Annotated in this window: 112 protein-coding genes and 1 tRNA gene (2 of these 113 only partly in view); 47 read left to right on the forward strand and 66 right to left on the reverse strand. The window is 71.5% G+C overall.

The window, feature by feature from the left end:
* A protein-coding gene (locus tag AMA02S_RS10240) for a sensor histidine kinase (RefSeq protein ID WP_218004905.1) crosses the window boundary here: on the forward strand, positions 1-296 show its 3' end. It extends 1216 nt beyond the left edge of the window; only the last 296 of its 1512 coding nucleotides appear in the window; its start codon lies beyond the left edge, outside the window; it ends in the stop codon at positions 294-296.
* Positions 297-544: 248 nt separating this feature from the next.
* Here AMA02S_RS10240 and AMA02S_RS10245 read toward each other — a convergent pair.
* From AMA02S_RS10245 to AMA02S_RS10260, 4 genes are all read right to left on the reverse strand, one after another.
* Positions 545-618, reverse strand: a tRNA-Met gene (locus AMA02S_RS10245).
* 46 nt (positions 619-664) lie between these two features.
* Positions 665-1714 (reverse strand): YlbL family protein, encoded by a 1050-nt coding sequence (locus AMA02S_RS10250; RefSeq protein ID WP_067455328.1) that lies wholly within the window; start codon positions 1712-1714, stop codon positions 665-667.
* Between the two features lie 28 nt (positions 1715-1742).
* Positions 1743-2192, reverse strand: a complete 450-nt coding sequence (locus AMA02S_RS10255; RefSeq protein ID WP_218004906.1) for a molybdenum cofactor biosynthesis protein MoaE — start codon at positions 2190-2192, stop codon at positions 1743-1745.
* A 10-nt stretch (positions 2193-2202) separates the two neighbouring features.
* Positions 2203-2733 carry a PPA1309 family protein gene (locus tag AMA02S_RS10260; RefSeq protein WP_067455334.1) on the reverse strand — a complete coding sequence of 177 codons (531 nt, stop codon included), beginning with the start codon at positions 2731-2733 and terminating at the stop codon, positions 2203-2205.
* 117 nt (positions 2734-2850) lie between these two features.
* On the opposite strand from AMA02S_RS10260, the gene AMA02S_RS10265 reads away from it, so the two are divergent.
* The gene (locus tag AMA02S_RS10265) at positions 2851-5760 is read left to right on the forward strand and encodes a UPF0182 family membrane protein (protein ID WP_067455337.1); all 2910 of its coding nucleotides are present in this window, start codon (positions 2851-2853) and stop codon (positions 5758-5760) included.
* A 64-nt stretch (positions 5761-5824) separates the two neighbouring features.
* Here the strand turns inward: AMA02S_RS10265 and AMA02S_RS10270 are convergent, their stop codons facing one another.
* Entirely contained in the window at positions 5825-6907 is a 1083-nt protein-coding gene (locus tag AMA02S_RS10270) for an NAD-dependent epimerase/dehydratase family protein (RefSeq protein WP_067455341.1), read from the reverse strand.
* An 89-nt stretch (positions 6908-6996) separates the two neighbouring features.
* Between AMA02S_RS10270 and AMA02S_RS10275 the strand changes: the two genes are divergently transcribed.
* Genes AMA02S_RS10275 through AMA02S_RS10280 form a run of 3 tightly spaced genes read left to right on the forward strand, consistent with a single transcriptional unit; the run spans position 6997 to position 9127 of the window.
* Complete coding sequence (locus AMA02S_RS10275) at positions 6997-8415, forward strand: zinc-dependent metalloprotease (RefSeq protein ID WP_067455344.1); 1419 nt, start codon at positions 6997-6999, stop codon at positions 8413-8415.
* Positions 8412-8588, forward strand: coding sequence for a hypothetical protein (locus AMA02S_RS41565; RefSeq protein WP_157430495.1), 177 nt, complete (start codon positions 8412-8414; stop codon positions 8586-8588). Before AMA02S_RS10275 ends, AMA02S_RS41565 begins: the two co-directional genes overlap by 4 nt.
* Positions 8585-9127, forward strand: coding sequence for an NUDIX hydrolase (locus AMA02S_RS10280; protein WP_245667437.1), 543 nt, complete (start codon positions 8585-8587; stop codon positions 9125-9127). The genes AMA02S_RS41565 and AMA02S_RS10280 overlap by 4 nt, the downstream gene beginning before the upstream one ends.
* Here the strand turns inward: AMA02S_RS10280 and AMA02S_RS10285 are convergent.
* From AMA02S_RS10285 to AMA02S_RS10295, 3 genes are all read right to left on the reverse strand, one after another.
* Positions 9117-9752 carry a hypothetical protein gene (locus AMA02S_RS10285; protein ID WP_245667438.1) on the reverse strand — a complete coding sequence of 212 codons (636 nt, stop codon included), beginning with the start codon at positions 9750-9752 and terminating at the stop codon, positions 9117-9119. The genes AMA02S_RS10280 and AMA02S_RS10285 overlap by 11 nt on opposite strands.
* Complete coding sequence (locus AMA02S_RS10290) at positions 9749-10309, reverse strand: M48 metallopeptidase family protein (protein ID WP_084264957.1); 561 nt, start codon at positions 10307-10309, stop codon at positions 9749-9751. The genes AMA02S_RS10285 and AMA02S_RS10290 overlap by 4 nt, the downstream gene beginning before the upstream one ends.
* 166 nt (positions 10310-10475) lie before the next feature.
* A complete protein-coding gene (locus AMA02S_RS10295; protein ID WP_067455347.1) occupies positions 10476-11300 on the reverse strand; it encodes an enoyl-CoA hydratase/isomerase family protein in 825 nt (274 codons plus the stop codon).
* Between the two features lie 188 nt (positions 11301-11488).
* On the opposite strand from AMA02S_RS10295, the gene AMA02S_RS10300 reads away from it, so the two are divergent.
* Positions 11489-12820 (forward strand): ABC1 kinase family protein, encoded by a 1332-nt coding sequence (locus AMA02S_RS10300; RefSeq protein WP_067456912.1) that lies wholly within the window; start codon positions 11489-11491, stop codon positions 12818-12820.
* A gap of 178 nt (positions 12821-12998) precedes the next feature.
* Here the strand turns inward: AMA02S_RS10300 and AMA02S_RS10305 are convergent, their stop codons facing one another.
* The 5 genes from AMA02S_RS10305 to AMA02S_RS10325 all read right to left on the reverse strand — a co-directional run bounded on the left by AMA02S_RS10305 (position 12999) and on the right by AMA02S_RS10325 (position 17311).
* Positions 12999-13196, reverse strand: a complete 198-nt coding sequence (locus tag AMA02S_RS10305) for a hypothetical protein (protein WP_157430496.1) — start codon at positions 13194-13196, stop codon at positions 12999-13001.
* A gap of 97 nt (positions 13197-13293) precedes the next feature.
* Positions 13294-13572, reverse strand: coding sequence for a WhiB family transcriptional regulator (locus tag AMA02S_RS10310; RefSeq protein WP_067455353.1), 279 nt, complete (start codon positions 13570-13572; stop codon positions 13294-13296).
* Between the two features lie 121 nt (positions 13573-13693).
* Positions 13694-14050, reverse strand: coding sequence for a hypothetical protein (locus AMA02S_RS10315; protein WP_157430497.1), 357 nt, complete (start codon positions 14048-14050; stop codon positions 13694-13696).
* Positions 14051-14284: 234 nt separating this feature from the next.
* A complete protein-coding gene (locus AMA02S_RS10320) occupies positions 14285-15148 on the reverse strand; it encodes an acyl-CoA thioesterase (RefSeq protein WP_084264959.1) in 864 nt (287 codons plus the stop codon).
* Between the two features lie 63 nt (positions 15149-15211).
* A complete protein-coding gene (locus tag AMA02S_RS10325; protein WP_067455362.1) occupies positions 15212-17311 on the reverse strand; it encodes an ATP-dependent DNA helicase UvrD2 in 2100 nt (699 codons plus the stop codon).
* A 121-nt stretch (positions 17312-17432) separates the two neighbouring features.
* Between AMA02S_RS10325 and AMA02S_RS10330 the strand changes: the two genes are divergently transcribed.
* On the forward strand, positions 17433-17723 hold the full coding sequence (locus AMA02S_RS10330) for a mycoredoxin (RefSeq protein ID WP_067455365.1): 291 nt from the start codon (positions 17433-17435) through the stop codon (positions 17721-17723).
* A gap of 15 nt (positions 17724-17738) precedes the next feature.
* Here AMA02S_RS10330 and nudC read toward each other — a convergent pair whose 3' ends face one another.
* Together nudC and AMA02S_RS10340 are read right to left on the reverse strand one after the other, a co-directional pair.
* Positions 17739-18650: an NAD(+) diphosphatase gene (nudC, locus tag AMA02S_RS10335; protein ID WP_084265078.1), complete on the reverse strand. Its 912-nt coding sequence runs from the start codon at positions 18648-18650 to the stop codon at positions 17739-17741.
* Positions 18651-18691: 41 nt separating this feature from the next.
* A complete protein-coding gene (locus AMA02S_RS10340) occupies positions 18692-20077 on the reverse strand; it encodes a dipeptidase (protein ID WP_245667439.1) in 1386 nt (461 codons plus the stop codon).
* Between the two features lie 72 nt (positions 20078-20149).
* Here AMA02S_RS10340 and AMA02S_RS10345 point away from each other — a divergent pair, with 72 nt between their 5' ends.
* Positions 20150-20419, forward strand: coding sequence for a DUF4031 domain-containing protein (locus tag AMA02S_RS10345; RefSeq protein ID WP_084264960.1), 270 nt, complete (start codon positions 20150-20152; stop codon positions 20417-20419).
* Here the strand turns inward: AMA02S_RS10345 and AMA02S_RS10350 are convergent.
* Complete coding sequence (locus tag AMA02S_RS10350; protein WP_067455371.1) at positions 20416-21024, reverse strand: HD domain-containing protein; 609 nt, start codon at positions 21022-21024, stop codon at positions 20416-20418. The genes AMA02S_RS10345 and AMA02S_RS10350 overlap by 4 nt on opposite strands.
* Positions 21025-21159: 135 nt before the next feature.
* Here AMA02S_RS10350 and AMA02S_RS41570 point away from each other — a divergent pair, with 135 nt between their 5' ends.
* From AMA02S_RS41570 to AMA02S_RS10370, 4 genes are read left to right on the forward strand one after another with little or no spacing between them, the layout of a single operon-like run.
* A complete protein-coding gene (locus AMA02S_RS41570) occupies positions 21160-22299 on the forward strand; it encodes an ATP-grasp domain-containing protein (RefSeq protein ID WP_067455374.1) in 1140 nt (379 codons plus the stop codon).
* Complete coding sequence (locus AMA02S_RS10360; protein WP_067456921.1) at positions 22296-23867, forward strand: IucA/IucC family protein; 1572 nt, start codon at positions 22296-22298, stop codon at positions 23865-23867. Before AMA02S_RS41570 ends, AMA02S_RS10360 begins: the two co-directional genes overlap by 4 nt.
* A complete protein-coding gene (locus AMA02S_RS10365) occupies positions 23858-25459 on the forward strand; it encodes an IucA/IucC family protein (protein ID WP_067455377.1) in 1602 nt (533 codons plus the stop codon). Before AMA02S_RS10360 ends, AMA02S_RS10365 begins: the two co-directional genes overlap by 10 nt.
* Positions 25456-26550: a type III PLP-dependent enzyme gene (locus AMA02S_RS10370; RefSeq protein WP_067455379.1), complete on the forward strand. Its 1095-nt coding sequence runs from the start codon at positions 25456-25458 to the stop codon at positions 26548-26550. The genes AMA02S_RS10365 and AMA02S_RS10370 overlap by 4 nt, the downstream gene beginning before the upstream one ends.
* 426 nt (positions 26551-26976) lie before the next feature.
* Here AMA02S_RS10370 and AMA02S_RS10375 read toward each other — a convergent pair whose 3' ends face one another.
* From AMA02S_RS10375 to AMA02S_RS10410, 8 genes are all read right to left on the reverse strand, one after another.
* Complete coding sequence (locus AMA02S_RS10375) at positions 26977-27285, reverse strand: hypothetical protein (RefSeq protein WP_067455382.1); 309 nt, start codon at positions 27283-27285, stop codon at positions 26977-26979.
* Between the two features lie 84 nt (positions 27286-27369).
* Entirely contained in the window at positions 27370-28149 is a 780-nt protein-coding gene (locus tag AMA02S_RS10380; RefSeq protein WP_067455385.1) for a class I SAM-dependent methyltransferase, read from the reverse strand.
* Positions 28150-28295: 146 nt separating this feature from the next.
* Positions 28296-31685, reverse strand: a complete 3390-nt coding sequence (locus AMA02S_RS10385) for an ATP-dependent helicase (protein ID WP_067455388.1) — start codon at positions 31683-31685, stop codon at positions 28296-28298.
* Positions 31686-31700: 15 nt separating this feature from the next.
* Entirely contained in the window at positions 31701-34943 is a 3243-nt protein-coding gene (locus AMA02S_RS10390) for an ATP-dependent helicase (protein ID WP_067455391.1), read from the reverse strand.
* Positions 34944-35046: 103 nt separating this feature from the next.
* Entirely contained in the window at positions 35047-35844 is a 798-nt protein-coding gene (locus AMA02S_RS10395) for a gamma-glutamyltransferase (RefSeq protein WP_067455394.1), read from the reverse strand.
* Between the two features lie 140 nt (positions 35845-35984).
* Positions 35985-36302, reverse strand: a complete 318-nt coding sequence (locus AMA02S_RS10400) for an MGMT family protein (protein ID WP_067455398.1) — start codon at positions 36300-36302, stop codon at positions 35985-35987.
* The gene (locus AMA02S_RS10405; RefSeq protein WP_218004907.1) at positions 36302-37864 is read right to left on the reverse strand and encodes a S8 family peptidase; all 1563 of its coding nucleotides are present in this window, start codon (positions 37862-37864) and stop codon (positions 36302-36304) included. Before AMA02S_RS10405 ends, AMA02S_RS10400 begins: the two co-directional genes overlap by 1 nt.
* The gene (locus AMA02S_RS10410; protein ID WP_157430498.1) at positions 37858-38841 is read right to left on the reverse strand and encodes a hypothetical protein; all 984 of its coding nucleotides are present in this window, start codon (positions 38839-38841) and stop codon (positions 37858-37860) included. Before AMA02S_RS10410 ends, AMA02S_RS10405 begins: the two co-directional genes overlap by 7 nt.
* Positions 38842-39091: 250 nt before the next feature.
* Here AMA02S_RS10410 and moeZ point away from each other — a divergent pair, with 250 nt between their 5' ends.
* Positions 39092-40273, forward strand: coding sequence for an adenylyltransferase/sulfurtransferase MoeZ (gene moeZ, locus AMA02S_RS10415; protein ID WP_067455404.1), 1182 nt, complete (start codon positions 39092-39094; stop codon positions 40271-40273).
* Positions 40274-40323: 50 nt separating this feature from the next.
* Here the strand turns inward: moeZ and AMA02S_RS10420 are convergent, their stop codons facing one another.
* The 3 genes from AMA02S_RS10420 to AMA02S_RS10430 all read right to left on the reverse strand — a co-directional run bounded on the left by AMA02S_RS10420 (position 40324) and on the right by AMA02S_RS10430 (position 43160).
* Positions 40324-40974, reverse strand: coding sequence for a response regulator (locus tag AMA02S_RS10420; RefSeq protein ID WP_369688383.1), 651 nt, complete (start codon positions 40972-40974; stop codon positions 40324-40326).
* 5 nt (positions 40975-40979) lie between these two features.
* Positions 40980-42257 (reverse strand): sensor histidine kinase, encoded by a 1278-nt coding sequence (locus tag AMA02S_RS10425; protein WP_067456924.1) that lies wholly within the window; start codon positions 42255-42257, stop codon positions 40980-40982.
* 180 nt (positions 42258-42437) lie between these two features.
* Complete coding sequence (locus AMA02S_RS10430) at positions 42438-43160, reverse strand: TetR/AcrR family transcriptional regulator (protein ID WP_084264966.1); 723 nt, start codon at positions 43158-43160, stop codon at positions 42438-42440.
* 147 nt (positions 43161-43307) lie between these two features.
* Between AMA02S_RS10430 and AMA02S_RS10435 the strand changes: the two genes are divergently transcribed.
* The 3 genes from AMA02S_RS10435 to AMA02S_RS10445 all read left to right on the forward strand — a co-directional run bounded on the left by AMA02S_RS10435 (position 43308) and on the right by AMA02S_RS10445 (position 46697).
* The gene (locus AMA02S_RS10435; RefSeq protein ID WP_067455415.1) at positions 43308-45476 is read left to right on the forward strand and encodes an MMPL family transporter; all 2169 of its coding nucleotides are present in this window, start codon (positions 43308-43310) and stop codon (positions 45474-45476) included.
* A gap of 261 nt (positions 45477-45737) precedes the next feature.
* Entirely contained in the window at positions 45738-46040 is a 303-nt protein-coding gene (locus tag AMA02S_RS10440; protein ID WP_067455418.1) for a hypothetical protein, read from the forward strand.
* Positions 46041-46166: 126 nt separating this feature from the next.
* Positions 46167-46697 carry a superoxide dismutase family protein gene (locus tag AMA02S_RS10445; RefSeq protein ID WP_067455421.1) on the forward strand — a complete coding sequence of 177 codons (531 nt, stop codon included), beginning with the start codon at positions 46167-46169 and terminating at the stop codon, positions 46695-46697.
* 69 nt (positions 46698-46766) lie between these two features.
* Here AMA02S_RS10445 and ku read toward each other — a convergent pair whose 3' ends face one another.
* On the reverse strand, positions 46767-47699 hold the full coding sequence (ku, locus tag AMA02S_RS10450) for a non-homologous end joining protein Ku (protein WP_067455424.1): 933 nt from the start codon (positions 47697-47699) through the stop codon (positions 46767-46769).
* Positions 47700-47812: 113 nt separating this feature from the next.
* On the opposite strand from ku, the gene ligD (AMA02S_RS10455) reads away from it, so the two are divergent.
* From ligD (AMA02S_RS10455) to AMA02S_RS10490, 8 genes are all read left to right on the forward strand, one after another.
* The gene (ligD, locus tag AMA02S_RS10455) at positions 47813-48787 is read left to right on the forward strand and encodes a non-homologous end-joining DNA ligase (protein WP_067455427.1); all 975 of its coding nucleotides are present in this window, start codon (positions 47813-47815) and stop codon (positions 48785-48787) included.
* Complete coding sequence (ligD, locus tag AMA02S_RS10460) at positions 48777-49670, forward strand: non-homologous end-joining DNA ligase (protein WP_067455430.1); 894 nt, start codon at positions 48777-48779, stop codon at positions 49668-49670. The genes ligD (AMA02S_RS10455) and ligD (AMA02S_RS10460) overlap by 11 nt, the downstream gene beginning before the upstream one ends.
* 115 nt (positions 49671-49785) lie before the next feature.
* Positions 49786-51129 carry a dihydrolipoyl dehydrogenase family protein gene (locus AMA02S_RS10465; RefSeq protein ID WP_067456927.1) on the forward strand — a complete coding sequence of 448 codons (1344 nt, stop codon included), beginning with the start codon at positions 49786-49788 and terminating at the stop codon, positions 51127-51129.
* A gap of 13 nt (positions 51130-51142) precedes the next feature.
* Positions 51143-51337 (forward strand): Rv3202a family protein, encoded by a 195-nt coding sequence (locus AMA02S_RS10470; RefSeq protein ID WP_067455433.1) that lies wholly within the window; start codon positions 51143-51145, stop codon positions 51335-51337.
* A 204-nt stretch (positions 51338-51541) separates the two neighbouring features.
* Positions 51542-52162: a TetR/AcrR family transcriptional regulator gene (locus AMA02S_RS10475; protein ID WP_067456930.1), complete on the forward strand. Its 621-nt coding sequence runs from the start codon at positions 51542-51544 to the stop codon at positions 52160-52162.
* A 141-nt stretch (positions 52163-52303) separates the two neighbouring features.
* The gene (locus tag AMA02S_RS10480; RefSeq protein ID WP_067456933.1) at positions 52304-52531 is read left to right on the forward strand and encodes a DUF3107 domain-containing protein; all 228 of its coding nucleotides are present in this window, start codon (positions 52304-52306) and stop codon (positions 52529-52531) included.
* A gap of 156 nt (positions 52532-52687) precedes the next feature.
* Positions 52688-52975, forward strand: coding sequence for a GlsB/YeaQ/YmgE family stress response membrane protein (locus AMA02S_RS10485; protein WP_067456937.1), 288 nt, complete (start codon positions 52688-52690; stop codon positions 52973-52975).
* A 589-nt stretch (positions 52976-53564) separates the two neighbouring features.
* Positions 53565-55013, forward strand: coding sequence for a DEAD/DEAH box helicase (locus tag AMA02S_RS10490; RefSeq protein ID WP_245667496.1), 1449 nt, complete (start codon positions 53565-53567; stop codon positions 55011-55013).
* 58 nt (positions 55014-55071) lie between these two features.
* Here AMA02S_RS10490 and AMA02S_RS10495 read toward each other — a convergent pair whose 3' ends face one another.
* A complete protein-coding gene (locus AMA02S_RS10495; RefSeq protein ID WP_067455435.1) occupies positions 55072-55761 on the reverse strand; it encodes a glycerophosphodiester phosphodiesterase in 690 nt (229 codons plus the stop codon).
* A gap of 69 nt (positions 55762-55830) precedes the next feature.
* Between AMA02S_RS10495 and AMA02S_RS10500 the strand changes: the two genes are divergently transcribed.
* Both AMA02S_RS10500 and AMA02S_RS40090 read left to right on the forward strand, forming a co-directional pair.
* Positions 55831-56706 carry an alpha/beta fold hydrolase gene (locus AMA02S_RS10500; protein ID WP_067455438.1) on the forward strand — a complete coding sequence of 292 codons (876 nt, stop codon included), beginning with the start codon at positions 55831-55833 and terminating at the stop codon, positions 56704-56706.
* Positions 56703-57017, forward strand: coding sequence for a serine hydrolase (locus AMA02S_RS40090; protein ID WP_369688392.1), 315 nt, complete (start codon positions 56703-56705; stop codon positions 57015-57017). The genes AMA02S_RS10500 and AMA02S_RS40090 overlap by 4 nt, the downstream gene beginning before the upstream one ends.
* Positions 57018-57176: 159 nt before the next feature.
* Here the strand turns inward: AMA02S_RS40090 and AMA02S_RS10510 are convergent, their stop codons facing one another.
* Genes AMA02S_RS10510 through AMA02S_RS10520 form a run of 3 tightly spaced genes read right to left on the reverse strand, consistent with a single transcriptional unit; the run spans position 57177 to position 59673 of the window.
* Complete coding sequence (locus AMA02S_RS10510; RefSeq protein ID WP_245667440.1) at positions 57177-58055, reverse strand: RecB family exonuclease; 879 nt, start codon at positions 58053-58055, stop codon at positions 57177-57179.
* A gap of 60 nt (positions 58056-58115) precedes the next feature.
* Complete coding sequence (locus AMA02S_RS10515) at positions 58116-58817, reverse strand: MBL fold metallo-hydrolase (RefSeq protein ID WP_067456947.1); 702 nt, start codon at positions 58815-58817, stop codon at positions 58116-58118.
* Positions 58818-58827: 10 nt separating this feature from the next.
* Entirely contained in the window at positions 58828-59673 is an 846-nt protein-coding gene (locus AMA02S_RS10520; protein WP_067455443.1) for a PHP domain-containing protein, read from the reverse strand.
* Positions 59674-59821: 148 nt separating this feature from the next.
* On the opposite strand from AMA02S_RS10520, the gene AMA02S_RS10525 reads away from it, so the two are divergent.
* Entirely contained in the window at positions 59822-61099 is a 1278-nt protein-coding gene (locus tag AMA02S_RS10525) for a hypothetical protein (protein WP_067455446.1), read from the forward strand.
* A gap of 7 nt (positions 61100-61106) precedes the next feature.
* Here the strand turns inward: AMA02S_RS10525 and AMA02S_RS10530 are convergent, their stop codons facing one another.
* Positions 61107-61751, reverse strand: coding sequence for a DUF6758 family protein (locus tag AMA02S_RS10530; protein ID WP_084264968.1), 645 nt, complete (start codon positions 61749-61751; stop codon positions 61107-61109).
* Positions 61752-61837: 86 nt separating this feature from the next.
* Here AMA02S_RS10530 and AMA02S_RS10535 point away from each other — a divergent pair, with 86 nt between their 5' ends.
* Positions 61838-62272 carry an NUDIX hydrolase gene (locus AMA02S_RS10535; RefSeq protein ID WP_067455452.1) on the forward strand — a complete coding sequence of 145 codons (435 nt, stop codon included), beginning with the start codon at positions 61838-61840 and terminating at the stop codon, positions 62270-62272.
* Here AMA02S_RS10535 and AMA02S_RS10540 read toward each other — a convergent pair.
* From AMA02S_RS10540 to AMA02S_RS10550, 3 genes are all read right to left on the reverse strand, one after another.
* Complete coding sequence (locus tag AMA02S_RS10540) at positions 62267-63676, reverse strand: CPBP family intramembrane glutamic endopeptidase (RefSeq protein ID WP_157430499.1); 1410 nt, start codon at positions 63674-63676, stop codon at positions 62267-62269. The genes AMA02S_RS10535 and AMA02S_RS10540 overlap by 6 nt on opposite strands.
* A 54-nt stretch (positions 63677-63730) precedes the next feature.
* Positions 63731-64672, reverse strand: coding sequence for an HpcH/HpaI aldolase/citrate lyase family protein (locus AMA02S_RS10545; protein WP_067455458.1), 942 nt, complete (start codon positions 64670-64672; stop codon positions 63731-63733).
* A gap of 104 nt (positions 64673-64776) precedes the next feature.
* On the reverse strand, positions 64777-65781 hold the full coding sequence (locus AMA02S_RS10550) for an XRE family transcriptional regulator (RefSeq protein WP_157430500.1): 1005 nt from the start codon (positions 65779-65781) through the stop codon (positions 64777-64779).
* 364 nt (positions 65782-66145) lie between these two features.
* Here AMA02S_RS10550 and AMA02S_RS10555 point away from each other — a divergent pair, with 364 nt between their 5' ends.
* Positions 66146-66649, forward strand: coding sequence for a hypothetical protein (locus AMA02S_RS10555; RefSeq protein ID WP_067455463.1), 504 nt, complete (start codon positions 66146-66148; stop codon positions 66647-66649).
* A gap of 19 nt (positions 66650-66668) precedes the next feature.
* Here the strand turns inward: AMA02S_RS10555 and AMA02S_RS10560 are convergent, their stop codons facing one another.
* Positions 66669-67619 carry an RNA polymerase sigma-70 factor gene (locus AMA02S_RS10560; protein ID WP_245667441.1) on the reverse strand — a complete coding sequence of 317 codons (951 nt, stop codon included), beginning with the start codon at positions 67617-67619 and terminating at the stop codon, positions 66669-66671.
* Positions 67620-67760: 141 nt separating this feature from the next.
* Between AMA02S_RS10560 and AMA02S_RS10565 the strand changes: the two genes are divergently transcribed.
* The gene (locus tag AMA02S_RS10565) at positions 67761-69083 is read left to right on the forward strand and encodes a magnesium transporter MgtE N-terminal domain-containing protein (RefSeq protein WP_245667442.1); all 1323 of its coding nucleotides are present in this window, start codon (positions 67761-67763) and stop codon (positions 69081-69083) included.
* 11 nt (positions 69084-69094) lie between these two features.
* Positions 69095-69586, forward strand: coding sequence for a DUF1003 domain-containing protein (locus AMA02S_RS10570; protein ID WP_157430552.1), 492 nt, complete (start codon positions 69095-69097; stop codon positions 69584-69586).
* Here AMA02S_RS10570 and AMA02S_RS10575 read toward each other — a convergent pair.
* On the reverse strand, positions 69540-70103 hold the full coding sequence (locus tag AMA02S_RS10575) for a MarR family winged helix-turn-helix transcriptional regulator (protein ID WP_245667443.1): 564 nt from the start codon (positions 70101-70103) through the stop codon (positions 69540-69542). The genes AMA02S_RS10570 and AMA02S_RS10575 overlap by 47 nt on opposite strands.
* Positions 70104-70191: 88 nt before the next feature.
* Between AMA02S_RS10575 and AMA02S_RS10580 the strand changes: the two genes are divergently transcribed.
* Positions 70192-71331 (forward strand): Mrp/NBP35 family ATP-binding protein, encoded by a 1140-nt coding sequence (locus AMA02S_RS10580; protein WP_067455472.1) that lies wholly within the window; start codon positions 70192-70194, stop codon positions 71329-71331.
* 2 nt (positions 71332-71333) lie between these two features.
* Here the strand turns inward: AMA02S_RS10580 and AMA02S_RS10585 are convergent, their stop codons facing one another.
* From AMA02S_RS10585 to sigE, 5 genes are all read right to left on the reverse strand, one after another.
* Positions 71334-71681, reverse strand: coding sequence for a sec-independent translocase (locus AMA02S_RS10585; protein WP_067456956.1), 348 nt, complete (start codon positions 71679-71681; stop codon positions 71334-71336).
* Between the two features lie 117 nt (positions 71682-71798).
* On the reverse strand, positions 71799-73583 hold the full coding sequence (locus tag AMA02S_RS10590) for a trypsin-like peptidase domain-containing protein (protein WP_067456960.1): 1785 nt from the start codon (positions 73581-73583) through the stop codon (positions 71799-71801).
* Between the two features lie 114 nt (positions 73584-73697).
* On the reverse strand, positions 73698-74798 hold the full coding sequence (locus AMA02S_RS10595) for a MucB/RseB C-terminal domain-containing protein (RefSeq protein ID WP_245667444.1): 1101 nt from the start codon (positions 74796-74798) through the stop codon (positions 73698-73700).
* A complete protein-coding gene (locus tag AMA02S_RS44030; RefSeq protein WP_067455475.1) occupies positions 74795-75397 on the reverse strand; it encodes an anti-sigma factor family protein in 603 nt (200 codons plus the stop codon). The genes AMA02S_RS10595 and AMA02S_RS44030 overlap by 4 nt, the downstream gene beginning before the upstream one ends.
* A gap of 170 nt (positions 75398-75567) precedes the next feature.
* Positions 75568-76323 (reverse strand): RNA polymerase sigma factor SigE, encoded by a 756-nt coding sequence (gene sigE / locus AMA02S_RS10605; protein WP_439951589.1) that lies wholly within the window; start codon positions 76321-76323, stop codon positions 75568-75570.
* Between the two features lie 254 nt (positions 76324-76577).
* On the opposite strand from sigE, the gene AMA02S_RS10610 reads away from it, so the two are divergent.
* Together AMA02S_RS10610 and AMA02S_RS10615 are read left to right on the forward strand one after the other, a co-directional pair.
* Positions 76578-77180: an O-methyltransferase gene (locus tag AMA02S_RS10610; RefSeq protein WP_067455478.1), complete on the forward strand. Its 603-nt coding sequence runs from the start codon at positions 76578-76580 to the stop codon at positions 77178-77180.
* A 184-nt stretch (positions 77181-77364) separates the two neighbouring features.
* Positions 77365-77982 (forward strand): hypothetical protein, encoded by a 618-nt coding sequence (locus AMA02S_RS10615; RefSeq protein ID WP_067455481.1) that lies wholly within the window; start codon positions 77365-77367, stop codon positions 77980-77982.
* A gap of 14 nt (positions 77983-77996) precedes the next feature.
* Here AMA02S_RS10615 and AMA02S_RS10620 read toward each other — a convergent pair whose 3' ends face one another.
* From AMA02S_RS10620 to AMA02S_RS40095, 4 genes are all read right to left on the reverse strand, one after another.
* Positions 77997-78737 (reverse strand): anti-sigma factor, encoded by a 741-nt coding sequence (locus AMA02S_RS10620; protein ID WP_067455484.1) that lies wholly within the window; start codon positions 78735-78737, stop codon positions 77997-77999.
* Entirely contained in the window at positions 78734-79321 is a 588-nt protein-coding gene (locus AMA02S_RS10625; protein WP_067456966.1) for a sigma-70 family RNA polymerase sigma factor, read from the reverse strand. Before AMA02S_RS10625 ends, AMA02S_RS10620 begins: the two co-directional genes overlap by 4 nt.
* Positions 79322-79412: 91 nt before the next feature.
* Positions 79413-80879 (reverse strand): leucyl aminopeptidase, encoded by a 1467-nt coding sequence (locus tag AMA02S_RS10630; RefSeq protein ID WP_067455487.1) that lies wholly within the window; start codon positions 80877-80879, stop codon positions 79413-79415.
* A gap of 223 nt (positions 80880-81102) precedes the next feature.
* On the reverse strand, positions 81103-81270 hold the full coding sequence (locus tag AMA02S_RS40095; RefSeq protein ID WP_075022250.1) for a DUF3117 domain-containing protein: 168 nt from the start codon (positions 81268-81270) through the stop codon (positions 81103-81105).
* A 207-nt stretch (positions 81271-81477) separates the two neighbouring features.
* Here AMA02S_RS40095 and AMA02S_RS10635 point away from each other — a divergent pair, with 207 nt between their 5' ends.
* From AMA02S_RS10635 to AMA02S_RS10645, 3 genes are all read left to right on the forward strand, one after another.
* Positions 81478-82263, forward strand: coding sequence for an enoyl-CoA hydratase-related protein (locus AMA02S_RS10635; RefSeq protein ID WP_067455490.1), 786 nt, complete (start codon positions 81478-81480; stop codon positions 82261-82263).
* Between the two features lie 149 nt (positions 82264-82412).
* Positions 82413-83177 (forward strand): ABC transporter ATP-binding protein, encoded by a 765-nt coding sequence (locus AMA02S_RS10640; RefSeq protein WP_067455493.1) that lies wholly within the window; start codon positions 82413-82415, stop codon positions 83175-83177.
* A 5-nt stretch (positions 83178-83182) separates the two neighbouring features.
* Positions 83183-85768: an FtsX-like permease family protein gene (locus AMA02S_RS10645; protein WP_067455496.1), complete on the forward strand. Its 2586-nt coding sequence runs from the start codon at positions 83183-83185 to the stop codon at positions 85766-85768.
* A gap of 9 nt (positions 85769-85777) precedes the next feature.
* On the opposite strand, the gene AMA02S_RS10650 is transcribed toward AMA02S_RS10645, so the two are convergent.
* Genes AMA02S_RS10650 through AMA02S_RS10660 form a run of 3 tightly spaced genes read right to left on the reverse strand, consistent with a single transcriptional unit; the run spans position 85778 to position 87330 of the window.
* Positions 85778-86353, reverse strand: a complete 576-nt coding sequence (locus tag AMA02S_RS10650) for a DNA-3-methyladenine glycosylase I (RefSeq protein WP_067455499.1) — start codon at positions 86351-86353, stop codon at positions 85778-85780.
* A 15-nt stretch (positions 86354-86368) separates the two neighbouring features.
* The gene (locus AMA02S_RS10655) at positions 86369-86806 is read right to left on the reverse strand and encodes an SRPBCC family protein (protein ID WP_084264969.1); all 438 of its coding nucleotides are present in this window, start codon (positions 86804-86806) and stop codon (positions 86369-86371) included.
* Positions 86803-87330 (reverse strand): hypothetical protein, encoded by a 528-nt coding sequence (locus tag AMA02S_RS10660; RefSeq protein WP_067455502.1) that lies wholly within the window; start codon positions 87328-87330, stop codon positions 86803-86805. Before AMA02S_RS10660 ends, AMA02S_RS10655 begins: the two co-directional genes overlap by 4 nt.
* Here AMA02S_RS10660 and AMA02S_RS10665 point away from each other — a divergent pair.
* Positions 87319-87636 carry a hypothetical protein gene (locus AMA02S_RS10665; RefSeq protein WP_067455505.1) on the forward strand — a complete coding sequence of 106 codons (318 nt, stop codon included), beginning with the start codon at positions 87319-87321 and terminating at the stop codon, positions 87634-87636. The two genes, AMA02S_RS10660 and AMA02S_RS10665, sit on opposite strands and share 12 nt — an antisense overlap.
* Before the next feature lie 78 nt (positions 87637-87714).
* On the opposite strand, the gene AMA02S_RS10670 is transcribed toward AMA02S_RS10665, so the two are convergent.
* From AMA02S_RS10670 to AMA02S_RS10685, 4 genes are all read right to left on the reverse strand, one after another.
* A complete protein-coding gene (locus AMA02S_RS10670; RefSeq protein ID WP_067455507.1) occupies positions 87715-89031 on the reverse strand; it encodes an alkaline phosphatase PhoX in 1317 nt (438 codons plus the stop codon).
* Positions 89032-89232: 201 nt separating this feature from the next.
* Positions 89233-89856, reverse strand: coding sequence for an LOG family protein (locus tag AMA02S_RS10675; protein WP_067455513.1), 624 nt, complete (start codon positions 89854-89856; stop codon positions 89233-89235).
* Positions 89856-90656, reverse strand: coding sequence for an LOG family protein (locus AMA02S_RS10680; protein ID WP_067455516.1), 801 nt, complete (start codon positions 90654-90656; stop codon positions 89856-89858). Before AMA02S_RS10680 ends, AMA02S_RS10675 begins: the two co-directional genes overlap by 1 nt.
* A 45-nt stretch (positions 90657-90701) precedes the next feature.
* Positions 90702-92165: an MFS transporter gene (locus AMA02S_RS10685; RefSeq protein WP_067455524.1), complete on the reverse strand. Its 1464-nt coding sequence runs from the start codon at positions 92163-92165 to the stop codon at positions 90702-90704.
* A gap of 103 nt (positions 92166-92268) precedes the next feature.
* Between AMA02S_RS10685 and AMA02S_RS10690 the strand changes: the two genes are divergently transcribed.
* Positions 92269-92829, forward strand: coding sequence for a TetR/AcrR family transcriptional regulator (locus tag AMA02S_RS10690; RefSeq protein WP_157430501.1), 561 nt, complete (start codon positions 92269-92271; stop codon positions 92827-92829).
* Between the two features lie 11 nt (positions 92830-92840).
* Here AMA02S_RS10690 and AMA02S_RS10695 read toward each other — a convergent pair whose 3' ends face one another.
* Positions 92841-93515 (reverse strand): 4'-phosphopantetheinyl transferase family protein, encoded by a 675-nt coding sequence (locus AMA02S_RS10695; protein WP_067456973.1) that lies wholly within the window; start codon positions 93513-93515, stop codon positions 92841-92843.
* A 30-nt stretch (positions 93516-93545) separates the two neighbouring features.
* Here AMA02S_RS10695 and dapE point away from each other — a divergent pair, with 30 nt between their 5' ends.
* On the forward strand, positions 93546-94604 hold the full coding sequence (gene dapE, locus AMA02S_RS10700; RefSeq protein ID WP_067455528.1) for a succinyl-diaminopimelate desuccinylase: 1059 nt from the start codon (positions 93546-93548) through the stop codon (positions 94602-94604).
* A 12-nt stretch (positions 94605-94616) separates the two neighbouring features.
* Here the strand turns inward: dapE and AMA02S_RS10705 are convergent, their stop codons facing one another.
* Entirely contained in the window at positions 94617-95453 is an 837-nt protein-coding gene (locus AMA02S_RS10705) for a 2,3,4,5-tetrahydropyridine-2,6-dicarboxylate N-succinyltransferase (protein WP_067455530.1), read from the reverse strand.
* A gap of 44 nt (positions 95454-95497) precedes the next feature.
* On the opposite strand from AMA02S_RS10705, the gene AMA02S_RS10710 reads away from it, so the two are divergent.
* The gene (locus AMA02S_RS10710) at positions 95498-96400 is read left to right on the forward strand and encodes a hypothetical protein (RefSeq protein WP_245667445.1); all 903 of its coding nucleotides are present in this window, start codon (positions 95498-95500) and stop codon (positions 96398-96400) included.
* Between the two features lie 87 nt (positions 96401-96487).
* Here AMA02S_RS10710 and AMA02S_RS10715 read toward each other — a convergent pair whose 3' ends face one another.
* The 5 genes from AMA02S_RS10715 to AMA02S_RS10735 all read right to left on the reverse strand — a co-directional run bounded on the left by AMA02S_RS10715 (position 96488) and on the right by AMA02S_RS10735 (position 102060).
* Positions 96488-97081, reverse strand: a complete 594-nt coding sequence (locus AMA02S_RS10715) for a hypothetical protein (RefSeq protein ID WP_067455533.1) — start codon at positions 97079-97081, stop codon at positions 96488-96490.
* Positions 97078-98337: a DUF7224 domain-containing protein gene (locus tag AMA02S_RS10720; RefSeq protein WP_067455536.1), complete on the reverse strand. Its 1260-nt coding sequence runs from the start codon at positions 98335-98337 to the stop codon at positions 97078-97080. Before AMA02S_RS10720 ends, AMA02S_RS10715 begins: the two co-directional genes overlap by 4 nt.
* Before the next feature lies 1 nt (position 98338).
* The gene (locus tag AMA02S_RS10725) at positions 98339-99100 is read right to left on the reverse strand and encodes an ATP-binding cassette domain-containing protein (RefSeq protein ID WP_218004909.1); all 762 of its coding nucleotides are present in this window, start codon (positions 99098-99100) and stop codon (positions 98339-98341) included.
* Between the two features lie 835 nt (positions 99101-99935).
* Entirely contained in the window at positions 99936-101399 is a 1464-nt protein-coding gene (locus AMA02S_RS10730; protein ID WP_067455539.1) for an MFS transporter, read from the reverse strand.
* Between the two features lie 19 nt (positions 101400-101418).
* Positions 101419-102060, reverse strand: coding sequence for a hemerythrin domain-containing protein (locus tag AMA02S_RS10735; protein ID WP_067455541.1), 642 nt, complete (start codon positions 102058-102060; stop codon positions 101419-101421).
* 161 nt (positions 102061-102221) lie between these two features.
* Between AMA02S_RS10735 and sigJ the strand changes: the two genes are divergently transcribed.
* The 4 genes from sigJ to AMA02S_RS10755 all read left to right on the forward strand — a co-directional run bounded on the left by sigJ (position 102222) and on the right by AMA02S_RS10755 (position 105068).
* Positions 102222-103145 carry an RNA polymerase sigma factor SigJ gene (sigJ, locus tag AMA02S_RS10740; RefSeq protein WP_067455544.1) on the forward strand — a complete coding sequence of 308 codons (924 nt, stop codon included), beginning with the start codon at positions 102222-102224 and terminating at the stop codon, positions 103143-103145.
* A 201-nt stretch (positions 103146-103346) separates the two neighbouring features.
* The gene (locus AMA02S_RS10745) at positions 103347-103889 is read left to right on the forward strand and encodes a DUF6232 family protein (protein ID WP_067455549.1); all 543 of its coding nucleotides are present in this window, start codon (positions 103347-103349) and stop codon (positions 103887-103889) included.
* Positions 103882-104214, forward strand: coding sequence for a hypothetical protein (locus AMA02S_RS10750; protein WP_067455552.1), 333 nt, complete (start codon positions 103882-103884; stop codon positions 104212-104214). The genes AMA02S_RS10745 and AMA02S_RS10750 overlap by 8 nt, the downstream gene beginning before the upstream one ends.
* Before the next feature lie 482 nt (positions 104215-104696).
* Entirely contained in the window at positions 104697-105068 is a 372-nt protein-coding gene (locus AMA02S_RS10755; RefSeq protein ID WP_067455557.1) for a glyoxalase superfamily protein, read from the forward strand.
* A gap of 14 nt (positions 105069-105082) precedes the next feature.
* Here the strand turns inward: AMA02S_RS10755 and AMA02S_RS45275 are convergent, their stop codons facing one another.
* Positions 105083-107401, reverse strand: a complete 2319-nt coding sequence (locus AMA02S_RS45275; protein WP_169806805.1) for an Hsp70 family protein — start codon at positions 107399-107401, stop codon at positions 105083-105085.
* A 760-nt stretch (positions 107402-108161) separates the two neighbouring features.
* On the opposite strand from AMA02S_RS45275, the gene AMA02S_RS10765 reads away from it, so the two are divergent.
* Positions 108162-108683: a DUF3592 domain-containing protein gene (locus AMA02S_RS10765; protein WP_067455561.1), complete on the forward strand. Its 522-nt coding sequence runs from the start codon at positions 108162-108164 to the stop codon at positions 108681-108683.
* A gap of 75 nt (positions 108684-108758) precedes the next feature.
* On the opposite strand, the gene AMA02S_RS10770 is transcribed toward AMA02S_RS10765, so the two are convergent.
* A complete protein-coding gene (locus AMA02S_RS10770; RefSeq protein ID WP_067455563.1) occupies positions 108759-109901 on the reverse strand; it encodes an acyl-CoA dehydrogenase family protein in 1143 nt (380 codons plus the stop codon).
* Positions 109902-109984: 83 nt separating this feature from the next.
* On the opposite strand from AMA02S_RS10770, the gene AMA02S_RS10775 reads away from it, so the two are divergent.
* Positions 109985-110686, forward strand: a complete 702-nt coding sequence (locus AMA02S_RS10775) for a MerR family transcriptional regulator (protein WP_067455565.1) — start codon at positions 109985-109987, stop codon at positions 110684-110686.
* 6 nt (positions 110687-110692) lie between these two features.
* Here the strand turns inward: AMA02S_RS10775 and AMA02S_RS10780 are convergent, their stop codons facing one another.
* The 3 genes from AMA02S_RS10780 to AMA02S_RS10790 form a co-directional block, all read right to left on the reverse strand.
* Complete coding sequence (locus AMA02S_RS10780; RefSeq protein WP_067455567.1) at positions 110693-112219, reverse strand: polyamine aminopropyltransferase; 1527 nt, start codon at positions 112217-112219, stop codon at positions 110693-110695.
* An 89-nt stretch (positions 112220-112308) separates the two neighbouring features.
* Positions 112309-112734, reverse strand: coding sequence for a DUF350 domain-containing protein (locus tag AMA02S_RS10785; protein ID WP_067455570.1), 426 nt, complete (start codon positions 112732-112734; stop codon positions 112309-112311).
* A 10-nt stretch (positions 112735-112744) separates the two neighbouring features.
* Positions 112745-112753, reverse strand: partial view of a DUF4247 domain-containing protein gene (locus tag AMA02S_RS10790; RefSeq protein WP_067455573.1) — the end only. The gene runs 435 nt beyond the window's last position; only the last 9 of its 444 coding nucleotides appear in the window; its start codon lies beyond the right edge, outside the window — the gene reads right to left on this strand; its stop codon occupies positions 112745-112747.

Raw genomic sequence — 112753 nt, forward strand, 5'->3', positions numbered from 1 at the left:
ACGGCCGGGTCAGCCCCTCCCCCGCGCTGAAGGAGGGAACACAGATCTGCGTCATCGAGGTGGCCGACGAGGGCCCCGGGCTCACCCCCGACAAGGCCGCCCACCTCTTCGAGCGCTTCTACCGCGTAGACCCGTCCCGCTCCCGCGACCACGGCGGCAACGGCCTAGGACTGGCCATAGCCGCCGCCATAGCCGAAGACCACGGCGGCCGCCTGGAACTGGACACAGCCCCCGGACAAGGCTGCACCTTCCGCCTAGTCCTCCCCACCCCGCCAAACCCAGATCAGAGCACCTAAGCAGAGGCAAAGCCCGACAAGGGGCCAAGGCCCAGAGCCCCACAAAGGGGCCAAGGGTCGGAGCCCCAAAAATGGGCGAAGCCCAGGGGGCAAGGGGCGAAGCCCCAAAAGGGGCGGAGCCCCGAAGGGGGCGTGGGGGGCGGAGCCCCCCACATCGGGGGGTCCGGGGGGTCGCCCCCCCGGGAATGGCGAAGGGGCCCGCGGGGAAGTGCGCCAAAAGCGCACGACCACACGGACCCCAGGAACCGTAGCGGGGGCAGGATTTGAACCTGCGACCTCTGGGTTATGAGCCCAGCGAGCTACCGAACTGCTCCACCCCGCGGTGATGTCTTAACTCTATTGCATGGCCGGGGGTGGTTCGAACGGTTTTACTTCGAGCACTCGGGGACGGGGCCCTTGCCGGAGGTGAGGGCGTTGATGGCCTGGACGGCGTCGTGGAGGGTGTCGGCGCGGACGAGGCGGAGGCCGTCGGGGCGGGCGGAGGTGGCGTCGGAGCAGTTGTCCTTGGGGGTGAGGAAGAGGGTGGCGCCGGCACGGCGGGCGGCGACCATCTTCTGCTGGATCCCGCCGATGGGGCCGACCTTGCCCTCGGGGGTGATGGTGCCGGTCCCGGCGATGAACTTGCCGCCGGTGAGGGCGCCGGGGGTGAGCTTGTCGACGATGGCGAGGGAGAACATGAGGCCGGCGCTGGGTCCGCCGATGTCGCCGACGCTGATGTCGATCTTGAAGGGGAATTTGTAGCGGTCGCCGAGGACGACGCCGACGACGGCGCGCTTGCCGGTGGAGTCGGCGACGGTGGTGATGGTCTGCTTCTCCTCCTTGCCGGCGCGCTTGATGGTGAGGGTGACGGGGGTGCCGACCTTGCGCTTGGCCATGGTGCCGGTGATCTGGGCGACGCTGGTGACGGCGGCGCCGTCGAGGGCGGTGATCTCGTCGTCGGGTTTGAGCCTGCCGTCGGCGGGTTTGCCCTTCTGGACGCCGTCCACGACGACCTGGGTGCTGATGGGGATCTTCAGCTCGTTCAGGGCGGCTGCCTCGGCGCTTTGCTGGGAGTCCTGCATCTGGCGGGTGTTCTCCTCGTCCACCTGCTTCTGCGACTCGTCCTTGGGGAAGATCGTTTCTTCGGGGACGATGGCGGTGTCGCCGGCGAGCCAGCCGCGCAGGGCGGTGAACAGGTCGATGCGCCCGCCGGGGCCGCCCCGGTAGGTCACGGTGGTGAAGTTGAGGTGGCCCTTGTCGTCGTAGGTCTGCCGGCCGTCGATCCTGATCAGCGGCTGGCCCTTGTCGTTGGTGCCGAGGGTGTTGCTGGTCGGGCCGGGCATCAGCGCGACGTACGGCACGGGCATGAGGGAGCCGACGAGGGCCAGCGCGAGGACGAGCACGCTCGCGACGGTCAGCGTGGCGGCACGACGAGACATGGCGGAAAGCCTATGCGGCATGGGGGCCTCAGCAGGCCCCGACCCACTCGTCTCCCCCGTCGGCGAAGGTCTGGTGCTTCCAGATCGGCACCCGCGCCTTGAGGTCGTCGATCAGCCGGCGGCAGGCGTCGAACGCCTCGCCGCGGTGGGGGCAGGACGCGGCGACGACGACGGCGAGATCGCCGATCTCCAGGTCACCGACCCGGTGGACGGCGGCGAGGGCGCGGACGGGGTAGTCCGCGGCGATCGTCTCCATGACGGCGCGGAGCTCGCGTTCGACGGTGGGGTGGGCGCTGTAGGACAGCCGCCGGACGGCGCGCGCGTGGTCGTGGTCGCGGACGGTTCCGACGAACACGGCGGTGCCGCCGGCGGCGGGATCGCCGACGGCGGCGAGGACCTCGTCGACCGACAGGGGTGTCTCGCGGACACCGATCAGCCGGATGACGTCGCGGGTCCGGGCGGTGCTGACTTCGGTCACGTTCCGCAGGCTACCCGGCCTGGCCTGGTTCGTCCGGTTCGAAGGTCGCGGCGAGGGCCTCGGCGAGGGCGGGGACGAGGTCGGGTCCGACGAGCACCTCGTCCTCGGCGTCGTGCCGGCGCAGCCGCAGCGCGGAGTGGCGGGCGCCGTCGCGCAGGACGCCGACGACCATCCGGACGTCCTCGCGGCCGGGGTGGGTCGCGGCGTAAGCGGCGGCCTCCGCCTCGTCCTCGGGGATCTCCTCCTCGGCCTCGGGCGGCAGGACGACTCGTTCGATCACCAGGGCGCAACCCTCGACCGCCTCCGGCCACGCGATGGAGGCGAGGGCGTCCTCGACGGCGGCCTGGTCGGGCAGCTCGGGCTGTTCGAGCGCGGCGAGGGTGTCGGCGCCGGCGGGCAGGCCGAGTTGGTCGGCGAGCTCGGGTTCCGCCTTGCGCAGCTCGGTGCTGCGCACCAGCGCGTAGAGGCAGGGCTGGGCGTCCCAGGCCCGTTCGGCCCAGTGACGTTCGAGATCCAATACGACTTCTTCCAGAAGACTCACGGGCCCATCTTTCCCTCAATCAGCTCGGGGAAGTGCGGGAACCCCCCGCCCAGTCGGTAAGTTGCATACACAGCACCGGCCGGTGGCCGGTGAGCGTGATCTCGATCGGAGGGGCCCTTGACCTTCCGGACTCCCGGCTTCGGGCGCCGGCTCGGAAGCGGGCGGACGCGGCTGGTGCTACCGGTTCTCGTGGCGCTGGCCGCGCTGCTGATCGCCTATCTGGTGTTCACCGCGGTCTACACCAACTGGCTGTGGTACGACTCGGTCGGCTTCTCGTCGGTGTACACGACGCAGTTGCGGGCCAAGCTCGTGCTGTTCTTCGGTTCCGGCCTGTTCATGGCGCTGATCGTGGGCGCGAACGTGTGGATCGCGCACCGGCTGAGGCCCGCGTACCGGCCGCTGTCGGTGGAACAGCAGGGCCTGGAGCGGTACCGGTCGGTCATCGACCCGCGCCGGCGGCTGATCGCGGTGGGCCTGCTGGCGCTGCTGGCAGTGCTGACGGGTTCGTCGGTGGCGGGGCGGTGGCCGGTGTGGCTGGCGTTCCTCAACCGGACGCCCTTCCACATCGAGGATCCCCAGTTCCACAAGGACGTGTCGTTCTACGTCTTCACATACCCGTTCCTGCGGCTGGTCCTGGGTGTCGTATTCGCGACAGTGATCCTTTCGATCCTGGCCGCGGTGATGGTGCACTACCTGTACGGGGGGCTGAGGCTCCAGGGTCCTGGTGACAAGGCCAGCCCGCCCGCGCGCGCGCATCTGTCGGTCCTGGTGGGGCTGTTCGTCTTGCTGAAGGCGTTCGCCTACTGGTTCGACCGATACGGCCTGGTGCATTCCGAACGCGGCGTGACGACCGGCGCGTCCTACACGGACGTGAACGCGCTGCTGCCCGCGAAGACGATCCTGGCGGTCATCGCGCTGATCTGCGCGGTGATGTTCGTCAGCAACCTGCTGCGCCGCGGCATGATGCTTCCGGGTGTGGGTTTCACGCTGCTGGTGCTGTCGGCGATTCTGCTCGGTGGCGTGTACCCGCTGCTGATCCAGCAGTTCCAGGTGAAGCCGGACGAGCTGGCCAGGGAACGCGCGTTCATCGAGCGCAACATCGAGTTCACCCGCAAGGCGTACGGGGTGGACGGGGCGCGTGTCGTCCCGTACGGGTCGCAGCCGGTGTCCGACCAGAAGCAGCTGGAGACCGAGCGGGAGAAGCTGGGCGGCGTCCGGCTCCTCGACCCGAACGTGCTCGGGGAGACGTTCCAGCGGCTCCAGCAGATCCGCCCGTTCTACAAGTTCCCCGACACGCTGGACGTCGACCGCTACGCCATCGACGGCAAGACGATCGACACGATCGTCGCGCTGCGCGAGGTGTCGGGGGCGCCGGCGGGGCAGCACAGCTGGGTGAAGGACCGCATGGTCTACACCCACGGCTATGGGTTCGTGTCCGCCTACGGCGACCACTTCACCAAGAGCAGGGTGCCGGAGTTCATCACCAGCGCCATGCCGGTCACGCCACAGCAGAAGATCAAGGTGACCCACCCCGAGATCTACTTCGGTGAGCGGTCCGCGCGGTACTCGGTGGTCGGCGGGCGCGGGCAGCAGGAGCTGAACTACCCCGACGGGACGAGCAAGTCCGGGCAGCGCAGCAGCACCTACGGCGGGCGCGGCGGCATCGAGATCGACTCGTTCTTCCGCAAGCTGCTGTACTCGACGCGGTTCCAGGACAAGAACCTCCTGCTGTCGGGCGCGATCAAGAAGGACGCCAAGATCCTTTACAACCGGACGCCGCGGGAGATGGTGCATCGCGCGGCGCCGTGGCTGACGTTGGACGGCGACCCGTACCCGGCGGTCGTGGGCGGGCGCATCGTGTGGATCGTGGACGGCTACACCTCGTCCGACGGCTTCCCGTACTCGGAGGAGATGAGCCTCGGGGAGGCGACCCGCGACACGATCACCGACACGCGGTCGGCGGTGGCGCGGCAGGCCAACGACCACATCAACTACATGCGCAACTCGGTCAAGGCCACGGTCGACGCCTATGACGGCACCGTTCACCTGTACCAGTGGGACGAGAACGACCCGATCACCAAGACCTGGATGAAGGTGTTCAAGGGCACCGTCCAGCCGCGCTCGTCGATCCCGCCGGAGCTGGAGAGCCACTTCCGGTACCCGCAGGACCTGTTCAAGGTGCAGCGGAAGATCCTGTCGAAGTACCACGTGACCGACCCGGCGGCGTTCTTCAGCGGCGAGGGCTTCTGGGAGGTGCCGGAGGATCCGAGCGCCAAGGGCAAGCGGCAGCCGCCGTACTACCAGAGCCTGCGGATGCCGGACGAGACGGCGGCGAACTTCGCGCTGACCACGGTCTTCAACCCGCGGGAGAACGCCCAGCTCGCGGCGTTCATGTCGATCGGGTCCACGCCGGGGAGCAACTACGGGCAGATCCAGGTCCTGGAGATGCCGCGCAACGCGCAACCGGACGGGCCAGGGCTGGTGCAGAGCTCGTTCGAGACCGACACCCAGGTGAAGGGCGATCTGTTCACGCTGAGACAGGGCGGCACCAAGACGGTGCCGGGCAACCTGCTCACCATCCCGTTCGCGGGCGGCCTGCTCTACGTCGAGCCGATGTACGCCAAGGCGGCGGGCGGATCGGAGCAGCAGCCGTACCCGTTCCTCGGGAAGGTGCTGGTGCGGTTCGGCGGTGCCGTCGCGGCGGCGGACACCGTGGACCAGGCGCTGGACAAGGTCCTCGGCAGTCCGGGCGTGCCGACCTCGCCCGGGGCGCCGCCGGGCGGGACGCTGACCCCCGAGGCACAGAAGGCGATCACCGAGCTGCGGGCCGCGGTGGACGCCTATGAGAAGGCGCAGCGCGAGGGCGACTACCCGGCGATGGGCGAGGCCTGGAAGCGGATCAGGCAGGCGAGGGACGCCCTGGCCGCCGCGCAGCAGGCCAAGCCCAAGACTCCGGCCGTCTCCCCCACCACGCCGCCGTCGGGATCGCCGTCACCGTCACCGTCCGGTTCTCCCCCGTCCGGCTAGAGCCCGGGGCGATCACCCGGCCGGGCGGTCCGTCCCGTGGCGGGCGGCCCGTCCGGGACGGGGGTCAGCGGCGGCGCTTGCGGGCGCGGCGGATCGCGGCGGCGGCGCCGATCGCGGCGACGGTGGCGCCCGCGGCGGTGGCCATGGTGGCCTCCTTGCCGCCGACGCGGCGGCCGACGACGGCGTGCCGCCCGGCGGTCTCCTCCATCACGGCGCGCAGCGCGGCGGCGTTATCGTGGAGGGGCTTCCAGCCGGCGGCGCGCAGCCGCGCGCAGTCGACGACCCACGGGTAGGCGACGTAGTGCAGGTCGGTCGCGGGCGCCGGGGTCATCCCGAGCCGGTGCAGCCGCTGCGCCATCCCGAAGGTCAGCGCGGCGGGCAGCTCGAAGCCGCGCTTGCCGGTGATCTCAGCGACCTCGGCCGGGCCGAGCCAGCCCTCACCGCCGACCGCGACCGGCCCCGCCACGTCCTGCACGACGACGGTCTCCAGTGCGGACGCGAGGTCCTCGATGTGGCAGAACTGCCAGCCGGGGGTGCTGCCCTTCACCGACAGGAGCCGCGGCGCCTCGAAATGCCGGGTGACGACCGTGTCGACACCGGGCCCGACCAGCGCGGCCGGGCGGACGACGGTGACCTCCAGGCCGGGATGGGTGAGCGGCGCGTTCGCGGCCAGCTCCTCCATCTCCAGGAAGTCGCCGGCGATGGAGGCGTTGGCCTCGGCCAGCAGCGGCGCGTCCTCGGGCAGGGGCACCTCGTTTCCGGGCCCGGCCCCGTACACCATGGCGCTGGTGACGAGGATCACCCGGCGGACACGGGCGGCGGCAGCGGCGGTGACCACGGTCTGCGCGCCGCGGACGTTGTGGGTGCGGCGCTCGCGGGCGTCCGCCTCCGGGGAGTGCTCGACGTCCAGGTTGATGATCACGTCCACGTCGGAGAGGCGGTTGGACAGCAATGGATCCCTGATGTCCACGACGCGCCATGTGGCACCGGGCACATCGCCCCGGTGCGCGTCGATGGCGACGACCTTGCGGATCTCTTCCCGTTCGACGAGCCGGGCGGCCAGCAGCCGCCCCGCGCCGGAGGCCGCGCCGGTGACGGCGACGACCGGGCCCTTGCTACGCCGAGGGCGAACCTTGCCCGTTGCCACGGGGGTGCCCCCTTCCTTGTGTACGCGACCTTGCCGGGACCGGCTAACGTTGCGGATATGAGCCCATCATGCATCCCAGGGGCAAACCGATGAGTGACAATCCCTTCGGCTTCAACCGTCCCGGCGACGGAGACGACGACCGGCCCCAGGATCCATTCAAGGGCATGGGCGGCGACATGGCGCAGTTCGCCGACATGCTGCACCGGTTCGCCGACATGATCGGCGGCCAGGGCGCGGGCGGCGCGGGCGGCGGCCCGCTGAACTGGGATCTGGCCAAGAACATCGCCCGGCACTCGGTGGTCGAGCAGGGCGACCCCTCGATCGTGGACGCCGAGCGGCGCCAGGTCGAGGAGGCGTTGCGGCTGGCCGACCTGTGGCTGGACGAGGGCACCACGCTGCCCGCCGGCATCCGGACGCCGCAGGCGTGGAGCCGGTCGGAGTGGATCGAGCAGACGCTGCCCGTCTGGTCCAAGGTGTGCGACCCGATCGCCGAGCGCATGGTGGAGTCCATGGGCGGCGCGCTGGGCGGCGCCGGGGACATCCCCAGCGACATGCAGGCGATGGCGGGCCCGCTGATCGGGATGGTCAAGCAGATGGCCGGGGCGATGGTCGGCGGCCAGGCCGGGCAGGCGCTCGGCGCGCTGGCCCGGGAGGTGACCGGCTCCGCCGACGTGGGGCTGCCGCTGGCACCGGACGGCGTGGGCGCGCTGCTGCCCGCCGGCGTCGAGGCGTTCGGCTCGGGCCTGGAGGTCTCCGAGGACGAGGTCCGGCTTTACCTGGCGTTGCGCGAGGCCGCCCACCAGCGGCTGTTCGCGCACGTCCCGTGGCTGCGCGCCCACATGCTGGGCGCGGTCGAGGAGTACGCCCGGGGCATCACGGTCGACCTGTCGGGCATCGAGCAGGCCGTCCAGGGGCTCGATCTGAGCAATCCGGAGGCGCTACAGGAGGCGCTCGGCGGGGAGATCCAGCTTCAGCCCGAGGAGACTCCGCGGCAGAAGGCGGCGCTGGCCCGGCTGGAGACCACCCTCGCGCTGGTCGAGGGCTGGGTGGACACCGTGGTCAACCAGGTCGCCGAGGGACGGCTGCCCGGGGCGGTGAAGCTGGCCGAGGCGGTACGGCGGCGGCGCGCCACCGGCGGCCCGGCGGAGCGGACGTTCGCGACGCTGGTCGGCCTGGAACTGCGGCCGCGGCGGCTGCGCGAGGCGTCGGCGCTCTGGCAGGCGATCACGCAGGTGCGCGGCAACGAGGGCCGGGACGCGATCTGGGAGCACCCCGACCTGCTCCCGACCGCCGCCGACCTCGACGACCCCGACGGGTTCGTGCACGGCCGCGACGAGATCGAGGGCCTGTCCGACCTGGACATCTCCAAGCTCACCAAGCCCCACGACGAGGGGCTCGGCAAGCCCGACGAAGACAGGCCCGACGAGAACACGCCCCACGAGGACAAGAGCGACGAGGACAAGGGCGACGACGAGGGCGGCCCGGACACCGCGGGGCCCCGCCCGTGAGCTGGACCCAACGGTCGCACGCGAGCGGCTGCCGGTATGAGCCCGACTCGTCCACGAACGTGATCCGGAGGCGGATCGCCCGCGCGACGCTGTGCTGGCACCGCCCGGTCGACCAGGAGCGGCGCCGCCGCCACCCGGCCAACTCGCGGTATCCGCGTATCGGCCGGACGTGACGGGCCCGCTGCACCAGGACGCCCGGCACGTCCTGGAGTCGTGGCGGGCGCCCGACGCCGATCAGGAGCGGGCGCGGCTGGAGTTCCTGCGGCATCTGGAGGAGCATCCGGCGGACGGGCTGTGGCGTGGGTGCGCGGCGGGCCATATCACCGCCAGCGCCGCCGTCCTGGACTCCTCGCGTTCCCGGGTCCTGCTGACGCTGCACGCCAAGATCAAGGTGTGGCTCCAGCTCGGCGGGCACTGCGAGCCCGGCGATGTGACGCTCGCGGGCGCCGCGCTACGGGAGGCGACGGAGGAGTCGGGCATCGCGGGGCTGCGGCTGCTGCCAGGCCCCGTCCAGCTCGACCGGCACGCGGTGCGCTGCCACCCGGAGGGCACCTGGCATCTGGACGTCCAGTACGTCGCCATCGCCCCGGACGACGCGCGCCACACCGTCAGCGACGAGTCGGACGATCTCGGCTGGTTCCCGGTGGACGCGCTCCCGGAGCCGACCGACGACGTCGTCCGCGGCCTGGTGGCCAGGGCGCTCACGTACTGAGGGAATGCCCTTCCAGCAGGGCGCGGGTGTTCTCCCAACCTTCCAGGCCGGGATCGAGGAACCGCAGGTCATCGACGGTTCGCAGGCGATGCCAGCCGGGGCCCTGCGGCACCAGGCCGGGGCGCGGGGCGGCGGCGCGGAGCCGGGCCAGCGCGTCCGGGGTGTCGAGATCGACCTCGTCCAGGACGGTGGCGAGCCAGTCGGGGAGCGGGAGCCGGGCGGCGAGGGCCACCAGCCCGTGCCCGTCGGCGGCCTGGCACGCGGCGGCGGGGGCGCCGCCGAGGGCACGGAACAGCTTGCCGATCAGCAGCGGCGGCAGGTCGGGGGCGTCGGCGGCCACCAGCGCGGCCTCTCCCGCCCCGAGCGCGTGCAGGGCGGCGAACGCCTTCGCGAGGGTCGGTTCCCGGACGATCTCCGTGCCGGGCCAGGTGACGGCTTCGGCGTCCGGCTGGTCGGGCGGGTCGAGGACGAGCGCGGGGGTGACGAGCTGGAGCCCGGCGACGACCTCGTAGGTGTCCTCCAGGAGGGCAAGGCGGAACTCGGCGGGATCGACGCCCGGCGGGGCGTCCGGCGGGGAGGCGGGGAGCGAGAGCACGGCGGCGCGGCGGCCGGCGGCAGGGCTCACCCGGCGGCCTTGCGGGGGAATCCGTCCGGGAAGTCGTCACCGGGGTGCAGGCCGTCGACGCGGTGCAGGTCCTCGGCGGGCTCGTCGCCCGGCGCGTCGGCCTCCATCGGCAGGTGCGCGGCGGCGGCGACGCCCTCCAGGTACCCGCGGGCACGGTCGGCCTTGGGGTAGTTGCCAACCAGTTCCCAGAAGTCGGCGCCGTGCCCGGGGATGAGCAGGTGCGCGAGCTCGTGCACGAGGACGTAGTCGACGACCCAGGCGGGCATCCCGCGCAGCCGGGTGGACAGCCGGATCGTTCCGTCGTCCGGGGTGCACGATCCCCAGCGGGTGCGCTGGTTGGCGACCCAGCGGACGCTGACCGGGTCGGCGCGGCCGTCCAGATAGCGGCGCGAGAGTTCCCGGGCACGCGACTGGAGGTCGGCGTCGCTGGGGCGCCGGCGGCGCTCACGCTCGGCGAGCCGTTCCAGGATGGTCGCGATCCACTGTTCCTCTTCGGCCTTGCTCAGCCTTGACGGAACCATCACCACCACCTTGTCCCCGTCGCGGTAGGCGGACACGGTACGCCGGCGTCGGTTGCTGCGGCGGACCTCAACGTTAGGGGGCACGTCAGAACCGTACCCAAAATTTTGCGTCCTCCACAGGGGGTGTTTGACGTTATCGCAGGTCAGCCGCCATGTTTTTGACAGTCATCGGAGGGTTTCCACAGCCGATCGGGGCGCCCGGTCAGGCTCCGGTGAACCTCGGGAGGCGCTTGTCCCGCTGGGCTGCGATGCCCTCGATCATGTCGTCGGAGGCCATCGTGACCGGCTGGGCGAGGGACTCCCAGCGCAGTGCCGACTCCATGTCGGGGTGCCCGCCGCCCGACAGCGCGACCTTGGTGAGCCGGGTCGCGATCGGGGCCCGGGCGGCGATCCGGGCGGCGGCGGAGAGGGCTTCGGTGAGCACGTGGTCGCGCGGGACGGCATGGTTGACCAGCCCGTACCGTTCGGCCTCCGTCCCGGTGAGGGCGCGTCCGGTCAGCAGCATCTCGCGGGCCAGCGGCAGCCCCGCCACCTCCGGCAGCAGCCAGGTCGCGGCCATGCCGGGATGCAGCCCGAGGGCGGTGAACGGGGCGAGCAGTTTGGCGTCGGTCGCGGCGTACCGCAGGTCGCAGGCCAGCGCGAGGCAGAGCCCGGCACCGACCGCATGCCCGTTGACGGCGGCGATCGTGGGCACTTCGAGGGTCCGGACCGACAGCCAGGTCCGGTAGAACTCCAGCATCCGGTCGCGCAGGGCGGGGACGGCCTCGGCGTTGGTGTCGGCGAGCCAGGAAAGGTCGCCGCCGGAGGTGAACGCGCTGCCCGCCCCGGTCAGCACGACGCAGCGCAGTTCCTTGTCCGTGCGAAGGTCGGACATGGCCGTGCTCCAGGCCGCGGTCATCGCGTCGGACATCGCGTTGCGGCGGCCCGGATCGTTCAGCGTGAGGACGGCGATCCCGTCGGCGCGGCGCTCGATCAGCAGCACATCAGACAGCTCATCGGACAGCTCATCGGACAGCTCATCGGACATGGCCCGCAACCTACCCCGCCGGCTCCCGGGGCCGCCCGGCGGGCCGCCCAGCGGGCGGCCCCGGGGCGTGAGAAAGCGCACACTTACAGCGTCCTCGCAGGTGATGAGCGTTCATCGGTCCCAGCGACCGTGATTTGGGCCCGGGTGGTTGTGGCGCGAACGAGAGCGGATCACCGACAATGGTCGACGTGAGCGATCTTCCCCGCCGCGCGGTGACGCGGTCCGCAAAGCTGGCGTCCCTCCCCATCGGCTTCGCGGGACGGAGCGCACTCGGCCTGGGGAAGCGGACGTTCGGCCGACCGGCCGAGGCCGTCGCCATGGAGATCCAGACCCGCACCGCCGAGCAGCTGTTCAAGGTGCTCGGCGAGCTCAAGGGCGGGGCGATGAAGCTCGGCCAGATGCTGTCGATCTTCGAGGCGGCGCTGCCCCCGGAGATCGCCGGCCCCTACCGAGCCACGCTCACCAAACTGCAGGAGGCCGCTCCCCCGCTGCCCGCCGCCACCGTCCACAAGGTGCTGGCCGAGGCGCTCGGTGCGGACTGGCGTGAGCGGTTCACCTCCTTCGACGACCGGCCCGCCGCGGCGGCGTCGATCGGCCAGGTGCACCGGGCGGTCTGGCACGACGGCCGTGCCGTCGCCGTCAAGGTGCAGTACCCGGGCGCGGGCAAGGCGCTGATCAGCGACTTCAACCAGCTGGCCCGGCTCGGCCGGCTGTTCGGCGTCCTGATGCCGGGGCTGGACGTCAAGTCGATGCTCGCCGAGCTCAAGGAGCGGGTCGTCGAGGAGCTGGACTACGCGATCGAGGCCGAGTCCCAGACGATCATCCGGGACGCCTACGCCGACGACCCCGACTTCGCCATCCCCGAGATCATCGCCCAGGCCGGAAACGTGCTCGTCTCCGAATGGATGGACGGCACCCCGCTCTCCCAGATCATCAGCGACGGCGACCAGGAGACCCGCGACCACGCCGCACTGCTGTACTGCCGGTTCCTGTTGTCGGGCCCGAAGCGCTCGGGGATGCTGCACGGCGACCCGCATCCCGGCAACTTCCGTCTGCTGGAGGACGGCCGGCTCGGCGTCCTGGACTTCGGCGCCGTCGACCGCATCCCGGGCGGCTTCCAGCAGCGGCTCGGCCTGCTCCTGCGCATCGGCACGATGGCCGACATCGACGAGATCGAGGAGGCCCTGCGCCGCGAGGACTTCATCCGCGAGGGCGTGGCGGTGGACGCCGAGTCCCTCCAGGCGTTCCTCGCACCGATCACCGAGCCGTTCGTCACCGAGACCTTCAAGTTCAATCGCGAATGGCTGCGCGACATGGCAGCCCGCGTCACCGACCTGCGCCCGACCAACGTCGTCCGGCAGCTGAACCTGCCACCCGAGTACGTGATCATTCACCGGGTGCTGTCGGCGGGCACCGGTGTGCTGTGCCAGCTGGAGTGCGAGATTCCTGCCCGCGCGGAGTCGCTGAGGTGGGTCCCGGGATTCGCCGACGACGAGGACGGCGAGCTCGTCACGGGCTGACCCCGCAAACCCCTCGGGGCCCCGCGCACTGATGAGGTGCGCGGGGCCCCGTTCTCGCGCGTCCGGTGAGTGGGCCACCGACGCGCTCCAGGCGCCCGTCTCGGGAGGCGGCCGACCCGCCAAACCATCCAAGAAGGACGGGCGGCGGCCTGCGACCGGACGGGCCGGGATGGTCTTTTCAGTTGCGGTGCATGTCCTGGGCATGCGCGTACGTCTCGCCGCTCGCGGTGGGGGCGAGCAGGACGCGCCGCACGCGGGACGCCCTGGTACGAGCGTCCCTGCGCGCACGGCGGAGCGCGCGCACACGGACGGCGAGCTCGTCCGAAACCGTCACGGGCATCGGCTCCCGGGGCAGTTCCTGGCTGAGCGGCTTCATCGTGTTCTCCTTGGCCGCCCGGAGGCGTGGTCCCCGCGCGGGGACCGCGCCTCCGGGGTCGGTACGGCCGAGTGCGGACGTGACGGACATCAAGGTCCTACACGGTCACCTGGTCCGGCAGCGGGTGCTTCCGGGGACGGCCACGCGGCCGCTTGCGCGCAACGATCACGCCGCGGACGAACAGCTCGCCCCCCCAGACGCCCCAGGGCTCCTTGCGCTCAAGCGCCCCGGCGAGGCACTCCCTGCGAAGCGGGCACTCCAGGCACAGGGCCTTGGCGAGCTCGACGTCGGCGGGAGCTTCGGCGAAGAACAGCTCCGGATCGGTCCGGCACGGAAGCGTGAGGTCCTCCTCGCTCACTGCGAGTGCCCCCTGCATCACAGTCACCCTTGTTCCTCTCGTTGGATCTCAACGGGCGTGTCGGTGGGTTGTCTGGGCAAATAAGAAGGCCGCGGATCCGGTGTCTGGATCCGCGGCCTGGGGGCTTGCCGGTGTCTAGCTAGACCGGTCGCCTCCAGGGGTACGGACCCGACACGCCACCCGTGAGGGGGGCGCCCTTGTGGGCCGTGGCCGGAGCCTGGGTGCTGATGTCCTCGAGGTGTTCGAAGACAGTCCGCCCCTGCTCGTCCTGGACTCGCTGCTCGAAGCGCAGATCACGCAGACCGCGCAGTCGCATGCCAAAGGCATCGCTCGGCTTGGTGGCCGGGTTCGACTCGCCGGACCGCGCATTCGCGCCGCCGTTCGTGACGGCACCGCCGGGCTTCAGGCCCGGCCGGCTCCACACGGACGCGGCGGAATAGGCGAGGGAGTCACCAGGGCAGGCGGGGGTCCAGATCCGCGCTGATTTGATCAACATGTTCATCACCGGACGACACACCACCTCTCTGGCTACTCGGGCCGCGTCCGCTGGATCCAAGATCCACCCGGACCGGCCGGCTGATTGCTCGCAACGAGCGTACGGGGACTTCGGCAAATCAATCAAGGTATTTTTGACCTGCGAGTTTGTGGGTCAGTTCACCCTTTTACCGGAGAACCTCGGCCGCCCGGCAGACGTCGAAGCCCCCCAACAACCCCGCACGGAACGATCATCTCACGAGTCCGCGACGCGGATAAGTCCTTCTTGCATCACCGACACGACCAACTCGCCGCCGTGGGTGAAGACCTGACCTCGCGCCAGCCCGCGCGCGCCGCCGGCGAAGGGCGTGTCCTGGGAGTAGAGGAGCCAGTCGTCGGCGCGGAACGGCCGGTGGAACCACATCGCGTGGTCGAGGCTGGCACCCATCGTCCGTTTGTCGCCCCAGGCGAGGCCGTGGTTGAGCAGGACGGTGTCGAGCAGCGTCATGTCGGAGGCGTAGGTCATCAGGCAGACGTGCAGGAGCGGGTCGTCCGGGAGCTCGCCGTCCACCCTCAGCCAGACCTTGGTCTCCGGCGTGGCGAGGGAGGGGTCCTTGGCGGCCTCCCACGTCAGCGGCGTCGCGTGCCGGACGTCGAAGGGGCGCTGCTGGGTGAACGCGAGGGCCCCGGCCTCTCCGAACAGCGGGGTGAGGCGCTCCAGGGCGGGCGGCAGGGTCTCGGGGGCAGGGGCGTCCGGCATGGGCGCCTGGTGATGCGGGCCGTCCTCGGCGATCTGGAAGGACGCCGACAGCGTGAAGATCGCCTTGCCGTGCTGGATCGCCGTCACGCGGCGGGTGGTGAAGGACCTGCCGTCGCGGACGCGGTCGACGATGTAGACCAGCGGGACCAGCGGGTCGCCCGGCCGGATGAAGTAGGCGTGCAGGGAGTGCACGGGGCGGTTCACCGGGACGGTGCGTCCGGCCGCGACCAGCGCCTGCCCGGCGACCTGGCCGCCGAAGACCCGTTGCTGGCGGTCCGCGGGACTGCGTCCCCGGAAGATGTCGTTCTCGATCTGCTCCAGGTCGAGCAGGTCCAGCAGTGACTTCAGTGACTCCTTCACACCGAGCAGTGTTCCCTATCGCCCCGTGTGAGCGGGGTCTCACCCCCCGGCGTCAGGGTGACGTCAGGCGCCGCAGAGGGTGAGGACGGTCTCGCCGTAACGGTCGAGCTTGACCTTGCTCACTCCGGGGATGCGGGCCAGTTCCTCCACGGACTCGGGGGCGTGCTCGGCGATCGCCTGGAGGGTCGCGTCGGTGAACACCACGTAAGTGGGGATCTTCTGCTCCGCCGCCGCCTCGGCGCGCCATTCGCGCAGCGCGATGAGCAGTTCCTCGTTCAGCTCGGACGGGCAGTCCTCGCAGCGGCCGAGCTTGCGCTCGACGGCGGCGGTGAGCGGGCGTCCGCACACCCGGCATGGCTGGGGGCCCTTGCCCGCGCGACGCTTCTTCCGGTCGACGGGGGCCGGGGTGTGGGTGGTGGTCTTGCCGGTGAGGCCGTCCAGGAACCGGGACGGGCGGCGGCGCCGTGCGCCGCCCGGCGAGCGTGACAGCGCCCACGACAACGTCACGTGGACGCGTGCGCGTGTGACGCCCACGTACAGCAGGCGGCGCTCCTCCTCGATCTGCGCGGGCGTCTCCGCGTAGATGATCGGCAGGGTGCCCTCGGCGAGACCGACGATGAACACCGCGTCCCATTCCAGGCCCTTGGCGGCGTGCAGCGACGCCAGCGTGACGCCCTCCAGCGGCGGCGCGTGCTGCGCGGCGGCGCGTTCCTCCAGTTCGGCGACGAACTCCGGCAGGCCCGCCTTCGGGTCGTCGGCCGCCATGTCCTCGGCGAGCTGGGCGAGCGCGGCAAGCGACTCCCAGCGCGCGCGGGCGGCGCCCGCGCCTTCGGGCGGCCGGTCGGAGAACCCCGCCCCGGACAGGACGTGCCGGACGGTCATTATCAGGCCGGTGCCGTCGGTCTCCGCGTCGGCGCCCGCGCGTGCCGAGCCGCGCAGCCGGACCACGGCCTCGCGCACCTCGGGACGCTCGAAGAATCGTTCCGCGCCGCGCAGCACATAGGGGACGCCCACCGCCGACAGGGCCGCCTCGTACGTCTCGGACTGGGCGTTGATCCGGTAGAGGATCGCGATCTCCCGCGCCGGGACGCCGTCGTCGATGAGCTTGCGGGCGCGCCGGGCCGCGTCGTCGGCTTCGGCGACCTCGTCGTCGTACTCGTTGAAGACGGGGTCGGGCCCGTCCGGACGCTGCGCCACCAGTTCGAGCGAATGGCCGCCCGGGGTCCGGTCTCCCGGCGACTGCGCCGCGCTTCGGCGCGCCGCGCCGATCACGCCGTTCGCGAGCCGCACGACCTGCGGTGTGGAGCGGTAGTCGCGGACGAGCCTCACCACCGTCGCGTCCGGGTGGTCGCGAGTGAAGTCGAGCAGGTGGGACGGGCTCGCGCCGGTGAAGGAGTAGATCGTCTGGTTGGGGTCACCGACGACGCACAGGTCGTCGCGGTCGCCGAGCCAGGTGTCGAGCAGCATCTTCTGCAGCGGGTTGACGTCCTGGAACTCGTCGACGACGAAGTACCGGTACTGCTCGCGGACCTGGTTCGCCACCTCCCGGTGCTCGGTGAGCACCGCCGCCGTCAGCTCCAGCATCCCCTCGAAGTCGAGGAGGTTGCGCTCGCGCCTGAGCTGCTCGTACATCGCGTAGACGCGGGCCACGTCGATGATGTCGACGGACGGTTTGCGCGCCGCCTTGGCGACCGCGGCGCCATAGTCCTCGGGACGGTTCTGGGTGACCTTCGACCACTCGATCTCGCCCGCGATGTCGCGCAGCTCGGTGCGCCCGTAGGACAGCCGGCAGGCGCGCGCCGCGTCCGCCACCAACCCGATCTTCGAGTCGATGATCTTCGGGGGCTGGCCGCCGACGACGCGCGGCCAGAAGTAGGTGAGCTGGCGCAGCGCCGCGGCGTGGAACGTCCGCGCCTGCACGCCGGGTGCCCCGAGTGCCCGCAGCCTGCTCCGCAGTTCCCCCGCCGCGCGCGTGGTGAACGTCACTGCCAGCACCCGCTGCGGCGTGACCACCCCGGTGAGGGTGGCGTAGGCGATGCGGTGGGTGATGGCCCGCGTCTTTCCCGTGCCCGCGCCTGCCAGCACGCACACCGGGCCCTGCACCGCCTCGGCGACCGCCCGCTGATCGGGGTCGAGTCCCGCGAGCACCGACTCTGCCAACATCCCCCCATCTTTGCAGCCGCGGGGACCGTCCCCGCGGGTAGGAATGAGAAGCGCGCACCCACTGTTCTCTGATAGGCGTATCGAACGGGTCCGACGAACGAACGAGGGAGACGACGCACCGATGGCGACGCCGACCACCGAACGGGCCAAGGGCCCTGCCGGGCAGCTCACCATGTACACGACGTCTTGGTGCGGCTTCTGCCGCAGGCTCAAGAGCCAGCTCGCCCGCGACGGCATCGAGATGGTCGAGGTCGACATCGAGCGCGATCCCGCCGCCGCCGACTACGTCATGAGCGTCAACGGCGGGAACCAGACGGTCCCGACGGTCACCATCGGCGACGCGGTCGTCCTGACGAACCCGAGCGCCAAGGAAGTGAAGCGGCACCTGGCGGCCCTGGCCGGCGAGGTGTGAGCGACGGCCCCGCTCTCAGAAGTGGGGCATGTTGGGCAGTTCACCGCCGTACCAGCGCATGATGAGCTGGGCGGCGATGGACAGCGGACCGGGCGCGACGAGGTCCCCTGCGTCGATGGCGGCGCGGAGCTCGTCGCGGGTGTACCAGGCGGCGTCCAGGATCTCCTCCGGGTCGGGGCGCAGCGGCGCGTCGCCGTCGGTGGTGGCGGTGAAGCCGAGCATCAGGCTCTGCGGTAGTGGCCATGGTTGGCTGCCCACGTAGCGGACGTCCCGGACGGGCAGCCCGACCTCCTCGTCCACCTCCCGCGCGACGGCCTGCTCCAGTGACTCGCCCGGCTCGACGAACCCGGCCAGGATCGAGCGGCGGTCGGCGGGCCACCGCGGGCCGCGGGCCAGCAGGATCCGGTCGGCCGCATCGGTCACCAGCATGATCACGGCGGGGTCGACGCGCGGGAAGTGCTGCGAGCCGTCCGCCGGGCAGACCCGGACGTGGCCGGCGGAGGCGACCTTGGTCTCGGTGCCGCAGCGCGGGCAGAACCGGTTGGCGCTGTGCCAGTGCTCCAGCGCGACGACGTGGGTGAGCAGACCGGAGTCTCGGTCGGCCAGCAGCGCGCCGACCTGCCGGAGCCCGGCGGGCTCGGCGCCCTCCACGGCGGGCAGTGCGGCCGCGACGCCGAAATAGGCGGCGCCGCCCTCGTCGACGCCGAGGAGCCAGCGGTCGCCGTCCGGCGCCTGCGCGGGCGGGACCAACACCAGCGCGGGAGCGGGCTCGTAGGTCACGAGCGCGCACCCGTCCTGGACGATCAGGACCCGTGTCCGGGGGTCCGCCCACGCGCCGGCGATCCAGCCGTCGTCGCGTCGGTTCAGCGCGACCCTGTCCAGGGTGCCGCGCGCCAGCGCCAGCCACTCCAGAGGGCCGTCGGTCACCGTCACCTGTCTCCTCCCACTCCCGGGTGTTCCGGCTGAGTTCAGCGCAGCGCGGTGGCGAGTTCTTCCCACAGGTAGGCGGCCGTCTCGGCGCCTTTGAGCAGCAGGGGGATCTCGACCTTCTCGTTCGGGGCGTGGATCCGGTCGCCGTTCAACCCGACCGCGACGAAGATCAGCGGCGCGTCCAGGATGTCGGCGAGGTCGGCCTCGGGTCCGCTGCCGCCCTCGCGGGTGAACAGGATCTCACCTCCGAAGGCCCGTTCCATGGCGCGACGCGCCGCGCGGACGCCGGCGGAGTCGATCGGCGAGAAGCACGGGCGGACGCCCCCGCCGGGGATGCGCACCTCGGCGACGACGCCGGCCGGGGTGTTGGCCGCGACCCAGGCGCGGAAGGAGTCCCGCACCCTGGCCGGGTCCTGCCCGGCGACGAGCCGGAACGAGATCTTGGCGTGCGCCTCGCGGGGGACGATCGTCTTGCCGCCGGGACCGGTGTGCCCGCCCCACATGCCGTTGATCTCGGCGGTCGGGCGCGCCCAGATCCGTTCGAGGGTGGTGTAGCCCGCCTCGCCGTACGGGGCGCGGCTGTCGCCCGCGGTGCGCAGCCACGCCTCCTCGTCGAACGGCAGCCGCGCGAACAGCTCACGCTCCTCGTCGGTGAGCGGGACGACGTCGTCGTAGAAGCCGGGGAGCGTGACCCGCCCGCCGGAGTCGTGCAGGGACGCCAGGAGCTCGGCCATGGCGTGCAGGGGGTTCGGGACGGCGCCGCCGAACGAACCGGAGTGCAGGTCGGACGACGGGCCGCGCAGGGTGAGCTCGACCTCGGTGAGGCCGCGCATCCCGGTGCACATCGACGGGACGTCGGCCGCCCACATCGTGGTGTCGCTGATCACGACGGCGTCGCAGTCGAGGCGAGCGCGGTGGGTACGCAGCAACTCGCCGAAGTGCACCGAGCCGGACTCCTCCTCGCCCTCGACCAGCAGCTTGATCGTGACGGGCGGGGCGGTCGCGCCGGACGCGGCGAGCGCGGCGCGGATGCCGAGCGTGTGGAAGAAGACCTGGCCCTTGTCGTCGGAGGCGCCGCGCCCGATGAGCCGGTCGCCCTTCTCCACGGGCTTGAAGGGGTCGGTCTCCCACTCCGACAGCGGCTCCACCGGCTGGACGTCGTGATGCCCGTAAATGACGACGGTGGGCGCGCCGGGGTCGGCCGCGGGCCATTCGGCGAAGACGGCGGGCAGCCCTTCGGTCTCCCAGGTCTCGACGGTCGGGAAGCCCTGCTCCCGCAGGTGGGCGGCGAGCCATTCGGCCGATCGCCGCACGTCGGCGACATACGCCGGGTCCCCCGAGATGGACGGGATCGCCAGCCATTCCTTGAGGTCGGCGATGAATCGGTCACGGCCGGCCTGGATGTACGCGACTACGTCGTTCACCTGCATGCCCCTTCGCATGTCGTACTGTCAGGCACTGTAAAGGATTTCGGTCACTGGTCCCCCGGAGAACTTTTGATCCTCATTGATCCACCTCTGTGGCCCGCACGCGGGCGGGTGTGGTCGCACATGGTGAGCGACGTCTCGTACGAGGAGCTGCATGCGTTCGCGGCGGTGCTGGGGATGCCGCCACGAGCGTTCGAACGCGACCACTACGACGTCCCGTCCGAGCTGTACGAGGCGGCTGTCGCGCAGGGCGCGGCGGCGGTGGGCTGTCAAGAGCTTGTCCTGCGGCTGACCCAGGCCGGTCTGCGGCGCCGCAAGGTCGTGCGCCTTTCACGTTAGGCGTTCAGGAGCATCAGTTCGGTTTGTATGTTACGCCGGGCGCGTTCCTCGTAGCGCTCATGTGCGGGCGGTGTGTGGAAGAGCGAGGGCAGCGCCAGGAGCCCGTTCAGTATCTCCGCACGTCCGGCCCGGTAGAACTGCTCGGGAACGAACGCGTATTCCTCCCGGACGGCGGCCGCGTAGGCGGCGTACCGGTCGGGGTCCGCGCCGAGGATCGCGAGGTCGGCGTCGCACAGGACCTGTCCGTCGCGGTCGTCCTCGCCGGGGGCGTGCGTGGCCGTCAGCCCGACGAGCCGGACGACCCGCTCGACGTCGCCGGGCGCGAGGTCGGTGTCGGCGAGCATGCGGGCGGCCAGGCGGGCGCTGCGTTCCTCGTTGTCGGCGCGCTCCGGTTCGTAGACGGCGTCGTGGAACCAGGCCGCGAGCCGGACGGCGTCGGGATCGGCGGCATGGTCGGCCAGCTCGTCCACAAGGTCCAGGACGGCGGTGAGGTGCTCACGGGTGTGGTAGCGGCGGTGCGGCTCGCCGTAGCGGGCGTCCAGATCGGTTCCGATGTGCCGGGTCTGCGGACCGGCCAGGGCGATCCACCGATCGACGAGGTCCATGAGGTCATCCTTGCGGATTAACGGACGGCATGGGACACGCGATGTTATCGATCTTGCACGCGTCGCCAGCGCCCGGCCACTAGGGTGAAACTTCCAGTTAGGCAAGCCTTACCTCACCCACTGAAAAGACCCACTGTGTCCGCCTCTGTCTACGTGGTCGCCGGAAAGGCGACCGACTCGGTGACGCACGGATTCCTGCCCGCCGCCGCACGCCTGGGTCTGGACGCGATCCTGCTCACCGACCGCCCGTCCGCCCACCGCCACGAGGGGACGGTCGCCGAGTGCGCTGTCTCCGACTTCCGGGAGGTCATCGCCCGTGTCGGCGGGACGCCCGGCGGGATCTTCTCCAACAGCGACTTCCTCCAGGCACCGACCGCGCTGGCCGCCGCGTACTTCGGGCTGCCGGGCAAGGACTGGCGCGCGGCGACCCGGACGAAGAACAAGGCGCTCATGCGCCGCCACCTCGCCCCGCTCGATCCGGTCTTCTCAGCGGACGCCTTCGCGGTCCCACCGGAGGCGCCGTTCCCGCTCGTCCTCAAACCGCGCGAGGGCGTGGCCAGCGAGGACGTGTTCCTCGTCCGCGACATGCGGGAACTTTCCGCCCGGCGCGAGGAGGTCGCGGCACGGCGGAGCGACCCGCTGGTGGCCGAGGAGTACCTGCCCGGGGAACTGCACACCCTCGAAACGCTCGGGGACGGCCGTGAACTGCGCGTGCTGGGCTCGTTCCGCACGCGGGTCTCGCCGCCGCCGTTCTTCGTGGAGGAGCGCCTCGAATGGGCACCGCCGCCCCCGGAGACGCCGCAGGTCCTGGCCCAACTGGAGGCGCTCGGCGTCGGCTTCGGGGCATGCCACACCGAGTTCGTCGTCCACGACGGCCGCGCCCGGATCATCGAGGTGAACTACCGGCTGATCGGCGACCACTGCGACTTCCTGCTCGCCGACCTGCTCGGCGTCCCGCTGTTCGAACGGATCCTCCGCGTCCACCTGGGCGAACCCCTGGACGCCGACGGACCGCGCCCGCGGCGGCACGCCGTGGCGGAGCCGATCATCGCCGACCGGCCCGGTCGGCTCACGGCCGCGCCGGAGGCCTTCGAGACCGACGACGGCGCGGTGCGGCTGGCCTACCGGCCGCAGCGCGGCGTCGGCGACGCCATCGCCATCACCCGCACCAACCGGGACTACCTCGGGACGGTCCGCGCGATCGGCCCCGACGCGGGTCAGGTGGAGACGGCGCTGGCCCGATTCCGCGAAGCCCACACGTGGACGATCGCGTGACGGACATCGAAGGCCCGCTGGCGGCCCGGGTCCTGAACGCTCTGCTGCGCGAGGACTACGCGGGGCTGCGCCGTCTCGTCGATCACCGGACACGGACCCTGAGGCTCCCGACGCGCGTGGTCCGTCTCGTCCAAGCGGAGCCGCCGTTCCTCTCTGACCTCGTCTTGGACGAGACCCAGCACCTCGACCTCCGCGACGTCTTCGCGCTGGTCGAGGCGTTGGCGGATCCGCGGGACGATGTGGCGGGTTTCAAGCAGGAATGCCGGGAAGCGCTCGCCGCGCTACGCCTGCATGAGGACGCGCGCCCCGCGGTGCACCGGCGTCTTGCGCGGATTCCGGGCGAGCTGCGTGCGGGTCCGGGGACGTTCTACGAGACCCTCGCGGCCCACACCGACCACCCCGTCCATCCGACCGGCCGGGGCCGGGCAGGTCTGAGCATGGCGGACCTCAGCCGGTACGCCCCGGAGTTCCACCCCGTCTTCCCGCTGCGTTGGGCGGCCGTCTCCGACGCGACCCTGATGGGAGACCGCCCGAAATGGTGGCCGGACCCTGCCGATGTGGGGCTGCCATCGGGCGCCGACCTCTTTCCCGTGCATCCTCTGGCAGTCTCCCGAGTACGGAAGGAAACCAGGGCGACGATCGCGCCGGAACGTTATCTACAGGTTGCCCCCACGCTCTCGATGCGCACCGTGGCCGCCGCTCCGCTGGACCACCTGAAGATGCCGCTGCCGACGAGCACGCTGGGGCTGCGCAACCGCCGCACGATCGTCCCGGGCACGCTGCCGGACGGGGCCTTGGTCGAACGGATCCTGCACCGCGTCCTGGAGCGAGAGGATCTCCCGATCCTTCTGGCGGACGAGCAGACCTACGGCCACGCGGACTCCCCTCTTCTCGGCTACCTCGTACGACGGTTTCCACCCGAGACGGCGCGCGCGCACATCGTTCCCATCGCGGCGTTACTCGCGGAGTCTCCTGAAGGCGGGCACGTGATCGAACGCTGGGACGTCACGTCCCTGTTCGACGCCTACCTGTCGGCCCTGCTCTCCTGGAACGTCACCCTGTTCCGCTACGGGATCGCCTTGGAGGCGCACCAACAGAACGTGGCGCTCGTCCTGGACGACGGCCCGCCGCGCATCCTCATCAAGGACAACGACGGCGCACTGATCGACCCGGACGTCCTGCACGATCGCCTGGGAATCGCACCGTCCACCGATCCGCGCGACCTGGTCGACCGGCGGATGGTGACGCGCGACCCCGAGGCGCTCGCCCGCGTCTTCATCACGATCACCCTGCACCTGTGCGCGGCGGCCCCGGCCGTCGGTCTGGCCAGACGGGGGCTGCTCCCCTGGCGCACCGGCCAGGCGATGATCCGCGACCGGCTCGACGCTGCCCTTGGACCCGGCGACGCGTTCCTGCGCTCCCGCACGCTGGACGCCGCATCGCTGCCGAGCAAGGCCATGGTCACCGCCGGAACCCTCGTCGACAAGGCGAGGACCGGCGCGGCCGACATCAACAAGCACTACGGCCCGCCGGGGCCGAACTATCTACGGGACGACACGTGCTGCTGACAGAACGGGCCCTGACGGCCGACGACGCCACCGCCACCGCGCTGCTCAACTGCCTGATCCGCGAGGTCTGCGCCCCCGAGCAGCAGGTATGGCCGGACGAAGGGCACGTCGTCCTGCGCCTCCCGCGCGCCGGCGTCGTTCTGCGCGCGGGCCTGGCACGCCCCCCGTCGGGACCGACCTACCGGCTGACCCCGCCCTATGAGGAACAGCGCGAGGACGAGTGGATGCCCGCCGCCTGGGACCGGCTGTCCGATCTGGTGGCCGGTGAGCTGGAGCTGGCCACCGGCCGTCCGAATCCGGAGTTCCTGACGCAGGTCGGTGACAGCCGCAGCGCGCTGGCCGCCATCCTCGCCGCCCGGGGAGCGCCCGACGACGGCAGGCACGGCGACCGGTTCATCGCGTCCGAGCAGGCGCTGGTGGCGGGCCACCGTTTTCACCCGTCTCCGAAGGCGCGCCAAGGCTCGCCCAGCGAGTGGCTCAAGTACGCGCCGGAGACCCGGTCCCGGTTCCGTCCGCATTGGCTGGCCGTCCCGACCGAGCTGGTGGCTGAAGAGGGGCATCCGGACGCGTTCTCGGATCTGGAGGCGTACGGCCCATCGGTTCCCCCTGGTCGCACACTGCTACCTGTCCATCCGTGGCAGTTCTCGTTGCTCTCGCATCGGCCCGTCCTACATCGCGCTCTCGCCGAGAACCTCATCACCGACCTGGGACCGTCCGACACCGAGGCACTGCCCACTTCCTCTGTACGCACGGTGTACTTGCCGGACGCGGACCTGTTCTGCAAGTTCAGCCTCGACGTGCGCATCACCAATTGCGTCCGCAAGAACGCCTGGTACGAACTCTCGGGGGCGGCCGTCCTCAACCGGCTCTTGGCGGACACGTTCGCGACGCTGGACGCCACGTTCCTCGCCGAACCCGCCTACCGCACACTCGCGCTGGCCGACCGCCAGTTGTACGAAGGTCTTGGCGTCATCCTCCGCCAGGGCGTCAAAGCCCTCCCGGGTACGCCGCTCCTGGCTGGGGCCTTGGCCGACCCCTACGGCACATTCCTCGCGGACCTGCCCGCCATGGCCACTCCGGAGGGCGCCCTTGCCTGGTGGGACGCCTACGTGGGGTGTGTCGCACCGCCCGTCCTCCACGCCTACCTGGACCACGGGGTCGTTCTGGAACCGCACCTCCAGAACGTCCTGATCTGCGTCGCCCCTGACGGCATGCCGGTCCATGCCGCCTTCCGCGACCTCGAAGGCACCAAGCTGACCGCCGGACGGTGGGACCTGGCGCACCTCCCGCCCCCCGTCGCCGACGCCCTCACCTATGCGCCCGACCAGGGCTGGAACCGCGTCGTCTACTGCCTCCTCATCAACCACCTGACCGAGATAGCCGCGGCGGTGGCCGACCTTCACCCCTCGCTCGGGCTCTGGCGGACGGCGCGCGAGCATTTCGCCGCCCTGGGCGCACACCCGCACGTCAGGGCGCTTCTGGCGGGCGTGCCGCTGCCGGCGAAGGCCAACCTGCGCACCCGGTGGGCCCGCGCCGCCGACCGTGCCGCCGCCTACGTCCCCGCCGCCAACCCCCTGGCGGTGCCCCGATGACCCCGGACCTCGCCCGCGACCTGACCTATCCGGCCTACGTCTACGATCTCGCCGGGTTGGCCGGCCACGCCGACGCGATCCGTGCCGCGCTGGGCGGCACCGAACTCTTCTATGCCGCCAAGGCGAACCCGGACACCGAGATCCTCCGCGCTCTGGCGCCCCACATCGACGGCGTCGAAGTCTCTTCAGGCGGCGAGCTGGCCCACGTCCGGAGGGCGCTCCCGGACGTCCCGCTCGCGTTCGGCGGCCCTGGCAAGACCGATGAGGAGCTGGCGCAGGCCCTCGCCCTCAACGTCGACCGGATCCACGTCGAGAGCCCGCGCGAGCTGGCGCGGCTGCAAATGCTGGGCCCGGCCGACGTCCTTCTCCGGGCCAACCTCCCCCTCACCGCGCCCGGCGCGGTGCTCACCATGAACGGCCCCTTCGGCATGGACGAGCACGACCTCGACGCCTGCGCCCGGAGCATCGCCGGGACACCGCACCTCACCCTGCGGGGAATTCACGCCCACCTGGCGTCCGGACTGGACGCCCCGGCACTCCTCGACATGGCCGGGCGGATCACCGCGTGGGCGCTTCCCTGGCTGAGAGCCCACGGCGTCACCGAACCCGAGATCAACCTCGGCGGCGGCATGGCCGTCGACTACACGGCCCCCGAGGAGCGCTTCGACTGGACGGCCTACGGCGGCGGGCTCACCCTGGCGAGGCCGCCCGACGCCACGCTCCGGATCGAGCCGGGCCGCGCCATCACCGCCTACCACGGCCGCTACGTCACCGACGTTCTGGACGTCAAGACCACACGCGGCGAAACGTATGTGATCCTCCGAGGTGGGACGCACCACCTGCGAACCCCCGCGGCCAAGGGCCACAGTCACCCCTTCGAGGTCCTCACCCCGAAGAGCGGACCCTTGTCGAAGGCGACCCTCGTGGGGCAGCTCTGCACGCCGAAGGACGTCTTCGCCCGCGACGTGCCCGTCCCGCCTCTCACGCCGGGCGACGTCATCGCCTTCACCATGGCGGGTGCCTACGCCTGGAACATCTCCCACCACGATTTCCTGATGCACCCCCACCCGACATTCCACTACGTGCGTTGACCATGGCGGGGGTGCCGTCCCAGCGCCATCTGGTGCGTCGCGAGCGTCCGGGCAGGTCGCCCCGGCCGGTGGCCCACAGAAGTGTGGGCCAGGGCTGCGCATCCGAGGGAACGCCCGGGAAAAGGCGGGCGAGCACGCGGGAGCACAGCGTTCCGGCCTTGGCGTCCCACGCGTCCGGCGCGTCCGGCGGCGCCTCCCGGAGGACGGCCAATGAGAGGTGAACGGCCCGGTCGAGGTCGTCCGCGGTGACAGCAGTACGAGACCTGGCAGGAACGTACCCGGCAGCCCAAATGACAGCGATCCCTTATTGCGGGCCCCGCACGGAGGAGGTGACGGCGCCCGCATCCGGGCCGCGGAGGATTCGGGCGCCGCCCCGCCTCGCCTCGCCGAGCAAACGGCCGCGGCCAGTCGGGCGGGTCACAAGGGTCAGGCGGCGCCGGCGCGCTGCTTGGCGGCCATGCAGATGCGGGCGAGGTCGTTGAGGGCCTCCGCGCGGCGCTCGTCCACCGTCCGCGCATCGTCCGGCCCGGCCTCCGCGAGCGTGTCGATGACCAGGGAGAACACCGGCCATTCGGCGGGACCGATGGCGCCCTGGAAGTCGACGCCGGCGGCGAGGTCGTCGAGGTCGAGGTTGCGGGCGAAGGTGGCGAGGGCGGCCTCGGCCGCCACTACGCCGATGCGCATCGCCAGCGCGGCAGGCTCGCGATCGAGGGAGCGCACATTGCTGGAACCCATGCCCGACAACCTAGAACATACGAGCGATCAACGTCGAACGTTTGCTCGAAATAATCGTCTGGAGAGTGCCTCGCCGCGCGGCCGTCACCCGGCCACGGCGTGCTGGAACAGCGCGGAGTGCGTGAAGTGCAACTCGCCGTCGATCTCGCTGGGCCGCATCCCGGTGGCGGGGCCGCCGGTGAGCTCGTCCTCCAGTTCCTTTCGGATCTGCGCCGCGATGTCGGCGGGCGTCTGCGCCAGGTCCAGCCACGGTTGCAACGGACGGGTGTAGTCGAACTCCTCGGACCTCTTCACCTCCGCGCCCGCCGCCGCGAGGAGGCCGGCGATCCGCGCGGCGGTGAGCGCGGTGCCGTGCGAGGGGTCGCGCAGGCGCTCGATGCGGTCGGGGTCGCCGTCGATCCCCTCCGGCCGGACGAGATCGGCGATGATCAGTGCCGCGCCCGGCCGGCTGACCCGGGCCATCTCCCGCACGACGGCCTCGGGGTCGGCGACCTGATGCAGCGAGAAGCGGGTGACGACCAGCGTGAACGAGCGGTCGAGGTAGGGCAGTGCGGTGGCGTCGCCGTGGGTGAAGGTGACGTTGGTGACGCCGTCCCGGTCCACCGCGCGCTTGCCCTCGGCGAGCATCGCCGGGGTGAGGTCGAGCGCCGTCACGTGCCGGACGCGGCGGGCGATGGCACGGGAGACGAGCGCGGTACCGGCGGCCACCTCCAGCACCACGTCCTCGGTGTCGAGTTCTGGGTCCATGAACCGGACGAGCCGGTCCAGATGGCGGGTGAAGGCGACGTTCAGCCGGGGATCGGCGAACCCTGCCGCCTGCTTGGAGAACTCCCGTACGACCTTCTCGTCATGCGTCACCGTCACGCCGCCTCCCTAGGTTTGCCCGGATCATCCCCGAAACAACGCACGGTGACCAGAGGCGAGCGCAACTCATCACCCGACAAATCGGACACAGTTGTGGTGGCCGGCCTTCCCCAGAGACGCCCCTCTCGTCCCCGGGACCGCCCGTCTCAGGCCGCCGGGACGCCGTCGAGCAGCGCGGCGAGGCCGGCCGCGTCCAGCAGGTCCGCGGGACGGACGGTGACGTTCGCGCTCACGTAGTGGAACGCCGCGCTGACCTGCTCGACCTCCACGCCGACCAGCTCGGCCCACGCCAGCCGATACGCCGCGAGCTGGACGGAGGCGAACGCGGCCTCCTCCGCCGGGGGCGGCGCACCGGTCTTCCAGTCGACGACCTCGTACGCGCCGTCCCGCGAGCGGAAGACGGCGTCCATCCGGCCCCGGACCAGCCGGTCGCCGATGATGGTCTCGAAGGGGACCTCGATGTCCAGGGGCTCGCGCGCCGCCCACTCCGACTCCTCGAACCGCTCGCGCAACCGCGCCAGGTGCGTGTCGTCGGCGGCGCCCTCGTCGGCGGCGCCGGGCAGCTCGTCGGGGTCCAGCAGGCGCTGCTGGCCCCAGCGACTCTCCAGCCAGGCGTGGAACGCGGTGCCGCGCCGCGCGTAGGGGGCGGGCGGGCGCGGCATCGGACGGCGGATCTGCCGGGCCAGCGCCGCCGGGTCGCGCGCCAGCGACACCAGCGACGACACCGACAGGTTCGCGGGCAGCTCGACGAGCAGACCGTCGCCGCCCCGGCCCCGGTCCCGTTCGGCGAGCAGCAGTTCGACGTCGCGCGCCCACGCCGTCATGCGGCCGCGGTCGGCGGCCGCGAGCCCGGCGTTCCCGGCCCAGTGCCGCGTCCGCCCGGCCATCGCATCCTCGACCATGCGGGCGCCCTCGACCACCGCGGCGTAGCGCTCACGCGCGGTGACGTCCGTGCGGCCGCGCTCCCCGGGGCCGGCGGGCCAGTGCGCCTCGTCGGGGTCGGCGAGCAGCGGGTTGGTGGCGCCCTCCTCGGGCGGAGCGGCCCACACCGCGACCGACCCCGCGCCCGCCACGCACACCGCCCGCACCTCCTCCAGGAACGGCGAGGGGCCGAGCGGGCGGCCCGACGCGCCCCACCAGTACCCGGTGGTGACGAGCAGGCTGGAGGCGCGGGTGACCGCGACGTAGGCGAGCCGCCGTTCCTCCCGCAGGTCGCGTTCCGCGCACGCCTGCTCGAACGCGGCGAGGTCGTCCTTCTCCAGGCCGTTCAGGGGGGGCAGGTCGGCGCGGTCGCCGCGCAGCATGAACGGCAGGACGCGCGGGTTCGCGGTCCAGCGCGTGGCGTTCTGCGGCGGCGACGGGAACACCGAGCCCTTGGCGGGACCGCCGTTCTTCTGCGGCATGGACGACAGGCCGGGGACGACGACCACCGGCCATTCCAGCCCCTTGGACGCGTGGACGGTCAGGAGCTTGACGCTGTTGGTCTCGCCGACCCGCCCGGCCTCCAGCCCGAACTCCTCGGACTCGGCGGCCTTGAGGTAGGCGAGGAACGCGCCGAGCGTGGGGTCTTCGGCGTCGCCGGCGAAGGTGGCGGCGGCGTCGATGAAGGCGTCCAGGTCGGCGCGCGCGGTGACCGGGTCGAGCCCGGACCGGGCGGCGACCTCGATGTCCAGCCCGAGCGCCCGTTCCACCTCGGTGACCAGGTCGGGCAGCGGCAGCCCCACCTGGCTCCGCAGGCCGCGCATCTCGTCGCGGAGCCGCCGCAGCCGCCCGAAGCCCTCGGGCGAGTAGGCGGCGGGGTCGCCGAGATCGTCCAGCGCGTCCACCAGGCTGCCGGTCTCCTGGTTCAGTTCGCTGACGAGCTGCCGTAGCGGATCCTCGCCCGCGGCCTCACCGGACCCGGCGGGCGCGTCACCCGCGGGAGCATCGGCCTCAGGCGGGGACGGCGCCTCGGGCGGCGCCGGTGGGGTCACGTCGCGGGCGGACTCCTGGGCCAGCGCCCGCGCCCGCCTGCCCAGGGCGACGAGGTCGCGGGGGCCGAGGCGCCAGCGGGGGCCGGTGAGGAGGCGGGCGAGGGACGCGCCGGCCGTCGGATCGTGCATGGCGCGCAGGGTGGCGACGACGTCCTGCACCTCCGGGACGGTCAGCAACCCGCCGAGGCCGACGACCTCCACCGGGATGCCGCGCGCCTCCAGCGCCCGCCGGACGAGCGGGAACTGCGACCGCTTGCGGGCCAGGACGGCGATGTCGGAGTACTGGAGCGGCTCGGCCTGGACGCCGCCGTCCGGGGCGATCTCGGGGTCGGCCGCCATCAGGCCCGCGACGCGCGCGGCGATCCGGTCGGCCTCCTCCTCGACGGTGGTGAACAGGGCGCACTCGACCCGGCCGCGTCCCTCGCGCCCGGCCCCGGGGACGAGCCGGGGCACCGCCGCCGTCTCCGCCCGAAGCTCCTCCTGGATCCTGGCCGCCGCGTCCAGGATCTGCTCGCCGTTGCGGAACGAGCGGCTGAGCTGGACGACGGGCGCCGGCACGGGACGGCGCCCGGCGACGGCCGCCTGCGCGGGAAAGTCGTGGGCGAACCGCAGCAGGTTCCCGGCGCTCGCGCCCCGCCACCCGTAGATGGACTGGCAGGGGTCGCCGACCGCCGTCACCGGGTGGCCGCCGGAGAACAGCGACGTCAGCAGGACGAGCTGCGCCTGGCTGGTGTCCTGGTACTCGTCGAGCAGGACCACGGAGAAGCGGGACCGCTCGAACATCCCCACCTCGGGGTGCTTGTAGGCGATCCGCGCGGACAGCGCCATCTGGTCGCCGTGGTCGATGACCTCCCGGTCGGCCTTGGCCCGCCCGTACGCCTCGATGAGCGGCATCAGCTGCTCGCGGACGGCGTGCTTGGCGAGGATGTCGCGCTGCGGCTTGAGCGCCTTCTTCAGCGAGGCGAACCGCTCGTCCAGCCAGGTCCCGACCCTGCGGACGTCCTCGGACGTGCGCAGGTGCTCCGACAGGTCACCGGACAGCTCCATCACGGCCTTGGTGACGGTGTCGGGCTGCCATTCGATGCGGTCCATGGGGCCGTTGTAGGTGTCCACCACGCGGGAGCAGATCTGCCAGGCGACCGCCGGTGAGATCAGCCGCATCGTCGGCTCCAGGGCTTCGCGCAGGGCGTGGTCGCCGAAGAGCCGCGCCGCGTAGGAGTGGTACGTCGACACCATCGGCTCGCCGTCGAACAGCGTCTCGCCGCCGAGCCGCTCCAGCTCGTCGCCCGGCAGAACCTCGCGGAGCTTGTCGAGCCGCTTGCGGACGCGGACGCCGAGCTCGGCCGCGGCCTTGCGGGTGAACGTCAGCCCGAGGACCCGCTCGGGGCGCACGAACCCGTTCGCGACCAGCCACACCACCCGCGCGGCCATCGTCTCGCTCTTGCCCGACCCGGCGCCCGCGATCACCCCCATCGGCGCCAGCGGCGCCTCGATCACCCGGGCCTGCTCGTCGGTGGGCGCGGGTATCTCCAGCAGCCGTGCCAGCTCGCCCGGCGTGATCACGCCGTTCCCCCCACGCTAGTCACCGACCTGCCCGCCCTCGTCATGCACCGGACAGCAGGACCGTACGGGGCACGTCCGACACTTGTCGTTGGCGCGCGCCTGGAAGACCTCCCCCGCCATGCCGGTCGCGACGATCTCGATGAGCTTCTTCGGCCAGTCGGGGTCGGCGTCGTCGGCGGGCGGGGGCTGCTCCTGCTCGCGGGCGCGGGCGGCGAAGGCGGCCTTGCCGACCTGGACGAGCTTGGCGCCGCCGGGGTCGATGAGGCCGTGCCGCTCGAACGCGCCGAGCATCACGGCGTACTGGTAGACGCCGAGCTGCGGGTGCCGGGCGAGGTCCTCCTTCGGCACGGCGCTGCTGGAGGTCTTGATGTCGATGATGACCGCGCGGCCCTGCTCGTCGCGCTCGGCACGGTCGATGCGGCCCTTGATGACGACGCGGCCGAGGTCGACCTTGAACGACTCCTCCAGCGCGACGACCTCGTTGGGGTTGTCGCGGTGCCAGGACAGGAACTTGTCGACCATCGCCGCCGCCTGGTCGCGCTGCTTCTCCGAGTACCAGGCGCTGCGGAAGTCCAGGTCGTTCCAGATCTCGTCGAGCCGCTCGGCGACGTGGACCTCGCTGATCCCGTCGTCGGCGCCCGCCATCTCGGCGACCGCGTGGATGACCTTGCCCATGGTGCTGAACTCGTTGGGGCCGCCCTCCTGCGCGCCGACGGCCGAGGCGAGCAGCCAGCGCAGCCCGCAGGTGGTGAACGCCTCGACCTGGGACGGCGAGATCGTGATCTGCTCGTCCTCGGCGAACGCCGGGCCCGGGTCCGACAGCGCGGTGATGGCGTACCAGTTCTCCGGTTTGGCGCCGCGCACGCCGGCCCGCGCGAGCCGCGCCAGGTGGCCGGCGGCGGCGCGGCGCAGCGGCCCGGGGCGGGAGGCGTCGGCGACCACCGACCTCAGGTCCGCCACCAGCGCCGACAGCGACAGCCAGCGGGTCTTCTCGTCCAGCTGGGACTGCTCGATGGCGCCCGGGAGCAGCTCGTTGAGGAACCGGGACGGCCGCTCCTCGGTGTCGTCCCCGCCGACCGCGGTGACGACGAGCCGCCTGCGCGCGCGCGTCACGGCCACGTAGAACAGCCGGCGTTCCTCGTCCAGCATCTTGGCGGCCATCGACGCGCCCGCCGCCTCCTCGCCGTCGGGCTCGGCGCCGGCGGCGTGCTCGACCAGTTCCTCGACGCCCAGCAGCGACCCGCGCAGCCGCACGTCCGGCCACACGCCCTCCTGCACGCCGGCGACGACGACCACGTCCCATTCCAGGCCCTTGGAGCGGTGCGCGGTGAGGATCCGGACCGCCTCGCCGTCCGGCGCCTGCTCGGCGAGGGTGTCCCCGGCGATCTCCTGCGCGGCGATGTTGTCGACGAAGAGCTCGGGGCCCGCCTGCGGGAGCCGGTCGACGAACCGCGCCGCGTGGTCGAAGAGCGCCACGATGGCGTCGAGGTCGCGGTCGGCGGCGGCGCCCCGCGTGCCGCCCTTGACGCTCTGCGCCAGCAGGATGTCGGCCTGGCCGCTCTCCTTCCACACCGCCCACAGCACGTCCTCGGCGCTACCGCCGTCGTGCACGCTGCGCCGCGCCATCTCGATCAGGTGCGCGACGCGCTCGGCGGGCGCCCGCACCTTCTCGTGGACGGGCACCAGCTCGCGCGGGTCGTTCACCGCCGCGACGAGCAGCTCGCCCAGGGGACGCTGGCCGCCCGACAGCTCCTCCAGGTCGCGCAGGGCTCGTTTGAGCCGCCGCATCGCCAGCGCGTCGGCGCCGCCGAGCGGGCCGGTGAGCAGGTCCTCCGCGACGACCTCGTCCAGGAAGCCCTTCTTGAGCGCCGCTCGCAGCAGCACCAGGAACGGCCGGACCGCGGGTTCGGAGACGAGCGGCACCTCGTCCCCGGCGACCACCACCGGCACCCCGGCCTGGGCGAGGGCGCGGCGCAGCACCGGGACCTGCCGGATCGCGCTGCGGACGAGGACGGCCATGCGCGACCACGGGACGCCGTCGAGGAGGTGCGCGCGGCGGAGCTCGTCGGCGACGAGGGCGGACTCCTGGCTTTCGGAGTCGGCGATCACAGCGCGCACTTCGTCGGGGGGTCCAGGGGGGGCGCCCCCCCTGACAGACACAGCGCGCACTTCGTCGGCCCCTGCACGTGCTTCGTCGTCGAGGTCTTCCAGCGGACGGAGCGCCCGGTGCTCGGCGACGCCCGCCGCCCCGGCCGGCAAACGGTTCGCGATCCGCCGGGACGCCTCCAGGATCTCCGGGCCCATCCGGCGGCACGTCCGCAGCGCCACCACCGGCGCCGGGTCGCCGTCCAGCGTGCGGAAGCGGTGCGGGAACTCCTGGATGCCGCGAACGTCGGCGCCCCGGAACCCGTAGATCGACTGGTCGGGGTCGCCGACGACGACGAGGTCGCGGCCCTCCCCCGCGAGGTGGTGCAGCAGCGCCTCCTGCGCGGGGTCGGTGTCCTGGTACTCGTCCACGAACACGACGTCGTAGGCGTCGCGTTCGCGGATCCGCACCTGCTCGTCGGCGAGCATCCCGGCGGCGAGCTGGATCAGCTCGCCGTAGTCGTAGGTCTGGACGGGGTCGAGCAGGAACCGGTCGGCATAGCGCTCCATGAAGGAGCCGATGGCGGGCCAGTCATCGCGGCCCCGGACCCGGCCGAGCGCGGCCAGTTCCTCCGCGTAGTACTGGCGCTCGACCGCCCGCAGCGTGAAGTCGCGCAGTTCCTCGGCGAATCCGCGAGTCGCCAGCGCGGCGCGGAGCCGCTCCGGCCAGTCCCGCGCGCCGTCCGCCAGCTCGCCCTCCAGCAGCCGCCGGACCTCCAGCAGTTGTTCGGGCCCCGACAGCAGCCGCGGCGCGGGCTCCTCGTTCAGCACGGCGTCCCGGCGGAGCAGCGCGTAGGCGTAGCTGTGGAAGGTGAGCGCGAGCGGTGTCCGCGTCGTCCGGTGCAGGCGTCCGGTGATCCGCTGCCGCAGCTCGCCCGCCGCCTTGCGGCTGAACGTCAGGACCAGGACGCGCTCGGGGTCGGTGCCGCGGCCCTCGATCCGGTCGACGACCGCCTCGACGATCGTGGTCGTCTTGCCGGTGCCCGGCCCCGCAAGCACCAGCATCGGCCCGCCGGCATGCTCGACCACCCGCCGCTGCTGCTCGTCGAGCACAGGCGGGACGGCCCGCGCGGGACCCGCGCGGCGCACGAGACGGTAGGAAGCAGACGGCACAACATTTCATTGGAGCAGATCACCGGGGCGGATCGGACCACAAAGCACGCATGTCGCGCACGAGTCCCGCGTTCCCGGTGCTCAGAAGGTGACGGTGGTCACCTCAGACACCGAGGGCCACGCCGTCCTGGCGGGGGTCGGCGGCGCCGAGAAGGGCACCGTCCGCGACCGAGACGACCTGGGCACTGCCGCCCGCGCCCCACGCGTCCTGGACGGCCACCGCGTGGCCCGCCGACCGGAGCGCGGCGATCCGGGACGCGCCGAGCCGCGCCTCGACGCGCAGCTCGGGCGGCCCGCCGAGGACGTCGGCGTCGCTGTCCGGGTGGACGGTGAAGCGCGGCGCCCCCACCGCGACCGCCGGATCGTGGCCGTGGTCGAGCAGATGGGAGAGGAGTTGCGCGTTCCACTGGACCTGCCCGTCGCCGCCGGGGGTGTTGCCGACGTGCAGGAGGCCGCCGCCGATGCCACCGGTGACGAGCCAGGCGTTCAGCGTGTGCAGTGGCCGGCGCCGCGGGCGGACCTCGTTCGGATGCCCGTCGATCAGATAGGCGCCGCGTCCGAGGCGGTCGTTGAGGACGATGCCCGTCCCGGGGACGGTGATCCGCGCGCCGAACGCGAAGGCCAGCGAGTGGATGAGGCTCACCGCGCGTCCCTCCGCGTCCACCACGACCATGGACGAGCAGCCCGCGCCAGTGGTCGCTGCCGTCGCCGCAGCCCGCGAAGCGGTCCGCGAAGGCCAGCGGTAGAAGGCGGGTTCTCCGCCGTCCGGGCCGAACCCGCTGCCGCCGAACGCCGCGACCGTCCCGTCAGGCCTGCGCAGGAGCGCGAACGCGTCGCCGCCGACGCCGCACTGGCCGGGCAGCGCGAGCCACGACAGCGCGGCCATGGCCGAGCGCCGCATCCACCGCGTTCCCGCCCTCGGCGAGGACGCGGGCGCCGGCCTGGCTCACCGCCGGATGGCCGGCCGACACCATCCCTCCGGACGCGACGGCCGGTCCACGCGGCGGGATCCCGAATTCGGTCAGTGTTCTGTGGATGACGTCAGGGCCCCTCGTCGGGGCCGCTCCAGCGGGCGCGGGCCATGTCGACGCGGTCGCCGTCGGCGCGCAGCGGCGTGCCCTCGGCGCGGTACTGCTCGTGGGCGCGGATCTCGTGACCGCTCGGCGGGCGCCCGTCCGCGCGGATGACCCGCCACCACGGCACGGCGCCGCCGTACAGGGACATGACCCGGCCGACCTGCCGGGGCCCACCCTGCCCGACTATCTCGGCGAGGTCGCCGTAGGTCAGGACGCGTCCCGGCGGGATTCGCTCCACCGCGTCCAGTACGGCTTCGGCGTACTCGTCGGGCTCCGACCACATCACTCGATCTTCCCACCGGACGGCGGGTTCCGCGGCGGGTCTGCGAACGGATCCGCGAACGGGTCCGCGTACGGATCGGGGCGCTGATCGGCGGGTGCGTCCGCCGGTGGGGCACCGGGAGGCGCGAAGGACGGGGCTCCGGAAGGCGGATGGCCGGGCGGCGGGCCCGAAGGCCGGGTGTAGGACAGGCGCGGCGCGGGCGGCGACGGCGAGCGGCCATCGGACGTCCCGAATCCCTGCGTCCCGAACCCCGGCGAACCGGCGCCGTAGGGGCCGTACGCGCCGTGCGAGCCGCGCGAGTCGAGTCCTGGCGGCGCCGCGCCGGGGAGGCCGGCGAGGGCGGGACGGGGGTGGCGACGGGAGAAGGTGACCGAGATCGCGGCGGCCGCCAGCGTGCCGCCGACACCGACGACCAGGATCGTGACGATCAGCGGCGTGACCCAGCCGGGCCGCTCGATGACCCGCACCGGGCCGGGTTTGGCGCCGCCGAACCGCTCGCGGGCGGCCTTGCTCGCGGCGGCGCCCGTGTCACCGGAGGTCAGCGCGTCCGCGGCGGCGAGCGCGCGCTGGGCGTTGACCTCGCCGAACCCGACCTCCGGGTCGTACCTGCCGCCGGGCCCGTAGCGGGTCCCCGCGACGAGCGCCTGGGAGACCAGCGCGGGCGGCAGCTTCGGGTGCTTGGCGCGGATCAGCGCCGCGATTCCGGACACGATCGCGCAGGAGTCGCTGGTTCCGCCGCTGACGTAGTAGTTGCCGTCCGGCGCCGCGACGGGCAGCCCCACGCCCGGCGCCGAGAGCAGCACGGAGTAGTTGCGGTTGGAGAACGGGACTCGGCCGTGCGTCGCGTCCGTCGCCGCGACCGCGATCACGCCGGGGTAGGACGCCGGGTAGGAGTACGGCGCGAAGCCGTCCCCGTCGAGGAGCCGGCTCTCGTCACCGTCGTTGCCTGCCGCGGCGACCACCACGACGCCCTTGCCGATGGCGTAGCCGACCGCCTCCCGCTCCTCCGCGGACTCCTGGTTCTCGCCGAGGGAGAGGTTGATGACGTCGGCGCCGTGGTCGGCGGCGTAGCGGATGCCGCGGGCCACCGCGCTCTTGGACCGCTCGTCGGTGCGGAAACGCCGGAAGCTGGCGTCCTCCTTCTCGCCGATCACCCGGATCGCGAGGACGCGGGCCTGCGGCGCCATCCCGATGACGCCGGAGCCGCCGCCGGCGCCGTGGCCGTGCCCGGCGATCAGCGACGCCATGTTGGTGCCGTGCATCCGGGCCGGCTTCGTCCCCGCGTCGATCGGCGCGAGCATGTTCGGGCCCGTGGTGACCGATCCGGCAAGGTCGGGGTGGTTCGCGTCGACGCCGGTGTCGACCACGGCCACCGTCACCCCGCGGCCACGGGTGACCTTCCAGGCGGCGTCCACGTCGAGGACGTCCAGGATCGGCTTCTGCCGCTGGCGGACCTCGTCGGCGCGCGCCGCCGGGGCCGGGACGAGCGGCAGCCACGCCCCGGTGACCGCCGCCGCGAGGACGGCCGCGGCCGTCCGCGCCGCCCGCGCCCGGGTCAGCATCGCCACTCGCGGTTGGAGCAGTCGGGCAGGGAACGGATGGACATCGCTCTCGCGATGGTGCGGCCGATCTGCGGTGCCACGGTGAACGGCTCCCCTGGGCGCTCCTTGGTGATGGCCTTCGCGGGACGCCCGTCTGTCTGACCGGAGGTGGTCAGCACCACATACGGGCCGCCGCGGTCGAAGGTTCGATCCTGCCGCGCGGCGTCGGTGAACTTGGCGGACGCCGTTCCGGGGAACGCCGCGGCCTTCAGCGCGGGCTGGACGCCGCCCGTCCCGTCCGGCCCGTGCGAGTCGGGAAGCTCCTTGAACGCCTTGTCGGCCTCCCAGGGATCGGGGAAGACCGCGACGCCGACCGTCACGACGATCCCTTCGAGCTGGTCGGTGTAGGTGGCGCGCAGCACCGCCTTGCAGCCGTGCTTGCGCAGCGTCGTCATGATCCCCGCGTCGACGGCCTGCTCACAGGTGGTGTCGGGGACGATGCCCGTCCGCGTCGCGTACTCGCTGCGGCCGTCGTCCGGGGTGTAGCTGATCCGGCCCGGGAAGATCCGTTCGGCCGTCCACGCCTGCCAGCGCCGCGCCACCTCGGCGTTCGCCGCGCGCTGCAACTCGGCGTTGGTGGGGTCGCGGTGCAGGGTCGTCCAGGTCCCGGTGAGGGCGATGCCGGTCGTCACCAGGTAGGTGCCGGCGAGGACGATGGCGACCACCATCCACTGGCGTGCGCGCAGGCCCAGCACGGTGACCCGGGGGCGGAACGGCCCCATCGGCGTCCCGGCGGACGGCCCTGAGGGCGTGCCCCCGTACGGCCCGGCCGGTGGACGCTGCGGTCCGGGCGAGCCGATGACCGGCTGCCCCGGCGGGCCGTGCTGGGTGTGCGGCGGGCTGGCTTGTGGACCGCCTGGCTGGTTGCCGGCGGGCGGGCCGGACGGGAACGACGGTCGCCGCGGAGGCGGCTGCTGGGAGGGGGGCAGGAATGCCACAACAGCCAAGATTAACTCTGGTTCACGACAATCCGCCCTGACATCGAGGTAAGGCACCCGTCCGGCATAGTGCACCTCACCGGGCTGCTATGGACGAATCACCCCCGGATGAGCCACCGGAGTGCGACCTGGCAGAACGCGCACGGCGGGACGCCGCCGTCCGGGAATTCCGCTGGACATGGCAAGGTTGTCGGGAGAGGACGAACCCGTCCGCCCGAACCAGCCGAGCGTCAGCACAGGAGCATCCACCGTGTCGTTGCCACCTCTGGTCGAGCCCGCAGCCGAGCTCACCCGCGACGAGGTCAACCGCTACTCGCGGCACCTGATCATTCCCGATGTCGGGATGGCCGGGCAGAAGCGCCTCAAGAACGCCAAGGTCCTGGTCGTCGGCGCGGGCGGCCTCGGCTCCCCGGCCCTGATGTACCTCGCCGCCGCGGGGGTGGGCACGCTCGGCGTCGTCGACTTCGACGTCGTGGACGAGTCCAACCTGCAGCGCCAGGTCATCCACCGGCAGTCCTCGCTCGGCAAGCCGAAGGTCGAGTCCGCCGCCGCGACCGTCCGCGAGATCAACCCGCTGATCGACGTGGTCGTGCACAACACCGCGCTCGACCGCGACAACGTCCTGGACGTCTTCCGCGAGTACGACCTGATCCTGGACGGCACCGACAACTTCGCCACCCGGTACATGGTCAACGACGCGGCCGTGCTGCTCGGCAAGCCGTACGTGTGGGGCTCGATCTACCGGTTCGACGGGCAGGCGTCGGTGTTCTGGGCCGAGCACGGCCCCTGCTACCGCTGCCTCTACCCCGAGCCGCCGCCGCCCGGCATGGTGCCCTCCTGCGCCGAGGGCGGGGTGCTCGGCGTGCTGTGCGCGTCGATCGGCTCGATCCAGGTGAACGAGGCCATCAAGCTCCTCGCGGGCATCGGCGAGCCGCTCGTCGGCCGGCTGATGATCTACGACGCGCTGGAGATGACCTACCGGTCGGTCAAGGTCCGCAAGGACCCCGAGTGCCCGCTGTGCGGCAAGAACCCGACGCAGACCGAGCTGCTGGAGGACTACGAGGCGTTCTGCGGCGCGGTCTCGGAGGAGGCCGCCGAGGCCGCCGCGCAGTCCACGATCTCCGCCCGGGACCTCAAGGACATGCAGGACCGCGGCGAGAACATATTCCTGGTGGACGTGCGCGAGCCCAACGAGTACGAGATCGTCTCGATCCCCGGCGCGACACTGATCCCAAAGGGCGAGTTCCTGAACGGCTCGGCGCTGGAGCGGCTCCCGCAGGACCGGAAGATCGTCCTGCACTGCAAGTCGGGCGTGCGGTCGGCCGAGGCGCTGGCCGTCGTCAAGAACGCCGGCTTCGGCGACGCGGTGCACGTCGGCGGCGGCGTGCTGGCCTGGGTCAACCAGATCGACCCCAGCCTCCCGTCCTATTAGAGGCCGATGCGCAGACCCCCGGACCGTCCTCGGTCCGGGGGTCTCGTCTGTCAGCCCGGCGTCACACCGGTCTGCACGGCCAGGACCGCGAGCCGGATGCGGTTCGGGCAGCCGGTCTTGCGCATCAGGTTCGCGACGTGGGTCTTCACCGTCGTGACGCCGAGGTGCAGGCGGTCGGCGATCTCGCGGTTGGACAGCCCGGTGCCGACCAGCCGCAGCACCTCCTCCTCCCGCGCGGTCAGCCCGGCGGGCCCCCGCGACTCCCGCTCCACCGCCCCGGCCCGCGTGCGGGCGCGCACCGCCTGCTCGACGAGGCGCGCGAGGACGGCCTGACCGTAGGGCGCCTCACCGTCGGCGGCCATGCGGATCGCGCGCAGCAGCTCCGTCGGGGGCGCGTCCTTCACCAGGAAGCCGAACGCCCCGGCGGCGAGCGCAGGGTAGAGGTGGTCGTCGTCGTCGAACGTGGTGAGTACCACCACCCGGGCGGACGGCCGGGCGGCGATGATCCGGCGCGTCGCGGCGATGCCGTCCACGCCGGGCATCCGCAGGTCCATCAGGACGACGTCCGGATGCAGCTCCTCGACCAGGCGCGGCGCGTCCCGCCCGTCCCCCGCCTCCCCGACGACCTCCAGGTCGGGCGCGGAGTCGCAGAGCATCCGCAGCCCCATCCGGACGAGCTGCTGGTCGTCTACCAGCAGCACGCGGATCACGCCGCCCGCCCGGACGGCTCGGACTCCGGTGCGGGGACGGGCGCCGGCGCGGGGATCTCGGCCAGCAGCCGCCAACCGCCGTGTTCGCGCGGCCCGGCGGCCAGGGTGCCGCCGAGCAGCTCGACGCGCTCGGTCATCCCGGCGAGCCCGTGCCCGGGAGGCCCAGCCGCCACGGCGCTTCCGGGCGGTACGGCCGTACCGGGCGGTAGGACGGTCCCGGGTGGTGCGGCGGCGCCGTCGTCGGCGATCTCCAGCCGGACGGCCTGCCCGTCGACCCGCACGGACAGGGTCGCGGACGTGCCGGGCCCCGCGTGCTTGGCCACGTTCGCCAGCCCCTCCTGGACGATCCGCAGCACGGTCAGCCGCCGGACGGCGTCCAGCCCCGTGACCTCCGGGTCGATGTCGCCGGCGATCTCCAGCCCGGCCCGCCGGCCCCGCTCCAGCGCCGCCTCCAGCGCGGCGGCCAGCCCATCGCGCTCGACGAGGGACACGCCGGGCTCGCCCTGGACGAGGTCGGGGTCGCGGAGCACCGCGACGAGGTGCCGCAGGTCGGCGAGCGCGGACGCGCCCGAGGCGTGCAGGTCGTCCAGAACCTCCGTCACCCGCGGGTCGGTGGAGGGCAGGACGTGCCGGGCGACTCCCACGCGCAGCACCATCGACGAGACGTGGTGCGCGACGAGATCGTGCAGCTCACGGGCGATGACGGTGCGCTCGGCCGCCCGCGCGGCGAGCGTCTCCGACCGGCGGCGCAGCTCCTGCTCGGCCATCCTGTCGCGCGCCTGCCGCGCGTTCTCTCGCGTGAGCCTGATGTAGGCGCCGAGCAGGAGCGGGAGCCCGATCAGGATGGCCAGCCGGAACAATGTCGGCGGGACGTCGCCCGCGGCGCCCACGGCGTGCACGCACAGCAGGGCCGCGACGAGCCCGGCGACGACGGCGAGCACGCGGCCCCGGTGCGGGCGCAGCGCCAGCTCGAACAGCGTGATCGCGATCATCCCCTTGAGGGTGATCCCGACGTGCGCGTCGAGACCGTCACCGAGGAGCAGCAGCGCCGACACCGCGACCGGCGCGGCCGGGACGGCACGCGAGGCCGGCGGCAGCAGGCAGCCCGCGTAGCAGACCGCGAACCCGGCGAGCGCGATCGCCCAGTCGGTGGCGTCCTGCGGCCGGTGGAGCAGCCGCAGGTCGCCGACCCCGAGTACGGCCAGCGCGACCAGCCGCGCTGGCGCCGAACCGTCGTCGAAGCCGCTGTGGAAGGCCCGCTCCATCCATCGCATCAGCACGCCTCGATCGTAAGAGTCCGCACTGCCGCGCCGGGTCCTCCAGGTGGAGGAGAGGCATCCTCCACCTGGCCGCATCCCGCGGCCCCAGGGCGGAAGCGCCACCGCGCGGTGCCGGCCGAGAGTGGCCGCGTGGAAAACGCACAGAAGGTCCTGCCCGCCCGCCGCCCGGCGCGTCTAAGGGGCGTCCGGTGGTGGGGTGTAGGTGAGGCCCAGGGCGGGGGCGACCTCGGAGAGCATCAGTTCGAACATGGGGGCCGCGTCGTCCAGGGCGAACTCCAGGTGCCCGAAGACCTCCAGGCTGACGCCGCCCTGAAGTCTGATCCAGCACTTCAGGAACTGCTGGAGTACCCCGAGCGGCAGGTCGACGCCGAGGACGTCGTCACGGTAGCGGCGCAACTGCGGGCGCAGGGTGGGGGCGATCTCCTCGTCGGCGGGGATGGGGAACGGGCTCTTCTGCCACAGCTCCAGGAAGAGCGCCATGAACGTCCAGCCGAACTCGCGGGCGCACTCCTCGGCGAAGTCGACCTCCTCCTGCCGGGCGGCGCCCCGCACGGGGGTGCCGAACAGCAGCGCGTACTCGCGGGGATGCGCGAGGGCCCACAGGCGGAACTGGCGGGCGACGGCCAGGAACTTGCCGCTCATGTCGGTGCCCTGGACGGCGTGCATGGCGCCGTGCAGCTCCTCGGTCAGCTCGGTGAAGATGTCGCCGACGAGGTGCCGCAGCAGCTCGCTGTGGCTGTCGAAGTAGCGGTACAGCGCCGGAGCGGTCATCCCCATCGCGCGGGCGATGGCCCGCAGCGTGACCGCCTCGGGCCCCTCCTCGACGAGGATGCGCCGGGCCGTCTCGGAGATCTCCTTGACCGTGGCCGCCCGCAGCCGATCGCGCCGTGTGCCCACTTCGGCCCACCTTCCCCTCCCGTGCCGCCCCCGCATGATTCCGCAAGAAACACCATTGACGAGAGTGAACGTCATATGCAAAGTTAACACTGTTCTCAGTAAACGACGTTAACGACCGTGAGTAGCGATAACAAGAGGGGACCGACGATGTTCGAACGATGGGGCCGGTGGGTGCACCGGCGACGGCGCACGGTGCTCGCGGTCGCGGGCGCGCTACTCGTGATCGCCGCGGTCTGGGGAACGGGCGTCTTCGGTGCCCTCAGCTCGTCCGGCGGCTTCAACACCCCCGGCAGCGAGAGCGCCCGCGCGACGGAGATCGCCGAGCGCGACCTCGGCCGCGACGAGGCCGACGTGGTGATCCTCTACCAGGGCCAGCCGGGCACGACGGTCGACGATCCGGCCTACCGGGCCTCGGTCGAACGAGCGCTGTCGGCGCTGCCGGCCGGCAAGGTCGCCTCGACCGCCACCTTCTGGACGACCAAGGCCCCCCAGTTCGTCAGCAAGGACCGGACGGCGACCTACGCCGTCCTCCGGCTCGCGGGCGCGGACGAGGCCGCCCGCCAGGACTCCTTTGACGTGATCAAGGACGACCTGTCGCGGGTCGGCGGCGGGCTCACCGCCAAGGTCGGCGGCTCCGTCGGCACCGGGACCGCGATCAACGAGCAGGTCGGGTCCGACATCGGACGGGCCGAGTCGATGGCCATGCCGATCCTGCTCGTGCTGCTGGTGCTGATCTTCGGAGGGCTGGTGGCGGCGAGCCTGCCGCTGGCGGTCGGCGGCATCGCGATCCTCGGCTCGTTCACCGCGCTGCACCTTCTGACCTACGTGATCGACGTGTCGATCTTCGCGGTGAACATCACGACCTTCCTCGGCCTCGGCCTCGCGATCGACTACGGCCTGTTCATGGTGAGCCGGTTCCGCGAGGAGCTCGGGCGCGATCCGGACCGCGCCCGCATCGAGGACGCGGTGGCCGCGACGATGGCCACCGCCGGCCGCACGGTCGCGGTCTCTGGCGTCACGGTCGCGGTGTCGCTGTCCGGGCTGCTGCTGTTCGACCAGAACTTCCTGCGCTCGATGGGCTACGGCGGTATCGCCACCGTCTTCGTCTGCATGATCGGCGCACTGACCGTGCTGCCCGCGCTGCTGTCCGTCCTCGGGCCCCGCGTGAACGCGCTGCCGGTCCGCCGCCGCAAGGCCGCCACCGCCCCCCGGCGGGTGGACGGCTGGTGGGGACGGCTCGCGCACAGCGTGATGCGCCGTCCCATCGTCTACATGGTCGCCACGGTCGCGCTGCTCATCGCGCTCGGCGCCCCGTTCCTGCGGATCAACTGGGGCGGCGTCGACGCCCGGGCCCTGCCCACCGGCACCGACGCCCGGGTCGTCACCGAGGTCATGGAGACGCAGTTCGCGCGTAACGCCACCGCCCCCATCGAGGCCGTGGTGACCGGCACCGCCGACCGGTCGGCGATCCAGGCGTACGGGGACCGCCTGGACGCGCTGCCCGGCGTGACGGGCGCGACCGTCACCGGCGCTAAGGGGACGACCACCCGGATCGCGCTGCGTTACGACGCCGATCCGAACTCCGATGCCGCCCGGGACCTCGTGCGGCGTGTCCGGGACGTCCCACCGCCGCCCGGCGCGCAGGCGCACGTCGGCGGGCGGACCGCCGAGATCGTCGACCAGCTCGGCAGCATCGGCGCGACGCTCCCGTGGCTCGCCCTGTTCGTCGGCGGCGTGACGTTCGCCCTGTTGTTCCTGGCGTTCGGCTCGATCCTGCTGCCGCTGAAGGCGATCGTGATGAACCTGCTGTCGCTGTCGGCCACGTTCGGCGCGGTGGTGCTGATCTTCCAGGACGGCCACCTGTCCGGCCTGCTGGACTTCACCGCCACCGGCGCGATCGAACCGTCGATGCCGATCCTGATGCTGGCGATGCTGTTCGGCATCTCGATGGACTACGAGGTCTTCCTGCTGTCCCGGGTCCGCGAGCAGTACGACCTGACCGGCTCCAACACCATCGCCGTCGCCACCGGCGTGCAGCGCACGGGCGCGATCATCACCAGCGCGGCGCTGCTGTTCATCGTCGTGATCGGCGCCTTCGCGACGTCCGGCATCACCTTCATCAAGATGACCGGTGTCGGGATGGCCCTCGCGATCGTGCTGGACGCGACGATCGTCCGGGCGCTGCTGGTGCCCGCCACGATGCGGCTGATGGGCTCGGCGAACTGGTGGGCGCCCGGCCCGCTGCGCCGGTTCTACGGCCGGTTCGGGATCCGGGAGAGCGAGCAGCCCGCACCGAGGCTGGACCCGGTGGCCTGACCGGCGGCGGCACTGCCGGCACCACAGAATGGCCCGCGCCACCGGGGATCGCGGCGATGTGGGGCGAAGCGATCGCTTCGCCCCACATCGCCGTCCCCGGTGTCGCCAAACACCCGAAAGCGGTTGTGATCTACGACTCACGACGCCAGACTGAACATGATCCCCCGGCCGTGCCGCGGCGTGACGTGCAACCGCGACGGCCCCGCCCGGGGCGCAGCACCCCTTCCTCACCCGCTCGTGGGGCGTTTCCTTGGAGGCACCATGTCCGTGCAGACGATCAGCGACGCCGAGACGGCGCTCGGGCATCTGGAACGCCTGACCGAGGTGCTGCGCGCCCAGGGCTGGACGGTCGAGGTCTCCGCGCACGCCGACCGGTGGCCGTCCGCACTGGTCGCGAACCCGCGGATGCGGGCGCTGAACGAGAACGTCATCGCCGTCCAGGAACGCCCCGCCGACACGTGGGCGTACTTCTACGGCTGGGGCGAGCGGATCGCCCCCTGCTCCGAGACCGCCGACGCCGCGGCGCTGCTCGCCCGCGTGCTCGCGGTCCGGGGCGAGAACTGACACCGCCCACCCGGTGATCTTTCTTTGACCTGACACGGAGGCGGCGCGCCACGAGGCGATCACGCTCCGTGGGCATGATCGTGAGCCACCGGCCGTCCGGGGCCGGTCCCACGAAAGAGGAAGATCATGCATCTGCCCGTCCGCGTGTCCGTCCGCGCCGCCGTGACGCTGGCCGCGGCCGGCGCCGCGCTGGCGCCGCTCTCGACCCCCGCGCAGGCCCACCAGAAGCCGCGCGTGATCGTGGTCGACGGACCGACCAACGTCCATGACAACGCCTACTCAGGCGTCCGGACGCGGGTCGCCGTCCTCAAGTACCGGCATCGCACCGCCGTCCGCCTCACCGCGAGCGGGTTCCCGAACGGGTCCGCCGGAAAGACGTTCGGCGCCCACGTCCACCGGGACCGGTGCGGTGCCGAGCCCACCGCCTCCGGGCCGCACTACCAGAACCCGAAGGCCCGGCCGACGACCCCGGTCCGGGAGAAGGAGATCTGGGTGGACCTCAAGGTCAGGCCCGACGGCACGGCCGAGTCGCGGACCCTCATCGGCTGGCGCGTCGCACGCGGGGCGGCGAACTCGGTCGTCATCCACGCCCTCCCGACCGACCAGAAGACGGGCGACGCGGGGGCGCGGCTCCTCTGCACCACCGTCCCCTTCTGACGGCCGTCGGTCGAGTCGCGGCGGGGCGCGGGCACGGTCGGCGCCGTGCCGCCCCGCCGCGGCCGAACGTCAGGCGGACTTCCGTCCGCGGCTCTTGGCGGGAGGCTTCTTCGCGCCCGCCTTCGCGTCCTGCTTCTCTGACGCCTTCGCGGACGACCTGCGCGCGGCAGGCTTCTTGCCTCCCCCGCCCTTGTCCGCACCGCCCTTGTCCGCACCGCCCTTGCCGCCGCGGCTCTTCTTCGCGGCCTCGACGCTGGCGCGCAGCGCGCTCAGCAGGTCCGCGGCGGGTTCCTCGCCCGCCTCCTCCGCCGGCCGCGTGACCTCCCGCCCCTCCACCTTGGCGTCGATCACCTGCTGGAGCGCCTCCCGGTAGGCGTCCTTGTACTCCGACGGGTCGAACTCGCCCTCCATCGACTCGATCAGTGACGTGGCCATCGTCAGCTCCTGTGTACGGACCTCGATGTCCTCCTCCAGGAACGGGAAGTCGGGCGTACGGACCTCGTCCGGCCACAGCATCGTCTCCAGCACGAACACGCCCTCGCGGACGCGCAGCGTCGCCAGCGACTCCCGCTGCCGCAGCGCGACCTTCACGATCGCGACCTGCCCCGAGCTCTCCAGCGCGTCCCGCAGCAGCACGTACGGTTTGGCGCCCTGGGCGTCGGGCTCCAGGTAGTAGGACTTCGCGAAGTAGATCGCGTCGACGTCGTCCTGCTCCACGAACTGCAGGACGTCGATCCGGCGGCTGGTCGACAGCGGCAGGTCGGCGAAGTCCTCGTCGGTGAGGATGACCATCTCGCCGCTCGGCAGCTCGAATCCCTTGGCGATGTCGGAGTACGGCACCTCTTCACCGTCGACCGTGCACACCCGCTTGTACTTGATGCGCCCACCGTCCTCGCGGTGCACCTGATGGAAGGCAACGTCCCGCTGCTCGGTCGCCGAGTACAGCTTCACCGGTATCGTCACCAGCCCGAACGAGATCGCGCCCTTCCAGATACTGCGCATGATCTCTCCTTACCCAGCGCGTTCCTCCCCTTAGCCTCGCAACCTCGTTCGATTTGCTCCATAACGAGCCCTTGATCCTTTTCTTGGGGACGGGCAGCGGGTAAGACGGCGGTATGACCATGCCGTGGCCGGTCGAACCGATGATGGCCGCGACCGGGGACCTCCCCGGCGACGGCGAGCGCTGGGGCCTTGAACTCAAATGGGACGGGGTGCGCGTGCTGGCCCATGTCGCCGCCGGCGGCGTCCGCGCCTGCGGGCGGCGCGGGGGCGACGTCGCGGGCCGCTACCCCGAACTGTCGGGCCTCGCTGACCTCCTCCCCCACAACGACGTCGTCCTGGACGGTGAGGTCGTCGCCTTCGACCAGGGGCGGCCGAGCTTCGAGCGCCTCCAGCGGCGCATGCACGTGACCCGTCCCGACCCCCGCCTGATCCGCGAGGTACCCATCCGGTATGTCGCATTTGATGTGCTCTACCTTGGCGGGCGGTCACTGTACGACCTGCCCTACGCCGACCGCCGCGCGCTGCTCGCGGAGCTGGACCTCGCCGGCACCGGTCCCGTCGAGGTCCCCCCGTACCTGCACGGAGGCGACACCGATCAGGTCAAGGAGCTGCTCGAATTCACCCAGGAACAGCATCTGGAGGGGCTGCTCGCCAAACGCCTGGACTCGCCGTACCGGCCCGGCAGGCGGGTCGACTTCTGGCGCAAGGTCAAGAACTTCATGACCCGCGAGGTGATCATCTGCGGGTGGAAGCCCGGCAGAGGACGGCGCGAGGGCGGTGTCGGCTCGCTCCTGCTCGGCGAGTACGACGCCAAAGGACGGCTGTGCTTCGTCGGGCACGTCGGCACCGGGTTCACCGACCGGGCACTGGACGAGCTGTACACCATCCTGTGGCCGCTGCGCCGCCCGACGAGCCCCTATGACGAGGCCGTACCTCGCGAGTACAGCCGCGACGCCCAGTGGGTTGAGCCCCGCCTGGTCGGGGAGGTCGCCTACGGCGCGCGCACCAGGGACGGACGGCTCCGCCACCCGTCCTGGCGCGGGCTCCGCGACGACAAGGACCCCCTGGAGGTCAGCTTTGAGCAATGAGCAGGTCGACGTGGAGGGACGGCGCCTGAAACTGTCCAATCTCGACAAGAACCTCTATCCCGACTTCACCAAGGGCGAGGTCATCGACTACTACGCACGCGTGGCGCCGGTGATGCTGCCGCATCTGAAGGACCGTCCGGCCACGCGCATCCGCTGGCCGGACGGCGTGCGGCAGGGGAGGTTCTTCGAGAAGAACGCGCCGTCCCACACACCGGACTGGGTCCGCACTGCGACGATCCCGACGCCCGGCAGCTCCACCGGACGGGACACCCTCGACTTCATCGTGATCGACGATCTGCCCACCCTCGTGTGGTGCGCCAACCTCGCCGCTCTGGAACTGCACGTCCCGCAGTGGAAGATCGGGCCACGCGGAAAGGTGCACGACCCCGATCTGGTCGTCTTCGACCTCGACCCCGGCGCCCCCGCCACGATCGTGGAGGCGTGCCAGGTGGCCCGGCTGCTGCGCGACCTGCTCGCCGATGACGGCCTGGACTCCTACCCCAAGACCAGCGGCAAGAAGGGCCTGCACCTCTACGTCCCGATCAGGGAGTCGGCCCGCACGTCCGAGTATGCCAAGGCCGCCGCACAGCGGCTCTCCGACGAGCACCCGGACCTGGTCGTCGCGAAGATGGACAAGCGGCACCGCAAGGGCAAGGTCTTCGTCGACTGGAGCCAGAACAACCCCGCCAAGACCACCGTCGCGCCCTACTCGCTGCGCGCTGCGGACAGCCCGTCGGTGTCCACTCCCGTTACCTGGGACGAGTTGGAGTCCTGCGCGGACGCCGCCGACCTGGTGTTCTCGCCCGACGAGGCCCTCGCCCGGATCGACGAGCACGGCGACCTCCTGGAGACGCTGTTCACGGACCGCCGGTCCCTCCCCTGAAACGCCCGTCCAGACCACCGGCGAGCCTCTATGTGTTCGAACCGGCACTCTCCGGCACCCCGTTCCGTCACCATGGGGTCACGGGGACATCCTGCGGGTGCTGGAGGATGAGCAGTTGTCGAAGAACGAACACGGTGCCGTGGTGCTCGGCGGGGGGACCGCGGGCGAACACATCGCGGCTGGGCTGGCGCGCGCGGGGCGCGACGTCGCTCTGGTGGAGAACCGCCTGGTCGGCGGGCAGTCACCCTATTTCGCGTGCGTCCCGTCGAAGTCGCTGCTGCTGTCGGCGCGGCGCGGCGAGACCTGGGAGCTGGCGGTCGCCCGCCGCGACCGGCTGGCCGCGCACCGCGGCGACGATCGCGCGGTCGCCCGCCTCGCCGAGGACGGCGTGACCGTGCTGCGCGGCCGCGGCCGCGTCCTCGGGCCCGGCCTGATCGACGTGGACGGGACCGAGCACGGCTACGACGAGCTCGTGGTCTGCACCGGAAGCGAGCCCGTCCTGCCGCCCGCGGACGGGCTCGCCGACGTGCCCGTCTGGACCAGCGACGAGGCGCTGTCGCTTCCGGACCTGCCGCGCCGGCTCGTCGTCCTCGGCGGCGGGCCCGTCGGCTGCGAGCTGGCCCAGGTGTACGCGGCGTTCGGGTCGCAGGTGACGGTCGTCGAGGCGTCCGGGCGGCTGCTGACCGCCGAGGCGCCCTTCGCCGGCGAGGCGCTGGCCGAGTCGCTCCGCCGGATGGGCGTCGACCTGCGCTTCGGCGCCGCCCTCGGCCAGGTCGAGCGCAAGGAGTCCTGCCTGCGGCTGTGGCTGTCGGACGGCGGGACGCTCGACGCCGACCGCATCCTCGTCGCCGCCGGGCGCCGCCCGCGCGTGGAGGGCCTCGGGCTGGAGACCCTGGGCGTCACCATCGCCCCAGGCCAGGGCATTCCGGTGGACGAGACGTGCGCCGTCGCGTCCGGCGAGGGCGGGGTCTGGGCGGCCGGGGACGTGACCGGCGTCGCCCGCACCACCCACGCCGCCCGCTACCAGGCCCGCGTCGTGCTCTCCAACCTGCTCGGACGGCGCCGTGAGGCCGACTACCGCGCGATCCCCCGCGTCGTCTACACGACGCCTACCGTCTACACGGTGGGGATCTCCCCAGGGCGGGCGGCGGAACTCGGCATAGACCTGGTCACCGCCGGGTACGACCTCGCCTCGACAGCCCGGGCGGCCGTCGAGGCCGATGACCGGGGGCGGGTGGAACTGTACGCCGACCGCTCCCGGGGGCTGCTGATCGGCGCCGCCGCGGCGGGACTCTACGCAGAGGAGTGGATGAGCGAGATCGCGCTGGCCATCCGCGCGGAGACGCCGCTGAGCCTGCTCACCGACGTCGTCCATGCGTTCCCGACGTACGGCGAGTCCATCGAGGCGCCGCTGCGCGACCTGGCCGGGCGGCTGTGCGCAACCCCCGAGCAACCCTGAGGGAGGACGCCCGATGAGCGAGACCGACGACCGTGGACGCCCGATGCCGGACGAGGCCCCCGAGGCCGACATCGCCGAGCAGCGCGCCGACCTCGAGGCGGACGACGAACAGGAGGAGCCGCCGGCGCCGCTGCCGTTCGACGCCGACGAGGCCGACGTCACCGAGCAGCACCGCGAGGTCAGGCTCGACGAGGACGACTACCGCTAGAGCCGGTACGGCCGGGGCGCGGCCTGGAGACGAACCGCCGAACGGGCGCGCGGGGTCGCTGTCGGAAATACACTGACCTGCGTGAAGGAAGCCGGCGGGCTTAGTTGGTGACCCGCGAGGTTACCCGCACGTAGGATGATGGGATTGAGTTTCCTCGCGACGGACGCGCATCTCCGTCGCATCGATCGGTGATCGGAGAGTGTGGTGACCGCGACCCCGGACGCCCGCCCCCGCGGCACGAGGCTGCCGCGCCTGGCGCGCCGCAGGCAACTGCTCGGCGCGGCCCAGGAGGTGTTCGTCGCGCAGGGCTACCACGCTGCGGCGATGGACGAGATCGCTGAGCGCGCAGGAGTCAGCAAGCCCGTGCTCTACCAGCACTTCCCGGGCAAGCTGGAGCTGTACCTGGCCCTGCTGGACGAGCACGCCGAGGCCCTCGTCAAGACAGTCCGCGACGCCTTGGAGTCCACCACGGACAACAAGATGCGCGTGCAGGCGAGCATGCAGGCGTTCTACGACTTCGTGGCCGGCGAGGGCGAGGCGTACCGGCTCGTCTTCGAGTCCGACCTGCGCAACGTGGCCCCCGTCCGCGCCCGCGTCGACCGCGCCAACCAGCAGTGCGCCGAGATGATCGCGCAGGTGATCGCCGAGGACACCGACGCCCCGACCGACGAGGCGTACCTGCTCGGCATGGGCCTGGTCGGCATGGCGGAGGTCAGCGCCCGCTACTGGCTGTCACAGCACCGGACCATCCCCAAGGACACCGCCGAGAAGATCATCGCGCGGCTCGCCTGGCGCGGCATCTCCGGCTTCCCCCGCACCGGCTGACCGCGGGGGGCACCGGATCCACCGGCCGGCGGCGGTTTCACTCGCGGCGAAGCGGCCGGAAGGGCGCATCCGGTGATCTTCATGCCACCATCGGAGACGGAACCGCCGGTGGTCGGCGGGACGAATGGACGGGAGCATCGCGTGCAGGTTCGCATCGGCGTGCAGTTCGTGCCCAAGGAGCTCGTGGTCGACACCGCGCAGTCAGCCGACGAGGTCCAGAAGGCGCTGGCCGACGCGCTCGTCGCCGAGCACGGCGTGTTCGTGCTCAAGGACCGCCGCGCCGGCCGGGTCGTCATCCCCGCCGACCGGGTGGGCTATCTGGAGATCACCGAGGACGAGGAGCGCAGCGTCGGCTTCGGCTCGTTCTAGAGGCCCCCGAGTTGTTTTCATCGCGAACTGGACGTCGCCCCTGATTGCCATCGCTATGGGGCGCCGTGACCTGGCTTTTGTTTGAACCGGACAGGACGGGCATATCGACTTCCGACCACGGGCCACCGGCCCACGGACACGGAATGGATGATCAACATGCTCACGACGATCCTCTGGTTCATCGTCGTCGGTGCCGTTATCGGAGCTCTGGCACGGCTACTCGTCCCCGGGCGTAACCCCATCGGCGTCCTGCTGACCATCCTCGTCGGCGTCGCCGGAGCGATCCTCGGCGGCGTCATCGCCGACGCGCTCGGTGCGGGCACCCTCATCGCCTTCGTCTTCGCGGTGATCCTCGCCGCGCTCGGCGTGGCGGCGCTCACCACGGCGAACGGCCGCGGCCACGGCGGCAGGTGGCATGGACGGACCCGGCGGCGCACCTTCTGACCCCCGATGACCCCGGTCTCCGGACTCGCCACCGGAGACCCCTCGGAGGAAGCCCCCGCATCCTGCGGGGGCTTCCCCGTGTCCGAGACGCCCTCGATGTCCGGAAGTGGCCGCCCCATTCCTCCCGTCCACCGCCCGTCCCGCGGGTGTCACGCGAGCACGATTCCCCCTGGCAAGCAGGGGATGGAATACATGAAACAACCGAAACGTTGAGCTCTGTGATCGGCTATTGGTGTATGCAACTGCCGGTCGGTACACTGCGTGGCGGAGTGTGACCGCACGCAGCCACAGCGAGTGACTGCTTTCAACCCCTGACTGCGGTCGCCGAGACATTTGATTGACGGCTGGTCCCTCCCGCGCGAGCGCGCGGCCACAGGAAGCGATCGGCGGGCACGCCAAGACGGCGACGGCCCGGCCGGCGGCACTGTGTCCCCGAGCCGGGCGACCCTGCCGGGCCCGTACACGGGCCCGACCAACGGCATCCGGCCGGCCCGGGCACCGGGCCGCGCCGCACCGGGGGAGCGAGGACCCCGCATATTGGAGGCTGAAAGCCCTGACTACCTTTCATGAACTCGGGGTCGTCCCCGAGATAGCCGATGCCCTGCAAGCCGAGGGCATCGTCGAAGCGTTCCCCATCCAGGAGCTCGCCCTGCCGATCGCGCTGGGCGGGCACGACATCATCGGCCAGGCCCGCACGGGCACCGGCAAGACCCTCGCGTTCGGCGCCGCGCTGCTCCAGCGCATCGAGCACGGCGGCCGCAAGCCGCAGGCGCTCGTCGTCGCGCCGACCCGCGAACTGGCCCTCCAGGTCACCGACGACCTCCTGGTCGCCGGTGGCAAGCTCGGCACCCGCGTCCTGTCGGTCTACGGCGGCCGCGCGTACGAGCCGCAGATCAGCGCCTTGCGCGACGGCGTGGAGGTGGTCGTCGGCACGCCGGGCCGCCTACTCGACCTCGTCAAGCAGAAGCACCTCGACCTCTCCCAGGTCAGCGTGCTGGTCCTGGACGAGGCCGACCGGATGCTCGACCTCGGCTTCCTGCCCGACATCGAGCGGATCATCGACCGGATCCCCGCGCAGCGGCAGACGATGCTGTTCTCGGCGACCATGCCGGGCGAGATCGTCGCGCTGTCGCGCCGCTACCTGACCCGCCCGACCAACGTCCGGGCCGAGTCGCACGCCGAGTCCGACGCGACGCCACAGGTCGTCCAGCACGTCTTCCAGGCCCACCAGATGGACAAGCCGGAGATGGTGGCCCGGCTCCTACAGGCCGACGGCCGGGGGCTGACCATGGTCTTCTGCCAGACCAAGCGGGCCTGCGACCGGGTGGCCGCCGATCTCGCCCAGCGCGGGTTCGACGCCGCCGCCGTCCACGGCGACCTCGGCCAGAGCCAGCGGGAGCGGGCGCTGCGCGCGTTCCGCAACGGCAAGATCGACGTCCTGGTGGCCACCGACGTGGCCGCCCGCGGGCTCGATGTCGACGACGTCACCCATGTCGTCAACTACGAGTGCCCCGACAGCGCCGACACCTACGTGCACCGCATCGGCCGGACCGGCCGCGCGGGCAAGGAGGGCGTCGCCGTCACCTTCGTCGACTGGGCCGACCTCACCCGCTGGAAGCTGATCAACGGCACGCTGGACCTGCCGTTCGCGGCCCCGGAGGAGACCTACTCCACCTCGCCGCACTTCTTCGAGTCGCTCGGCATCCCCACCGGCACCAAGGGCAAGCTGCCCAAGGAGCAGCGCCACGAGCGCGCCGGCCTGGACGCCGAGGAGCTTGAGGACATCGGCGAGACCGGCAAGACCCGCACCCACGTCCGCGAAGGGGACCGGGAGCGGGAGCGGCCCCGCCCGCGCCGCCGCAAGCGCGCCCGGACCCGGGCGGGCAAGCCCGTGGAGGCCACGGCTGAGGCGGAGACCGCCGCGGAGAACAACGTCGTGGACGCGGTCGCCACCGAGCGCAAGCGGAGCCGCACCCGGCGCCGCACCCGCGCCGGCAAGCCCGCCGCGGAGCGCGGCGAGGCGTCGCAGAGCGCCTGACCGCTCCCATCCGGCAACCGCGAGACATTCTTTCGGTCTCGCGGTTGTCACCCGCCGGTCAGCGCCGCCGGGTGTCGCGCAACGCCAGAGCGGCCCCCGGATGGTCGGTCACCAGCACCGCCACACGCGGATCGCCGAGGAACCGGCGCATCAGCGGCTCGGCGTTCACCGTCCAGATCATGGCGGGGAACCCGGCCCGCGCGCACTGCCGCAGCACCCCCACCCGGGCCAGCCGGTGGTTGAGCGCGACCATGTCCGCGCCGGCCCGGCGGATCAGCCCGAGCGGCGCGAAATCCCTCGCCGCGCCTCGCTCCAGCAGCCCGCGGCCCACCGACAGTGCGGTCTTGACCTGCGGGAAACGCGTCTTGATCTCCACGAGTGAGGCCACCTCGCGGGTGGTGACGACGAAGCCGTCCGGCCCGAACGCCGCCAATCCCAGCTCGACCACCTCGTGCTCGCAGCCGCGCTCCTTGAGGTCCAGATGCCCCCGGGCCCGGCCTGCGATGATCTCCATGGCCTCGCCGACCAGCGGGACGGGCCGCGGCGCGAGCCGCTCGATCCGCTCGTAGGAGAGCCGGTTCAACCGCAGCCCGGCCAGCTCCGCGTCATGGTGGACGACCAGCTTGCCGTCCCCCGTCCGCCGCACATCGATCTCGACGTACTCGGCCCCGGACTCGACCGCGTCCTTCAGGCCGGTCAGGCCCGCCTCATCCCGCCGATGGGCCGAGACGGCCGGCTTCGGATCCACGCTGTGGACGCTACCACCGCGCGATCACGACCCGTGTCCGCCGACGCTCATTTAGTATGGTGGCCCTCTGTGAGCACGCCCCGGTTCTTGACCCTGCCCCCCGGTGTTAACCGGACGATCATCGAGACCTCCCGCGGCCGGTTCGCCGCCCTGGAGGCCCTCCCTGGTTCGGGCGTCACCGAGCGTTGCCCCGCCCTCCTGGTGCCGGGCTATACCGGCAGCAAGGAAGACTTCCTCGCCGTCCTGCAGACCCTCGCCGCGTCCGGCCGCCGTGTCGTCGCGATCGACATGCGCGGTCAGTACGAGTCGGAGGGCTCCGACGACCCGTCCGCCTACGGCCGCGCCGCCCTCGGCGATGACATCGCCGCCGTCCTGGACGTCCTCGGCCCCGAGCCGGTCCACCTGGTCGGCCATTCCTTCGGCGGCCTGGTCACCCGCGAGACCGTCCTGTCCGGTGCGCTCCCCGCGTCCTACACCCTGATGAGCTCGGGCCCCGGCGCCCTCACCGGCCCCGCCGCCGCCCGCGCCCGCGCCCTCCGCGACGCGATCCCCGATCTCGGCCTCAAGACGATCTGGACGATCAGCCTCGAACCCGACTACACCCGCCGCGGCGTCGGGTCCGAGGTCATCGACTTCCTGAAGGCCCGCACGCTGGGCAACTCCGAGGCGGGCCTCGTCTGCATGGCCCGCGAGCTCCTCACGGCACCCGACCGTGTCGACGAGCTCGCCAAGCAGTCCGAGGACGCCGCCCTGCCCCTCCTCGTCCTCTACGGCGAGGACGACGACGTCTGGGACCCCCGCGCGCAGGCCGTCATGGCCGACCGCCTGGGCGCCGCCAAGGTCGTCATCCCCAGCGCCGCCCACTCCCCCGCCGTCGAGGCCCCCGAAACCACGGCCAGGGCACTCCTCGACTTCTGGACCCACACCGAACGCACCCTCCGCTGACCTCAGCGCAGGATCGCCCCGGCGGAGAACTCGACCGGCTCGTCGCGGACCTGGCGTCCAAGGACCAGTTCTCCGGTTCCCTGCTGCTGACCTGCCGGAAACGGACGGTGCTGAGCCGGTCCCACGGGATGGCCGACAAGCGGGCAGGCATCCGCAACGGGCCGCGGACCCGGTTCGTGCTCGCCTCGGTGACCAAGCTGTTCACCGCTACCGGCTGGCTCGTCGACCTCGGCAACTGCGAGATGGGAACGATCGACCCCATCGACAGGCTCGCCCGCCGCCTCGTCCTCGACGGTTCGACAATCGAATGACGACCCCTGTCCGGGACTTGGCGTGGGGCCGGTTCGGGACGCGACAAGAGTAATGGCACACTTACTCCAGTTCGTCCAGGGAGGGGCGTCGCCGAGATGGAGCGCTCGCCCAAGCACCGTCGAGGGGCGAGCCGCCAGGCGAGTTCCTCGGGCCGGGGTTCAAACCAATACAGCGGCCCACGGGTCTTTGCGGGGGGCGGCTTCGCGGCCTTCGGGGCAGTGGCGGGCGAAGTCGCACCAGGAGCACAGGGAGCCCGGACGCGGCGGGAACATCTCGTCGTGTGGTGCGTGGTCGATCGAAGGGTCGTCGCCGGAGCGGGGCCGCGGGACGGCGGCGCGGTAGGCGTCGTCGGCCGCCGACGCCTCCGCGGCGATCTGTTCGGCGCGGCGGATGTGGCGGTGGAGCGACTCGTCCGTGTGCTCCCAGATCGCGACCTCGCCGGACGGGAGGTGGTGCAGCTCGACGCGGTGGCAGGGGCGGCGCAGGACCCGGGACGCCGCGACGGCGTAGATCGCCAGGGCGAGTGAGCCCCGTGCGTCGTCGGAGGTGAGGACGTGCCGCCCGGTCTTGTAGTCGACGACGACGAGTTCGGGGCCGCGGGCGTCGAGGCGGTCGATGCGTCCGGACACGGCGATCCGGTCCGTGCGGGTGGCGACGGTGCGCTCCACGCCGAGCGGTTCGTCGGCCGGGTCCAGGGTGGCGACGTAGCGCTCGGTCATCTCGCGCGCGCGTTCGCGCCACTCGGCGGACTGAGCTTCATCGCGGAAGCCGTCGGTGAGCCACCCCCGGGTGAGGAGGGTTCCGGCGGCCTCGGGGGTGCGCTGGTCTTCAGGCAGCCGCCACCAGGCCGCGAGGGCGTTGTGGACGCTCGAACCGACGCTGTTGTGCGCCCAGCGCGGGCCCTTGGACGGCATCGGACGATCGAGATAGGTCATCCGGTAGCGCCGCGGGCAGTCCAGCCAGGTGTTCAGCCGGGACGGCGTGCAGGAGTACAGGCGCTGGGGCATGCCTTCGAAGCCCAGCTGCTCAGCCCCCACGGTCGGCTTCCCTCTGCGTCGTCGGTTCGGGTACGGCTCACCGGACTGGCGGCGCCTCGCTCAGTCGTCCTGCGCGAGCGAGCCCCACGTCTCCCAGCGGGCGTCCTCTTCACCGACCGTGGTCTCCTCGCCCTGGCCGGGCAGGACCCGCAGGTCCTTGGGGAGCGGGGTGAGCAGGGCGCCGATGGAGTTGAGCTGCTTGCGCATGTCCTCGTACACGCCGCCGATGGCGCCGGGGCGGCCGCGGTGCAGCGTGTCGCCGGCGAACAGCACGCCGAGTTGCTCGCTGATGACGCAGACGCTGCCGGGGGTGTGACCGGGGGTGTGCACGATCTCCAGCTGGGCTTCGCCGATCTCGAAGATGCCGCCGTCTTCGAGCCAGATGTCGGGTTCGAGGGACCGGAGCGCCTTGGCGTCGTCCTCGTCTTCCTCTTCCTTGGCGAGACGGCCGAAGTAGTCGCGCCACAGCAGCCGGTCGGCGCGGTGCAGCGCGATCGGGGCCCAGTTCTCCTCGTCCTCCTCGCCGGCGGCGGCGACCTCCAGCACCACTTCGAGGTGGTGCTCGTTGCCGTCGGTGAGCAGGACGGCCATGACCTCGCGGTCGCCGACCTCCTTGAGGATGGCCTCGGCGTCGTAGGCCGGGTCGATCACGATGACCTCGTCGTCGTCACCGACGATGTAGGTGTTGCTCTCGACGTCGTGTTCGGTGTCGTCCAGGGTCAAGGTCCCCGACGTCACCACCTGTTCGATGCGCGCGTCCACGCCACGCACCCTACCGCGATTTGCGGACCCGATCGGGACTCACGGAGATCAACGTTTCGTAGGCCCCCGGGGCGGTGGTCTCGGCGCCGAGGCGGTCGCCGGTCGGCGCGCCGTGGTCGTCGCTGGAGCCGGTCGCCGCGAGACCGAGGGACGCGGCGAGGTCGCGCAGGTGGGCGCGGTCCGGGGCGCCGTGGTCGGGGTGGTCGACCTCGACTCCGGAAAGCCCGGCGGCCGCCAGCCGTTCGATCACCTCGTCCGCGAAAACGTATCCGCGGCGCCTGGCGCGGGGGTGGGCGAGGACGCAGACGCCGCCCGCCGAGCGGACGAGCCGGATCGCCCGTTCGGGGTCGAGCGCGTACCGCTCGGCGTAGGCGCGCCCGCCCTGGGCGATCCACAGGGGTCCGAAAGCCTCGTCGGCCGTCCGCACCGCGCCCGCGTCGACCATGGCGCGGGCGATGTGGGGGCGGCCGACGGCCTCGCCGCGTGCGAGGGCGCGGACCTGGTCCCAGGTGACGTCCACGCCGAGACCGCGCAGGCGGTCGACCATGGTGCGGGCCCTGACCACGCGGTCGTCGCGGATGCGGGACAGCTCGGCCGACAGTTCCGGGTCGGACGGGTCGAACAGGTAGCCGAGCATGTGCAGGCTGCGGCCGTCCTCCTGGCATGACAGCTCGATCCCGGGGACGAGGGTCAGCCCGTCGGGGAGGGCGGCGGTGGCCTCGTCCCAGCCGCCGGTGGTGTCGTGGTCGGTGAGGGCGAGGACGTCCACGCCGTTCGCCCGGGCGCGCCGGACGACCTCGGCGGGCGGGCGGGTGCCGTCTGACACGTCGCTGTGGCTGTGCAGGTCGATCCGCATGTGCACCTTTGTATCGGTCCGCGGTGTCGGCGTGCGCGGCGCGCCCCGTCCCGATTCTCCGATTCGGACAGGGCGTGACTTTTCGGATGCCAAGGGACGGGTCTACGTTCTCGTTGATCAGTCTCGCCTCCCGAAGGAACGGACACCGATGACCGAGACCGCGCGCATCTCGGCCTGGCCCGGGCTGCCCTCGCGGAAGCGGCGTGGGCTGCGGGAGCCGCGGGTCGCCGAATGGTCGCCGGCGAAGATCGACTGGTACCTCGCGTGCCCGTCCCCGACACGGATCCTGGGGGCCGGCGTGTGCATCGCGCTGGGTCTGTGGGTCCTGTCGGCGGAGGGCCTGCCCGAGGTGGTCGAGGCGGCGGCGTACACGGCCCTCATGTTGCCGGCCATCGGGGCACTGTTCGTCGTCGTGGGCGCGGTGAGCCTTCGGCTGAGCAGCCGGCGCCGGGCCCGCCGTCTCGCGCCCGGCACCTATCTGCGGCCGGACGACCTGGACGGGCCCGCCTTGGCGACGCTGGTGCGGATCCAGCGGGCGAACGATGTGATCCTCAGGTCTCCGGTGCTCTATTCACCCCGGATGAGCACCGTACTCCAGCAGGTGCCCCTTCTGGAATACGAGTGGGAGTTCGCGAAGGCGCTGTTCCGCCGCGCCGATCTTCCCGCGGTCCTCAGGGACTTGGACGAGCCGGTGGCGGCGCTGGTGTGGTTCGCCGAGCGGGTGGTGGGCGCCGATGCCGCCTTCCAGCGCGTCAGCTCCGGTGAACCGTCCGGACCGGTGCCCTGGGACGACCTCGTGAACGGCGCCGTCAACGCCGCGATGGCCTTCCAGTATGTCGCCGCGCCGGGCGAGTGGGGCGCACCGTCTGCGTCGGAGGTGGAGGTGGCGGGCCGGCGGGAGGGGGCACCCGGCGGGAGGAACACCGGAACCCCCGGTCCGGTGATCTTGAGGGTGTTCGTGGGCGTCCTGCGCGCGCTGGCCATCGCGACCGGGCTCGTGTGGACGCCTTTCGTCGTGCTGGCGCACGGGCTTGAGGGCCCGCCCTGGTGGCTGGTCCTGCTGGCCGTCATCGGTGTCGGGGCGGTGGCGCCGATGGTCGCCGTGGCGATGCGCCTGGCGTTCGGCGGACGGCGGGCGGGTGAGGAGATCCTGCATCTCGCGGGTCTGGCCCTGGCCGGCACGCTGTTCGGGACGATCGTCGCCTTCGTGGCGGCGCCGTTCTCCGGCCAGCCGGGGTTGATGCCGTCCGCGGCGGCGCTGGTGATGATCTGCATGATGGTCAGCGCGGCGGTCGGCTACGGCGTCTCCAACCTGTCCCTGTCGATGGGCGGGGCGACCCTGAGCCTCGGCGTCCCGACCTCCATGGAGCAGCTCGCGGAGGGGTGGCAGGAGGCGGCGATCGGCACCGGGGGGCGCCGGGAGTGACCGGCGGTCAGAGGTCGAGGCGGGGACAGTAGGCGCCAAAGGGCAGATCCAGGTCCATGCCCGGCTCGCGCAAGTCGAGGAGGGTCTGCTCCTCCAGCATGAGGACCCCGGCCTCGGCGGGCCACAGGACCGTCCACAGCCAGTTGCCCATCGCCTCGCCCACATAGACGGCGCGGTCGGGTTCCGCGCCGATCGCCCACATGGGAACGGAGTGGCCGCAGGTCGCCGAGGGGCCGCTGACGTCGAGCTTCACGTGCGGCGGACTGCCGTCGAACACCTCGCCCGGGTCGCTGCCGTCCAGCCCGGCGTAGTGGGCGCCAAGGCCGATCCCCGGCTCCTCCGCGATCACCAGCATGTCGGCGGGGCCGCTGAGCAGGCCCGGCCCCGAGACGGCCACGGCGACGGCCCGCGCGCCGCTGCGCTCGTCGCCGACGGTGGCGAAACCGGTGAGCAGCCAGCCCAGCGGAAGCGGCCAGGGCGTCCAGACGGGGACCCGCGCGTCGCGGACCACAGCCGCCAGACCGTCGGAGCCGGGACGCTTCGACGGCTGTCTCGGCAGCACCGGACCGTGCACGCCACAGGCCCAGTCACTCGACCAGAGGCTGGGCGCACTCACAGGCCCCGCACAGCGCGGGCACGTGGGCTCCGCCATCACGGTTACCCACCTTGCGCGGGCATGGCCCGCCCCGTCAAGCTCCGCGGGGTAGCCGTCGAGGAAAAGGGCGACAAAATGGGGTTATGCGTGTGCGCTGCGTCGGCGGAATCGTCCGGGACGGGAGTGGACGGCTGCTCCTGGTGCGGCGGGGGCGGCCGCCCAGCGAAGGGTTGTGGTCGCTGCCCGGCGGGCGGGTCGAGCCCGGCGAGGACGACGCGGCGGCCGTCGCCAGGGAACTCGGCGAGGAGACCGGCCTGAACGTCGCGGTGGGCGCGCTCATCGGCTCGGTGGTCGTGGCCGTTCCGGGGGGTGTGGGGGGTCGTCCCCCCGCCGGGGTCGGGCCGGGTCCCGGCGGCGTCACCTACGAGATCCACGACTACGCGGCGACGGTGACGGGCGGGACGCTGCGCGCCGGGGACGACGCGTCCGACGCGCGCTGGGCGACACCCGCCGAGCTGCGGGAACTCCCCGTCACACCCGGGTTGATCGACGCCCTGGAATCCTGGGGGGTGCTATGACACGTACTCCGGGCCCGCCTGGCCCGCGACGGCCGCGGAGGCTGCGGGGCCCGGAGGGACGGCCGGGTCCGCGGGCGCGGCGTCCGGGCCGCGATCGTCCGCGGAGTCGGACGTGACGGTCTGGATCCGGCGGCGCCGCACCAGCCACGCGACCACCGCCACGTACAGGGCCATGGGGATGATGTCGGCCACGACGTACTGCCAGGGGACGCCGCCCTGCTCGATGTCGAGCTTCCCGACCGCCGCCGGGAGGAGGAAGGCCATCAGGTTGTTGAACACGTGCAGCGCGATGCTCGCCTCCAGGCCACCGCTGCGGACCGTGAGCCAGGCCGCGAGCGCCCCGAACGCGAAGATGTCGAGAATGCCCCACCCTGTATAGCCGTGCCCGGCGGTGAACAGGGCCGACCCCACGACGATCCCCGGCCACGGAGTGCGGAAGACGACGCTGAGGGCGCGCCCGATCCGTCCCTTGAGGGTCTCCAGGGTGCAGGAGCCGACGGCCTGGAGCAGCCACCCACGGAACACGTACTCCTCGGCCGCCGCCTGGAACGGCACCAGCAGGATGATCACGATCGCCGGGGCCAGGAACCGGCCCCAGCCCACCCAGTGCTCATCCCCGCCCGAGTCGTCGTTCATCAGGGTGCTCGCCAGCACCGACGACCCGTAGGACACCACGCAGAACAGCACCGAGAGGCCGCAGCAGACCAGCAGCCACCGCCAGCGCAACCGTCCCGCGACCGACGAGAGCGTGCCGGGTCGCCGCCGCTGGATCCCCCACGCCGCGAGGAACCCCACCGGCAGGAACACCGCGAGCGACGCCAGGTTGAACGCCAGGTCTGCGGTCTCGTCACCGAAGACCGCGTCGGTCTCGGACGTCTCGGGCAGGTCGCCGGTGACCGCCAGCCGGACGACGAACCCGACGAGCAACAGCCCGAGCGCCAGCCCGAACCCGAGCGCGATGATCGACAGGCTCCCGACCAGGGGTCGCCACCAGCGGTGCACCGCCGTCCGCGCCATCCGGTGAAAGGGAACGCCGGGCGGCGGAGGCACCGTCCATGCGCGCTTTTCCTGCTGGATCGGGTGCGGGTATCCGGGCAGCCCATAGGGCTGTGGGTAGGTGGGCTGACCGTACCCGGGCTGACCGTAGCCGGGGTGGGCGTATCCGGGGTGGGCGTACCCCGGCTGCGTGTGACCGGGCGTCCCGTACTGCCCCTGGTATGGCGCGGGCTCCTGCTCCGGCCACCCCCACCCCTGCTGAGGCCGGGCCTGAGGCTGAGAAGGCGGTGCAGGCTGAGAAGGCGGGACGGGCTGCGGCGCCGGTGGCGTGTCGGACGGGCGCTGCCGCTCGCCCGACAGGCCGGGGTCGAGCGGTGCCCAGCCGTTCGCGTCCCCGGATTCCGCCACGTGTGTCCCCTCACTCCGGCTTCGGTACGTGGGACGAATCGTACGTGCCCGCGGTCAGCCGCCGGGCGCTTCGAAGCGCTTGGTGCGCTCCAGGCCGGCCGCCCGTCCCTTGGCGGCGATGACGAGCGCCATCTTCCGGGACGCCTCGTCGATCATCTCGTCGCCGAGCGTGACCGCGCCGCGCCCCTCGACGGTGACGGAGTGGTCGTAGGCGTCCAGGATCAGCTCGGCGTGGTCGTAGTCGTCCTGGGACGGCGAGAACACCGCGTTCCCCGCCTCGATCTGGGACGGGTGCAGCACCCATTTGCCGTCGTATCCGAGGGCGGCCGCGCGCTCGGCGACCCGGGTGAAGGCGTCCACGTCCCTGACGTTGAAGTACGGCCCATCGATGGCCTGGAGGTCGTGCGCGCGGGCGGCCATCAGGATCCGCATCAGGATGTAGTGGTAGGCGTCGCCCTCGGTGTAGCCGGGCGGCTGCTCCCCCACGACGAGGGTCTTCATGTTGATCGAGGCCATCAGGTCGCCGGGGCCGAGGACGAGCGTCTCCAGCCGGGGCGAGGCCGCGGCGATCGCGTCCACCTCGACCAGGCCCCGCGCGTCCTCGATCTGCGCCTCGATGCCGATCCGGCCCACCTCGAAGCCCATGGCCCGCTCGATCTGGGTGAGGAGCCGGTCGAGCCACTGGACGTGGGAGGCGTCCCGCGCCTTGGGCAGCATGATGGCGTCCAGATGGGCGCCTGCGCCCTCGACGACCTCGATCACGTCCCGGTACGCCCACGGCGTCTCCAGGTCATTGATCCGCACCACCCGGACCTTGCCTTCCCAGCCGCCCTCGTTGAGCGCGGCGACGACGGCTCCGCGGGCCGCCTCCTTGGCGGACGGCGCGACCGCGTCCTCCAGGTCCAGGAAGACCTCGTCCGCCGGGAGCCCCCGCGCCTTGTCGATGAAGCGGGGGTTGCTGGCAGGAACGGCGAGGGTGGTACGTCGCGAGCGCATGCGCCGGATGCTATCCCCCGGCTAGTGGACCGAGGTGGCCTGGGTGCTCCGACCCGTTCCGGACCCATCAGGCGCAGTGTCGTCTGCCCAGGTCAACCCGCGTTCTAGTGAGCGGCTCGCGGTATGTTCCTGCTGGCTGTTCCGGTCGTCCCGGCTGCGATCACTCCAAGATCTTGAGCGCCGGGCAATGTCCGGCCTTGGCTGGGCAAGATGGCGAGAAGTTCAGCGGCGAGACGGCGCTGGGTGGTGGTGGGTTGGCTGCCCTCAAAGACAGACAGGGCATGGTCGACGCCTTCGGCCGTGCCGCCTTGGCGAACGAGGACCATCGCACGGATGACCTGGAGATTGGCGACCGGATCATGAACTTCGGGCGGGAAGAGGGCGAGCGATCTGTCAAGTGCCGTTTCGGCGCGGGGATCGTTGATCAGTGCATACGCATAGGCCTCGAACCAACGGAGGCTCCGCTCCGACCAGCCCTCCCCGCCGATGGAGTCGGTCATCTGATTCAGGCTCTTAAGAGTGGAATGTGTCGTAGACACATCCCGTTTGCGGGCCGCCAACGCAACCTTCGTGGCGTGCGCCATAGCAGCGGGGGCGGAGTGCGTTCGTCCCGAGAGCCGCATGGCCTGGTCACTCAGTGCCGTAATGGCGTCACCAGACCGGGCAGCCCACAGGCCGACCTTGGCCTCTCTCGCATGAACCCATGCCTGTACCACCTGATCCCCAGAAGCGGTGGCAGCACGGCGGGCGACGCTCCACGATGTCCGTGCTGCGCGGCGCTGACCAACGTCATCTAGCTGGACGGCCAGCAGGCCGGAAAGCCTGGCGCTCACGCGTAACAGATCCGCTTGAGTCGCCGGGGAGTGCCTTCGCTTGAGGATCTCTCCCACGGCGATGATGTCGGCCGTTAGATCGGGGATGAAGGCGCCCCACGGGCGGGTGTCGATCAGTTGGCGGTACTCATCGACGGTGCTTTCCCAGTCAGCCAGGTCAAACGGAGTGCCTAGCGCCTCCTCAATGCCGGACAGGACATGATCCAATGTGCCTGGCGGGATCGCTGTCCCTGCGCTGAGCGCGGCGATCATCTGGAGTGCGGCGCGACGTTTCACGTCATCGAACCCCCACTCGTGAGGAAGACCCGACTCCACGGTACCTGCGGCGCCACCCTCTGAGCGACCGTCGCTGTGGCTGCGCTTGGTCCGGGGCCTTGGTGGGGGCGAAGTGCGGCCAGCTCCCCGGCCGCGTCGAGGGCATCGTCGAGTGCCTTGGCCATGTCGGCCGAGGGCCTTTTGTGCCCATTGCTGACGTTGGAGAGGTAACCAGGGTCATAGCCGGTTCGTCTACCCAGTTCGCGAAGGACTCGACGGACCTGGAACAAGTGGACGAGGAAGTCTGACGGAACGCGCTGACCTGCGGATACTTGCTCTTGCTGGCGCCGTTCTCAGGAACCCCCCGGTGTGAGACGCTTCCTGCATGGGTGACCTCAACGCGGCTCTGGTGGAGGAAGCGGCCAAGAAGTCGGGGCTGCTGTGGCTGGACCTGCCCGACCTGCCGCAGCCCAGGGCCGCATGGCACGTGTGGCACGAGGGCTCGGCCTACGTGCTGACCGGTGGGGAGGGCGAGCAGCCGATGCCCGGCCTTCCGGACGCCGACCACGTGACGGTGATCCTGCGCAGCAAGGACAAGGGCGGGCGGCTGGTCTCGTTCGTCGCCGCCTGCGCGCAGGTCGAGCCCGGGTCCGAGCTGTGGGAGGCGGTCGCGCCGCAGCTCGCCAAGAGCCGGCTCAACGCCATCGGTCACGAGGGCCAGGTCGACCGGTGGGCGACCGGGTCCTGGATCGTCCGGCTCACTCCGGTCGAGGAGGCGGCGCAGGCCCCGGAGTCCTACGCGACCGTCCGTCCCGTGCCGACACCGGCGACGACGGCGGGCCCGCCGCCGCGGATGATCGGCGGCAAGCGCCGCCAGGTCGACCGCTGACGTACGGCTGAGGCCGTCGTCACAGGGGAAGTTCCCGGCCCTCCGCTATGGAGCGGAGCTTGTCGGGATTGGCGACCACGTGGATCGACTCGATCCGTCCGCTCTGGTCGAGGGCTGGAACGACGGTGCCGATCGGGCCGTCCGGGCCGTCCACGATGAGCGCGGGCTCGCCGTTGAGGTGGACGCGCCGGACCCGCATGTCCTCGGGCTCGACGCCCGCGTACCGCACGCCGACGATCGCCGCCAGCCAGCGGCCGACCTTGTCGGCGCCATGGATGGTGCGCAGCGCTGCGCGGACCTTGCCGCCGCCGTCGGTCCACAGGGTCACGTCCGGGGCGAGGACCTCCATCAGCCGGTTGATGTCGCCGCCCAGGACCGCGTCGAAGAACCGCTCGGTCGCGGCACGCCGCTCGGCTCCGCGCGCCTCGAAGCGGGGCCGCCGCGCCTCGACGTGCTTGCGCGCCCGGGTGCCGAGCTGCCGCACCGACGGTTCCGACCGGTCGAGGGCCCGCGCTATCTCGGCGTAGGGGTAGCCGAACACGTCCTTGAGCACGAACACGGCGCGTTCGAGGGGGCTCAGCGTCTCCAGAACGACGAGCATCGCCATCGACACCGACTCCGACATCTCGGCGCCCTCGGCCGCGTCCGGGGAGGTGAGCATCGGCTCGGGCAGCCACGGCCCGACGTAGGTCTCGCGCTGCGCCCGCGCGGAGCGCAGCCGGTCCAGCGCGATGTTCGTGGTGATCCGGACGAGGTAGGGCCTGGGCTCGGCGACGTCCGAGCGGTCCGCCGCCGACCAGCGCAGCCATGCGTCCTGGACGGCGTCCTCGGCGTCGGCGGCGGTGCCGAGCATCCGGTAGGCCACCGCGAACAGCAGGTTCCGGTACTCCTCGAAGATCGCTGCGGGCTCCTCCACGATCATCCAGTCTGCCGGAGCGTTGGCGGCGGATCGAAGCGGGGTGTGCGCCATGACCGTCTCCGTTCTTCCGCGGATCCCCTTCGCCAAGGGGACGGGACCTGCCGCCGCGGTGTGACACGTCCTCGGTGTGACGCCTGCCGCACGCCCGCCGCCGCCAGGATGAGCTGCAAGATCACGGGTAATGTCCTGCTCATGAGCGGAGCTCCGACACGGGTGTACATCGCCCGGCTCGCCGGGATCGCGGTGTTCGACCCCGCCGGCGACCAGGTCGGCCGCGTCCGCGACGTGGTGGTCGCCCTGCGTCTCGCGCCCCGCCCGCCGCGGGTGCTCGGCCTGGTGGTGGAGGTGGCGCCGCGCCGCCCGGTGTTCCTGCCGATCACCCGGGTCACCGTGATCGAGGCGGACGCGATCATCTTCAATGGACGGCTGAACGTGCGGCGGTTCCAGAAACGCGAGTCCGAGACATTGGTCATCGCCGAGATGCTCGACCGGACGGTCCGGTTCCCGGACACCGGCGAGCTCGTCTCCGTCGTGGACGTGGCGATGGAGCCGACCCGCACCCGGGACTGGCTGATCGGCAAGGTCGCCGTCCGCCGCGGCGGCCGGGGCCTGCGCCGGGGCGCGGGGCTGCGGCGGCGCGGCGAGAGCCTGATCGTGGACTGGGACGCCGTGGAGGGCTTCTCCGCCGTCGAGCACGGCCAGGGCGCCGCCGGGCTGATCGCCGCGTTCGAGCGGATGAAACCCGCCGACCTCGCCAACATCGTCCACGAGCTGTCCGAGAAACGCCGCACCGAGGTCGCCGTCGCGCTGGACGACGAGCGGCTCGCCGACGTCCTGGAGGAGCTGCCCGAGGACGACCAGATCGAGATCCTCGGCAAGCTGGAGGCCGACCGGGCCGCCGACGTCCTGGAGGCGATGGGCCCAGACGACGCGGCGGACCTGCTCGGCGAGCTGCCCACCGAGCAGCGTGAGCAGCTGCTGATGCTGATGGAGCCGCAGGACGCGGCGCCGGTCCGGCGGCTGCTGACCTACGCCGACGACTCGGCGGGCGGGCTGATGACCACCGACCCGGTGATCATCCCGCCGGACGCGACGGTCGCCGAGGCGCTCGCCCAGATCCGCAACCCCGACCTGAACCCCGCGCTGGCCGCGCAGGTGTACGTGTGCCGGCCGCCGACCGCGACGCCGACCGGCCGCTACCTCGGCACGGTGCACTTCCAGCGCCTCCTCCGCGAACCGCCGCCGACGCTGGTCAGCGGCATCGTGGACACCGAACTGGACCCGCTGCGCCCGACGATGTCGCTGGCGGCGGTCGCAATGTACCTGGCCACCTACAACCTCGTCGCCGGGGCGGTGGTGGACGAGAACGGGCATCTGCTGGGGTCGGTGACCATCGACGACGTGCTCGACCACCTGCTGCCCGAGGACTGGCGGGAGACCGCGATGGACGCCGTCGCCGAGGCGACCGCCGATCCCGAGGAAGAGGCCCTGCGGGGCACCGAGGGGACGACATGACCGCACGCGAGATGAGCACGCGCCTGGACCAGCCCCGCGAGATCCGCCGCACGCTGGTACCGCGTCCCCACTACGACCCGGACTCGTTCGGACGACTGTCGGAGCGGATAGCCCGCTTCCTCGGCACCGCCCGGTTCCTCGTCTACATGACGGTGTTCGTCGGCGTGTGGATCGTGTGGAATCTGGTGGCGCCGTCCGCGCTGCGGTTCGACCCGTACCCGTTCATCTTCCTGACGCTGATGCTGTCGCTCCAGGCGTCCTACGCGGCGCCGCTGATCCTGCTGGCCCAGAACCGGCAGGACGACCGGGACCGCGTCCAGTACGAGCAGGACCGCGCCCAGAACGAGCGCTCCATCGCCGACACCGAGTACCTCACCCGGGAGATCGCCGGGCTGCGGGTGGCGCTGAACGAGGTCGTGACCCGGGACTTCCTGCGCTCCGAACTCCAGCAGATCCTCAAGGAGCTGGACGCCAAGGAAGACCACCGGGGCCCGGTCCACTAACCCGGGTGGGCGGCGAGGGCTCGGGCTCGTCGGCGAGTTTGCCGAGGATGTGCCCGAAGGTGCGCAGGTCGTCATCGTCCAGGCGGCTGAGGACATAGTCGCGGACACCCTGCCGGTAGGTGGGGGTGGCCTCGGTCAGCCGGTCACGGCCTGCGGGCGTCAGCACCGCGTACAGGCCCCGCGCGTCGCTCGCGCAGGACTGCCGGATGACCAGGCCCTCCCGCTGGAGCCGGTCGACCAGGCGCGTCAGGCCGCTGCGCGACAGCAGCACCCGGTCGGCCAGGTCGTTCATACGCAGCCGCCCGCCCGGCGCCTCACCGAGGTGCATGAGGACGTCGTAGGAGCCCAGCGCGAGGTCGTGCTCGGCCAGCAGACCGGACTGCAACCTGCGGGAGATCCGCACCTGGGCGCGGAGCATGGTCCGCCAGACGGTCAGCTCGGCGACCGAGATGCGGCCGCTGGAGGCCGGACCGGCGGAAACGGGACCGGCGGCTACAGAACTGGGCTGGGTCGTCACGCACCCGATCGTACGGTGGCCGGACACACCCCGTGAGGGCGGACACCCTGATTGGCGGGCATGGCCACCCAGTTCATACCATGGGGCCATGGCCTCCCAGTTGACGACCGAGCAGGTGACCGCGGCGCTCGCCACGGTAAACGATCCTGAGATCCGCAAGCCCATCACCGAGCTCGACATGGTCAAGGACATCGACATCGCGGCGGACGGCGCCGTGCGCGTCGGCGTCTACCTGACCGTGGCCGGATGTCCCATGAAGGACACCATCACCAAGAACGTCACCGAGGCCGTCTCCAAGATCGAGGGAGTCACCTCCGTCCAGGTGGATCTGGACGTGATGAGCGAGGAGCAGCGCAAGGGTCTACAGACCAAGCTGCGCGGCGGCGAGCCCGCCAAGGAGATCCCCTTCGCCAAGCCGAACTCGCTGACCAAGGTGTACGCGGTGGCGAGCGGCAAGGGCGGCGTCGGCAAGTCGTCGATCACCGTGAACCTGGCGGCGGCGCTGGCGGCGCAGGGCCGCAGGGTGGGCGTGGTGGACGCCGACATCTACGGCCACTCGGTGCCGCGGATGCTCGGCGTGCAGAACTCGCCCACCAAGGTCGAGGACATGATCATGCCGCCGTCGGCGCATGACGTGAAGGTCATCTCCGTCGGCATGTTCACCGCCGGGAACCAGCCGGTCGTGTGGCGCGGGCCGATGCTGCACCGCGCGCTCCAGCAGTTCCTCGCCGACGTCTACTGGGGCGACCTGGACATCCTGCTGATGGACCTGCCCCCGGGTACCGGCGACATCGCGATCTCCGTCGCGCAGCTGCTGCCGTCCGCGGAGATCCTGGTCGTCACCACCCCGCAGCAGGCCGCCGCCGAGGTCGCCGAACGGGCCGGCGCCATCGCCGCGCAGACCCACCAGCAGGTCGTCGGTGTGATCGAGAACATGTCCTACCTGACGTGCGCGCACTGCGGCGAGCGCCAGGACATCTTCGGCGCCGGCGGCGGCCAGACGGTCGCGGACGCGCTGACGAAGACGCTCGGCACCCGCGTTCCGCTGCTTGGCCAGGTACAGATCGACACGCGGCTGCGCGAGGGCGGCGACAACGGCACCCCGCTGGTGCTCTCCGACCCGGACGCCGGCGCCGCCAAGGAACTGCGCACCATCGCCGACAAGCTCGCCGGCCGCAGCCGCGGCCTGGCCGGAATGTCCCTAGGAATCTCTCCCAAGGGGCGCTGAATTCACGTCGCTTCGGAGTCGAAGGGCGGGCGCTCGCCGTAGCCCAGGCCGCCGGCGGCGGCGTAGGACGCGTCGTCGGCCAGGAGGCCGCCGTTGCTCGCGTACGTGTCGTCGTCATCTTCGAAGAGATGCTTGCGGACGAACGTCTTCGGGTTGAGGTCGGCGATGTCGAAGTCCTTGAACTCCGGGCCGAGCCCCTCCTGAAGGTCCGCCTTGGCTGAGTTGGCCATCTCGCGGAACTGCCGCAGCATCCGGCCCGCCTGCCCGGCGACCTGAGGCAGCTTGTCGCCGAAGATGACCAGGGCGAGCACGACCAGTACGGCCATCTCGCCGAGTCCGACGTCGAACAACCCGTCCTCCACAGCAGCCGAAGGGACCGGCCCGCGCGGACCGGTCCCCCCAGCGTATCCCGGGTCCGGATGAACCGGACCTCACCATCCGCCCCCACCCCGGGGGCGGCACGCGTCTCAGTCGGAGCCCAGCGTCACCTCGACGGTCGACTCCTTGCCGCCCCGCTGGTAGGTCACCTTGATCCGGTCGCCGGGGGCCCGGCTGCGGATCTGGGCGATCAGGTCGGTGGCGTCCTCGATCGGCTTGCCGTCCAGCGCGGTGATCACGTCGCCGGGCTTCATGCCGGCCTTGTCCGCCGGGCCGTTCTTGGTCACCGGGTCCTGCCCGTTGACGCCCTGCGGCAGGATCCGCGCACCGCCCTGCTGGTAGCGCGGGTCGGGCAGCACCCCGAGCTTGGCCTGCTTGACGGTCCCCGTCCGGATGATCTCCTCGGCGACACGCCTGCCCTGGTTGATCGGGATCGCGAAGCCGAGGCCGATGCTGCCGCCCTGGCCCTCGCCCATCGACTGGCCGCCGAGGGTCGCGATGGCGGTGTTGATGCCGATCACGCGGCCCTTCGCGTCCACCAGCGGCCCACCCGAGTTGCCGGGGTTGATCGCCGCGTCGGTCTGGATCGCGTTGAGATAGGACGCGTCCGCGCCGCCCTCGCCCTGCGTGGGCACCGCGCGGTTGAGGGAGCTGACGATGCCGGTGGTCACCGAGCCCTGGAGGCCGAGCGGCGAACCGATCGCGATCACCGGGTCACCCACCGCGATGGCGGCGGAGTCGCCGACCTGGAGGGCGGGCAGCGAATGCTGGCCCTCGGGCTTGAGGACCGCGACGTCCGAGCTCGGGTCGGCTCCCTTGACCGTGGCGGGCAGCGTCTTCTTGTCGTTGAAGACGATCTGGATCTGCCCGCTGCCGCCTCCGGCGACGACGTGGTTGTTGGTGACGACATAGCCGCCATTGACGATGAAGCCGGTACCGCCGACCTCGCCCTGCGAGGACTGCACACGAATCATCACGACGCTGGGCAGCACCCGCTGCGCGACGCCCGCCACCGAGTCGGGCGGCCGGTTCTGCACCTTGGTGTCGTTGCCCGTGGTGCCACCGAGGCTCACCGCGCCACCGTCATCGTCATCACCGGTGGCGATGACACCGATCCCGGCGCCGACCGCACCCGCGACAAGCGCCACGATCAGCGCCACGACGGCGAGCAGGCCGAGGCCGGGGCCGCGTCCGGACGAGGAGGGCATCGCGGGCACCGGCGCCCAGTTCGGGCCGGTGCCGGGCGGCCCCCCGAAGCCCATCGGACGGGGGCCTCCGGGCGGCGGGCCCAGCGGAGCGGCCGGCGGTCCCATCGCCGGGCGCCCGGCCGGAGGGATGGTCGGCGGCCCCTGATGGGACTGCTGCGGGTGGGAATGCTGCGGCCACCCGCCGTACGGCGGCGGCGAGCCCTGCAGGCGCGGGTCCTGGTGGTGCGGGACGAACCCGGGCCGCGGGCGGCCCTCGGGCCCCTCCACCATCGGCTTGTCCAGCGGGACCGGCGGCGGTGGCTGCGGCATGTCACGCGGCGGCACGTCCTGGAGCGGGACCTCCTGGGGCCCCATGTCGCGCGGAGGCGTGTCGTGCAGATCCTGGAGGAACATGTCCTGAGGGGTGTCGCGCGGAGGGCCGGTGCGCTCGGATCCTCCGAGCTGCGCGTCCGGCGGCGCGAATCCCCCGGCCACCAGCCGGTCGGAGCCGCCGTCGTCCCCCCACTCGGGCTCCCGTTCGGCGTCCGTCCCCGACTGCTCCAGGGGAATCTCCTGGTCGGCCACCGTCTCGGGGGGAGCGGCGGCCTCCTGCCGCTCAGGCTCGTCGCCGGGGACGGAGTCGTCCTCCGGCCGCGCCTCGCCCGGACCGCGGTTGTCTTCCGTCATCCCCATCTCTCCTACCGAGCATGGTTCTCGTCATCCGCGCTCATCGTGCCCCGCAGGGCATGTGGCGAGCATAAGACCTTCCGTGACCGACCGACGAACCGCGCGGCCCCCCGCTCAGCCGAACGGGTTGACCACCGAGCCAAGCCGGCGGGCGCCCCTGGCCACGCGGGTCCAGAACGGTGTGCCGCCGCGGGGCAGGTTCAGGGCCACCGCCTCGGCGGTGCTCTGCGGGACATCGGTGAGGACCGTGTAGACGTACCCGTTCTCGGCGGACACGGCCCAGCGCCGCAGGGCCTCGCGGCGAAAGACCGTCCGGCCCCGGCGCGCGCTCTTCTGCCAGCCGGCCAGCCGGGTCTCGTCCAGGCTGCCACGCTGGACGAAGACGGACACGGCGGCGAGTCCGTCGGAGTAGCTCAGATGGACGGTGCCGTTGTCGCGGCGCGCCTCGTAGAGGGTGAGCCTGCCGGGCAGGCTCTTCGGGACGGGCCAGCCGTCCTCGCGGAGGGCGGCGAGCTGGCTGCGGTCGAGCCGCTCCTCCCAGGGCGTCAGGGCGGCGGCCGGAGCATTCGTCATGTCGGGGTCGGCGCGGTCGGCGCCCCGGGCGGGTGGCGCGGCGCGCAGCAGGAACCGCCCGCCGGACGGCACCCCAAGATCGATCTCGGTGAACCCGGATGCGACGACCCTGCGGCCGGTGGCGTCCACCAGCTCGCGCCGCAGCATCAGGCCGGTCTCGGAATCGAGCCAGAAGCGCCCGGCGGTGCTGCCGTCCGCCCGGCGGGCCTCCACCACGCGGGCACGGCGACCGCAGACCGACGCGTCCGCCGCGCGGACGACCGAGTAGTTGCGGGTCAGCAGGCTCAGGGTCCCGGCGGTGAAGCCGGCCGTCTCGCCCGCGGCGGAGTCGGGGCGGTACCCCTCCGTGCCCGCCGCCGACACATAGCGGGCGCCCTCGCCGGGACGGTGCGCCACGCCGACCTCCGACGTGGCGGAGCGGGTCCGGTTCCAGGTGGTCAGGAAGCGCCGTCCCTCGTAGGGGACGCGGCGCGCGGCGTCGGCGGCGGCGCGCAGCAGCCCCACGGCGCCGGGGTCGCCGCGCGTGCCCCGGGCGGGACCGGCGTCGCCGGTCAGGGCCCCGGCGAGCGCGAGCGCCCCCACCATCCCGCCGGCCATCAGGGCGCAGCGGCGCGCCCGGCCGGTGACGGTGGCCGCGATCACGGTCCGGGGGACGTCTCGACCTGGTTGACCGGGTCGGTGAGCGGGTCGGTCATCGGCGCGTCGCCTGAGGTCAGCGCGTGCTCAACGGCGAACCGGTCGAAGGCGGGCGTCACGGTGGGCGCCTCATCGCCCCCGCCGGCCGCGTAGGAGGCGGTGCCAAGCCCGAGGAACAGCGTCGCGGCGCCCACGACCAGGTAGCGACGTGAATGGCCGCGCAGCGCGGCGGCGGCCGCGGCGCGACCCGCCGGGCGGTTGTCGCGGGGACGGGCGGCAGCGGACGGCCTGGCCGCACGCGGGGATGATCGCGGCAGCCTCGTGGACGCCCCCGGGGACGGCGCGGGTGGCCCCGGCGGGACCGTCTCGGCTGATCCGGCCAACGAGCGCAGCCGGGTCACGAAGTCATCGGTGGGAAGGTCGTCGGCGCCGTCGGACGCGGCGGGCTCGGACAGCTCCCGCAGCCGGCCCTTGAGCCGCCGCAGCATGTCCGCCTCGGCCCGGCACCGGGCGCAGCCCGCGAGATGGGCGAGCGCGCGATCACGCTCCTCGTGATCCAGTTCGCCGTCGACCAGGGCAGTCAGGCTCTCCCCCAGGCAACTCACGCGGCCTCCTCACGGGAGAGCGGCCTCCCAGGTCCCCCGGTGGGAAGGGACGACCCCACTCGTCCCCCGGCACGAGCCGCGCTCATGCCCTCGCTTCGCTCCGTCATGACGCCCCTCGTTGTCATCCCATCGCGCACGCGGTCCCATAATCCACGCGCGGGTCGCTTGCTTTACACGCCCTCTGGCAGTGCCCGGACGCCCTCGGCGACCGGTGTCCGGTACCCGCCGCCCGCCTCGGCGGGGGCCGCTGCCGCGGCCAGATCGGCCTCGCCCGACAGGCCGGACTGGTAGTCGTTCCGCGTGCCGGGCCGCCGCCTGGTCGGGGCGCGGTGCTCCAGCGCGGCGCGCAGCTGGGCGCGGCCCCGGTGGATCCGACTGCGCACGGTGCCGAGCTTGACACCGAGCGTCGCGGAGATCTCCTCGTAGGACAGGCCCTCGATGTCGCACAGCACCACGGCCGCCCGGTATTCGGGGGCCAGCGCGTCGAGCGCGGCCTGCACGTCCGCGTCGAAGTTGTTGTCGTCGAACGCCTGCGCCGGAGTGGGCTCACGGCCCTGGAGGCGCTCGGCGGCGTCGTCGGCCAGTCCCTCGAAGCGGATGCGCTGGCGGCGCCGCGCCATGTCGAGGAACAGGTTCGTGGTGATCCGGTGCAGCCAGCCCTCGAACGTCCCGGGCGTGTAGTTCGACAGTGAGCGGAACACGCGGACGAAGACCTCCTGCGTGAGGTCTTCCGCGTCGTGCTGATTACCGGTCAGTCGGTAGGCGAGGCGGTATACACGCGCCGAATGCTCGCGGACGACCTCGTCCCAGGACGGCGGCGCCCATTCGGCCTCGGGGGCGTTCTCCCGTGTGCGCGCGGCGTTCCCCAGCCCCTGCCTGGGGCCGACCCCCACAGCGCCTCTAAAACTCAGTGCTGCGACTCCCATGGTGCCGGGCTGTTCCTCTCTCGTGAGCCAAGGTCTCCACCTTGGAACGGCACGGTCTCGCCTGGGCTGGGGCGGTTTTCTGGACCGACTCGGTTCTTCGACTCGGCCCATCGGGGAGATGTGCTCCGTCGCTGGTTAGAACGCGCTGACACTCCAGATGGTTCCCTGTCAGCGATATGGTCTTTCCAGCATGAGCCAGGCGGGGGTCCCGCGAGGAGGCAGCCATCGACGCCATTCAGGCCACCCTGGCCTACGTGGAGGAATTCCTCCCCGAAGACGAACCGCTCGTGGCCGCCCGGCGCCGCGGCCAGGAGATCGGCGCGACGCCCATCGGGCCTGCGGGCGGGGCCGCGCTGCGCTTCCTGGCGACGCTGATCGGCGCCCGGACGGTCGTGGAGATCGGTTCGGGCTGTGGTGTGTCCGGTGTCTGGCTGCTGCGCGGCATGGCCAAGGACGCGGTGCTGACCAGCGTGGACGTCGAGCCCGAGCATCAGCGGCTCGCGAAGCTGGCCTACCGGGAGGCGGGGCTCGGCTCGTCCCGCACCCGGATGATCATTGGACGGGCACTGGAGGTGCTGCCCAGGCTCACCGACGGCGCCTACGACATGGTGTTCTGCGACGCGGTGAAGCAGGAGTACCCCGACTACCTGACCGCTGCGCTGCGCCTGCTGCGCCCGGGCGGCGTGGTCGCGTTCGACAACGCGCTGTGGGGGGACCAGGTCGCCGACCCCGACCGGCACGACCCGGAGACCGACGCGATCCGCGAGACGCACCGGATGATCCGCGAGGACGAGCGGCTGGTGCCGCTGCTGGTCCCGGTGGGCGACGGCCTGCTGTGCGCGGTGAAGCGGGAATAAGCAGTGTTTTCACAGCCCCGGCCCACCGTGCTCGCCTGGCGGCTCGCCCCGTGACCGTGCCTGGGCGAGCGCGACATCGCTTCGCGATCTTCCCGGTGAGGCTCGCCTCCGGCGTCGCCTCGCCGGTCAGGTAGCGCGCTCGCGTGACGCCTGAGGCCCCTATGAGACAGCTCCTGGCCCCCTGATGGACCGTCCCGGCGAGCCGGACGCGTCCGGTGAGGTGTTCGCGGTACGGAACCGGGTGACCTGGTGGGGCGTCTGGCAGCTGCTCGCGCTGCTGATCTTGTGCTTGGCCTCGGCGGGCTTCGTCGGCGGTGCGGTGATGCGCGGGACGGGCGTCGGCAGCCTGGCGTTCCTGCTGCTCGGCGTGGCGGGCCTCGCGCTGTTCGGGGCGGGCCTGGTGATGTCGGCGGGCGGCATGCTGGCGCGGCGTCCGGTCCTGGTGTTCGACGCGGACGGGGTGCGGCGCCCGGCCCGCTGGCCGCTGCCCCGCGCGTCCGGCCGGGTCCTGCCCTGGACGGACGTGACGGCGATCACGGCGCTACGGCGGAGCGTCGCCCACGGGCGGGGGGCCGAGCAGGACTACGTGGTGTTCCTGCCGACGGCGGAGCTGGCGGAGCTGGCCCGCACCGCGGAACGTCCGCGGCTCGTCGCGCTGACCATGCGGGACGTTCCGGCGACGGCGGAGGCGGTCCCGTGGTGCTTCGCGGTGGAAGCGGGCTGGGACGCGCGGCTGCCGCAGATCGTCAAGCAGGCCAGGCGCCGCCGCCCGGTCCCGGTGATCGACCGCCGCCTCAAATGATCCGAGCCGGACGGTCAGGTCGGCAGGGCCGCGGCGAAGATCGGAGACGTGGTGGGAGCGCTGGAGCCGGCGGCCGGTTCGACCGTGAGGCCGACCTGGGTGGCGGCGCCGAGACCGTCCAGGAGCACCGGTCCCGACGCCCCGGCCGTCAACCCGGCCGGGCGGGGCGCGCCGTCGCCGAGCAGCCACAGCTCGTACGTGCGGGCGGTGGAGACTGCGGGCAGCCCGGCCAGCACCACCACGGCCTTGTCCAACCGCCGGGACACCACGACGGTGCCCTGCCCGCCATGGCGCACCTGCCCGGTCACGGCCCGCGCGTCCGGGGCCGTGAGCACGGACGCGACCAGTTCCTGCCGGGCCTGGAGGCGGTCGGCGCGGTCGTCGGCACGTTGCGCGACGACCCCGAGCGCGACGGCCACGGCGAGGCAGGCCGCGGCGGCGACGGTGAGCAGGCGCGGGAAGACGCGCCCCGCCCGGTGGTGGGGCCGTGCGTCCGGGCGGGGCGCCGCCTGGCGGGGAGCGACCTGGCGGGTCCGCGCCACCTCGGCGAGGACGCGCATCCGCATCCCGGCCGGTGCTGAGACCGCGGCGGCCGCTCCCAGGCGCGCCGCGGTCTCCTGGAGACCACGCACTTCGAGCGCGCAGTCTCCGCACCGGTCGAGATGGTCTTCGAACCGTCGGCTCTCGATCTCCGACAGCCCGTCCAGCGCGTAGGCGCCGGACAGGGCGTGGACGGTGGGCGAGGTGTGGCTCATCGGTCCACTCCCAGGCAGTCGCGCAATCTGATCAACCCGTCGCGCATCCGTGTCTTCACCGTCCCGAGCGACACCTTCAGCAGCTCGGAGACCTCACGGTAGGTGTAGCCGCCGTAGTAGGCGAGCGTCACGGACTCGCGTTGCAGTTCGGTCAGGCCGCTCAGGCAGCGCCGGACCCGTTCGCGTTCCATCCGCGTCTCCACCTCCTCGGCGACCTCGTCGAAGGCGGGAACGGACGCGCGGTGGGCGCGTTCCTCCCGGTCCGTCGCCGCCTGCGCCGAGCGGACCCGGTCGACGGCGCGGCGGTGCGCGAGGGTCAGCACCCACGACATCGCGCTCCCCCGCTCCGGGTCGAACCGGGACGCGGTGCGCCACAGCTCGACCAGGACCTCCTGGGCGACCTCCTCCGACTGCGCGGGATCGCGCAGCACCCGCAGGACCAGCCCGTACACAGGTGCCGCCACGAGGTCGTAGATCCGCGCGAACGCGGCCTCGTCACCTCGGGCGACCTGGTCGAGCAGCGCGGCGGGCTCGTCCGGAGGGTCCGCCGGCCGGCCCCGGTGCCAGGGCTTCGCAGGGCGCACGTGACTGGTGTCCACACCCCTAGTTCGTTTCCCAGGGCCGTTCGGATTGGCGGAAGCCCGAAAACTTTCCGGACATCCCGTCCGGGACAGGTCAGTCCTCGCTCAACCAGTCCAGGAGGAGGCGGGCGCCGAAGCCGGTGGCTCCGCGGGTGAGCTCGGCGTCCTCGGACGTCGACCGGCCGGGGCCGGCGATGTCCAGGTGCGCCCAGGGACGGCCGCCGACGAACTCGCGCAGGAACAGCGCGGCGGTGATGGAGCCGCCGCCGTAGCCGCCGCGGCCGATGTTGTTGATGTCGGCGACGTCGGAGTCGATGGCGGCGCGGTAGTCCTCGACGAGGGGCAGCCGCCACAGGGGCTCGCCGGCCGAGCGTCCGGCGGCGGTGAGATCGGCGGCGAGGGCGTCGTCGTTGGCGAACAGGGCACCCGTCCGCAGCCCGAGCGCGACCTTGGCGGCACCGGTGAGGGTCGCCACGTCCACGATGACGTCGGGGTCGAGCTCGGCGTGGGCGTAGGCGAGCGCGTCGGCGAGGACGAGCCGTCCCTCGGCGTCGGTGTTCAGCACCTCCGAGGTCTTCCCGCCGTAGTGGGCGATCACGTCCCCGGGGCGCATGGACGAGCCGGACGGCATGTTCTCGGCGGCCGCGACCAGACCGGTCACGCGGGCACGGACACCGAGCGCGCGCAGCGCGCCCATGACGGCGATGACCACGCCGCCGCCCGCCATGTCGGTCTTCATCGTCTTCATGTTGTCGTTGGGCTTGAGCGACAGCCCGCCGCTGTCGAAGGTGATGCCCTTGCCGACCAGTACGACGTGCCGCTCGGGCTCTCCCTCGGGGACATAGCCGATCTCGATCAGCCGCGGGGGCCGCGCGGACCCGGATCCGACGGCCAGCAGGCCCCCGAAACCCTCCGCGGCCAGCTCCTTCTCGCCGCGGACGCGGACGGTGAGGCCGGTGTCGGGCTTTTCGGCCCGCCTGGCCTGCTCGGCGAGCCAGGCGGGGTCCTTCTCGCCGGCCGGGGTGTTGGCCAGGTCGCGGGCGAGCGCGGTCGCGTGGGCGCGCGCGGTGCCGCGCTCGATCGCCTGGACGCCGGCCTCGGGACCGGCCTCGGTCAGCACGGCCAGGGTGCCGAGCGGGCCCCGCGGCGACGGGGCGCCGATCTTGAACTCGTAGCAGGCGAGCAGCGCGCCCTCGGTGAACGCGGCGAGGTCGCCGGCCGGGACACCGGCCACCAGTGCCGCCCGTCCCCGGCCGCGGCGGGCCAGCGCCGCGCCCGCCTTGCGCAGGTCGGCCGGGGACGCCTCACCCACCCCGTACAGCAGCAGCTCGCGGACCTGCTCGCCCAACCGGACGGGGACGGACACGATCTCGCCCGGCTCGCCCTTGGCCCGGTGCAGCGTGAGCAGCTCGTCCAGCGTGAACGGCAGCCCCGCCGCGACCTCGGCGGCCGGGGCGACGGGACCGGAGCGGACGGGCACCGCGACCACCTCGGCCCCGAGTTCGACCGCGGTCTGCGAGACGGTGCCGCCGGCGCCGCGGATACGGGTCTCGATGGGCATGGTGGTCGGTTCCCCCTAGGAGTCTCTGCGACGCTGGGCACTTCGGCGATGCTGGGCGGTTCGGTGACGCTGTGGGCTACGGCGATGCTGTGAACGTGCTGGATGCTGCCGGGTCGGCGCGTCCTGCGGGCGGTCGGCCGGCGTGGTTCGCGGGTCCGGGAACAGCGAGGGCCCCGGCGGAGCCGCCGGGACCGTCACTTCAAGCCGGGAAAGGGCGGAGCCGTCAGCCCACGACTTCCTTGAGGGCCTCGCCGAGCTCCTTGGCCTCGTCGGCGGAGAGCTCGACCACAAGGCGGCCACCGCCCTCGAGCGGGACCCGCATGACGATTCCGCGCCCCTCCTTGGTCACTTCGAGCGGACCGTCTCCCGTCCGCGGCTTCATCGCCGCCATGCGTGCATCCCCTTCCTGCCTAGGGCCGCTGGGGCCTCCGGGCACCGTTGGCCACGGGGCCGCCGGTCGCATTCGCGTCATCAGTAGTGGTCCATTATCTCGTCTTCCGGGCGCGAAGTGGTAACGATCAGCCTCCAGATCAGAAGTCCGAGATCAGAGGGCCCTTCGCGCCCTGTGAAAGGATCTGCTCGGGATGGGAGGACGGCGATGTCTGAGACCGTGTTGTACGACGTGTCCGATGGTGTGGGAACTATCACACTCAACCGCCCGGACGGGATGAATTCCCTGACGGCGGAGATGAAGGACGCGCTGCGCGCGACCGTCGAACAGGCCGCCGCCGACCCCGCGGCCAGAGCGGTGATCCTCACCGGCGCCGGGCGTGCCTTCTGCGCCGGGCAGGATCTCCGCGAGCACGCTGACAACCTCGCGGCGGGCAAGGGCCTGGACGGCACCGTCCGCCGCCACTACAACCCGATCGTGTTGGGGATCACCCGGATGGCCAAGCCGGTGGTCGCGGCCGTGAACGGCGTTGCGGCCGGCGCCGGCGCGTCGCTGGCCTTCGCCTGCGACCTGATCATCGCGTCCGACAAGGCCCGGTTCGCCACCGCGTTCACCGGGATCGGGCTGGCGCCCGACAGCGGCATGTCGTGGACGCTGCAACGCCTCGTCGGCCGCGCCAAGGCGGCGGAACTGCTGCTGCTCGCCGAGCCGGTGAAGGCCCCGGAGGCGCTGGAACTGGGGCTGGTGAACCGGGTCGTGCCCGCGGACGAGCTGGCCCCCGCCTCCGTGGAGCTGGCGCGGCACCTCGCGTCCGGGCCGACGGTCGCCTACGGCGCCGTCAAGGCGGCGCTCGACCACGCGGCCACGAGCGACCTGGCGTCCGCGCTGGAGAGAGAGGCCGTCTTGCAGGACGAGTGCGAGAAGACCAGCGACCACCACCACGCGACGGACGCCTTCCTGAACAAGCAGCAGCCCGCTTTCAAAGGGCGCTGAGGGGCACTGAAGGGCGCTGAAGGCCGCACCGAACACACTGCGCCGTCCTGGCCTCGGGGCTCCCTCTGAGCGGAGGTAGGGCTGCCCCTACCCGCGAGTCTGGAGACCACGCCACTGCGGGAGAGGGTGCGCGGCGGTTGGCTTGAGCCATGATTCAGACAACCGCCGCTCCGGCCGCCGGGCACCTCGGCGAACACGTGGCCGTCGCGTCCGACCTCGTCAAGTCCTACGGGATCGGCGACGGCGCCGTGACCGCGCTGCGCGGCGTCTCGGCGGTGTTCGCCCGCGGCCAGTTCACCGCGATCATGGGGCCGTCCGGGTCGGGCAAGTCGACGTTCCTGCACTGCCTGGCCGGGCTGGACACCGTCACCTCCGGAACGGTCCGCATCGGCGACGTCGAGATCACCGGGCTGTCGCGCACCCGGCTGACCAAGCTGCGCCGCGACCGGCTCGGCTTCGTCTTCCAGTCGTTCAACCTGCTGCCGATGCTGACGGCGGAGGAGAACATCCGGCTGACCGGGCGGCTCGGCAACCGGCGTGCGGACCGCCAGTGGTTCGACACGATCGTGGACGCGCTCGGCCTGCGCGGACGGCTGTCACACCGTCCGAGCGAGCTGTCGGGCGGGCAGCAGCAGCGGGTCGCGGTCGCGCGGGCGCTCCTCACCCGTCCCGAGGTGCTGTTCGCCGACGAGCCGACCGGCAACCTCGACTCCCGCTCGGGCGCCGAGGTGCTGGGGTTCCTGCGGACGGCGGTGGACGACTACCGGCAAACGGTGATCATGGTGACGCACGACCCGTCGGCCGCCGCGCACGCCGACCGCGTGCTGTTCCTGGCCGACGGGATGATCGTGCACGAGCTCGGCGACCCCACCATCGACCGGGTCCACGCCGTGATGCGCCGGATGGAGGGCTGAGCGGCATGTGGCTCATCGCGCGCCGCTCGTTCACCGACGGCTGGATGCGGCTGACCGCCACGCTGCTGGCGGCCCTGTTCTCGGTCGGCCTGATCGCGGGCTCGTTGCAGTTCACGCTGCGCGCGCAGGAGGCGGTGTCGGGCAGCGACGCCAGCGAGTACGCCGCCACGGACGTCCTCGTGCGCGGCGGGTCGATCGACCCCGACGAGGTCTACGCCGAGCCGGACGGCAGGATCGCGGTGAACCGGGTCGCCGGCCGCCCCGGCGTCGCCGCGGTCTCCGGGGACGCTCTGGTCGACGCGACCGCGAGCGGCGCGGACGGCAAGACGATCGTTCCGCCCGCCGGTGCCCGGACCCGGCTGCGGCCCTGGCCGTCCGACGGCCGCCTCAACGCCTTCCACCTGGAGTCGGGCCGCGCGCCCACGGCGCCGAACGAGGTCGTGGTCACCCGGCATGTGGCCCGCGCCGGGAAGCTGCGCACCGGCGACCCGACGCGGGTGTCGCTGCCCCACGAGGCCCGCGAGATGAGGGTCGTCGGGATCGTCACCGTCCAGGGGCGCAGCGCCGTCGCGAGCGGTGACCTGCTGCTGGCGACGCCCGATACCGTCCGGCAGGTGGCCGGGCTGCCCACCGGGACCTGGCAGGGCCTCTGGGTGAAGGCCGCACCGGGCGTGCCGCCCGCGAGGCTGCGCGACGCACTGTCCCGCGACCTGGGCCGGACCGCCACCGTGCAGACGGCCGAGTCGCTGCGCGGCGCGGAGTCCGCCGCCATCCAGTCCACCGGGGTCTCGATCGGCGGTTCGATCGGGATGCTGTCGTCGGTCGCGGTGTTCGTGGGCCTGTTCGTCGTGGCCAACACCTTCGGCACGCTCGTCCGCCAGCGGACGCGCCGCCTCGCCCTGCTGAGCGCGATCGGCGCCACCCCCCGCCAGATCAAACGGCTGATCCGGTTCGAGGCGCTCGTCCTCGGCGTCGTCGCCTCGATCGGCGGGGTGGCCTTCGGCTACCCGGTGTCGGCGCTGCTCACCCGGCTGTTCGCGCAGGACGGCTTCGACATCTCCGCCGCGGACGCGCAGTACGGCTGGGTGGCGCTCGCCGTCCCCGCCGCCGCCGGCGTCCTGGTCACCCAGCTCGCCGCCTGGCGCGCCGCACGCCGCGCCGCGCGGATCGCGCCGATGCAGGCATTGCGCGCGGCGAGCACCGACTCCGCGGGCCGCCGCTGGCCCCGGCTGCTCGGCGCCGCGGCGATCTTCGGCTGTGCCGCGATGTTCTACGGCCTGACCTTCGCGATCAAGTCCGAGGAGCGGCCCGGCCCCGACCTCACCGTCGGCGTCGCCATCATGATCCTGATGGGCTCGATGACCGCCGTGGCGGGGCTGGCCGTCCTCGCCCCGTTCTTCGTCGGCCCGCTCGGCGGCCTCGTCGGCCGGATCGGGATGGCGGTCAGCGGCGAGTCCGGACGGCTCGCCCGCGCCACCATCACCCGCAGCCCGCGCCGCGTCTCCTCCGCCGCCTCGTCCCTGATGCTGGGCGTCGCGCTGGTCAGCACGACCGCGCTGATGGTGCTGTCGGTGGACGCGCGTTTCGCGGAGGCCGGCGGCCAGGTGATGCGCGCCGAGCACGCCGTCGCCGCGACCGGCAAGACCGCCGACGGTCCCGCCCCGCTCCCCCGGGACGTGGCGGCCCGCGCCGCCCGCGCGCCCGGCGTCTCCCATTCCGTGGCGCTCACCACGACGTCGGCCAAGCTCGTCGACCCGCCGCCGCGGCCACCGTCGCCGGAGGAGGCGCCGGAGCCGGTGTACCTCACCGTGACCGGCGCCGACCAGGCGGCGCTGCCGTCCGTCCTCGCGCTCGGCGGACGGCTGCGGCCCCTCGGCCCCGGCCAGATCGCCGTCACGTCCGGTGTGATGAAGGCGAACAAGCTGAAAACAGGCCAGCGGATCGTCGTGCGCGCCGCCCGGGGCAAGATCGCGCTGACGGTCGCCGACACCTACCACGACCCGTCCCATCTGTTCGCCGACGAGGCCCTGGTGTCCCCCGCCACCATGGAGCGCCTGGACCCGAACGCCGCCACGCAGGCGGTCCTCGTCCGAGGCGGCGGCACGGACGCCATCGCCCGTGCGGTCGCCGGCGTCCCCGGCATCGAGGTCATGGACAAGCCCGGCTACGTGAAGACCGCGGCCGGCGCGATGACCAAGGGCATGCGGGTCATCTACGGCTTCATCGGCATGGCGCTCGTCCTCGCCCTGTTCGGGATGGCCACCACCGTCTCGATGAGCGTCGCCGAGCGGACCCGGGAGTTCGGGCTGCTCGGCGCGGTCGGCGCGACGATGGCGCAGGTCCGCTCGATCGTCCGCTGGGAGGCCGCCACGGTCGTGCTGCTCGGCGGCCTGCTCGGCATCGGCACCGCGTTCGGCACCGTCGCCCTCATGCGGGCGGCCACCAACAGCTCGTTCCTGAGCCCCGGCGCTCCCTGGTGGCTGTTCGTCCTGATCGTCGCGGGCGCCGCCCTGGTGACCTTCGCCACCTCCGCCCTCCCCGCCCGCCGAGCCGCCGCCGTCCCCGTCCTCGACGCGACGAAAACCGACTAGGTGTCCTGGTCAGCGGTAGGCGCCGCGGCGGTGGCAGCCGGTCAGGTGGTCGTCCACCAGGCCGCACGCCTGCATGAGGGCGTAGGCGGTGGTGGGGCCGACGAAGCGGAAGCCGTGCCGCTTCAGCTCCTTGGCCAGGGCCTTGGAGCCCTCGGTGGTGGCGGGGACGTCGTCCATGTCGGCGTGGCCGGGGGCCTCCGGGTCGGCGTAGCGCCAGATGGTGGCTGCCAGGCCACCGGGGATGTCGAGGGCGGCGCGGGCGTTGCCGATCGCCGCGTCGATCTTCGCGCGGTTCCGGACGATCCCGGCGTCGTTCATCAGCCGCTCGACGTCACCGGGACCGAACGCGGCGACCTTCGCGGGGTCGAAGCCGGAGAACGCGGCGCGGAACGCCTCGCGTTTGCGCAGGATCGTCAGCCACGACAGCCCCGACTGGAACGCCTCCAGGCAGAGCTTCTCGTACAGGCCCTCGTCGTCGCGGACGGGACGGCCCCATTCCTCATCGTGGTAGGCGACGTAGTCGGGGGCCGACAACCCCCACGGGCAGCGGGCCAGCCCGTCCTCGCCGCGGATCGCGGTGCTCATCCGACCCGTTCTACCTCATGGTCCCGACAAAGCCGACAGTGCGGCCAGGCGGCGGAGCCCGATGCCCATGAACGCGCGGACGATCGGGCCCGCGACGAGCCAGCCCGCGCGGCCGAGCGGCCCGAGCGGCAGGTCGACGCGCTCCGCCCACACGATGCGGCTGCCCTCACCGTCGGGGGTCACCCGGAACCAGGCTTCGCCGCGCACGATCCGGCCGGTGTGCCGGACGGCGACGCGCCGGCCGGGACGCCAGTCGGTGATGACCATCGTGTCGAGGAATCCGACGGGCCCGACACCGGTCCAGGCGCGAAGCTCGGCCCCCTCCTCCCGGCCGCCTTCGGCGCTGGTGAAGGGCATCCATTCGGCGTGCCTCGGCCAGTCGGTCAGGACCGCGAAGAGGCGTTCCGGCGGGGCGTCCGAGACGGCCTCCGCGTGGACGGCCACCACGCTCACGAGCGCTCCTCCCCCACCGGCTCTTCCTTCGGGTCGTCGAGCGGGCCGTCCCGCGGGGGCGCGCCGGGCTCCCGAAATATCGGGGTGCCGTTCGCGACGGCCTGCTCCTGGATGCCGTGCAGGGCCCCGATGGGCCCGTCGGGCTCGCCGAGTCGGCGGCGTAGGTCGTCCACCTGCCGTTCCAGGACGGCGAGGCGGTCATCCCGCTCAGTGATCGCGCCCGCGAGCCGCCGCAGCGCCTCGTCGGTCACGGGGACCTGGTAGCCCCAGAGGCCGCGCGGCAGGCGCAGGAACGTGACCTCCGGCCCGGTGAGGCGCCGGCCCTCGGGCAGCGGGAGCGGCGGGTGGTCGGGATGGGTCTCGGCCAACTCGCCGCCCCTGCCCATGGCGAGGACGACGACGGCTCCCAGCACGGCCAGGCCGGCCAGGATGAAGACCACGACCACGTTGCACTCCGATCTGTCACCGTCTCCCAACGTCTGCGCATCACCGATCGTGCCACGCTTGGCGGCATGGGGTTGCATGAGCAGTGGGTCCTGCCGCCTGGCGCGCCCGTCCCGCAGGGGGTCGCGGACGCCGGGACGGCACCGACGGCGGCACGCGTGGCGGAGCTGGCCGCGGCGGGTGGCGCGGTCCTCGTCACGCTGGTGTCGGACGCGCCGGAGCCCGATCCGGGCCTGCTGGCGGCGGTGTCGGTCTACGCCTGGCTCGGGGCGACGGCGTTTCGCGTGCCGGAGCCGCAGGCGGACGGGGTGCGGCAGGTCCTCGACATGGTCGCCTCCATCCAGGGCGCCCGCCCGCCGTCGGTCACCCGCCGCGGACTTGCGTGACCTCGCGATCGCTTCGGGTGAGATTCGCCACCGGCTTCACCTCACCCGAAGCGGGTAACGCGCTCGGGGTCGCGGAACTCAACCGCGCAGCTTGTGCCAGGGGCCGGTGATCGCGAAGGTCGCGCCGGGGTCGGACTGCCGGTTGGCGAACAGGATGTTCCCGTCCGGGGAGAACGTGACGCCGGTGAACTCGCTGTCGTTGAGGGCGTTGCGGGCCATCGCGAACGGCTGGTTCTTCTTGGTGGTGCCGATGAGGTACTGCTCGCCGTCGCCGTCCTCGGCGAGGATCACGCCGCCGCCGTACGGGGAGACGGTGATGTTGTCCGGGCCGTCGAAGCGACCGCCCGGCTTGAAGATGAGCTGGAGCTCGATCTCGTTCTTGTTCGGGTCGTAGGTCCAGACCTGCCCGGCGTGGTCGGCGGCGGCGCCGGAGGACTTGTGCGAGTAGCTACAGACGAAGTACGCCTTGCCGTGCCCCCACCAGGCGCCTTCGAGCTTCTGGCTGCGAGTGATGGTGTCGAACTGCTTGCGGACGGAGGTCTGCTTGGCCGACGGGTCGGGGACCGCGGTCCAGCGGGCGTGCAGCTTCGTCCCGGGCTCCTGGACGGCCGACAGGTCCGGGACGCCGCGGATGTTCAGCGCCTCCAGGCGGCCGCCCTGAAGGTAGGCGTGGTAGTCGCCGCGGTGCGCGCGGGGGCGGAACCGGTAGAACAGCCCGAACGGGCCGGCGGCGTCCTCGGTGAGGTAGGCGGTGAGCGTGTGCGGGTCGACGGCGACGGCCTCGTGGGCGAAGCGGCCGAGTCCGGTCAGCGGGATCGGCTTGGTCTCCTTGCCGTGCGGGTCGACCTCGAACACCCAGCCGTGGCTCTTGGTCTGGCCGGTGAATCCCTCGGTCTCCTCGCAGGTCAGCCAGGTGCCCCAGGGGGTGCGGCCGCCCGCGCAGTTGGTGGCGGTCCCGGCGAGGCTGACGTACTGCGACAGCAGGGTCCCGTCGCGGTCGACCTCCAGGGTGGTGGTGCCGCCGTTGGCCGCCGGGTCGTAGGTCCACTCGGGGCGGCCGACGGCGCGGGTGCCGTTGTTGCTCTGCTCGTGGTTGCGGACGAGCCGGGTGCGGTGCGGCTTGCTGCCCGGGAACGTCGCCGTCCCGTCGTGGTGACCGGGGACGACGACCCCCTCGGAGATGGGCTCGCCCTCCACCGACAGCGTCTTGTACGAGAAGCCCTTGGGCAGGTCCAGCACGCCCTTCGGGTCGGGGATCAGCGGGCCGTAGCCGTACGCCTCACCGACATCGGCGCCCGCGGAGGTCTGGAAGATCGAGTCGAGGCTTCCGGCTAGGGCGATGGACAGCGCGCCGGCGGCGCCACCCTTCACTACTCCGCGACGGGACACGGACATGGGCACTCCTTCTCACGTGATGGGATCACGCGGGAGCCTTGTCGGCACTCCTGAACCGAGGATGAACGAACACCTGACGAACGGCAAACCCCCAGGACAATCTTGCTTTTCGGGGTCCTGGGGGCCACCTGTGGACATCCTGGGACCACCCGGCCCCGCTCCTGGCGGTCGGGTGGTCACGAAGGGCGCGTCAGCGCCCCGTCACAGCTCGGCCTCCGCGTAGTCCTCGGGGGTGGCCTCGATCCGCGGCTGGGATCGTTCCAGGAGATCGAACGCCTCGTCGACATTGCTCGTCCAGCCGATGGCGTCGAAGATCTTCGGGCGGGCGAAGCCCTGATCCGCGAGGCCGATCATCAGCTCGCGGAGCGGGTCGTACACGCCGGTCGGGTCGAGGATCACGACGGCCTTGCGGTGCATGCCGAGGACGCGTGCCGTCCAGATCTCGAACAGTTCCTCCAGCGTGCCGATCCCGCCGGGCAGGACGAGGAAGGCGTCGCTGCGCCGGTCCATCTCGCCCTTGCGGGCGCGCATGTCGGGGGTGACGATCAGCTCGTCGTTGTCCTCGTCGGAGATCTCGACGCTGACGAGGCCCTCGGGGATCACCCCGACCGTCCGGGCGCCGCCGGCCCGCGCGGCGCGGGCGACGGCGCCCATGCACGACACCTGGGCGCCGCCGCTGACGAGGCTGTGCCCGCGCCGCGCCAGCTCCGCACCGACCTCGGCGGCGAGGTCCAGATACGCCTTGTCGATTTTGCTGCTGGACGCGCAGAAGACGCACACAGCGAGCCCGGGGGGTACAGGGGGTACGGAGGGGCCGTCCGGCATCAGGTGCCCTCCGCGGTGGCGGCCTCGATCGCTGCCGCCTCCTCCTGCATGAGGCGCTCGGCCTTGATGTGGGCGTCCCTGACGACCTGGACGACCTCGTCCGGGTCGTCGGTGAGGTGCACGAGGTCCAGGTCCCCCGGGGAGATCTTGCCCGAGGGGAGCATGACCTTGCGGACCCAGTCGAGCAGGCCGCCCCAGAACTCGGTGCCGACGAGCACGATCGGGAACCGGGTGATCTTCTTGGTCTGGACGAGGGTGATCGCCTCGAACAGCTCGTCCAGCGTCCCGAACCCACCGGGCAGCACCACGAACGCCTGGGAGTACTTGACGAACATCGTCTTACGGACGAAGAAGTAACGAAACTCCAGCCCGATGTCCAGGTAGTCGTTCAGCTTCTGCTCGAACGGCAGCTCGATACCGAGCCCGACCGACATGCCGCCGTTCTCGTCGCAGCCCTTGTTGGCCGCCTCCATGATCCCCGGCCCGCCACCGGTGATCACGGCGTACCCGGCGTCGTGCAGCCGGGCACCGATGTCGATGGCGAGCTCGTACTCCTGCGAGCCCGGCTTGGTGCGGGCGCTGCCGAACACGCTGACGGCCTTCGGCAGCTCGGCGAGCAGGCCGAACCCCTCGACGAACTCCGCCTGGATCCGCAGCACGCGCCAGGGGTCGGCGTGCAGCCAGTCGGGCGTTCCGCGGCTGTCCAGCAACCGCTGGTCGGTGGTCGTCTGCGGGACGGCACGGCCGCGCAACATGGCCGGCCCCTGCCGTCGCGTACGGGGGTTCACTTCGGAAGTCATGAGCTCAACGGTAGCCAAGCGCCCGCCCCCTCACCTGCCGAACCATCATCGGCCCGGCTGCGGTACATCGTCCTTCGGGACCGAGTCGGACGAGACGGGACCGGGGAGTCCGTCGTCCATCCGACGGCCGGGCAGCAGGAGCAGCGTGACCAGGGCCGAGGCGAGGGCGATGCCGGCGGTGGCGAGCAGGGCCGCCTGGAACCCCTCGTTGAGCGCGGCGGCCATCACCCGCTCTCCGCCGGCGAAGGCGTCCTCGGTCGCGGCGGTGGACACCGCGACCGCGATGGCGAGGCCGAGGGCACCGCCGATCTGCTGCGTCGTGTTGATCAGACCGGACGCGAGCCCCGACTCCTCCGTGGCCGCCCCGGCGGTGGCCGCGATGGTGACGGCGACGAACGCCACGCCGCCGCCGAGACCCATCACGACCGTCGGGCCGAAGACGTCCTGCCAGTAGTCGCCGGGCGAGGACATCCGCGAGAGCCACGCCAGCCCGGCCGCCACGAACACCAGCCCTCCGGCCAGTGGCGTCCGCACGCCGAACGCGGTCACCAGCCGGGACCCGCCTCCCGCGCTGAGTGCCAGCGCCACCGCCACCGGAAGTTGCCCGAGGCCGGCCTTGACCGGCCCGTACCCGAGGACCTGCTGGAGGTAGAGGGTCAGGACGAAGAACATCGGAAAGACCGCCATCGTCAGCAGGACCGCCACCAGGTTGCCGCCGCGCAGCTCCCGCTTCCGGAAGATCCCGAGCGGCACGAGCGGATCCCGGACGCGCACCTCCACCAGCACGAACGCGGCGAGGAGGAGCAGTGCCAGCCCGCCGAGCCCGTAGGTCTGGGCGGAGTCCCAGCCCGCGTCGTTGGCGTCCACGAGCGTGTAGACGAGCAGGGCGAGCCCGCCGGTCACCGACACGGCGCCGACCAGGTCGAAGCCGCGGGCCCGCTCGTCGCGTGCCTCGGGCAGCACGACGGGCGCGAGCGCGATGGCGGCGGCGCCGATCGGCACGTTGACGAACAGCACCGATTCCCAGCCGAGCCAGTCGGTGAGCAGCCCGCCGAGGATCGACCCGGCGGCGCCGCCCGCGCCCGCCACGGCCCCGAACAGCCCGAGCGCGCGGTTGCGCTCGGGGCCGGGCGCGAACAGCGTCATGATCAGCGACAGCGCGGCGGGTGCGACGAACGCGGCGCCGAGGCCCTGGACGGCGCGCGCGCCGATGAGCGTCCCGGCGTTCTGCGCGAGGCCGCCGCCGAGCGAGGCGAGCGTGAACAGCGCGAGCCCGAGGACGAACATCCGGCGGCGGCCGGCAAGGTCGGCGACCCGTCCACCGAACAGCAGGAAGCCGCCGAAGGTGAGCGTGTAGGCGTTGCCGATCCACGACAGGTCGGCCTGGTCGATGTGCAGGTCCCCGCCGATGGACGGCAGGGCGACGTTGACGATCGAGGCGTCCAGGACCAGCACGAACTGGACGCTGACGAGCAGGGCGAGGGCGATCCCCCGGTGCCGTCCTGGCATGTTCCCGCTCCTAATTGGAAGTTGAATTCCGCTTCCGTTTCGCGTCGCGGACGATACGGAATCCTCATTCCGCTTGTCAATTCGTGTGGTTGACTGGGTGCCGATGTCCGCCACCGATGAGCGTCCGATGCGCGCCGACGCCCGCCGCAACCGGCGCCGCGTCCTGGACGCCGCACGCGCCGCCTTCGAGGAGGAGGGCGCCGACGTCCAGATGGAGAACATCGCCAAGCGCGCCGGCGTCGGCGTCGGCACGATCTACCGGCACTTCCCCACCAAGCAGGCGCTGATCGACGAGCTGACGGACCAGTGGATGGACGACGGCGCCGTCAACGCGGCCAAGGCGCTGCGGATCGACGACGCCTGGGAGGCGCTCGCCACCTTCGTCCGGCTCAGCTCGGAGGTGATGGCCCGCAACCGCGGCCTCCGCGAGATCTACAGCGACGTGTCCAAGCCCATAGAGGACGCCGGCCACGACCACCCCGAGCTGCGCGCCAACGTCGGCCGCCTCCTGGACCGCGCCCACGAGGCCGGAGCCCTGCGCACCGACGTCGGCTTCACCGAGTTCCAGGCCCTCATGTGCGGCCTGGCCATCGTCACGACCTACACCGCCCCCGGGCTGCACCACGTCTACGCCGACGTGATCCTCAAGGGTCTGCGACGTTAGCCCCGCCGGGCTCAGCCCAGCTCGGTCACCTTGAGCGGACGGTCGGTCAGGACGGCGAGGGATGCCGCGTACCCGGGCCCCGGGGCCAGGTCGGCGAGCCGGATGGGCGAGACGGCGGCATCCCCCTCCCAGGAGAGGACCGCGGCGGGCTCGTCCGGAGGTGAGACGTGGAGCGCGGTCATGGGGGCCGCCAGCCCGTGGCCTGTCGCCTTCAGGACGGCCTCCTTGCGGGTCCAGTAGGCGTGGAAGCCCCGCCTGCGCTCGTCCGGCGGCAGGGCGGCGAGCACGTCGCGCTCGGCCTCGGCGAGGACCATCTCCGCCAGCCGGTCCACGTCCCGATCGCTTTCGCGCTCCACGTCCACGCCGACCTCGGCCCCCTCGGCCACCACCAGGACGACCCGGTCGCCCGAGTGCGACAGGGAGAAGTCCACGGCGTGACCGGGCAGGCGCGGCTTGCCGTGGGACGCGCCACAGTGGGGGCAGTCGGTGGTGAATCCGATGTCCCGCACCGGCAGCCCGGTGACGTCCGCGAGGACGGTGCGGGCCAGGAAGCGTCCGGTGACGAAGCGGGCCTTGTCCTCGGGGCGCTGGAACCGCTCATAGCGCCGCCGCTCCGCCTCGTCCAGAAGGCCGCGCATCCGAGGCCCGTCGGCCGGCGGCGCCCAGTGGACGGCGCATTCGAGCATCTCCACGATGGCGATGATAGGACTTGGTCCATGCAGCTCGATCTGTTCTCGGACGTGGCGGACCTGACGGCGACGATCGTCGACATCGAGTCGGTGAGCGGGAACGAGAAGGCCCTGGCCGACGCCGTCGAGGAGGCGCTGCGCACGTTCCCGCACCTGACGGTCGATCGCGACGGGGACACGGTCGTCGCCCGCACCGGCCTCGGGCACGCCGAGCGGGTCGTCCTCGCCGGTCATCTGGACACGGTCCCGCTGAACGGCAACCTGCCGTCGCGGGTCGAGGGCGACCGGCTCTACGGCTGCGGTACGACGGACATGAAGAGCGGTGTAGCGGTCGCGCTGAGGCTGGCCGCCACCGTCACCGCGCCGACCCGCGACATCACCTACGTCTTCTACGAGTGCGAGGAGGTCGAGGCCGAGCGCAACGGGCTCAAGCGGCTCGCCACGGCCCGTCCGGAGCTGCTCGAAGGCGATTTCGCGGTGCTGATGGAGCCGACGGGCGGGCAGATCGAGGGCGGCTGTCAGGGCACCCTGCGGGTGGAGGTCACCGCGGCGGGCGAGCGGGCGCACAGCGCGCGCGCCTGGATGGGCTCCAACGCCATCCACACGGCAGGGCGCATCCTGGACTTGCTACGCGCGTACGAGCCGTCCCGTCCGGTAGTGGACGGGCTGGAGTACCACGAGGGCCTGAACGCGGTCTTCATCCGCGGCGGCGTGGCCGGCAACGTCATCCCGGACACATGCGTCGTGACCGTTAACTACCGGTTCGCGCCCGACAAGTCACCCGCCGAGGCGGAGGCCTACGTGCGGGACGTGTTCGCCGAGTTCCACGTGGAGGTCACCGACGCCGCCTCCGCGGCGCGGCCCGGCCTCACCCATCCGGCCGCCGCCGCCTTCGTCGAGGCCAGCGGCGCACCGGTGCGCGCCAAGCTCGGCTGGACGGACGTGGCCCGCTTCGACGAACTGGGCGTCCCCGCCGTCAACTACGGCCCGGGAGAGCCCACCCTCGCCCACACCAAGGACGAGTACGTGGAACTCCCCCTCATCACCGACTGCGAACAGCGCATGCGCACGTGGCTGGAGTCCTAGGCGGACGGCTTCTCAGGTGTTGACGCCGTGGTCGCGGAGGATGTCGTTCAGGGCGGCCTTGTCGTGCCGCTGCCCCTCTTCGAGCCGCTTGAGGATCAGGACGGCCGGCAGCCCGAACGTCCCGCCCTTGAACTCCTTGGTGCGGGTGCCGCCGACGGCGACGCACCAGTCGGGGATGCGGCCCCGGCTGATCTCCTCGCCGGTCTCCACGTCGATCACGGGCATGGACGCCGACAGGTTGGTGCCCGAGCCGACCATGGCACCGCGCCCCACCCGGGCACCCTCGGTGATCATCGAGCGGCTACCGATCATCGCCTCGTCCTCGATGACCACCGGCTTGGCGTTCGGCGGCTCCAGCACGCCGCCGATGCCCACACCCCCCGAAAGGTGGACGTTCTTGCCGATCTGGGCGCAGGACCCCACGGTCGCCCAGGTGTCGACCATCGTCCCGGAATCGACGTAGGCGCCGATGTTGGTGAAGGACGGCATCAGCACCACGCCGGGCGCGAGGTGGGCCCCCCAGCGGGCGATGGCGCCGGGGACGACGCGGACGCCGTCCAGCCGGCTCTTGAGCGGGATGCGGTCGTGGTAGCGGAAGTCGCCGACCTGGGAACGCACCATGCCGAGCACTTTGAAGCTCAGCAGGATCGCGCGCTTGGCACGCTCGTCGACGACGACCTCGCCGGTCGCGGGGTCGATGAGCGCGACCCGGGCCTCGCCGGTGTCGAGCTGGTCGACGGCGGCCACGATCGCGGCGCGCGCGTCGCCGTCGTCCGGCGTGAGGTCGGCGCGCCGCTCCCACAGCTCGTCGATGACGCCGGAGATCGGGCTGGTGAACGTTTCGGTCATGAAGCTTGAGCTTACTGGCCGCCGGATCCCGGTACCGTCGTCGCGTGGCTGTTTGGGCGAGGTTGAGGACACGCCCCGCGGAGGGCTCGGACGGCGGGCGCCGTCCCCGGTGGCGTTGGACCGCGGTGGCCACGGCCGTCGTGGTCGCACTCGGGGTGGGCGGCTACATCCTGTTCCAGCGTGCCCGCCCCTACCTGCACGGCTCCGGCTGCGAGGTGCGCACCGCGGCCGGCAAGATGCCGTTGGACCTGGACCAGGCCGCGAACGCGGCGACGATCGCGGCGGTGGCGTTCCGCAAGCAGCTTCCCGAACGCGCCGCGGTGATCGCCTACGCCACCGCGATCCAGGAGTCCCACATCCGGAACCTGCCGGGCGGCGACCGCGACTCGGTGGGCATGTTCCAGCAGCGCCCGTCGCAGGGCTGGGGCAAGCCGCCGCAGCTCCGCGACCCCGTCCAGTCCACCAGCAAATTCTTCGACGCGTTGGTGAAGGTGAAGGACTACCTCGACCGCGACCTGCACGACGCCGCGCAGCGGGTGCAGCGCAGCGCCGACGGCCGCGCCTACGCCCAGCACGAGCCGGACGGCAAGCTGCTGGCGCGGGTGTTCACCGGCCGCGAGGCGGGCTCGGCGCGCTGCTGGTACCCGCCGGACAAGAAGACCGCCCCCCGCCGTCCAGAGGCGATCAGGGAGATGCGCCGCGCCTTCGGCGGCCGTCTCCAGCTCGACAGCCCGAAGACCCCCCTGGGCGCCGTCCCGTCATGGGACGGCATCAAGGTGACCAACACCCGCGCCGGCTGGGCGGTCGCCGCGTGGAGCGTGACGCACGCGCAGGTCTACGGCCTCACCGAGGTCCGCTACGCGGGCCGCCACTGGGAAGCCGACTCCGGCCACGACGGCTGGACCAAGGACGAGGACGCCCCCACCGACCACGTCATCATCCACTGACCCGGCTGCCGTTGATGGCGCCGACGGCGCCGGCTGTCGCCCCCGGGACCTCATCTCCTGCCGCGCCCGGCGCGCGCAACCGCCGGTTCAGAGCTGCTTTCGCGGATCTCTTCGATTGCAGCGGGTGAGGAGGATTCCGATGGCCAGGGTGGTCATCGACACCACCGCCGCGGGCACGTCACCGGAGTCTGCCAGCGGCCAGACCCAGACCTGCACGCGATCCGGAGGGGCCCCGGTCAGGATGACAAGGAACAGATAGGCGGTGGGAATCGCGGTGGCGCCGTGACGCCCAAGGAAGAAGCCTCCGATGAGCGCGGCGCCCGTATAACCGGCCAAGTTGCGGCCGGCAGCGAATCCCAGCGGTTGAAGGCCCGAAAGGGTCAACAGGAGCCCGAGCCCGAGTGCGCAGACGCAGACCGATGCAACGAGTACGACCCTGTAGAACCTTGTGGCCCGGCCGGCCACCAACTCCAGTTCCCGCGGGCCGCCTGCCAGTCCGTGCATGAGCAGCGCCACCGAGATCAAAGGCACGATGAGGGCCAGCGGAGTTCCGATCAGCGACTCTTGCAGGATGCTGGGCGCCGGCACCGTACTGCCACCCGATATCGCGACGACACCCAGCATCCCGGCCAGCCCGAGGAGAATGCTCAGCAGATTGTGGGCTCGCATCCAGAGGATCATTGTGCGGAGACTTCACGCGGCTCGATGTTGCAGTCGGTCAGAGATGCCAAATTCTGTTTGAACCAGGAAAGTTGCACGCTCTCGGATGTGGCCAGAACACGCTTGATCATGGCGACGTTCTCATCTCCGACCTTGCCCACGAGCTGCGCGGGTTCCACTCCCCCCTTGACCGCCAGCCACGCGCCGACGAGGTTGTAGGCGTCGCCACCGCGCTCAGCCGATCTCTTCGAGCAATCGAGTTCCTTGCTCGGAAGGAAACCGCCGGCGAGGGCGACGACGAGATCCACTCCTGACGAATCAGGGGCCGCCACGAAAGACCACGACGTCTTCTGGTCCGCCGGGCCCTCGGTGACCCGCTCGGGGCGGGGAAGCCCGGCCGCCGATATCTTCTGCACAGCCGGGTAGATCAGGCGGGCGTCACGATCGAGGTCCTTTCGACGCTCCTTCCACACGCACACTTGCAGTTGGGAATAGCCACGGCAGATCAGACCGGCAGAACGCGGCCTCTCGGCATAGGGCCCGAGATTCTTCACAAGCCCTATCGCGATCAGCATCGCGCAAAGAGGTAGTAGTACGGCCGATGCCCGTAACAGGACGGGCCGCCTGCTGCTCGACCAGATCAAGGATGCCGCGACCAGGAGAGAACCCGCGAGGATGGCCTGAGCAGCAAGAGCCCGATTGTCGAAGACCGCATCGGTGCGGCAGCAGGCCCCGTCGTTGTACCCGGTCAGATGCCTGAGCCAGAGCGGGTCGAGTGCGACCGGATAGGCGAGCCAGAACCATGCCATCACAAGAAGTACCGGCACGCCGACGGCAGGATGCAGCCAGCGACCGGCCGCGAAGCCGACGACGGCCCATGCGGACAGGACCAGCATCGCGGTCACTATGACCAGCAGATCAGGCGTGCCCGGCACGTCACCGAGCTTGGTGAACAACGCACCGAAGGCCGCGAGCATCCCGAGGACCGCGCAGCCCAGCATGGGCAGCAGTGACCACATCATGATCGTGGCGGGGCCGCGGACGCTCACCCCCGGATGGACCCCCGCGCGACGGAGCCGCCACGACTCCCACGCGGCGATGGCCGCCATCGGCGGTGCGAACGCCAGAACGGCGGCCGACGTCGCCTTGACGGTTCCGTCCCGCCAGTTGTCCTCGACGAAATCCAGGCCATCGCCGAGAAGAACGACAAGGTAGACGGCGACGAAGGGCATGACGTAAATAGCGGCCGCCGAGCGAAGCCAACGATGCAGGGGCACGTCACGCCTCCTCTGACACGAACCGCGCGTAGGAGTCCTCGATGGAGCCAGCTGTTTCCACGAACCTGGCGGTGGCGCCCGAGAAACGCACCTTCCCGTTGTCGATGACGATCACCGAATGGTAGAGGTCGGTCAGATCCTCCGTCTGGTGGGTCGAAACGACCACATGGCACCGTTCACTCACCCGGGAGATCACCTCACGGAAGGTCTCACGCTGCCTCGGGTCGAGCCCCGCGGTCGGCTCGTCCAGGAGGATCACTTCGGCATCATGGATCAAGGCGGAGGCCAGCCCGACGCGCCGGAGCTGCCCGCCGGAGATGTTCGACGCGCGCCGGTCGGCCACGGACCCGAGGTTGACGTCCTCAAGGGCCGCCACGGAACGGCGCCAGGAATCGGCCCTGGACAGGCCCTTGAGCCATCCCGAATAACTGACCTGTTCCCGCACCGTGAAGCCGGGCACAGCGCGAATGCTCTGGGGCATCCACCCCACCTTGCGCCGATAAGACGAGCGTTCCCTTCGATGCGCCGGGTCGAGCCGGCCATAGGAAACAGACCCGTCCGAGGCGTACAGCAGCGAAGCGGCTAGACCGAGCAATGTTGACTTTCCCGCCCCGTTCGGCCCCAGCAGAACTGAGCATCCGGCCGGGAACTCGAAGGAGAAGTCTTGTAGAACCGGCTGCCGTCGTCGGTAGCCGAATGTGCAGCGGTTAAAGGTTATCGGCATGGTTCCCTCGTACAGGAGGACGAGGTGAAACCCGCCCACAGGTTCCTGCTGCGGGCGGGTACACCTCGACGAAGCTCAGTAATAGACCTGAATCCATCCGGCTGAGAAGCGATACCAGGTGGGAGGGCTACTCGAGCCGTAGATCTTGACCAGGGTGAAGTGGTACTTTCCCGACCTCTGATCACCCCACTGGCCCCGCTGCTTCCGGTTCCCCCCGCATGCGTTGCCGTAGGATCGCTCACCGTACTTCGGATCCGGGCGGCCCCGAAGTTCCCGATACAGATTGAACGTGCCCGCCGGGCTCGGGGCGTTGGACGAGCAGTACTTCATGTCGAGTGCGGTGACCCAATTGTCCCCGTTCCGATCGTTCCAGGGACGCGACTTCTTTCCGGTGGCCCAACTGTTGATGTTGGACTGCCAGGAGCCCTCGGCATCGGCCGGAGTCGACCACCCTAACCCCACAGCCCCAGCCACGAGGGTGACCGCAGCAACCCTCACCAGACGAATCATGCCAGGCATGAATCATCCCTTCCTGATCAGCTGCCGCCGCGTGGCGACATGCCGAACCTCGGAGACCTGTACTGCGGGGTTCGTGCCGATGTTGACAGAGTTATACAAGGCTGGTCAAGGATTGCGCCAGGGCCGCCGAAGGATGTTCTCGCTACACGAAAGGGGCGTGATTAATGTGCGTCATAGTATGTCCCGATCTGCGGCAATATCGGGTCCGGCCCGTCCGCGCCGGACATCGCGTATGCCTTCGGCTCAGGCGGCCTTCGAGCCGTTCCGGTACGCGCGTGGCGGTGAGAGGGTGGCCGCTGCCGAGCACGTTCCGGCCGTGGATCCCGGCTGGAACGGCCGCCCACTCCCCTGAGACCTACTTGGTGGGGACGGGTTCGGGGACGGGCGCCGTGGCGGGCAGGTCCTGGGCCTCACCGCGGCTGTTGGCGGCGCGGATCGCCACGATCGCGGCGGCGACCAGGAAGAGGCTGCTGGCCAGCAGTGCCCGCGCGAACCCCGAGGTGAGCGCCTCGGGCATGGGACGGCGGTCGGCGATCATGGCGTTCGTCCGGGACGTGGCGAGCGCGGAGAAGATCGCCAGCCCGAGCGCCCCGCCGAGCTGCTGCGAGGCGTTGAGCAGCGCGGCGGCGAGCCCGGCCCGGTCGGACGGGACGTTGGCGTTGGCGGCCGTGGTGATCGCCACGAACGCCATGCCGAGCCCGACCGAGGAGATCAGCAGACCGGGCAGCAGATCGGTCAGGTACGAGCCGTCCACGGGGATCCGCGACAGCAGGTAGACGCCCCCGCCGCCGAGCAGCAGCCCCGCGATGATCAGTGGGCGGGTGCCGACGCGTGTGAGCAGCTGGGCGGTGATTCCCGCGGCCACGGCCACCCCGGCGCAGAGCGGGAGGTAGGCCGAGCCGGTCTTCAGCGGCGAGTAGCCCAGGACGTTCACCATGTAGAGGCTGAGGAAGAAGAACATCGAGCCGATGCCCGCCACCGCGACCAGCATCGCGACGTCGGCGGCGGCGAGACCGCGGATCCGGAAGATGGACAGCGGCAGCAGCGGGTTGCGTCCCCGCTGCTCGTTGACGAGGAACGCCAGCAGGAGCACCACGGCGCCGGCGAGGCCGCCGATCGTGCGGGCCGTGCCCCAGCCGACCTCCGGCGCCTTCACCAGGGTGAACACGAGCAGCAGCATTCCCCCGGTGACGAGGGCCGTGCCGAGGAAGTCGAAGTTCGCGAGGCGCGCCGACCGCCGGTCGCCCTCGACGAGCACGAACATCCCGATGAGGACCAGGACGCAGACGGGGACGTTGACGAGCATCACCCAGCGCCAGCCAGGCCCGTCGGTCAGCAGCCCGCCGAGCAGCACACCGGCCGCGGAGGCGCCGCCGGCGACACCGCCCCAGACGCCGAGCGCCTTGTTGCGGTCCCCGCCCTCCTTGAACATCGTGGTGAGGATCGACAGGGTGCCCGGCAGCATCAGCGCGGCGCCGGCGCCCTGCGCGAGCCGCGCGCCGATCAGCATCCCGGGGCTCTGCGCGAAGCCGCCGACGACCGAGGACAGCGAGAACAGCACGGTCCCGCCGACCACGACGCGGCGGCGTCCGAGCAGGTCGGCGAGACGCCCGCCGAGCAGCATGAACCCGCCGTAGGTGAGCAGGTATCCAGACGGCACCCACTGAAGGTCCTGCACGGAGAAGTCCAGATCACTGCGGATCGCGGGCAGCGCCACGTTGACGATCGAGGCGTCGATGAAGTCGAGGAACGCGATGGCGCACAGCAGGGTCAGCGTGATCTTGCCGCGTGGGGTCGCGAGGAAGGACGGTTCGGCCATGTCATGATCTCCGATCGGGTCAGGCGCCCACGGGGGCCCGCCAGCGCGGCGCGCGGCGGTAGCGGGGACTCCACACGTAGCGGTGGAGCACCCGGACGGGTGGCGGCACGACGCCGAGGACCTTGCGCCGCATGTCGGCGTCCGCGCCGTCCAGCAGCCAGGGGAAGAACGCGGCGGCGCCCTTGAGGCCGAGCAGGCGGCGCTGCTCGGCACCGAACGCGGACCACTCGTCCGCGCTGAGGAACTCCTGGACGAGCGGCAGCGCGAGCTGCTCCTCGTGCTCGCAGTGCGCCCCGAGCCCGTCCGCGAGCCGCTCAGCGCTCAGCGCGAGCCGCTCCGCCGAACCCGCCGCACCCGCCGAACCCGCCGAACCCGCCGAGACGGCCTCGCCGACGGCGTCGATGAGCGCCTCCAGCCGGGCGTGCTCGTCCTCCATCTGGTCCAGGACGGCGGGGACGGCGTTCTTCGCCCTGAGGACGGGCCATAGATGGGTGTCCTCGGCGGTGTGGTGGATGTGCAGGAACCGCTTGAAGCGCTCCCAGCCGGCCTGTACCCCCGGGCTTGAGGCGTCCCCGCCCCCGGCCATGGCGGCGAGCCGGTCGAGATCGCGTTGGAACGCGTCGTGGACGGCGTACATGAACGTCACGTCGATGCCGCTCATTCAGACCCCCTTGTCGAGCCGTGTCGCATTTATGAGGGGGTCAGGGCCGGCACATGTGACAGCCGGTCCAAAAAAGAGGCTCACATCACATGACTCCGGGCGATGTCACATTTCGGGGGTCGCGGCACCTCGGAAGGGAGAGCGCACAGGAGGTCACAGCCATGCCGGATCCCACCGCGACCGGAGTGTTCGCCGATCACCGGGAACTGCTGTTCTCGGTCGTCTACAACCTGCTCGGCAGCGTCGCCGACACCGAGGACGTCCTCCAGGACACCTGGCTGTCGTGGACGGCCCGCGACCGGCCCGAGGTCACCAATCCGCGTGCCTACCTGGTGCGGATCGCGGTCAACACCGCCCTCGCCAAACAGGCCGCCATCAGCCGCCGCCGCGAGAGCTACGTCGGACCGTGGCTGCCCGAGCCCCTGGTCGAGCAGCCGGGCGCCGACGAGTCCGCCGAGCGCACCGAGGCCGTCTCGCTGGCCCTGCTCGTCGTCCTGGAGACCCTCACCCCTCTGGAGCGGGCCGTCTTCGTCCTGCACGAGGTCTTCGGGTACGCCCACACCGAGATCGCCGGCATCCTCGACCGCAGCCCGTCCGCCGTCCGCCAGCTGGCCCACCGCGCCCGCGAGCACGTCCACGCGCGCCGCCCCCGCTACCAGGCGGACCCCGACGTCCAGCGCCGGGTGACCGAGCAGTTCCTCAAGGCGACCCTGGGCGGCGACCTGGAATCCCTTCTGGAACTCCTCGCCCCCGACGTCACCCTCTGGACGGACGGCGGCGGCAAGGTCAGGGCGGCCGCCCTGCACCCCGTGGAAGGCCGCGACCGGGTGGGCCGCCTCATCGTCAGCACAACCAAACGCCAGGGCCCGCAGCACCTGGCCATCCGCTACCGCACCGTCAACGGCGACCAGTCCGCCCTCCTGTTCGACGCGGACGCCCCCTTCGCCGTCATGGTCCTCGACCTGGCCCCCGACACCGACCAGATCAGAGGCATCTACGCCGTCGTCAACCCCGAAAAGCTCACCCACATCGACGACGGTTCCTCCACCGATCGTTCGGATCCCCCCGATCACCATCAGTCGTGAGATCAAGAATTGCGTCCCGCGGCACTTCCGGTGCCGGCGGCTCGCATTATGCGTCGATGATGAGGGCGCAAACAAAAGGATCTTCGGAGCCGGTTCCGGATCCGGCCACGAGATGACTTCCAGGGAAAATACAGGACTGCCGACGCCTGGCAATGGATACGATTCCGATGACATCGGCTCTTCGGCGGACGGGGGTCTCCTATGGCGAAGAAGCCTGACGCCAAGGTCATCGAGGTGCACAAGCACACACTGTCCATAGGCCCCGATTTCCAGGTCTACCAACTGAAGAACGTCGCACGCGTCCAGGTTCTGGACTGGAAACCCGATCTTGGTTACGGGTCCCTTTCGAGCGTCCTGTGGAAGCTCGTCGTCACACTCGTCGCGGCGGGCGTGGTCGGGGCGCTGGCGAACTCCTCCGAGTCGACCTCCACAGGCGACTTCACGGCCATCATCATGTGGGCCGCACTCGTGCTCATCATCCGGTACGCCTATCAGGCGATCCGCATCTCCGCGAGACAGACGCAGTGGGCCCTGGTCCTGGAGACGACGGGAAGTCCGATGGCCGTCATCTCCGGCAAGCACCGGGGGCCGGTCGTCGAGTTGCACCGGTTCATCGTGAATTCGATCGAGAATCCGCCCGAGCGCGCCCAGTCATGGCACATCGGCCACCTGAACATGGTCGGCGGCGACCAGATCAACCAGTCGGGCGAGGGGAACAAGTGGGGAAAGGTGCTCAATGGGTGATTTCAACATCGTCGGTGGCGATCAGATCAACCAGTCGGGATCGGGCGACAAGGTCGGGAAGATCGTCCATTCCGAGGAGGCCCGTGCCGAGGCCGCACGGGATCTGTCCGAATTGATCGCTCATTTGCGGGGCGTGGGACTCGTTGACGCGGGCGGTGACCCGACCGACATGCCGCAGCTCCGCGCCGAGGTCGCCCGCCAGCGGGGCAGGTTCGGCAGGCTGGCGGACTTTCTCCGGCGGGGAGGAGAACCGGTGGCGGTCGCCGCGACCGGCGGCACGATCGCGGGCGTTGTGGTCAACGTGCTGCGCCAGCTCGCCACCTGACACCGACTCGCCGTGGACGGTCCTGGCCGTGCGCCCCGGCCACAGCTGCAACGTGTGCTCTTCCTCGGCGCTGCCGGTACTGCGGATGCACAGCCGTACGCGGTACACCACATGCGGCCACACTTGAGTGGACAGTTCCTCCAGTGCTGTCCCCTCCTGATCGGAAACAGCGAGGATCAGTTCGGGATAGGGATGGCCGACCCATTGCTGGCTGATCTCCGCAACGTACTCCCACGCCGCGACGCACCGAGCTCCAGGCGCTGCCGTGCGGCGGCGGGACGCACTGGAGGAGCAGGCAGATCCTGCCCGACCTGCGCGAGCACGACGTCACGAGCCCGCATGCATTCGCCCGCCTCGCGATCCTCCCGGATCTGCAGCAGGCACACTCCTCTTACTGGCCAGCAGGACCGCTGCTGTCAGAGCGATCGGACCAGTACTGCCCCTAAGGTAAAAGGATCACTCACCTCAGACAGGGGGCACGGATGGACTTCAGGCTTGAGCTGGTGACGGTTCCCGTCTCGGACGTCGACCGGGCGAAGGCGTTCTACACCGAGAAGGCCGGGTTCAACGCCGACCACGACCACCAGGTGAACGAGGAGATCCGTTTCGTCCAGCTGACCCCGCCCGGGTCGGCGTGCTCGATCGCCCTCGGCACCGGCCTGGAGGACATGACCCCGGGCTCCGTGCAGGGGCTCCAACTGGTCGTGGCGGACGCCGACGCCGCGCGTGCGGAACTGGCGGGCCGGGGTGTCGACGTCAGTGAGGTCCAAGAGTTCCCGTGGGGCCGCTTCGTCTTCTTCAAGGACCCCGACGGGAACGGCTGGAACGTCCAGGAGCTCCCGCAATACACCTGATCGACGAGCCGCGATCACTCGTCGGGATGGGGCCGCTCGACGCCGACGGGGTAGAGGGCCTCGTCCAGGGGCCCTTCCGAGTCGGATGTGCCGTCCGGGAGCCGCAGTGAGCATTCTCGCCCGGTGCCGAGGTCCTTCACCGAGACGTATGTGACGCCCGTGGCGTCGATGTCCAGGGTGACCTCGATCTGCGGGACGCCGCGCGGCGCCGGGGGCAGGTCGACCCGGAGGACGCCGAGTCTGGTGTTGTACTCGGCGATCTCACGCTCGCCTTCGTAGACCGCGACGACCACCGACGTCTGGTCGTCGCGATCGGTGGTGAAGGTCTCCGAGCGCTTGGTCGGAAGCGTCGTGTTCCGCTCGGTGAGCTTGGTGAAGACGCCGCCCTTGGTCGCGAGGCCCAGCGACAGCGGCGTGACGTCGAGCAGCAGGAGGTCCCGGACCTCGCCCCTAAGGCAACCGGCCTGCAAGGCCGCGCCGATCGCGACGGCCTCTTCCGGGTTCACACTCTTGTTGGGGTCCTTGCCGGACAGCTCACGCACCAGGTCGGACACCGCGGGCATGCGGGTCGCCCCGCCGATCAGGAGCACGTGGTCGATGTCGTCGACGGTGAGGTCGGCGTCCTTGACCGCCTGCATGAACGGAGCCTTGCACCGTTCGAGCAGGTCGGCGGTGAGCCCTTGGAACTCCGCCCGGGTGAGCCTTTCCTTCAGTTGCAGCGGGCCGTCCGGGGAGTTGATGTACGGTACGTCGATCCAGGCCTCTTCAACGGAGGACAACTGGTGCTTGGCCCCTTGGGCGGCATGGTGCAGGCGGCAGAAGGCCATCTTGTCCTTGGACAGATCGACGCCATGGGAGTCCTTGAAACGCTCGACGAGCCGGTCGCGGATCCTGGCGTCCCAGTCGTCGCCGCCCAGGTGCGCGTCACCGCCGCACGCCCTCACCTCCACGACACCGTCGCCCACCTCCACGACGGCGACGTCGAACGTACCGCCGCCCAGGTCGAAGACCATGAGCGTGGCCTCTTCCGCGTGGTAGTGGTGGTACATCAGCGCCGCCGCGACGGGGGCGGGGATCAGGCGCAACACGTCGAGACCGGCGGCCCGCGCCGCACGGTGGACCGCCCGTCTCTGCGCGGACGTGTACCCGGCGGGCACCGCGATCACGGCCGACCCGAGCCCCTCGTCCAGATAGCTCTGGACGTCTCGTTTCAGCTTCCGCATGACCATCGCGCTGACGTGCTCGGCGCCGAGTTCGCGGTCGTCGATGGTGACCTGCCACCCCGTGCCCAGTTCCCGCCGGGACGTTCGGACGGTCCGGTCGATGTTGCCGACCTCCTGCCGTACGGCGTTCTCACCGACGATCACCCCGCCTCCCCGTGCGAAGGCGACGGCCGAGGGCGTCATCCGCGCCCCCTCCGAGTTGGCGATCACCGAGGGTTCGCCGCCCTCCAGCAGGGCGATGACCGACTCGAACGTCCCGAGATCCATCCCGGCTGCGCGGGCACCACCTCGGCGGACGGTCCGAAGGCGTGTCGCGACCTCCCTGCCGTCCTGCGGCCGATCTCCGGGTGCCTTGGCCAGCAGTTCATCGATCAGGTCGACCAGCGCCGGCGGAGCGTCGAGCCGGTGCAGGTCGGCGGAGAGCGGCGACCTGGTCAGATGCTCGTGGCGTAGCGAGGTGGCATTTCCCGTGAAGGGCGGCACACCGGTCAGCAGGGTGTACAGCGTGCAGCCCAAGGCGTACAGGTCGGTGCGCGAGTCGGCTTCCAGCCCCTCGAACTGCTCGGGGGCCATGAACTGGGGAGTCCCCATCCGGCCGTACTGCTGCGTCAGCCCGACCGTCGTCCCCTCCATGTGGGCGATGCCGAAGTCGCAGATCTTCACCCGCCCGTTTTCAACGACCATGACATTGCCGGGTTTGATGTCGCGGTGCACGACTCCGGCCGCGTGCGCCGCCGCCAGCCCCTCGGCGATCTGGATCCCGTAGTCCACCACCGTTTCGAGTTCGAGGCCCACGGGATGCTGGGACATGACCGTCTGGAGGTCCCGCCCGTTCAGGTACTCCATGACGAGGTACAGGTACCCGTGGTGGAGTCCCTGGTCGAACACCGTGGCGATCGACGGGTGGCCCCGCCCGTTCAGCCAGGCGATGATCCGCCCTTCGCGGCGGAGGCGGGCGTTCAGATCCTCCCGGGAGCTGTCGGGTACCAGCTTCACCGCGACCGGCCGGTCGAGGGCCATGTCCACGCCCCGCCACACATGCCCGTTACCGCCCTGCCCGAGAAGCTCATTCAACCGGTACTTGCCCGCCAGAACCTGCCCCTGCCACAAAACGCGCCTCCCTGACCGAACCGTCACCACGCCCTACCGGCATTGGATCAACCCGACCAGACCGCGTCCACTCCATTCGGGAAACAGACACCGTGAAGTGATGTATTTTCCCGAACTCGAAAATCGCCGCAAAATCATTTCATGATGGACGGCGCACACGAGGCCGGTGATGCGATGACGACCGAAAACGGCCAGGTCGCGTGGCCCGATGCCCCTGCGATCCGGCCATGCGTGAGCCCGTCCGAGCAAGGTGACGGGCAGAGCACCTCAAGGCACCGGAGTGTCGTGCGTAAGACCACCCATGGCCTGCCGGAAACCGGGACCGTGTTACCGGCTGTGGCCGTCCTGCACATGTGACTCCTTCTCGGCCTTCCAAGGAGGATGATGAACCGGGTCCGCCGCCAGATGAATGCCGACTCCGCATAATGCTCACCCTCGTCGAAAGCGGCAGCTCCCCGCGGGGCGACGAACCCGGTTGGCAGCAACCCTGGAGTGCCCCACCCCTTCGGGCAAGGCTTCCACCTGTCCGGATCTGTACGACTTTGTACGTGCAGGTCAGAGCACTTGAGCGCCGTCATCTCGTACGCCGGACATCACCGGATCCCGCTCCCCGGCCCGAGTGGGAGTCTTCAGTAGGGCGACCGCCGAAGGCAGGGATCAAAAGCAAACGGCCGGCGTCCAGCGGCCGGGGCCCGGCTCCCGCACGGAGATGGCGCGGCGGTGCCTGGACAGGCGCGTCACGCGGCTGTTGAGATGAGCCGTGGGCATCAAATGGCGCGGGTACTCGGCGGTCCTCCGGGACCGGTCGTTACTCGGGCTGGTGGCCTACATGGTCGTTCCGCTGTTCGTCGCCGGCGTCGGCTGCGTGCTGCTGGCCGGGACCGTGGAGCGGATGCACGACACCTCGGTGTTCAGCGGGCGTGGCGAGCGCGCGGTCGGGATCGTCGTGGCACGGGACGGTCATCCCGGTCCGCCGAAGACCAGCGCGATCATCGTTCGGTTCACGGCGGCCGACGGCTCCCGCCACACATTCAGAGAGTCGGGTGAGGGCAGGGTCGGCGCCACCGTCCGTGTTCTCTACGATCCGCAGAACCCGGGCAAGGCGACGACCCGCTCACCCGCGTTCCGGTGGGTGATGGCGAGCATGCTCATGGTGGTCTGCGCGGTGATGATCCTCGTGGGGGCCGGCATCTCCTTCGTGCTCGGCCGGGAGATCCTCCATGAGGTCAGGGAAGGCATCGATATCCCCCAGGACGAGCCCGCGGCGCGATCAGATCGCTAGGCCGCGGTCACCTCTATACCGATCACGCTTCCGGAGGCATGCTCACACGTTCGGCCGGTACGGTCCCGGTTCGGGTCAGACGCCGAGGCCGCGGCCGATGATCTCTTTCATGATCTCGGTCGTGCCGCCGAAGATGGTCTGGACGCGCACGTCCTGGTACGCCTTGGCGATCGGGTACTCGGTCATGTAGCCGTAGCCGCCGTGCAGTTGGAGGCAACGGTCGACGACCTTCTTGCAGAGCTCGGTGTTCCAGTACTTGAGCATCGCCGCCTCGTCGACGGACAGCTCGCCCCGGCTCTCCTTGGCGATGCAGGCGTCGGTGAAGGCGCGGGTGACGGTCAGCTCGGTCTTCATCTCGGCGAGGGTGAAGCGGTTGTGCTGGAACCTGCCGATCGGGCGCCCGAACGCCTCGCGGGTCTTGCAGTACTCCAGGGTCTGCTCGAAGGCGGCCTCGGCGGCCGCCTGGGCGGTCGCGCCGATGGACAAGCGTTCGCGGGCGAGGTTCTGCATCAGGTAGATGAAGCCCATGCCCTCCTCACCGAGGAGGTTCTCCTTGGGCACGCGGACGTTGTCGAAGAACAGCTCGGCGGTGTCCTGGGCGTGCATGCCGATCTTGTCGAGGTTGCGGCCGCGCTCGAAGCCGTCCATGCCGCGCTCGACCATCAGCAGGCTGACGCCCTTGGAGCCGGCGGACGGGTCCGTCTTGGCGACCACGATCACCAGGTCGGCGAGGATGCCGTTGGAGATGAACGTCTTGGAGCCGTTGAGGACGTAGGCGTCGCCGTCCCTGGTCGCGGTGGTCTTGATGCCCTGGAGGTCGGAGCCGGCGGCGGGCTCGGTCATCGCGATGCCGGTGATGAGCTCGCCGGAGCAGTAGCCGGGCAGCCAGCGCGCCTTCTGCTCGGGGGTGCACAGCTGGCGCAGGTAACCGCCGTTGATGTCGTTGTGGACGCCGAAGCCGGGCCCGTGCATGCCCGACTTGGCCAGTTCCTCGTTCAACACGACGTAGTAGCGGTAGTCGGGATCGCCTCCGCCGCCGTACTCCTCGGGCATATCGATGCCGAGGAGGCCCTGTCGTCCGGCGGCCAGCCACACCTCGCGGGACACGACGCCGTCCTTCTCCCACTGCTCGTGGTGCGGCGCGATCTCCTTGCTGATGAAGGAGCGGACCATGTCGCGGAACGCCTCGTGCTCCGCGGTGAAGATCTCCCGTGCCATCCGGCGAACTCCCTTGTAAGTGCATGCTGATACACAGCTAATGTAACACTGACACTGTCACATAGCTCGCGCTAGGAGGCGCCATGGAGCTCACCGTGGACGAGCTGGCGGCGCGGGCCGGTGTCACCGTCCGTACCGTGCGCTTCTACGCCGGACGAGGCCTGCTCCCGCCGCCCCGCCTGCGCGGGCGGACGGGCCTGTACGGCGACGACCATCTGGCGCGGCTGGAGCTCGTCCGCGAGCTCCAATCGCTGGGGCTGACGCTGGCGGCGATCGAGAACCATCTCCAGCGGATCCCGCTGGACGCACCGCTCGAAGACCTCGCCCTGCAGCGCGCGCTGCTGTCCCCCTGGGCGCCCGAGCGGCCCGAGGATCTCGACCGGCACGAGCTGGATCGGCGTGTCGGACGCCACCTCGACGACGGCGCCCTCACGCGGCTGGAGGCGCTCGGGGTCGTCGAGCCGATCTCGGCGGACAGGGTGCGGGTGATCAGCCCTGTCCTGCTCGGCATCAGCGCGGAGATGGCGGCGCTGCCGCTGCCGCTGGACACCCTCGTCGCCTCGTACGAGGCGGTCGAGCGGCACACCACCGCGCTGGCGGCCGAGTTGCAGCAGGTCTTCCAGGACACCGTCGTCCGCCCCTATCGCGAGGGCGGGCGCGCGCCCGAGGAGCGCGACCGGCTCACGGAGCTGGCCGGCAAGCTCAAACCCCTGCTGATCCAGTCGGTCGTGACCTCGTTCCAACGGTCGGTGGACAAGGCCATCCGCCGTTCCACCCGCCGCTGACGGGGTTCAGGAGTTCTTCCACTCCTCGCCCTCGTACTCCACCAGGCGGGGGTGGACGAGGGTGTTGACGCCGACGTCGCGGGCCCGGCGGTCCTTGGGAAAGATGGTCGCGGCGCGCAGGACGTCGGCGTCCAGGAACCTGAGGTCGGGGACGTCGGGGGCCAGGGCGAGGGCGGGCGCCCGCGTCGCGGAGGCCGCCAGCACGAAACCCCAGTCCCCGAAACTCGGCACGTCCACGTGGTAGGGGGTGGTGGCGAGCCCCGCCGCCGCGATGGACTTCTGGATGCTCCAGAACGATTTGGGTGCGAAGTAGGGCGAGCCCGACTGGACGACGATCCGTCCGCCCGGCGCGAGCGCGCGCTTCACCAGGCCGTAGAACTCCACGGAGTACAGCTTGGCGGTGGAGACGTCGTCGGGGTCGGGCATGTCCACGATGACGGAGTCGAACCGCTCGCCGAGGCGGCGCAGCCACGAGAACGCGTCCGCGTTGGCGACCGTGGCGCGCGGATCGTCCAGGGAGTGCCGGTTGAGGGACGCGATCGGCCCGTAGGTGCGGGCCAGGTGGATCATCTCCGGGTCCAGCTCGACGAGGGTCACGGCGCGCACGTCGGGGTAGCGCAGGACCTCGCGGAGCGCGAGGCCGTCGCCGCCGCCGAGGATGAGGACGCGGCCGCGCGTCCCCGACAGGGCCGGGTGGACGAGCGATTCGTGGTACCGGTACTCGTCGACCGAGGAGAACTGGAGGTCGCCGTTCAGGAAGAGCCGCACGTCGGACGAGCCGGACAGCGCCGTCTTCCTCGTGATGACGATCTCCTGGTAGGGGGTGCGCTCGGACACCGCGATCGGGTCGGCGTACAGCGCCTGCCGCGCCGACACCTCGAAGCCGTCCGCCAGCGCGTAGGTCCCGCAGAGGACGGCGAGGACCGCCGCCATCGCGCCCCACAGCGCGGCCCGCGCGGCACGGCCGATCCGGTGCCGGAACAGCCACAGCACGACGGCGATCCCGGCGACGGCGTTCACCATGCCGACCAGCAGCGCGCCCTTGATGTGCCCGAACGTCGGGAGCAGCAGGAACGGGAACGCCAGGCCGCCGATCAGCGCGCCCACGTAGTCGGCGGCGAACAGGTCGGCGACGGCGCTGCCCGCGTCCTGCCGCCGGATGCGCTGGAGCAGCGTCATCAGCAGCGGGATCTCCGCGCCGATCAGCGCGCCGACCGCGAAGGCGACCACGACGAGCGCGGGGACGTACAGGTCAAGCCACGCGAACGCCGCGTACAGCATCAGCACCGACAGGCCGCCGGCCAGCGCCAGCGCGCCCTCGACCACCGCGAACGCCACGACCGGACGGCCCTGGAGCGGCTTGGCCAGCAACGACCCGACGCCCATCGCGAAGACCATCACCGACAGCACGATCGACGCCTGCGTGACCGAGTTGCCGACGAGGTAGCTGCCGAGGGCGACCAGCGCCAGCTCGTACACCAGCCCGCAGGCCGCGCACGTGAACACGGCGGCCAGCACGAGGCTCCGCGCCACCCGCGCGGGGACCCCCGTCCCCCCGCCGTCCCCGTCGGTGGAGGGACGCTCCCCCGCGGGCGCGGGGGGCTCGTCCAGGTCGCGGGCGGTCAGGAGACCGCCCCGGCGACGATCGCCGCGACGGCCAGGTCCGCGGCGGCGACGACCCAGCCCGCCGGGTGCACCGCCGCCCCGTCCACCAGGGTCGCGCCCAGCCGGCCCGGTGTGATCATGTCGAGCAGGTAGAACGCGACGACCATCAGCGCGATGCCGAGCAGCCCGTACACGGCGGTGTCGACCAGGCCCTCGCTCAGGTCGGAGTCGCTGGTCACGATCGCCGTCGTGACGATCATGCCGGTGCCGAGCAGCTTGACCGCGAGCAGGAGCGCGGCGCCGCGGTTGCCCTCGGTCCAGATCTGGTGGCCGAGCCGGCCCGGCGTGGTCACCTCGACCACGAAGAAGCCGAGCGCCATCAGCGCGATCCCGAGCGCGCCGTAGGCGAGCGTGGCGCCGCCCTCATGCAGGATGTCGTTCATCGATTGCTCCTTACTTGCC

The organism is Actinomadura macra NBRC 14102, from assembly GCF_001552215.1.
GTDB classification, from domain to species: Bacteria; Actinomycetota; Actinomycetes; order Streptosporangiales; family Streptosporangiaceae; genus Spirillospora; species Spirillospora macra.

Bases quoted from the DNA above. Each gene is read 5' to 3' on its own strand.
- AMA02S_RS10250 (WP_067455328.1), bottom strand. From the start codon at position 1,714: ATGTCTCGTCGTGCCGCCACGCTGACCGTCGCGAGCGTGCTCGTCCTC.
- AMA02S_RS10275 (WP_067455344.1), top strand. From the start codon at position 6,997: ATGAGTGACAATCCCTTCGGCTTCAACCGTCCCGGCGACGGAGACGAC.
- AMA02S_RS10295 (WP_067455347.1), bottom strand. From the start codon at position 11,300: ATGTCCGATGAGCTGTCCGATGAGCTGTCCGATGAGCTGTCTGATGTG.
- AMA02S_RS10305 (WP_157430496.1), bottom strand. From the start codon at position 13,196: ATGAAGCCGCTCAGCCAGGAACTGCCCCGGGAGCCGATGCCCGTGACG.
- AMA02S_RS10310 (WP_067455353.1), bottom strand. From the start codon at position 13,572: ATGCAGGGGGCACTCGCAGTGAGCGAGGAGGACCTCACGCTTCCGTGC.
- AMA02S_RS10315 (WP_157430497.1), bottom strand. From the start codon at position 14,050: ATGTTGATCAAATCAGCGCGGATCTGGACCCCCGCCTGCCCTGGTGAC.
- AMA02S_RS10325 (WP_067455362.1), bottom strand. From the start codon at position 17,311: ATGTTGGCAGAGTCGGTGCTCGCGGGACTCGACCCCGATCAGCGGGCG.
- AMA02S_RS10330 (WP_067455365.1), top strand. From the start codon at position 17,433: ATGGCGACGCCGACCACCGAACGGGCCAAGGGCCCTGCCGGGCAGCTC.
- AMA02S_RS10350 (WP_067455371.1), bottom strand. From the start codon at position 21,024: ATGGACCTCGTCGATCGGTGGATCGCCCTGGCCGGTCCGCAGACCCGG.
- AMA02S_RS10370 (WP_067455379.1), top strand. From the start codon at position 25,456: ATGACCCCGGACCTCGCCCGCGACCTGACCTATCCGGCCTACGTCTAC.
- AMA02S_RS10375 (WP_067455382.1), bottom strand. From the start codon at position 27,285: ATGGGTTCCAGCAATGTGCGCTCCCTCGATCGCGAGCCTGCCGCGCTG.
- AMA02S_RS10395 (WP_067455394.1), bottom strand. From the start codon at position 35,844: ATGCGGCGCTCGGCCATGGCCGCGCTGTCGTGGCTCGCGCTGCCCGGC.
- AMA02S_RS10400 (WP_067455398.1), bottom strand. From the start codon at position 36,302: ATGTGGTCGGAGCCCGACGAGTACGCCGAAGCCGTACTGGACGCGGTG.
- AMA02S_RS10405 (WP_218004907.1), bottom strand. From the start codon at position 37,864: ATGCTGACCCGGGCGCGGGCGGCGCGGACGGCCGCGGCCGTCCTCGCG.
- AMA02S_RS10425 (WP_067456924.1), bottom strand. From the start codon at position 42,257: ATGCGATGGATGGAGCGGGCCTTCCACAGCGGCTTCGACGACGGTTCG.
- AMA02S_RS10435 (WP_067455415.1), top strand. From the start codon at position 43,308: ATGTTCGAACGATGGGGCCGGTGGGTGCACCGGCGACGGCGCACGGTG.
- AMA02S_RS10440 (WP_067455418.1), top strand. From the start codon at position 45,738: ATGTCCGTGCAGACGATCAGCGACGCCGAGACGGCGCTCGGGCATCTG.
- AMA02S_RS10445 (WP_067455421.1), top strand. From the start codon at position 46,167: ATGCATCTGCCCGTCCGCGTGTCCGTCCGCGCCGCCGTGACGCTGGCC.
- ku (WP_067455424.1), bottom strand. From the start codon at position 47,699: ATGCGCAGTATCTGGAAGGGCGCGATCTCGTTCGGGCTGGTGACGATA.
- ligD (WP_067455427.1), top strand. From the start codon at position 47,813: ATGACCATGCCGTGGCCGGTCGAACCGATGATGGCCGCGACCGGGGAC.
- AMA02S_RS10470 (WP_067455433.1), top strand. From the start codon at position 51,143: ATGAGCGAGACCGACGACCGTGGACGCCCGATGCCGGACGAGGCCCCC.
- AMA02S_RS10485 (WP_067456937.1), top strand. From the start codon at position 52,688: ATGCTCACGACGATCCTCTGGTTCATCGTCGTCGGTGCCGTTATCGGA.
- AMA02S_RS10520 (WP_067455443.1), bottom strand. From the start codon at position 59,673: ATGCGGATCGACCTGCACAGCCACAGCGACGTGTCAGACGGCACCCGC.
- AMA02S_RS10525 (WP_067455446.1), top strand. From the start codon at position 59,822: ATGACCGAGACCGCGCGCATCTCGGCCTGGCCCGGGCTGCCCTCGCGG.
- AMA02S_RS10530 (WP_084264968.1), bottom strand. From the start codon at position 61,751: ATGGCGGAGCCCACGTGCCCGCGCTGTGCGGGGCCTGTGAGTGCGCCC.
- AMA02S_RS10535 (WP_067455452.1), top strand. From the start codon at position 61,838: ATGCGTGTGCGCTGCGTCGGCGGAATCGTCCGGGACGGGAGTGGACGG.
- AMA02S_RS10545 (WP_067455458.1), bottom strand. From the start codon at position 64,672: ATGCGCTCGCGACGTACCACCCTCGCCGTTCCTGCCAGCAACCCCCGC.
- AMA02S_RS10555 (WP_067455463.1), top strand. From the start codon at position 66,146: ATGGGTGACCTCAACGCGGCTCTGGTGGAGGAAGCGGCCAAGAAGTCG.
- AMA02S_RS10560 (WP_245667441.1), bottom strand. From the start codon at position 67,619: ATGGCGCACACCCCGCTTCGATCCGCCGCCAACGCTCCGGCAGACTGG.
- AMA02S_RS10565 (WP_245667442.1), top strand. From the start codon at position 67,761: ATGAGCGGAGCTCCGACACGGGTGTACATCGCCCGGCTCGCCGGGATC.
- AMA02S_RS10570 (WP_157430552.1), top strand. From the start codon at position 69,095: ATGAGCACGCGCCTGGACCAGCCCCGCGAGATCCGCCGCACGCTGGTA.
- AMA02S_RS10580 (WP_067455472.1), top strand. From the start codon at position 70,192: ATGGCCTCCCAGTTGACGACCGAGCAGGTGACCGCGGCGCTCGCCACG.
- AMA02S_RS10590 (WP_067456960.1), bottom strand. From the start codon at position 73,583: ATGACGGAAGACAACCGCGGTCCGGGCGAGGCGCGGCCGGAGGACGAC.
- sigE (WP_439951589.1), bottom strand. From the start codon at position 76,323: ATGGGAGTCGCAGCACTGAGTTTTAGAGGCGCTGTGGGGGTCGGCCCC.
- AMA02S_RS10615 (WP_067455481.1), top strand. From the start codon at position 77,365: ATGGACCGTCCCGGCGAGCCGGACGCGTCCGGTGAGGTGTTCGCGGTA.
- AMA02S_RS10620 (WP_067455484.1), bottom strand. From the start codon at position 78,737: ATGAGCCACACCTCGCCCACCGTCCACGCCCTGTCCGGCGCCTACGCG.
- AMA02S_RS10630 (WP_067455487.1), bottom strand. From the start codon at position 80,879: ATGCCCATCGAGACCCGTATCCGCGGCGCCGGCGGCACCGTCTCGCAG.
- AMA02S_RS40095 (WP_075022250.1), bottom strand. From the start codon at position 81,270: ATGGCGGCGATGAAGCCGCGGACGGGAGACGGTCCGCTCGAAGTGACC.
- AMA02S_RS10635 (WP_067455490.1), top strand. From the start codon at position 81,478: ATGTCTGAGACCGTGTTGTACGACGTGTCCGATGGTGTGGGAACTATC.
- AMA02S_RS10640 (WP_067455493.1), top strand. From the start codon at position 82,413: ATGATTCAGACAACCGCCGCTCCGGCCGCCGGGCACCTCGGCGAACAC.
- AMA02S_RS10645 (WP_067455496.1), top strand. From the start codon at position 83,183: ATGTGGCTCATCGCGCGCCGCTCGTTCACCGACGGCTGGATGCGGCTG.
- AMA02S_RS10650 (WP_067455499.1), bottom strand. From the start codon at position 86,353: ATGAGCACCGCGATCCGCGGCGAGGACGGGCTGGCCCGCTGCCCGTGG.
- AMA02S_RS10665 (WP_067455505.1), top strand. From the start codon at position 87,319: ATGGGGTTGCATGAGCAGTGGGTCCTGCCGCCTGGCGCGCCCGTCCCG.
- AMA02S_RS10660 (WP_067455502.1), bottom strand. From the start codon at position 87,330: ATGCAACCCCATGCCGCCAAGCGTGGCACGATCGGTGATGCGCAGACG.
- AMA02S_RS10670 (WP_067455507.1), bottom strand. From the start codon at position 89,031: ATGTCCGTGTCCCGTCGCGGAGTAGTGAAGGGTGGCGCCGCCGGCGCG.
- AMA02S_RS10675 (WP_067455513.1), bottom strand. From the start codon at position 89,856: ATGCCGGACGGCCCCTCCGTACCCCCTGTACCCCCCGGGCTCGCTGTG.
- AMA02S_RS10680 (WP_067455516.1), bottom strand. From the start codon at position 90,656: ATGACTTCCGAAGTGAACCCCCGTACGCGACGGCAGGGGCCGGCCATG.
- AMA02S_RS10685 (WP_067455524.1), bottom strand. From the start codon at position 92,165: ATGCCAGGACGGCACCGGGGGATCGCCCTCGCCCTGCTCGTCAGCGTC.
- AMA02S_RS10690 (WP_157430501.1), top strand. From the start codon at position 92,269: ATGTCCGCCACCGATGAGCGTCCGATGCGCGCCGACGCCCGCCGCAAC.
- AMA02S_RS10695 (WP_067456973.1), bottom strand. From the start codon at position 93,515: ATGCTCGAATGCGCCGTCCACTGGGCGCCGCCGGCCGACGGGCCTCGG.
- dapE (WP_067455528.1), top strand. From the start codon at position 93,546: ATGCAGCTCGATCTGTTCTCGGACGTGGCGGACCTGACGGCGACGATC.
- AMA02S_RS10705 (WP_067455530.1), bottom strand. From the start codon at position 95,453: ATGACCGAAACGTTCACCAGCCCGATCTCCGGCGTCATCGACGAGCTG.
- AMA02S_RS10715 (WP_067455533.1), bottom strand. From the start codon at position 97,081: ATGATCCTCTGGATGCGAGCCCACAATCTGCTGAGCATTCTCCTCGGG.
- AMA02S_RS10730 (WP_067455539.1), bottom strand. From the start codon at position 101,399: ATGGCCGAACCGTCCTTCCTCGCGACCCCACGCGGCAAGATCACGCTG.
- AMA02S_RS10735 (WP_067455541.1), bottom strand. From the start codon at position 102,060: ATGAGCGGCATCGACGTGACGTTCATGTACGCCGTCCACGACGCGTTC.
- sigJ (WP_067455544.1), top strand. From the start codon at position 102,222: ATGCCGGATCCCACCGCGACCGGAGTGTTCGCCGATCACCGGGAACTG.
- AMA02S_RS10745 (WP_067455549.1), top strand. From the start codon at position 103,347: ATGGCGAAGAAGCCTGACGCCAAGGTCATCGAGGTGCACAAGCACACA.
- AMA02S_RS10750 (WP_067455552.1), top strand. From the start codon at position 103,882: ATGGGTGATTTCAACATCGTCGGTGGCGATCAGATCAACCAGTCGGGA.
- AMA02S_RS10755 (WP_067455557.1), top strand. From the start codon at position 104,697: ATGGACTTCAGGCTTGAGCTGGTGACGGTTCCCGTCTCGGACGTCGAC.
- AMA02S_RS10770 (WP_067455563.1), bottom strand. From the start codon at position 109,901: ATGGCACGGGAGATCTTCACCGCGGAGCACGAGGCGTTCCGCGACATG.
- AMA02S_RS10775 (WP_067455565.1), top strand. From the start codon at position 109,985: ATGGAGCTCACCGTGGACGAGCTGGCGGCGCGGGCCGGTGTCACCGTC.
- AMA02S_RS10785 (WP_067455570.1), bottom strand. From the start codon at position 112,734: ATGAACGACATCCTGCATGAGGGCGGCGCCACGCTCGCCTACGGCGCG.